The 110470-nt window shown below is 65.6% G+C and carries 91 protein-coding genes and 1 pseudogene; 23 read left to right on the forward strand and 69 right to left on the reverse strand.

The window, feature by feature from the left end; all coding sequences use genetic code 11:
• The 12 genes from ACV229_RS30795 to ACV229_RS30850 form a co-directional block, all read right to left on the reverse strand.
• Window positions 1–195 (reverse strand): NAD(P)H-dependent oxidoreductase subunit E (locus tag ACV229_RS30795; RefSeq protein WP_448086862.1); only part of this gene is annotated, 195 nt, incomplete at its 3' end.
• An 86-nt stretch (window positions 196–281) separates the two neighbouring features.
• Entirely contained in the window at window positions 282–1622 is a 1341-nt protein-coding gene (gene oxlT, locus ACV229_RS30800) for an oxalate/formate MFS antiporter (protein ID WP_448086948.1), read from the reverse strand.
• Window positions 1623–1887: 265 nt separating this feature from the next.
• Window positions 1888–3300 carry a pyruvate kinase gene (gene pyk, locus ACV229_RS30805; protein ID WP_448086863.1) on the reverse strand — a complete coding sequence of 471 codons (1413 nt, stop codon included), beginning with the start codon at window positions 3298–3300 and terminating at the stop codon, window positions 1888–1890.
• Window positions 3301–3420: 120 nt separating this feature from the next.
• On the reverse strand, window positions 3421–4812 hold the full coding sequence (locus tag ACV229_RS30810; RefSeq protein ID WP_448086864.1) for an NAD(P)(+) transhydrogenase (Re/Si-specific) subunit beta: 1392 nt from the start codon (window positions 4810–4812) through the stop codon (window positions 3421–3423).
• Window positions 4813–4821: 9 nt separating this feature from the next.
• A complete protein-coding gene (locus ACV229_RS30815) occupies window positions 4822–6408 on the reverse strand; it encodes a Re/Si-specific NAD(P)(+) transhydrogenase subunit alpha (protein WP_448086865.1) in 1587 nt (528 codons plus the stop codon).
• Window position 6409: 1 nt separating this feature from the next.
• Window positions 6410–7189 (reverse strand): fumarylacetoacetate hydrolase family protein, encoded by a 780-nt coding sequence (locus ACV229_RS30820; protein WP_448086866.1) that lies wholly within the window; start codon window positions 7187–7189, stop codon window positions 6410–6412.
• Between the two features lie 59 nt (window positions 7190–7248).
• Window positions 7249–8496: a formyl-CoA transferase gene (gene frc, locus ACV229_RS30825; protein ID WP_448086867.1), complete on the reverse strand. Its 1248-nt coding sequence runs from the start codon at window positions 8494–8496 to the stop codon at window positions 7249–7251.
• Window positions 8497–8603: 107 nt separating this feature from the next.
• A complete protein-coding gene (locus ACV229_RS30830) occupies window positions 8604–8795 on the reverse strand; it encodes a hypothetical protein (RefSeq protein ID WP_448086868.1) in 192 nt (63 codons plus the stop codon).
• Between the two features lie 156 nt (window positions 8796–8951).
• Window positions 8952–9386 carry a PAS domain-containing protein gene (locus ACV229_RS30835; protein ID WP_448086869.1) on the reverse strand — a complete coding sequence of 145 codons (435 nt, stop codon included), beginning with the start codon at window positions 9384–9386 and terminating at the stop codon, window positions 8952–8954.
• A gap of 122 nt (window positions 9387–9508) precedes the next feature.
• On the reverse strand, window positions 9509–10759 hold the full coding sequence (frc, locus tag ACV229_RS30840) for a formyl-CoA transferase (protein WP_448086870.1): 1251 nt from the start codon (window positions 10757–10759) through the stop codon (window positions 9509–9511).
• A gap of 25 nt (window positions 10760–10784) precedes the next feature.
• Entirely contained in the window at window positions 10785–12527 is a 1743-nt protein-coding gene (gene oxc, locus ACV229_RS30845) for an oxalyl-CoA decarboxylase (protein WP_448086871.1), read from the reverse strand.
• 278 nt (window positions 12528–12805) lie between these two features.
• Window positions 12806–13525 carry a GntR family transcriptional regulator gene (locus ACV229_RS30850; RefSeq protein WP_448086872.1) on the reverse strand — a complete coding sequence of 240 codons (720 nt, stop codon included), beginning with the start codon at window positions 13523–13525 and terminating at the stop codon, window positions 12806–12808.
• A 292-nt stretch (window positions 13526–13817) separates the two neighbouring features.
• On the opposite strand from ACV229_RS30850, the gene ACV229_RS30855 reads away from it, so the two are divergent.
• Window positions 13818–14159: a hypothetical protein gene (locus ACV229_RS30855; protein ID WP_448086873.1), complete on the forward strand. Its 342-nt coding sequence runs from the start codon at window positions 13818–13820 to the stop codon at window positions 14157–14159.
• A 136-nt stretch (window positions 14160–14295) separates the two neighbouring features.
• Here the strand turns inward: ACV229_RS30855 and ACV229_RS30860 are convergent, their stop codons facing one another.
• Complete coding sequence (locus tag ACV229_RS30860; protein ID WP_448086874.1) at window positions 14296–15999, reverse strand: porin; 1704 nt, start codon at window positions 15997–15999, stop codon at window positions 14296–14298.
• A gap of 493 nt (window positions 16000–16492) precedes the next feature.
• On the opposite strand from ACV229_RS30860, the gene ACV229_RS30865 reads away from it, so the two are divergent.
• Complete coding sequence (locus tag ACV229_RS30865) at window positions 16493–16741, forward strand: hypothetical protein (protein WP_448086875.1); 249 nt, start codon at window positions 16493–16495, stop codon at window positions 16739–16741.
• 145 nt (window positions 16742–16886) lie between these two features.
• Here the strand turns inward: ACV229_RS30865 and ACV229_RS30870 are convergent, their stop codons facing one another.
• The gene (locus ACV229_RS30870; protein ID WP_448086876.1) at window positions 16887–20369 is read right to left on the reverse strand and encodes an adenylate/guanylate cyclase domain-containing protein; all 3483 of its coding nucleotides are present in this window, start codon (window positions 20367–20369) and stop codon (window positions 16887–16889) included.
• A gap of 304 nt (window positions 20370–20673) precedes the next feature.
• Window positions 20674–21060 (reverse strand): BON domain-containing protein, encoded by a 387-nt coding sequence (locus tag ACV229_RS30875; RefSeq protein WP_448086877.1) that lies wholly within the window; start codon window positions 21058–21060, stop codon window positions 20674–20676.
• 370 nt (window positions 21061–21430) lie between these two features.
• On the opposite strand from ACV229_RS30875, the gene ACV229_RS30880 reads away from it, so the two are divergent.
• Window positions 21431–22156 (forward strand): glutathione S-transferase, encoded by a 726-nt coding sequence (locus ACV229_RS30880; protein ID WP_448086878.1) that lies wholly within the window; start codon window positions 21431–21433, stop codon window positions 22154–22156.
• Between the two features lie 27 nt (window positions 22157–22183).
• Here ACV229_RS30880 and ACV229_RS30885 read toward each other — a convergent pair whose 3' ends face one another.
• The 5 genes from ACV229_RS30885 to ACV229_RS30905 all read right to left on the reverse strand — a co-directional run bounded on the left by ACV229_RS30885 (window position 22184) and on the right by ACV229_RS30905 (window position 27729).
• Window positions 22184–23881 (reverse strand): flavin monoamine oxidase family protein, encoded by a 1698-nt coding sequence (locus ACV229_RS30885; RefSeq protein ID WP_448086879.1) that lies wholly within the window; start codon window positions 23879–23881, stop codon window positions 22184–22186.
• An 87-nt stretch (window positions 23882–23968) separates the two neighbouring features.
• A complete protein-coding gene (locus ACV229_RS30890) occupies window positions 23969–24451 on the reverse strand; it encodes an aromatic-ring-hydroxylating dioxygenase subunit beta (protein WP_448086880.1) in 483 nt (160 codons plus the stop codon).
• Window positions 24429–25775, reverse strand: a complete 1347-nt coding sequence (locus ACV229_RS30895; RefSeq protein ID WP_448086881.1) for an aromatic ring-hydroxylating dioxygenase subunit alpha — start codon at window positions 25773–25775, stop codon at window positions 24429–24431. The genes ACV229_RS30890 and ACV229_RS30895 overlap by 23 nt, the downstream gene beginning before the upstream one ends.
• Window positions 25776–25939: 164 nt before the next feature.
• The gene (locus ACV229_RS30900; protein WP_448086882.1) at window positions 25940–26338 is read right to left on the reverse strand and encodes a DUF4440 domain-containing protein; all 399 of its coding nucleotides are present in this window, start codon (window positions 26336–26338) and stop codon (window positions 25940–25942) included.
• 8 nt (window positions 26339–26346) lie between these two features.
• Window positions 26347–27729: an MFS transporter gene (locus ACV229_RS30905; protein ID WP_448086883.1), complete on the reverse strand. Its 1383-nt coding sequence runs from the start codon at window positions 27727–27729 to the stop codon at window positions 26347–26349.
• Window positions 27730–27867: 138 nt separating this feature from the next.
• Here ACV229_RS30905 and ACV229_RS30910 point away from each other — a divergent pair, with 138 nt between their 5' ends.
• Window positions 27868–28773, forward strand: a complete 906-nt coding sequence (locus ACV229_RS30910) for a LysR substrate-binding domain-containing protein (RefSeq protein WP_448086884.1) — start codon at window positions 27868–27870, stop codon at window positions 28771–28773.
• A 10-nt stretch (window positions 28774–28783) separates the two neighbouring features.
• Here ACV229_RS30910 and iaaH read toward each other — a convergent pair whose 3' ends face one another.
• The 7 genes from iaaH to ACV229_RS30945 all read right to left on the reverse strand — a co-directional run bounded on the left by iaaH (window position 28784) and on the right by ACV229_RS30945 (window position 39113).
• Window positions 28784–30205 (reverse strand): indoleacetamide hydrolase, encoded by a 1422-nt coding sequence (gene iaaH, locus ACV229_RS30915; RefSeq protein ID WP_448086885.1) that lies wholly within the window; start codon window positions 30203–30205, stop codon window positions 28784–28786.
• 145 nt (window positions 30206–30350) lie between these two features.
• The gene (locus tag ACV229_RS30920) at window positions 30351–33419 is read right to left on the reverse strand and encodes an efflux RND transporter permease subunit (protein ID WP_448086886.1); all 3069 of its coding nucleotides are present in this window, start codon (window positions 33417–33419) and stop codon (window positions 30351–30353) included.
• Window positions 33416–34522 carry an efflux RND transporter periplasmic adaptor subunit gene (locus ACV229_RS30925; protein ID WP_448086887.1) on the reverse strand — a complete coding sequence of 369 codons (1107 nt, stop codon included), beginning with the start codon at window positions 34520–34522 and terminating at the stop codon, window positions 33416–33418. The genes ACV229_RS30920 and ACV229_RS30925 overlap by 4 nt, the downstream gene beginning before the upstream one ends.
• Before the next feature lie 4 nt (window positions 34523–34526).
• Entirely contained in the window at window positions 34527–35960 is a 1434-nt protein-coding gene (locus ACV229_RS30930) for a TolC family protein (RefSeq protein ID WP_448086888.1), read from the reverse strand.
• A 157-nt stretch (window positions 35961–36117) separates the two neighbouring features.
• Window positions 36118–37650, reverse strand: a complete 1533-nt coding sequence (locus ACV229_RS30935) for an amino acid permease (protein WP_448086889.1) — start codon at window positions 37648–37650, stop codon at window positions 36118–36120.
• A gap of 140 nt (window positions 37651–37790) precedes the next feature.
• Window positions 37791–38255, reverse strand: a complete 465-nt coding sequence (locus ACV229_RS30940) for an Lrp/AsnC family transcriptional regulator (protein ID WP_448086890.1) — start codon at window positions 38253–38255, stop codon at window positions 37791–37793.
• 99 nt (window positions 38256–38354) lie between these two features.
• On the reverse strand, window positions 38355–39113 hold the full coding sequence (locus tag ACV229_RS30945) for a dimethylarginine dimethylaminohydrolase family protein (RefSeq protein WP_448086891.1): 759 nt from the start codon (window positions 39111–39113) through the stop codon (window positions 38355–38357).
• A 402-nt stretch (window positions 39114–39515) separates the two neighbouring features.
• On the opposite strand from ACV229_RS30945, the gene trpS reads away from it, so the two are divergent.
• On the forward strand, window positions 39516–40532 hold the full coding sequence (gene trpS, locus ACV229_RS30950; protein ID WP_448086892.1) for a tryptophan--tRNA ligase: 1017 nt from the start codon (window positions 39516–39518) through the stop codon (window positions 40530–40532).
• A 114-nt stretch (window positions 40533–40646) separates the two neighbouring features.
• Here trpS and gltA read toward each other — a convergent pair whose 3' ends face one another.
• The 7 genes from gltA to ACV229_RS30985 all read right to left on the reverse strand — a co-directional run bounded on the left by gltA (window position 40647) and on the right by ACV229_RS30985 (window position 46538).
• Window positions 40647–41948, reverse strand: a complete 1302-nt coding sequence (gene gltA / locus ACV229_RS30955) for a citrate synthase (RefSeq protein ID WP_448086893.1) — start codon at window positions 41946–41948, stop codon at window positions 40647–40649.
• A gap of 54 nt (window positions 41949–42002) precedes the next feature.
• Entirely contained in the window at window positions 42003–42275 is a 273-nt protein-coding gene (locus tag ACV229_RS30960; RefSeq protein ID WP_448086894.1) for an FAD assembly factor SdhE, read from the reverse strand.
• A gap of 1 nt (window position 42276) precedes the next feature.
• Complete coding sequence (locus tag ACV229_RS30965) at window positions 42277–42978, reverse strand: succinate dehydrogenase iron-sulfur subunit (RefSeq protein WP_448086895.1); 702 nt, start codon at window positions 42976–42978, stop codon at window positions 42277–42279.
• A 21-nt stretch (window positions 42979–42999) separates the two neighbouring features.
• Entirely contained in the window at window positions 43000–44775 is a 1776-nt protein-coding gene (sdhA, locus tag ACV229_RS30970) for a succinate dehydrogenase flavoprotein subunit (protein ID WP_448086896.1), read from the reverse strand.
• A gap of 3 nt (window positions 44776–44778) precedes the next feature.
• Window positions 44779–45147 carry a succinate dehydrogenase, hydrophobic membrane anchor protein gene (sdhD, locus tag ACV229_RS30975; protein ID WP_448086897.1) on the reverse strand — a complete coding sequence of 123 codons (369 nt, stop codon included), beginning with the start codon at window positions 45145–45147 and terminating at the stop codon, window positions 44779–44781.
• Window positions 45148–45151: 4 nt separating this feature from the next.
• Entirely contained in the window at window positions 45152–45568 is a 417-nt protein-coding gene (sdhC, locus tag ACV229_RS30980) for a succinate dehydrogenase, cytochrome b556 subunit (RefSeq protein ID WP_448086898.1), read from the reverse strand.
• Between the two features lie 178 nt (window positions 45569–45746).
• The gene (locus ACV229_RS30985; protein ID WP_448086899.1) at window positions 45747–46538 is read right to left on the reverse strand and encodes a GntR family transcriptional regulator; all 792 of its coding nucleotides are present in this window, start codon (window positions 46536–46538) and stop codon (window positions 45747–45749) included.
• A gap of 297 nt (window positions 46539–46835) precedes the next feature.
• On the opposite strand from ACV229_RS30985, the gene ACV229_RS30990 reads away from it, so the two are divergent.
• The 6 genes from ACV229_RS30990 to ACV229_RS31015 all read left to right on the forward strand — a co-directional run bounded on the left by ACV229_RS30990 (window position 46836) and on the right by ACV229_RS31015 (window position 56372).
• Entirely contained in the window at window positions 46836–47819 is a 984-nt protein-coding gene (locus ACV229_RS30990) for a malate dehydrogenase (protein ID WP_059566007.1), read from the forward strand.
• A gap of 212 nt (window positions 47820–48031) precedes the next feature.
• On the forward strand, window positions 48032–49039 hold the full coding sequence (locus tag ACV229_RS30995; protein WP_448086900.1) for an HpcH/HpaI aldolase/citrate lyase family protein: 1008 nt from the start codon (window positions 48032–48034) through the stop codon (window positions 49037–49039).
• Window positions 49040–49272: 233 nt separating this feature from the next.
• A complete protein-coding gene (locus ACV229_RS31000; protein WP_448086901.1) occupies window positions 49273–49779 on the forward strand; it encodes a hypothetical protein in 507 nt (168 codons plus the stop codon).
• Between the two features lie 22 nt (window positions 49780–49801).
• Window positions 49802–51253, forward strand: coding sequence for a bifunctional 2-methylcitrate dehydratase/aconitate hydratase (locus tag ACV229_RS31005; RefSeq protein ID WP_448086902.1), 1452 nt, complete (start codon window positions 49802–49804; stop codon window positions 51251–51253).
• A 52-nt stretch (window positions 51254–51305) separates the two neighbouring features.
• Window positions 51306–54023: an aconitate hydratase AcnA gene (gene acnA / locus ACV229_RS31010; RefSeq protein WP_448086903.1), complete on the forward strand. Its 2718-nt coding sequence runs from the start codon at window positions 51306–51308 to the stop codon at window positions 54021–54023.
• A gap of 615 nt (window positions 54024–54638) precedes the next feature.
• Window positions 54639–56372 carry a S53 family peptidase gene (locus ACV229_RS31015; RefSeq protein WP_448086904.1) on the forward strand — a complete coding sequence of 578 codons (1734 nt, stop codon included), beginning with the start codon at window positions 54639–54641 and terminating at the stop codon, window positions 56370–56372.
• A gap of 199 nt (window positions 56373–56571) precedes the next feature.
• Here ACV229_RS31015 and ACV229_RS31020 read toward each other — a convergent pair whose 3' ends face one another.
• From ACV229_RS31020 to ACV229_RS31040, 5 genes are all read right to left on the reverse strand, one after another.
• Window positions 56572–57978, reverse strand: coding sequence for an MFS transporter (locus ACV229_RS31020; RefSeq protein ID WP_448086905.1), 1407 nt, complete (start codon window positions 57976–57978; stop codon window positions 56572–56574).
• Window positions 57979–58122: 144 nt separating this feature from the next.
• Window positions 58123–58962, reverse strand: coding sequence for an ABC transporter permease (locus tag ACV229_RS31025; protein ID WP_448086906.1), 840 nt, complete (start codon window positions 58960–58962; stop codon window positions 58123–58125).
• Between the two features lie 34 nt (window positions 58963–58996).
• Window positions 58997–60259: an ABC transporter permease gene (locus tag ACV229_RS31030; RefSeq protein WP_448086949.1), complete on the reverse strand. Its 1263-nt coding sequence runs from the start codon at window positions 60257–60259 to the stop codon at window positions 58997–58999.
• Window positions 60260–60367: 108 nt separating this feature from the next.
• Complete coding sequence (locus ACV229_RS31035) at window positions 60368–61414, reverse strand: ABC transporter substrate-binding protein (RefSeq protein WP_448086907.1); 1047 nt, start codon at window positions 61412–61414, stop codon at window positions 60368–60370.
• A 71-nt stretch (window positions 61415–61485) separates the two neighbouring features.
• A complete protein-coding gene (locus tag ACV229_RS31040; protein WP_448086908.1) occupies window positions 61486–62598 on the reverse strand; it encodes an ABC transporter ATP-binding protein in 1113 nt (370 codons plus the stop codon).
• Window positions 62599–62706: 108 nt separating this feature from the next.
• On the opposite strand from ACV229_RS31040, the gene pdxR reads away from it, so the two are divergent.
• Window positions 62707–64236: a MocR-like pyridoxine biosynthesis transcription factor PdxR gene (gene pdxR / locus ACV229_RS31045; RefSeq protein WP_448086909.1), complete on the forward strand. Its 1530-nt coding sequence runs from the start codon at window positions 62707–62709 to the stop codon at window positions 64234–64236.
• Window positions 64237–64327: 91 nt separating this feature from the next.
• Here pdxR and ACV229_RS31050 read toward each other — a convergent pair whose 3' ends face one another.
• The 5 genes from ACV229_RS31050 to ACV229_RS31070 form a co-directional block, all read right to left on the reverse strand.
• On the reverse strand, window positions 64328–65371 hold the full coding sequence (locus tag ACV229_RS31050) for a lipase secretion chaperone (RefSeq protein ID WP_448086910.1): 1044 nt from the start codon (window positions 65369–65371) through the stop codon (window positions 64328–64330).
• A 3-nt stretch (window positions 65372–65374) separates the two neighbouring features.
• The gene (locus ACV229_RS31055; protein ID WP_448086911.1) at window positions 65375–66469 is read right to left on the reverse strand and encodes an alpha/beta fold hydrolase; all 1095 of its coding nucleotides are present in this window, start codon (window positions 66467–66469) and stop codon (window positions 65375–65377) included.
• Window positions 66470–66703: 234 nt separating this feature from the next.
• Complete coding sequence (locus ACV229_RS31060; RefSeq protein ID WP_448086912.1) at window positions 66704–68842, reverse strand: TonB-dependent copper receptor; 2139 nt, start codon at window positions 68840–68842, stop codon at window positions 66704–66706.
• Window positions 68843–68923: 81 nt separating this feature from the next.
• A complete protein-coding gene (locus ACV229_RS31065) occupies window positions 68924–69292 on the reverse strand; it encodes a DUF2946 domain-containing protein (protein WP_448086913.1) in 369 nt (122 codons plus the stop codon).
• Between the two features lie 183 nt (window positions 69293–69475).
• Window positions 69476–70012, reverse strand: a complete 537-nt coding sequence (locus tag ACV229_RS31070) for a cytochrome b (protein ID WP_448086914.1) — start codon at window positions 70010–70012, stop codon at window positions 69476–69478.
• A 226-nt stretch (window positions 70013–70238) separates the two neighbouring features.
• On the opposite strand from ACV229_RS31070, the gene ACV229_RS31075 reads away from it, so the two are divergent.
• The gene (locus ACV229_RS31075) at window positions 70239–70877 is read left to right on the forward strand and encodes a Pr6Pr family membrane protein (RefSeq protein WP_448086915.1); all 639 of its coding nucleotides are present in this window, start codon (window positions 70239–70241) and stop codon (window positions 70875–70877) included.
• A gap of 45 nt (window positions 70878–70922) precedes the next feature.
• Here ACV229_RS31075 and ACV229_RS31080 read toward each other — a convergent pair whose 3' ends face one another.
• Window positions 70923–71657, reverse strand: coding sequence for a peptidoglycan DD-metalloendopeptidase family protein (locus ACV229_RS31080; protein ID WP_448086916.1), 735 nt, complete (start codon window positions 71655–71657; stop codon window positions 70923–70925).
• 392 nt (window positions 71658–72049) lie between these two features.
• On the opposite strand from ACV229_RS31080, the gene ACV229_RS31085 reads away from it, so the two are divergent.
• Entirely contained in the window at window positions 72050–72370 is a 321-nt protein-coding gene (locus ACV229_RS31085) for a hypothetical protein (protein WP_448086917.1), read from the forward strand.
• Window positions 72371–72506: 136 nt separating this feature from the next.
• Here the strand turns inward: ACV229_RS31085 and ACV229_RS31090 are convergent, their stop codons facing one another.
• On the reverse strand, window positions 72507–72878 hold the full coding sequence (locus ACV229_RS31090) for a DUF4148 domain-containing protein (RefSeq protein ID WP_448086918.1): 372 nt from the start codon (window positions 72876–72878) through the stop codon (window positions 72507–72509).
• A gap of 201 nt (window positions 72879–73079) precedes the next feature.
• Window positions 73080–74492, reverse strand: a complete 1413-nt coding sequence (gene gndA / locus ACV229_RS31095) for an NADP-dependent phosphogluconate dehydrogenase (protein WP_448086919.1) — start codon at window positions 74490–74492, stop codon at window positions 73080–73082.
• Between the two features lie 6 nt (window positions 74493–74498).
• Here gndA and ACV229_RS31100 point away from each other — a divergent pair.
• Window positions 74499–74573, forward strand: a pseudogene (locus ACV229_RS31100) (6-phosphogluconate dehydrogenase); the annotation flags it as partial.
• 14 nt (window positions 74574–74587) lie between these two features.
• Here ACV229_RS31100 and ACV229_RS31105 read toward each other — a convergent pair.
• The 4 genes from ACV229_RS31105 to ACV229_RS31120 all read right to left on the reverse strand — a co-directional run bounded on the left by ACV229_RS31105 (window position 74588) and on the right by ACV229_RS31120 (window position 79849).
• Window positions 74588–75226: a DUF938 domain-containing protein gene (locus tag ACV229_RS31105; protein WP_448086920.1), complete on the reverse strand. Its 639-nt coding sequence runs from the start codon at window positions 75224–75226 to the stop codon at window positions 74588–74590.
• Window positions 75223–76125, reverse strand: coding sequence for an NAD-dependent protein deacetylase (locus tag ACV229_RS31110; protein WP_448086921.1), 903 nt, complete (start codon window positions 76123–76125; stop codon window positions 75223–75225). The genes ACV229_RS31105 and ACV229_RS31110 overlap by 4 nt, the downstream gene beginning before the upstream one ends.
• A gap of 1218 nt (window positions 76126–77343) precedes the next feature.
• Complete coding sequence (locus tag ACV229_RS31115; RefSeq protein ID WP_448086950.1) at window positions 77344–77784, reverse strand: nuclear transport factor 2 family protein; 441 nt, start codon at window positions 77782–77784, stop codon at window positions 77344–77346.
• A 43-nt stretch (window positions 77785–77827) separates the two neighbouring features.
• Window positions 77828–79849 (reverse strand): oxidoreductase, encoded by a 2022-nt coding sequence (locus ACV229_RS31120; RefSeq protein WP_448086922.1) that lies wholly within the window; start codon window positions 79847–79849, stop codon window positions 77828–77830.
• Window positions 79850–80001: 152 nt separating this feature from the next.
• Between ACV229_RS31120 and ACV229_RS31125 the strand changes: the two genes are divergently transcribed.
• The 3 genes from ACV229_RS31125 (at window position 80002) to ACV229_RS31135 (ending at window position 82401) form a co-directional block, all read left to right on the forward strand.
• On the forward strand, window positions 80002–80538 hold the full coding sequence (locus tag ACV229_RS31125; RefSeq protein WP_448086923.1) for a PadR family transcriptional regulator: 537 nt from the start codon (window positions 80002–80004) through the stop codon (window positions 80536–80538).
• Between the two features lie 29 nt (window positions 80539–80567).
• The gene (locus tag ACV229_RS31130; RefSeq protein ID WP_448086924.1) at window positions 80568–81497 is read left to right on the forward strand and encodes a LysR substrate-binding domain-containing protein; all 930 of its coding nucleotides are present in this window, start codon (window positions 80568–80570) and stop codon (window positions 81495–81497) included.
• 301 nt (window positions 81498–81798) lie between these two features.
• A complete protein-coding gene (locus tag ACV229_RS31135; RefSeq protein WP_448086925.1) occupies window positions 81799–82401 on the forward strand; it encodes an NADPH-dependent F420 reductase in 603 nt (200 codons plus the stop codon).
• 105 nt (window positions 82402–82506) lie between these two features.
• On the opposite strand, the gene ACV229_RS31140 is transcribed toward ACV229_RS31135, so the two are convergent.
• Window positions 82507–83430, reverse strand: coding sequence for a LysR family transcriptional regulator (locus ACV229_RS31140; RefSeq protein WP_448086926.1), 924 nt, complete (start codon window positions 83428–83430; stop codon window positions 82507–82509).
• Between the two features lie 145 nt (window positions 83431–83575).
• Between ACV229_RS31140 and ACV229_RS31145 the strand changes: the two genes are divergently transcribed.
• From ACV229_RS31145 to ACV229_RS31155, 3 genes are all read left to right on the forward strand, one after another.
• On the forward strand, window positions 83576–84460 hold the full coding sequence (locus ACV229_RS31145; protein WP_448086927.1) for an intradiol ring-cleavage dioxygenase: 885 nt from the start codon (window positions 83576–83578) through the stop codon (window positions 84458–84460).
• 136 nt (window positions 84461–84596) lie between these two features.
• Window positions 84597–85664 carry a maleylacetate reductase gene (locus tag ACV229_RS31150; protein WP_448086928.1) on the forward strand — a complete coding sequence of 356 codons (1068 nt, stop codon included), beginning with the start codon at window positions 84597–84599 and terminating at the stop codon, window positions 85662–85664.
• A gap of 229 nt (window positions 85665–85893) precedes the next feature.
• Window positions 85894–86550 (forward strand): TetR/AcrR family transcriptional regulator, encoded by a 657-nt coding sequence (locus tag ACV229_RS31155; protein ID WP_448086929.1) that lies wholly within the window; start codon window positions 85894–85896, stop codon window positions 86548–86550.
• Between the two features lie 91 nt (window positions 86551–86641).
• Here the strand turns inward: ACV229_RS31155 and ACV229_RS31160 are convergent, their stop codons facing one another.
• The 9 genes from ACV229_RS31160 to ACV229_RS31200 form a co-directional block, all read right to left on the reverse strand.
• The gene (locus ACV229_RS31160) at window positions 86642–87601 is read right to left on the reverse strand and encodes a hydroxymethylglutaryl-CoA lyase (protein ID WP_448086930.1); all 960 of its coding nucleotides are present in this window, start codon (window positions 87599–87601) and stop codon (window positions 86642–86644) included.
• A gap of 41 nt (window positions 87602–87642) precedes the next feature.
• A complete protein-coding gene (locus ACV229_RS31165; protein ID WP_448086931.1) occupies window positions 87643–89397 on the reverse strand; it encodes an FAD-dependent oxidoreductase in 1755 nt (584 codons plus the stop codon).
• Between the two features lie 112 nt (window positions 89398–89509).
• Window positions 89510–91246: an AMP-binding protein gene (locus ACV229_RS31170; RefSeq protein WP_448086932.1), complete on the reverse strand. Its 1737-nt coding sequence runs from the start codon at window positions 91244–91246 to the stop codon at window positions 89510–89512.
• A 93-nt stretch (window positions 91247–91339) separates the two neighbouring features.
• Complete coding sequence (locus ACV229_RS31175; RefSeq protein WP_448086933.1) at window positions 91340–92128, reverse strand: enoyl-CoA hydratase/isomerase family protein; 789 nt, start codon at window positions 92126–92128, stop codon at window positions 91340–91342.
• A gap of 62 nt (window positions 92129–92190) precedes the next feature.
• A complete protein-coding gene (locus ACV229_RS31180; protein WP_448086934.1) occupies window positions 92191–93930 on the reverse strand; it encodes a CocE/NonD family hydrolase in 1740 nt (579 codons plus the stop codon).
• A gap of 170 nt (window positions 93931–94100) precedes the next feature.
• Entirely contained in the window at window positions 94101–95033 is a 933-nt protein-coding gene (locus tag ACV229_RS31185) for an amidohydrolase family protein (RefSeq protein WP_448086935.1), read from the reverse strand.
• Window positions 95034–95128: 95 nt separating this feature from the next.
• Complete coding sequence (locus ACV229_RS31190) at window positions 95129–96532, reverse strand: MFS transporter (protein ID WP_448086936.1); 1404 nt, start codon at window positions 96530–96532, stop codon at window positions 95129–95131.
• A 33-nt stretch (window positions 96533–96565) separates the two neighbouring features.
• Window positions 96566–97666, reverse strand: coding sequence for a porin (locus ACV229_RS31195; RefSeq protein ID WP_448086937.1), 1101 nt, complete (start codon window positions 97664–97666; stop codon window positions 96566–96568).
• A 319-nt stretch (window positions 97667–97985) separates the two neighbouring features.
• Window positions 97986–98777 (reverse strand): enoyl-CoA hydratase/isomerase family protein, encoded by a 792-nt coding sequence (locus ACV229_RS31200; protein ID WP_448086938.1) that lies wholly within the window; start codon window positions 98775–98777, stop codon window positions 97986–97988.
• A gap of 301 nt (window positions 98778–99078) precedes the next feature.
• Between ACV229_RS31200 and ACV229_RS31205 the strand changes: the two genes are divergently transcribed.
• Entirely contained in the window at window positions 99079–99840 is a 762-nt protein-coding gene (locus tag ACV229_RS31205; RefSeq protein ID WP_448086939.1) for a TetR/AcrR family transcriptional regulator, read from the forward strand.
• 10 nt (window positions 99841–99850) lie between these two features.
• Here ACV229_RS31205 and ACV229_RS31210 read toward each other — a convergent pair whose 3' ends face one another.
• The 5 genes from ACV229_RS31210 to ACV229_RS31230 form a co-directional block, all read right to left on the reverse strand.
• Window positions 99851–102103: a molybdopterin cofactor-binding domain-containing protein gene (locus tag ACV229_RS31210; RefSeq protein WP_448086940.1), complete on the reverse strand. Its 2253-nt coding sequence runs from the start codon at window positions 102101–102103 to the stop codon at window positions 99851–99853.
• On the reverse strand, window positions 102100–102564 hold the full coding sequence (locus ACV229_RS31215; RefSeq protein WP_448086941.1) for a (2Fe-2S)-binding protein: 465 nt from the start codon (window positions 102562–102564) through the stop codon (window positions 102100–102102). Before ACV229_RS31215 ends, ACV229_RS31210 begins: the two co-directional genes overlap by 4 nt.
• An 86-nt stretch (window positions 102565–102650) precedes the next feature.
• Window positions 102651–104036 (reverse strand): MFS transporter, encoded by a 1386-nt coding sequence (locus tag ACV229_RS31220; protein ID WP_448086942.1) that lies wholly within the window; start codon window positions 104034–104036, stop codon window positions 102651–102653.
• A 22-nt stretch (window positions 104037–104058) separates the two neighbouring features.
• The gene (locus ACV229_RS31225; RefSeq protein ID WP_448086943.1) at window positions 104059–105528 is read right to left on the reverse strand and encodes an aldehyde dehydrogenase family protein; all 1470 of its coding nucleotides are present in this window, start codon (window positions 105526–105528) and stop codon (window positions 104059–104061) included.
• Window positions 105529–105550: 22 nt separating this feature from the next.
• Window positions 105551–106522, reverse strand: coding sequence for an amidohydrolase family protein (locus ACV229_RS31230; protein ID WP_448086944.1), 972 nt, complete (start codon window positions 106520–106522; stop codon window positions 105551–105553).
• A 171-nt stretch (window positions 106523–106693) separates the two neighbouring features.
• On the opposite strand from ACV229_RS31230, the gene ACV229_RS31235 reads away from it, so the two are divergent.
• Window positions 106694–107152: a MarR family winged helix-turn-helix transcriptional regulator gene (locus tag ACV229_RS31235; RefSeq protein WP_448086945.1), complete on the forward strand. Its 459-nt coding sequence runs from the start codon at window positions 106694–106696 to the stop codon at window positions 107150–107152.
• 57 nt (window positions 107153–107209) lie between these two features.
• Here ACV229_RS31235 and ACV229_RS31240 read toward each other — a convergent pair whose 3' ends face one another.
• The 3 genes from ACV229_RS31240 to ACV229_RS31250 all read right to left on the reverse strand — a co-directional run.
• A complete protein-coding gene (locus ACV229_RS31240) occupies window positions 107210–108361 on the reverse strand; it encodes a porin (RefSeq protein ID WP_448086951.1) in 1152 nt (383 codons plus the stop codon).
• Between the two features lie 87 nt (window positions 108362–108448).
• On the reverse strand, window positions 108449–110098 hold the full coding sequence (locus ACV229_RS31245; RefSeq protein WP_448086946.1) for an FAD-dependent monooxygenase: 1650 nt from the start codon (window positions 110096–110098) through the stop codon (window positions 108449–108451).
• 181 nt (window positions 110099–110279) lie between these two features.
• Window positions 110280–110470 (reverse strand): hypothetical protein (locus tag ACV229_RS31250; RefSeq protein WP_448086947.1); only part of this gene is annotated, 191 nt, incomplete at its 5' end.

Here is a 110470-nt window from a genome sequence, read left to right on the forward strand (position 1 = left end):
CGGTGCGGTGCGGAAGTGGTGGTAGTACGTGAGGACGCCATGCACCTCGGCGCGCGACAGGTTCAGCGCCTTCGCGAGCGGTGCGACGCAGCCCGGCGGCACGTAGCCTGCATCGTCCTGGATCGCGTGCAGGATCGCGACGAGCGACCTTCCGCAGCTGACATGACGTTCAATCAACTCTTCGAGATGGACCATGATCCTTTCCTGCCAAGCGGCGTTGGGAAGACTTCACTTACCTGCCGGACATTGCGATCCGTCAGCGAGCGCACCTTCAGCAGCACTCATTCACGCGAACTGCCGAGCGATGCCTGAAAGCGCTTTGCCAACGCATTGCCGGGCTCGGCCGAGTCAAGAATCCAGCGGCGCCGCATCGGATACAGGACGAGCTTCGCCGCCAGGCCCGCCAGCAACGAGATGCACGCGAAGAAAACGAACACCGAGTTCCACCCGCCGTACGCAGACAACAGCGAAGCGACGGGGACCAGGATGGCGGCCGTCCCCTTCGCCGTGTAAAGCGTGCCGGCGTTGCCCGCTGCGTATTTGGCGCCGAACGTATCGGCGCAGGTCGCCGGAAAGTTCGAGAAGATATCGCCGTAGCAGAGGAATACGATTGCGGAACACATCATGAACAGGTAGGGGTTGTGCCCGAAGTACATCAGTCCCAACAATGCCGCGCCTTCGCCGGTGAAAGTGATGAACATGGTGTTCTCACGGCCGATCCGGTCGGAGATGAAGCCGCACAGCGGGCGCGTGAAGCCATTGCACAGATTGTTGATCGACAGCGTCATTGTCAGCAGCGGCAACGTCACGCTGAATACGCTGACCGGCATTGCCGAAAATCCGTATTCCTTGGCGATCGGACCGATCTGCGCGGTGGCGACGATGCCGCCCGCAGCCACGCATACGAACATCGCGTACATGACCCAAAAGAGCGGCGCGCGCACCATTTGCTTCGTCGTGTAGTCGGTCTTGGTTGCGACGATGCGCTTCAGCCCCGCTGCATGAGCCGGCGGCTTCGGACGCACGAGCAAGATCGCGAGCAGCAGAATGCAGCCGCCCTGGAGCAGCCCGAAAAAGACAAACGCATGCTCGTAGCCGGAACGCTGGATCATGTTGGAGATCGGGATAACCGTCAGCGCAGCGCCAGCGCCGAATCCAGCCGCAGTCAGGCCGGCGGCCAGCCCGCGCCGGTCCGGAAACCACTTGAGGGCGTTGCCCACGCACGTTCCATAAACGCATCCCGCTCCGATGCCGGAAATGACGGCGGCGGCGTAAAGCACCGGCAAGCTCGGGGCGTAGGCATCGAGAACCCAGCCCAGTGCTGCGCAGATCGAGCCCCCGATCACGACCGGGCGGGGACCGAACCTGTCGACCAGCCAACCTTCGACGGGGACCAGCCAGGTCTCCGTGACGACAAAAATGGAAAACGCAAGCTGGATGGCCGCCTGCCCCCAGTGATGTCTTGCATCCATCGGGACGACAAAGAGGGTCCACGCGTACTGCAGGTTGGCGACCAGCCCCATGCAGACGATGCCGGCTGCCAGCTGGACCCACCGGTTATGTCGCCTGGCCGTATAGCTGCCGGCGGCCGTGTAGGTTTGAGTCACGATCTCTGTCTCCATCCATTGTTTATTGATTCGCTCGCCCGACTGGCACACTGTCGGGCTGCTCGGTTCGGTCATGCAGCACATGGCGCAATGTGCGACCGGGCATCGACGATTTGCTTGCCAAACATGATCGCCGCCCTGACCCATTAACGATAATCAATATTACTTATCGTCTTGGTTATAAACTCCTTATGCATCTGGACTCCATAAAGAATGAAAGCGCGGCTCGCGGCCGCCGAACAACCCCGGGGGAACCCGACGAGTAATCCGCAGCATCGCGTCACACCTTGGCAATGCGCAACATGTTCGTTGTGCCCGGCTCGCCGAACGGGAAACCAGCGGCGATCGCCACATGGTCCCCGGAACGCGCAAAACCCTCTTGCATCGCGATCCCGCACGCGGCGCTCACCATCTCGTCGACCGATTCGACATCAGGGCTGACCGTGGAATGCACACCCCAGGTCAGTGCGAGGCGCCTCGCGGTAGACAGCTTCGGCGTGATGCTGAGAATCGGCGCGATCGGGCGCTGCCGGGCTGCCCGCAGGCTCGTGTGCCCGGAAGTCGTATACGTGACGGCGGCAACGGCGGAAATCGTCTGCGCGACATCCCGCAGCGCGGCACAGATCGCGTCCCCGGGCGTGTGCAGCGGGAGTTCGTGCTGTGCGTCGAGCAGGCCCCTATAGAGTGGATCCTGCTCTACCTCGCGGACAATCCGGTCCATCATCGCAACAGCCTGCACGGGATAAGCGCCGCTTGCCGATTCTGCGGACAGCATGACGGCGTCCGCGCCATCGTAGATGGCCGTCGCGACATCCGATGCCTCTGCGCGCGTGGGCACCGGAGCGGATATCATCGATTCGAGCATCTGCGTGGCGATGATGACGGGTTTGCCACGGTTGCGGCACGAGCGAAGAATGCGCTTCTGCACGCCGGGCACACGCTCCGGGGGAAGCTCGACGCCCAGGTCGCCGCGCGCAACCATCACGGCGTCCGCGGCGCTCACGATCTCGTCGAGCCGATCGAGCGCCGCGGGCTTTTCCAGCTTGACCATGAGCCCCGCGCGCTCGCCGATGAGCGCGCGCGCGTCGATCAGGTCTTCGGGGCGCTGCACGAAGGACAGCGCGATCCAGTCTGCGCCAAGCGACAACGCAAACTCCAGGTCGATCCGGTCTTTCCGGGTCAGGACGGGAATCGGCAGAATGGTGTCGGGAACGTTGACACCCTTGCGATCCGACAAGACGCCACCGTGCATCACGCGCGTCCGGATTCTCTCGCCGTCGTTGTCGAGCACTTCCAGGCGCAGCTTTCCGTCATCGAGAAGCAGCGACTGCCCTCCCGCGACCACCTCGAACAGTTCCGGATGAGGCAGGTGCACCCGGTCGACGTCGCCATGCACCGGGTTCCGGTCGAGCACGAAACATTCACCGGCCGCGAGCGTCACCTTGCCTGCGGCGAACTGGCCGACACGCAGTTTCGGACCCTGCATGTCTGCCAGCACCGAAACGGGTCTGCCCGAGCTATGTTCGACCTCGCGCACCAGCTCATATCGTCGCCGATGATCGTCGTGCGAACCGTGACTGAAATTCAGACGGAACACGTCCACACCGGCGCTAAACAATTGCGTGACCGTTTGAAGATCGGCGGTCGCGGGGCCGAGGGTTGCAACAATCTTTGCTTTGCGTTGACGGAGCATGATCGATCACCGGTATGAAATGAATGGCGCGCGACACGTCTGATGGCATGCCAGACCGGCCGCGCCGCACGATCGCGAGACGCCGTGACTGTCGAGTGCCGGGGTCATGGCACCGGTCCGTCAGGCGCCGAGCTGCTTGAGCAATGCGTCGACGCTCCCTTTCGCGTCGCCGAACAGCATTCGTGTGTTTTCCTTGTAGAACAGCGGGTTGTCGACGCCGGCATAGCCGGTTGCCATGCTGCGCTTGGACACGACCACCGTGCGTGCCTTCCACACCTCGAGCACCGGCATGCCGGCGATCGGGCTGGCCGGATCCTCGAGGGCACCCGGATTGACGATGTCGTTCGCGCCGATCACGAGTACGACGTCCGTGTTGGCGAAGTCGTCGTTGATTTCATCCATTTCGAGCACGATGTCGTAGGGCACCTTTGCTTCGGCCAGCAGCACGTTCATATGCCCCGGCAGCCGTCCCGCGACAGGATGGATGCCGAACCGCACCCGGACCCCCAGTCCGTTGAGCTTGCGCGTAATTTCGCTGATCGTCGTCTGCGCCTGTGCGACGGCCATGCCGTAGCCCGGTACGATGATCACCTCGGCCGCATCGCGCAGGATCGCGCCGACTTCATCGACCGTGGTAGGCACGACCTCGCCCGCGACGTCGGCCGAACTCGCCGCGCTCGCTGCACCGAAGCCGCCGAGAATGACTGAGATGAAACTGCGGTTCATCGCACGGCACATGATGTAGCTGAGGATCGCGCCGCTCGCGCCGACGAGCGCGCCAGTCGTGATCAACAGGTCGTTGCTCAGCATGAAGCCGGTGGCCGCGGCCGCCCAGCCCGAGTAGCTGTTCAGCATCGACACGACGACCGGCATGTCGGCGCCGCCAATCGCCATCACCAGGTGCACGCCGAGCGCCGCAGCAAGCAAGGTCATTTCGAGCAGTGCGCGGATGCCGTCTTCGTTCGAGGCCGCGGTGAGGAACCGGTAGCCGACGGCGACGCAGATTGCGAGCACGATCAGGTTCAACGCATGCCTGCCTGGCAGGACGAGCGGCTTGCCGCTGATCGTGCCCTGCAGCTTCAGGAACGCGACGACGGACCCTGCGAACGTGATGGTGCCGATAAAGACGCCCAGGTAGATCTCCGTCCCATGAATGATCCACTCCGCTCCTCCAGACCGGGAAGCCGGCATCACGTAGTTCGTGAAGCCGATCAGCACCGCCGCCAGCCCGACAAAGCTGTGCAGCACGGCAACCAGTTGGGGCATTTGCGTCATCTCGACGCGCCGAGCGAGCAATGCCCCCACCCCCGCGCCTGCCGCCGACGCCGCGAGCACGATCTCCAGCCCGGCGCCTTGCACGATCAACAACGTCGCCAGCACCGCGATCATCATGCCGGTCATGCCGTAGACGTTGCCGCGGCGAGCGGTCGTCGGATGACTCAGTCCGCGCAGGCTCAGGATGAACAGCGCACTGGCCCCCAGATACGCAATATTTCCAATTCCATTCAACATGGCCGCTCCTCAGCTTCGCTGGAACATTCTCAACATGCGCCGGGTCACGAGAAACCCGCCCGCGATGTTGATCATCGCAACAAGCAACGCAGTACCGCTCAGCACGCTGACGAGCACGCTTGATGCGCCGAATTGCATCAGTGCGCCGATCACGATGATTCCGCTGATCGCGTTGGTCACGCTCATCAACGGCGTATGCAACGCAGGCGTCACGTTCCAGACAACGTGATAGCCGACGAACACCGCCAGCACGAACACCGTCAGATGAGCGACGAACGTCGACGGTGCGACTGCGCCCAGCGCAAGCAGCGCAATGGCAGCGATTGCGAACAGCAATGGCGCGATGGACCTGGAGCGACGTGTGGCCTCGGCAGGCGCCGCTGAATCGGCAGGGCTCGCCGCATGCTTCGCGACCGGCTGCGGCCGGTGCGGCGCGATTGCGGGCTGCCTCGGCGGCGGCGCGGGCCAGCTGATGTTGCCTTGATACACGACCGTCGCACCGCGCATCACATCGTCATTCATGTCGATGCGCGGTTCGCCGTCTTTCTGCGGTGTCATGTCGGTCAGCAGGTGGCGAATATTGGTCGCGTATAGCTGGCTCGACTGGGTCGCCATCCGGCTCGGCAGATCGGTGTGACCGATGATTGTCACGCCATGCATGGACACCGCTTGTCCGGGCTGCGTGAGCTCGCAGTTGCCGCCCTGTTCGGCGGCCATGTCGACGATCACGCTGCCCGGCCGCATGCTGTTCACCATCGCAGCAGTAATCAGCTTCGGCGCCGGCTTGCCCGGAATCAGCGCGGTCGTGACGATGATGTCGACCTCCTTCGCCTGAGCGGCAAAGAGCGCCATCTCTGCTTCGATGAACTTCGCACTCATTTCCTTCGCGTAGCCGCCGCCGCCGCTACCTTCCTCGTCCAGGTTCAGCCCGAGAAATTCGGCGCCCATGCTTTGAACCTGCTGCTCGACCTCGGGCCGCGTGTCGAATGCGCGCACGATCGCGCCCAGCCCCCGCGCCGCGCCTATCGCCGCGAGTCCTGCGACACCCGCGCCGATCACCAGCACCTTCGCGGGCGGCATTTTGCCGGCTGCGGTGATCTGTCCGGTGAACAGGCGCCCGAAATGATGTGCGGCTTCGATCACCGCGCGGTAGCCCGCCATGTTCGCCATCGAGCTGAGCGCATCGAGTTTCTGCGCGCGTGAAATGCGCGGCACGCAGTCCATCGCCAGCACGCTCGCGCCGCGCTCGGCGAGACGATCGAGCAGCGCCGGGTTCTGAGCCGGCCAGACGAAACTGATCAGCGTGGCGCCCTGCTTCAGCAGCATCGCTTCGTCGACGCCGAGCACCGGATGAAGCTCCGTCGCACGAACCTTGATGACGAGATCGGCGCGGGCCCACAGCGTCTGCGTATCGCTGATCACCTGCGCACCCGCAGCACGGTACGCGTCGTCATCGAACGCGGCCCGCTCGCCCGCGCCTGCCTCGACGCTCACCGCAAAGCCCAGCTTCAGCAGTTGACCCACTGTCTCGGGCGTCGCCGCGACACGGCGCTCCCCCGCATGGATCTCGCGTGGTACCGCAATTGTCCTGGCCATGTCAGTTCCCTGCTCGCAGCGCGTTCGACAGCGCACCGATCCCGTCGATCGACACTTCGACCGTCGAGCCGTCCTTGATCGATCCGACACCGAGCGACGTGCCGCACGCAATCACGTCGCCGGGCATCAACGTCATGTCTTGCGAGATCAGGCTCACCTGCTCTTCGGGAGTGAAGATCATGTCGGCCAGCAGATAGTTCTGTCGCTCGACACCATCGAGCCGTGTCACCACGCGCGCGCCGCGCCAGTCGAAATCGGTCCGGATGACAGGGCCGATGCAGCTGAACGTATCGAAGCCCTTCGAGCGGCACCATTGAGCAAAATTCGGGTCCTCGTTCAGCAATTCGGCAGCCGTTACGTCATTGACGCAGGTAAAGCCAAAGATGTGTTGCGCGGCCGCTTCGACCGACACGTTGCTGCAACGCTTGCCGATCACGATGCCGAGCTCGCCTTCGTAGGCAATCTTGCCTGCATAGCTCTTCGGACGCCGGATGAATTCGCCCGGACCGGCCGCCGACAACGGCGGCTTGATCAGGAACAGCGGATGAGACGGCGCCGCCTTGCCGAGTTTCTCGGACAGCGCATGAAAGTTGTTCCACAGCGCGACAACCTTGGTCGGCACGCAAGGACTGCGCAGCGTTACCTCGCCCGGCCTCAAGTGCGTGTCGGTCCGGACCGGATCATCGAACATGTTTCCGTCGTACTCGGTGATGCGATCGTTCTGCAGCATGCCGAAGCCAGGTTGGCCGTCGGCTCGCTCAAAGCGTACCCACGAAGTCATCGGGTGTCTCCTATACGTGATTTTTCAGGCATCGCCATGACGATGCGTCGCCGATGCGGTCAGATCGCACCGACGGCACGCAAATGTGCGATCTTCTCCCCGTCAAAGCCGAATTCGGCCAGCACCTCGTCGGTGTGTTCGCCGAGGAGCGGCGAGCGCGTGACTTCAGTGGGGCTGTCGGACAGCTTGATCGGGTTGCCGACCGTCACATACTTGCCGCGCACGGGGTGATCGACTTCGACGATCGTGCCTGTTTCGCGCAACGACTGATCTTCGGCAATCTCTTTCATCGACAGGATCGGTCCGCACGGAATGTGGTACTTGTTGAGGATCGCCATGACCTCGAATTTCGTCTTCGTGATCGTCCAGCGCTCGATCTCCGCGAAGATTTCCTTCAGGTGCGGCAAGCGGGCAGCAGGCGTTGCGTAGTCGGGATCGGTGATCCAGTCCTCCTTGCCGATCAGGCTGCAGATGTTCGGCCAGACCGGCGCTTGCGCGATGAAATAGATATAGGCGTTCTGATCCGACTCCCATCCGTTGCACTTCAGGATCCAGCCCGGCTGACCGCCGCCCGACGCATTGCCCGCGCGTGGTACTGCGTCGCCGAACTTGCCGTTCGGATATTGCGGATACTCCTTCATCACGCCCGTGCGCTCGAGCCGCTGCTGGTCGCGCAGCTTCACGCGGCACAGGTTGAGCACACCGTCCTGCATCGCGGCGAGCACCTTCTGCCCGCGTCCGGTCGTCTGGCGCTGATATAGCGCCGTGACAATGCCGAGCGCGAGATGGAGGCCGGTGCCGCTGTCTCCTATCTGTGCACCGGTCACGACAGGCGGCCCGTCGTCGAAGCCCGTGGTCGACGCCGCGCCGCCCACGCATTGCGCAACGTTCTCGTAGACCTTGCAGTCTTCGAATGGCCCCGGGCCAAAGCCCTTCACCGACGCTACGATCATCCGCGGATTGAGCGCCTGGATGTGCTGCCACGTAAAGCCCATCCGGTCGAGCACGCCCGGCGCGAAGTTCTCCACCAGCACGTCGCATTTCCGGATCAATGCTTCCAGCACCCGCTTGCCTTCCGGATGCTTCGCGTCGATCGTGACCGAGCGCTTGTTGTGATTGAGCATCGTGAAGTAGAGGCTGTCGGCGTCAGGGATATCGCGCAGTTGCTCGCGCGTGATGTCGCCCGAGCCCGACCGCTCCACCTTGATCACGTCAGCGCCGAACCACGCCAGCAGTTGCGTGCACGTCGGGCCCGATTGCACGTGCGTGAAATCGAGGACGCGCACGCCGTCCAGAGCCTTGCCCATTTCCTGTCTCCGAATTGACTTTTATAGGTCCCCGCCCGACCAGCATTCGCGCGAGGCCGACCGATCGTGAACGCATCAAGGATTGCGTCGCGACAGCGTTGTTAGTGTTACTGATGATTCGATCGCAGCAGCGCCATCGCGGCGTCTCGGGCGCCGGCTATGGCCGCCGCTTCGCTTTCAAAGACTTTCTCGTCGACAACCCGCTGGTACGGAAGGAGATCCGGCTTTTTCCGCGAATCGTGCGCAAGCAGGCGAACCGCCGCGTAGGCAGCCCATCCACCGTTGTGGATCATTTGCATGGCGGACAATTCGATCCTGTATTGTCCAAGAACCTCTATGTGCATGGGATACCTCACGGGTGCTCGTCACTCGAGCGTTCAATGCGGGGCGTTTCGCAGTTTCCTCGCGCCGCAAGCGCGGCAGCGGCGAGCCTGGCAAGACGGCAGCGCACAGCGTCAGGCTCCAGCCTGGACTTGCAATTCCGCCAGGCGCTTGCGCAAATTGCGCTCTTCCTGGAAACGGCTCGTTTCGTCGCGAATCAGCGCCACGATCCCGGTCAGCTCCCCCTGTGGCGAATGCAGCAAGGCGACCGTAAATGCAATCGACATCGCGCGCCCATCCTTATGCACGGCGGGCACCCGCAGCACGTCGTTGCCGTAACGTGTCTGCCCGGTAGCCATCGTCTTGTGATAGCCGTCCCAATGACGGCCCCGCAGGCGCTCCGGAATGATGAGGTCGAGCGACCGCCCGAGCGCCTCGCTTTGCGCGAATCCAAACATGCGCTCGGCCGCGGGGGTCCACAGGGTGATGGCCCCGCGAGGATCCGAGACGATGATCGCGTCGCCGATGGCCTTGACTATTTGCTCGAAATCGATGACTGCTTTTTGCATGGCGGTACCCGAGTTGGAGATGACTGTCGTGTTCGGCACAGGACGGCGCCCGGTTCGGACGCCGATCGTGCGGTTTTCGGGATGATTCCCCCGTACAGGCCTGGCTGTGCTGGCCTGCACGGCTAGACGGCCTTGACCTCCCGCAAGTTGTAAATCTGCTCCTTGCTATATCCGAGGCCTGCCAGTACCTCCTCGGTGTGCTCGCCCAGCAGCGGCGAAGCGGTGATTTCGGGCTTGAGTTCGGAGAACTTGATCGGGCTGCCCACCGTAAGATAGGTGCCGCGCTCCTTGTGCGGGACTTCCGCGATCGTGCCGCTCGCGCGCAGCGACGGATCGTTGGCAAGTTCCTTCATCGTCAGCACCGGCGCGCACGGAATATCGAACTTGCGCAGGATGTCCACCGCTTCGAACTTGGTCTTGTCGGCCAGCCATGCCTCGATCGTCGCGAAGATTTCGAAAATGTGCGGCTGACGCGCCTCGGCGGTCTTGTAAGCGGGGTCATCAATCCATTCGGGCTTGCCGAGCGCCCGGCAGATCGGCTCCCACGCGTGGCCCTGGATGGTGAAGTAGATATACGCGTTGGGGTCCGTTTCCCAGCCCTTGCACTTCAGCACCCAGCCCGGCTGGCCGCCGCCGCCGGCGTTGCCGCCGCGCGGCACGACATCGCTGAACGTGCCGTGCGGATACTGCGGATACTCCTCGAGGTAGCCGACCCGCTCGAGACGCTGCTGGTCGCGCAGCTTGACGCGGCACAGGTTCAGCACGCTGTCCTGCATCGACACGGCCACCTTTTGACCTTTTCCGGTTTTGGCTCGCCCGATCAGCGCAGTCAGAATGCCGATCGCAAGGTGCATGCCCGTGTTGCTGTCACCGAGCGCTGCGGCGCTGATCGTCGGCGGGCCGTCCCAGAAGCCGGTGGTCGATGCGGCGCCGCCTGCGCATTGGGCGACGTTTTCATAGACCTTCAGGTCGTCGTAGTGATGGCCGTCGCTGAAGCCTTTGACCGACGCGACGATCATTTTCGGATTGAGCTCCTTGAGCCGCTCCCACGAGAACCCCATCCGGTCGAGTGCGCCCGGACCGAAGTTCTCCACCAGCACATCTGATTCGCGAACCAGCCGCTCCAGCACTTCCTTGCCTTCGGGCTTCTTCGTATCCAGCGTAAGCGAGCGCTTGTTGCTGTTCAACATCGTGAAGTACAGCGCATCGACATTCGGGATGTCGCGCAACTGGTTGCGCGTCACGTCGCCGGCGCCGGGACGTTCGACCTTGATCACATCGGCGCCGAACCAGGCCAGCATCTGGGTACAGGCAGGACCGGCCTGAACATGGGTGAAGTCGATGATCTTGATACCGTCGAGGGGCTTAGTCACTTGAAATCTCCTGGGATGGCAAACGTCATTTCTTCATTGCCGCGCTTTGCGGGTTGAGATTCGTCAACCGGCCGCTCTCGGTGCCCGCGGCTTCGTCGATGACTGCGTTGATGAGCGTCGGTTTGCCGCATTCGATGGCTTTGAGCAGGGCGTCGGTCAGCTCTTCCGGCGTCGTCGCGTGGAAGCCGATGCCGCCGAATGCCTCGATCATCCTGTCGTAGCGTGCGCCCTTGACGAATACGGTAGGCGCGACATCCTTGCCCCCGGTCGGGTTCACGTCGGTGCCGCGATAGACACCGTTGTTGTTGAATACGATGGTGCAAACGGGCAGGTCGTAGCGGCAGATGGTCTCCAGTTCCATGCCGCTGAAGCCGAACGCGCTGTCGCCCTCGATCGCGACGACCTGCTTGCCGCTAGTGACCGCCGCGCCGATCGCAAAGCCCATCCCGATGCCCATGATTCCCCATGTGCCGGAATCGAGGCGCTTGCGCGGCTCATGCATGTCGATGATGCTGCGCGCGTAGTCGAGGGTATTGGCCCCTTCATTGACGACGTTGATGTCCGGGCGCGTTTTCAGCACGTCGCGAATCGCGCGAAGCGCGCTGTGGAAGTTCATCGGCGACGGGTTCTGCGCGAGCGTTGCCGCCATCTTCTCGAGGTTCTTGCGCTTGCGCGCTTCGATCGCCCCCGTCCATGCGGCGTCAGGCTTGCCAAAGCCGGCATCGATGCCGGCAAGCATGGCCGAGACGCAGGAGCCGATGTCGCCGATGACCGGCGCCGCAATGGCGACGTTGCTGTCGATTTCGGTCGGCGAAATGTCGACCTGGACGAATTGCTTCGGCTCACCCCAGGTCTTGCCCTTGCCGTGCGACAGGAGCCAGTTCAGGCGCGCGCCGATCAGCACCACGACGTCGCTTTCCGCCAGCACGAACGAGCGCGCCGCCGATGCCGATTGCGGATGCGTGTCGGGCAGCAGGCCCTTGGCCATGGACATCGGCAGGTAAGGGATGCCGCTCCTCTCGACGAACGCGCGGATTTGCGCGTCCGCCTGGGCGTAGGCCGCGCCCTTTCCCAGAAGAATCAGAGGCCGCTTCGCATTCCTCAACAGATCGAGTGCACGCTTGACTGAATCCGGCGCGGGAATCTGACGCGGGGCAGCGTCGACGACGCGTACCAGGGATTCTTTCGCTTTCGCTGCATCGATCGTCTGGGCCAGCAGTTTCGCCGGCAGGTCGAGATAGACACCGCCGGGACGACCGGAGACGGCCGCACGGATCGCGCGTGCAACACCAATGCCGATGTCCTCGGCGTGCAGGACACGATAGGCCGCCTTCGCATACGGCTTGGCGGCATTGAGCTGATCCATCTCTTCGTAATCACCCTGCTGCAGATCGACGATCTCACGCTCGCTGGAGCCGCTGATCAGAATCATCGGGAAGCAGTTGGTGGTCGCGTTGGCAAGTGCGGTCAGACCGTTCAGGAAGCCTGGCGCGGACACGGTCAGGCAGATTCCCGGCTTTTGGGTCAGGTAGCCGGAGATCGCAGCCGCGTTGCCTGCATTCTGTTCGTGACGAAAGCCGATGAAGCGCATGCCTTCGGCTTGCGCAAGGCGGGCCAGATCGGTGATCGGAATACCGACCAGTCCAAAGATCGTGTCGATATCGTTCAGCTTCAGTGCATCGATGACGAGGTGGAAGCCATCCGTCATCTCCTGGGGCTGTTTTGCAGTGGCGGCCTGCGGCTGGATGATTCCAACGACTTCTGCCATGGCGTCTCCTCCTAAGGGGGCGTGATTTGTGATATACCATATACCACGCACAGTATTTGTCAATCCTCGCTCACGCAATTTTCGATGCGGCATAGCAGCAAAAACCGGCGGGCGATGCCGCTGACGCGGCATTGCCCGCCGGTCGTAAAGCATCGGATGCGGATGAAAAGGGAAGATGCAGGGAAGACGAGGCAGCGGTTGCTGCCGCGCGAGGTCAAGTCGGTACGCAGCGGACACGGGTGCCCGCGCAGCGGCCTCGATCAGGCCGCGCGCATCGCTCAGTCGAGGAAATCGCAGTTGGCTTCGACGAACGCCGCAAGCTCGAGCGAGTGCCGGCGAACGAGCTCGTCGACCAGCTCGGTGTCGCGCCGCTCGAGCGCTTCGATGATGCGCATGTGATCGCCGATCGAGCGTGACGAGCGGTCGCTTTGCGCGATCGTCATCCGGCGAATCGCCCTCACGTGCATGAAGATGTTCTGAATCGTGTCGATGATGATCTGCGACTTGGACAGTTGGACGATCGCCTGGTGAAACGCGATGTTCGCGTCAGAGTATTCATCGATGTGGTCTGCCGGCGTCGTCTCGCTGAAATGGTCGAACATATGGCGCAGCGCCGCGATGTCCGCATCGGACGCGCGCAGCGTCGCAAGCCGGGCGGCTACGCTCTCGAGCGCCGCCCACATGTAGATCATCTCGATGATCTCCTTCTTCGTCTTGCGCAGAATGTAGACGCCGCGCCGCGGTATCGTGCGCAGGAATCCCTCCTGCTCGAGCAGCGTCATCGCTTCACGCACTGGCGTTCGGCTTACACCGAGCGCTTCGGTCAGTTCCTTCTCGTCGAGCCGGACCTCCTCGTTCGAGCGATAGATGTCGGCTTCGGCGATTGCCTGTTTCAGTCTCGCGTACGCCTGGCTGCGCAGCGAAGCAGCAGCATTGATCGGCGTCAGCGCCAACGCGACTGGCGTCGGACAAGCGTCCTCATGCGTATCAGCACTCATCGGTAATGTGTCCCCTATTCTTGAAAGATTCCTGCATAAGCTGTCTGGCGACATGTTGCAGCGCAGCGGCCGAAGTAGAAATATTTTTTATACGGTATATCACATGGCCGCCGTAATTCAAGAAAACCTCGCGAGCACACGATACATAGACGATCGCTTATGATTTCCAATAAAAACTTTAACTATTATTTATCTACCGCTGTTCCTACTCTTCGGTTGAACCTCTCAACTGAAGGAGACGAACATGGGTCAGGTACATAGCGCGGGGCATGAACTCGAGCATGACCGCGACGTGCACGCACAGCTCTGCGCCTACAACACGGCGTTCGCCGAGCTTGGCCTGCGCTTTCGCTGGGACGCGCAAACCCTCCTCTCGCTCGCGACGATCGACTGCGAACGAGCGCGGATCGCCGCGTACATCGAGGACCATCACAAGCATCTGCTCCACGCATACAGTGCGGAATTCCTGAGCCAGGCGATTCTCGAAAAGAAAAACGCCCGTCTGCCGCAGTGCCTCCCTACGCTGGCCGGGTCTGCGAAGGGCGTGAATCGCGCCGCGAGCGTGCCGCAATCGACGTCGGCGGGCATGCGAGTCTCGGTTGACTTGAGCTTGCCGGCGCTTCTTGGCGCCTGACCGGGGATTTGCGTCGCCGATCGGCACGAATCGATCGGCGCGCTGGCGGTTGCGCGTCCGCAAGCGTGCAAGCCGAAAGCGCGCGACGACCCAAACCGGGTCGTCGCGCGCTTGACTCAAGAAGTGCTGATCGGGCTCAGAACTTGTAGTTCATACCAATGGAGAAGCCCATCTCCCTGCCGCCCGCGAAGCAGAACGGCGCGCCGCTCGAGATCGAACTGCCGTCGTGACAATCCGTGGTGACGCTTCGCCCACCCGCACCCAGCGCATAGTGCGCCAGCTTCTGATTGAAGACCACGCCATAGTCTGCATACACGGTCATATGTTTGTCGATCGCATGCCTGTACATCGCGGTCAGCAAGTTGGCTCCGTTGGATGGATTCGGAATGCCAACGGCGTTCGGGTCGGCGGGCGCCGTATTGCGTTGCCCAGGATCTCCCGGCGTGCGGTTCGCATGCCCCCAACCCACGCTGACGCTGTCTTTGGGCGTGACTTCCTGTGTCACGGCAATCCAGAAGCCGTTACGGCTGCGTTCGTTCTGCGTTTGCAGATAGGCGGGAATGTTTCTGCGCAGCACTTCGAAGATGCCACTGACTGTCGTAGCGGTGGGAAACGTGTATTGCGCACCGATTTTCCACGCCCATTCGTTTCCGAAGTCGTTCGGGTCGGTCCCGTCCGGAGACGCCAGCGCAGCAGGCGTATTCGTGACATCGCTCGAGCGGTTCACCCCGACGTGCAATTCATAGGCCGTGGTCAGGTAGAGCGGACCGTGGGTATAGCCAAGGCTGACGCTATACGCCGACCCATAGCTGCCGTCGTTACAAGCCACCGGATTGCCGCCACTCCCCGGAATATTCCCCCCCGTACAGTTCGATTCGCCGGCCGCCTGCACCGAATTTTCGAAGCCCCGGTTCTGGCCAGGCGAAACCAGTGCATTGAGCGTCCATCCGTGGAAATTCGGTGACTCGTACCAGATTGCGTGATCCAGTCGCGTACCGAACTCAACGCGATTGTCTCCCCCGGTGTTACCCATGATGACGGAGTAGTCGCCCCACGTGCCGGAGAACGGATTCATGCGGGCCGTCGACGTTTTGTAGGGCGCGTCGGTCTTGCCGATCTTGAGCGAGCCCCACGAAGGCGACGATACGCCGATGAAGCTGTTTCGTGACGTCAGTGCGCCCTTGACGGTCGAGTCCTGGGCAGAGTTCGAATTGGACGTGCCGGACGTCGCTGAAATGTCCAATTGCGTTTCCAACTGATACACGAAAGCGAGCCCGGTGCCGGAGCCGAACGGTTGCTTGCCGCGAACCCCGATGTATGAAAGATTCGACGAGACGTCCGGTTGCCACCCCATCCGACCTCTCGGCGCGACGGTTTGCCCGCCTGGCGTCAGATAAGCCTTGTCGAGCCCCTTGGTTGCATAGTCGACGGAAAGGTCCAGGTTGCCGTAGAACTCCATGTTCCCAAGCGCTGCCAGCAGCGATTTCAGGCGAGGTGGCAAGCCTGCGCCCCAGTCGGAGTGATCGTCACTGGACGCCTGTTGGGCGCCTGGTGCCGCTCCAGCGCTCGCGCCAGCGCCGCTGGAACTTGCTGCCTGCTGACTGCTCGCTGTCTGACTACTTGTTGCCTGAGTGCCCGTTGGCCGAGCCTGCCTCACCATGAGCTCGTCGAGCCTCTTGTTGAGCGCTTCCATCTGCTGCTTCAACAACCGGATTTCCTGCGTCTGATCACTCGCGGCATTTGCCTGCGCAAACGCCCCTCCCGAAAAGACCACGCCGCCTGCCGCAATCAAGAGCGGCCGCGCCGACGCATAAAGCGATTTCGTCTTCCTTACTCTCAACGTCTCCTCCTACGAGTATCTTATGCACTCCGAAATTATTTCCACACATAAGGTCGAATTTTCCAGGTCGACTTTTCATCACCTCCTGATCCGGGTTGCGGAACCACGACAGGCCCGTTCGCTCGATTCGCCACGGACCGAACTATACGTTTGCATGCCTTATTAATTAATTTGAATCATTAATGCCGCCCACGAAATTGACCGACCCTCACCCTTGCCGATCCAACACATGGCGAAAACGATAATTTCCGGTAATCGATAAGAATAATTAATTATTTTTATGATAACGATAACGTCGCACCTGGATTCCTGAACAGTCGGTCGCCGCCAGGCAATCCATTATTCATTTGTTATCGTGACAATAAAAAACATTGACTGTCGCGAATACATCGGGTGCCCTACTCTTGTGATCATCCCGATGCACCGTGCAACGCCCCCCTCGTTCGAGGGCGCCGGCAAGAAGAGCCAAGGGGGAAGGTCGCAGGAGCTGACCATGAACGTCACCGAGAAGTCGCTGCACTGCCTGGTCGAAAAGTGGCTTGCACCCGGTCCGCGCGGGCACATCCGCGTCCTCCGGTTCGGGCATTTGCACGGAGATGCGAGGCGCTACGCGCACGTCGAGGCGTCTACCTCGGCGGGCCCGCGAGCTATCTTTTTCTTTCGACACGACGATGGCGGCTGGTGCGTGTTTCCGCCCTGCATCGAGCGCCCCTCGATGACCGTGCATAGGCTTTGGGCTTGACTCGCAACAAAGGTCTGACGGTCCAGGAAATGCAAAGGTAACGTCACGGTTCGAGGTTCATCGTCAACGACACGCGAGCCGACTCGAGCCAGCCGGCTGTGTAACCGGCGGGCCGGCATCGCGTCGAGCGTACTTAGTGCGGCCGTCAGGGATTCGTCCGAACGGACCCGAGCGCATCGAGCAGCGCCTTCGCGTCGCGCAAGTCGGCCGTGTCGAAGCCTTCGGTGAAGCGGCCATACACGTCCGACAACGCTTGCCGGGCCTCGTCGATCCTGCCTGCACGCTGCCACAGGCGCGCGAGGCTCGATATCGCGCGCAGTTCCAGCGAGCGGGCGCCCTGGTCGTGCGCGACGGCGATCGCCTTGAGAAAACACGCTTCGGCTTCGCCGCTGCAAGCATATGAAGATGCGCCCTCGTCCGGCGCACCGGGCATCGCGCTTGCGTCGAGCATCGCGTTCCCCTTGAGCCGGTGCAGCTCCGCCTCGAAACAACGCTCGCCGGTCCTCGCGACGATCGCCATCGCCTCGTCGAGCAGCGCCGCGCCGGCGTCCGCGTCGCCTGCGCACTGGCAGCGGTCGGCCGCGAGCGAAAGAAAGTACGAACGCTGGTCCACGCCGCCCGCTGCCCGTCCCGCCGCGAGACCTTCGCGCATCTGTGCGATGCCTTCCGACAGGCCGCCTCGTTCAGCCAGCACCCAGCCGCGGAAAATCGTTCCCCATGCGAGCCAGTACGGCAGCCCCAGTTCGGTCGCGACGGTGAAGAGCGCCTCTGCATGCTCGCGCGTCGGCTCGACCTCGCGCCGCAGCTGATGCACCTCGGCCGCGTAAGCCAGCGTGAACGCCAGCGTCGGGCCATAGGCGAGCTTCTGCGCAAGGGCCAGCGCTTCCAGGATCCGCGCGTGCGCCTGATCGGGGTATCCCTGCAGCCACGAGATCAGCGCGAGAAAGTTCAGGGCCCGGATGCCCGGATCCACGCCGTGCGCGAACACGTGGGCCTGATGTTGCTCGGGGTCGTAGATCGCCAGCGCCTGTTCGAGGTGGACGCGGGCGCGATCGAGATCCCCCTGCAGAAACAGACATGCGCCGAGTGCGCCGTGCGCCTCCAGCAGCAGGCCCGGATCCTTCGCGCTGCGCGCCGTGCGCAGCATCTGCTTGCCGAGTTCGCGCGCCGTCGCATACTCCGCGCGCGTCATGAAGTGGATCCGCAATCCCAGTTGCGCCGCGAAGCGCTGCGACATGTCGCCGGTCTGCTCGCACAGCGCCATCGCGCGCGAGTAAGTCGCGGCCACCTCGGGCGTGCCATAGCCCCGCACGTCCATCAGCACGGGGCCCAGCGCGAGCAGCAGCGTCAGCTCCTGTTGCGCGCGCGCGGGCGTGTCCGGCAGGCGCTTCAGCAACTCCAGCGCAGCGCCGAGATGGTGCATCGCATCCGGATGCGCAGCGTGGCGGAGCGCCTGCTGCGCAGCGCGATGCAGGTACTCGACGGCCTTCGGAAGATTGCCGCTCAGGCTGTAGTGATGTGCGAGCTCGCTGCAATAGTCGGCGATCCGCGTCGGAAACAGCGCCTCGATCGCCTGCGCGGTGCGCTCGTGCAGCGCGTTGCGCCGCTCCGTGAGCAGCGAATGGCCGGCCACTTCCTGCGTCAGCGCGTGCTTGAACGAGTAATCCACTTCCGGGAACGCGGGCCGCTCGTAAATGAACTCCGCCGCTTCCAGGTGGGCCAGCAACTGGCGCAGGTCGTTGTCGGTGTGCGCGACGCGCTCGCCGCAGATGCGCCGGATCAGGCTGAACGGAAACTCCTTGCCGATCACCGCGAGCGTCTGCAGCAACTCCTTCTCCGAGACGGGCAGCCGGTCGATACGAGCGGCCAGCACGCCTTCGACGGTGGTCGGGATGTGCAGCGCGGCCGGTGTCCGCACGACGCGGTAGCGGCCCGGTTCGCCGACGAGCGTCTGCTCCTCGACGAGCGCCTGGACCACTTCCTCCATGAAGAACGGATTGCCCTCCGTCTTCTCGAGGATCAGCTGCCTGATGGGGCCGAGCCCCGGATCGTCGCCGAGCAGCGCGGTGAGCAGCCCCTGCGCCTCGGCCGGGCCCAGCGGTTCGAGTCGCAACTGGGTGCAATGATCCGCGGATGGCCAGCCCGGCCGGTACTCGGGCCGGTAGTTCACGAGCAGCAGGATCCGCGTGTCCGGCACCTGTTCGATCAGGCAGGCAAGAAACGCTTCGGTCTCGCGATCGAGCCATTGCAGGTCCTCGAACAGCAGCTCGATCGGCTGGTCGCGGCTCTCGCGCGTCAGCAGCCGGATGATTGCGTCGAAGGTCCGGTCGCGGCGGAGCCGCGGATCCATCTCCGCGAGCGCCGAGCCGGGTTCGCCGCTGCCCAGCAGATACAGCAGGTAAGGCACGAGCGCCTCGAAGCCGCGCTCGAGCGTCAGTGCCTTGCCCATGACCTTCTCGCGGCAGCGCCGTTCGTCGTCGTCCGCGGCGATCTGGAAATAGTTCTTCAGCAGTTCGATCAGCGGCAGGTTCGCAAAGGCCTTGCCGTGCGACACCGAGAAGGTTTCGAGCACCAGACAGCCGCGCCGCGAGCGCGCCTTGAATTCATGGAACAGCCGCGACTTGCCGACCCCGGCCTCGCCGACCACCGCGACGACCCGACCGCGGCCCGCCTTGGCCTCTTCCAGCGCGCCGTGCAGGTGTGCCAGCTCGGCATCGCGACCGACGAACCGTGCGAGGCCGCGATGTGCAGACAATTGCAACCGCGTGCGCAGCACGCCGGGACCCAGCACCTCGTACACCGACAGCGGCTCCGGAATGCCCTTGACCTGGGTGGCCCCGAGCGCCTTGAACTCGAAGTAGCCTTCGGCCAGCTTGTGGGTCGAGTCGCTGACGAGGATCGACGTGGGCGTCGCAATCCCCTCCATCCGTGACGCGATGTGGATCGTATGCCCGACCGGGTCGTAATCGGTATGCAGGTCGTCCGTGCGGATCGAGCGCACGACGACTTCACCGGTATGCACGCCGACGCGGATCTGCAGCGGGATGCCTTTCTCCAGACGAACCCGGTCGCCGTGCCGGCGCATCGCTTCCTGCATCCGCAGCGCCGCGAACAGCGCGCGCTGCGGATGGTCCTCGTGGGCGATCGGCGCGCCGAACAGCGCGAGGATGCCGTCGCCGAGCGACTTCGCCACATAGCCTTCGTAGTAGTGGACCGCTTCCATCATCAGCGCGACGACGGGGTCGATCAGGCGGTGCGCCTCTTCCGGGTCGAGGTCGTGGATCAGCGCGGTCGAACCGGCCATGTCCGCGAACAGCGCGGTGACGGTCTTGCGCTCGCCGGCGGTCTCGCCCCGCGCTTCCATCGCCGCGTGCTCGGCGAGGATGCGCTCGGCAAGGTGGTGCGGCGTGTAATGGATCGGTGCAAGAGCGGGTTCGGAAACCGGCTGCGCGCGCGGCGCGGGTTCCACACGCGCATCGGTCAGCTGTGCGCCGCAGGCATTGCAGAATCTGGCGGAAGGGCTCGCCTCGTGACCGCAACGCGGACAGGTGCGCGACAGCATGGCCCCGCACGCTTCGCAGAAGCGGGCCTCGGCGAGGTTCTCGAATCCGCAGTTTGCGCAGTACATGCCACCTCTTCTCCTGCCGGGCGCCAGCGCTTAAACATTATGCGCGGCATCCGCCTGCGGCAAGGTTCGGGTGGGACGACCGCGCGGACAGGTTGCGCACACAGCGGTGCGACGGCCTGCCTCGCGCTGTCTTTCATCGGACGGATCCTCGCGGGACTGCCGGACCGGCCGAACCGCGAAGTATCCTTCGCGATGCGGCGCGGTGATCTCGCGCAAGCGCTGCCTGCGCGGCTGCGCATGCGGCGCTTTCAGGCGCACGCGCCGGGTCGGATTTCATGCAAGGATTCGCGCCGGGGCCGCCGCGTCACTGACCGCCCTCGAGACGAAGCTGAATCTTGTTCGTCACCGACGTCACGCCCGCCACCTGGCGCGCCGCGTCCTCCGCAGCCTTGCCCTGCCCCGCTTCGGTCATGAATCCCGCGAGCGTCACCTCTCCGGTCTTGGCTTTCGCGAACACGGTGACCTGCGCATTGCCGACGCCGGGCGACTTCACGATCGCCAGCCGCACCTTTTTCGCGAATGCGCGGTTCGCCGCGCGTTCTGCCTTTTTCGCCGTGTGAGGCGACGTGGATGTGGCCGGCGCGGCCTGCATCCCGGGCGCCGCGGCATCGGACGCGCCCGATTGCGCGTAACACGCCAGCGACGACAACAACGTGATGCCTGCAACAACGATCATGCTACGTGCATTCATCATCCTCTCCTCGACAGGGACCAACGGTTGATAACGAAGCGGCGGCCGAAGCCCGCCGCGGGAGGCGCCGGGCACCGCGCGCCATGGAAGCGCTCGTCAGTGTTGCACGATTCCCAAAGACGCGGCGCCAACGTGCAAATCGGCGCGTATCGAATCCGGTTCGATCAAATCGTCAGGCGCTTTAGAATCCGTTTCAGACCGCCGGTGCAACGCAGCATGTCCCGGCGCGAATCCCGGAGAAAACGACGATGAAACCCGGCGGCGCGTTGCCCACCGTTTCCCGGACTGTCATTCGCCGCCGGGCGTCGATAGCATTGTCGGGCAGCCATCGGTTCCATCGAAGCCTCGATCCAGCGGACGGGAGAACAGCATGCGTTACGCGCTTTATTACTGGCCCGACATCCAGGGCCGCGGTGAATTCGTGCGGCTCGCGCTCGAGGCCGCCGAAGCGGAATACGTGGACGTCGCACGCCGCTCCGGACGCGGCATGGGCGTGCCGGCGATGATGCGCGTGATGGAAGGCGCATCGGTCGAATGCGTGCCGTTCGCGCCGCCGTTCCTGAAGGCCGGCGACCAGATCGTCGGGCAGACCGCGAACATCCTGCTGTTCCTCGGCGCGCGGCTCGGCCTCGCGCCGACGGACGAAGCCGGGCGGCTATGGGTGCATCAGCTGCAGCTGACGGTGAGCGACTTCGTCACCGAGATTCACGACACGCATCACCCGATCGCGAGCGGCCTGTATTACGAAGACCAGATGCCGGAGGCCGCCGCGCGTGCGAAGGATTTCCTCGCGCATCGCCTGCCGAAGTTCCTCGGCTATTTCGACGGCGTGCTCGAACGGAATCCGCACAAGCGCGGCTACATCGCGGGCGACGCGCTGAGCTACGCCGACCTGTCGATGTTCCAGCTGATCGAGGGCCTGCGCTACGCGTTCCCGAAGGCGATGGCGCGCGCGGAGCGGAAAGTCGCCGGGCTGGTCGGGCTGCACGACCGCGTCGCGCAGCATCCGCCCGTCGCACGCTATCTCGCGTCCGAACGCCGCATTCCGTTCAACGACATGGGGATCTTCCGGCACTACCCCGAGCTCGACACATAGCCGCCGCGCGCGTTCGCGCGGGCGGCGTCAGTCATCGTACCGGTAGCGGCGGCGCATCGCGTCGAGCGGATTGCCGTCGGCCAGCGTGCCGCCGAGGCTGCGGATCACCGCGCTCGCCGCGTTGATCGCGGTCTGCACCGCGCCCTCGATCCAGCCGCCCGTGAACGAGCAGCAGCAGCCGGCCAGATAGATCCCGCGGTCCGTCGACGGGTCGGCCGCCGTCTGGAACTGGTAGAACAGCGCCTGCGAGTGGACGTCCTCGCCCGGATAGTTCAGCTTGAACGCGCCGAGCGCGTAGCGGTCCGACAGCCAGTCGTGGCTCGTGACGTTGCGTGCGTAGTCGTCGTCGAGCGGACGCAGATGCGCGGCGAACGCCGGCGACACCACGCCGATCTCGGCGACGAGCCGCTTGAACCGCTCGATCTTGTCGGTGAGCGACAGGATCTTGTGCGAGTCGTCTTCCCACGTGTAGCTGATCAGCACGACGCCGTGCGCATCGGGATCGTCGGGCGCGTAGTCGAGGCAGTAGATGCCGCGCGCGAGCGTGTCGGTCTGGATGTTGTGCGGCAGCCCGTGCTTGAGCCAGAACTTGTCGCGGGTCAGCACGAAGATCTTCGACGAGCTGACCATGTGAGTCTCGTTGATCGCACGAACGACGTCCGGCGCGAACAGGTTCGCGATGCCCGTGATGCCCATGCCGACCTGCATCGCGCGCGTGGTCGTCGCGACGATCACGCGATCGAACACCTGCGTCGACCCGTCGTCGAGCGACAGCGCGAACGTGCCGTCCGGCTGCTTCGCGACGCCGCGCACGGCGGCGTACACGATGCGCTCGCGCACGCGCGCGCCGTCGGCGCCGTCGTCCAGCAGCCCCTGCGCGAGCGCGAAGATGCCGGCCGGAACCAGCCGCTGGTCGACCTCGAGCTCGTTGACGACGATCCGCAGGATCTCCAGGAACGACGCGCGATAGACGGGCTGGAAGCCGCCCGACCCGATGCCGAGCGTGCCGAACAGGCGCAGGTCCTCGCTTTTCCGCCAGCGCACGCCGCCGGGGGGCGTCGCGCCGGTGAAGATCTTCACGATCGCCGAATAGAACGACTCGTCGCCGAACCGGTCGATGTACAGCTGCCAGCCGCGCTGCGCGTCGTCGTAGCGATGCGCACGCAGCAACGCCGTCAATTCGGCCGGCGCGGGCAGCGACGTGCCGTCGTCGAGCCGGACGCCGTCGCGGATGAACGCGCGCCAGCCGCGGTCGACGCGGTCGAACAGCGCGGGCGGCGCATCGCCGGCCTGCCAGCGGTACGCATGCCCCTGATAGTGGATCTCGGTATCGACGACGCCCGGGTCGGGAAACGCGGACGCGCTGTCGACGCCGAACCGGTCCAGGTAGTGATAGAGCGCGGCCTGCGACGGCGGAAAGCGCATCGCGCCCATTTCGGCGAGCAGATGTGGAGGATCGGGATTGATCGACTGGGTCAGCAGGCGGCCGCCGACGCGCGCGCGGTTTGCCTCGAACACGACGACGTGCCGTGCGCCCGCGCGCAGCAGCTCGCACGCCGCGACGAGGCCGCCGACACCCGCGCCGACGATCGCGATCCGCGCGTCGCGCGCGCATTCGGGCGGCAGCGCGCCGAGGCGTCCGCCGGTATGGGCAAGGAAGGCGCCGTAGTCGTACAGCGTGTCGATGTACGGCAGCGTGCGCGGCGGGAAGTCAGGGGCGTTCATGGAATCGGGAGCGTGGGTGGAGGCTGGCACGGGCCCGCGCGGTCGGCGCGGTCGGCGCGGTCAGTGCGGTCAGTGCGGTCAGTGCGGTCATACGGGCAAGTGGATGCTGCCAAGCGGCGCGTCGGCGTTGACGAGATCGACGCGCTTCACGCGGATGCGCAACGCGTCGTCGCGCACCGCGAGCTCGTGCGTGTACCAGCCGGCGAACAGCGTCTGCTCGTCGCGCCGCGATTCGACGTAATGGAACGGCGTGCGCAATACGTAAGCGCCGCGCGCGTGATCGGCGCGCTCGACGTGCGGCTGCTGGAGCAGATGGTGGCCGCGGCTCGCCGGCTGCTGCGAAAACGTGCGGCGGCCGGCCAGCCGCTCGATGCGGATGCGCAGCAGCAACTGGTCCTCGTCCATCAGCGCGCCATGCAGCCCGGTCTCGGGCTGGTCCGGCGACAGCGGCATCCAGTAGCGCGCATCGTCCGCGTAGAGCGCGAGCCAGTCGTCGTAGCGCCGCTCGTCGAGCAGGCGCGCTTCCAGGTAGACGAATCCGGCGAGCTCATCGGGTGCAAACGTGCGCATCGGTCGCCTCCTTCGTTGCTGCGGGCGCGATGTAGCGCAGCCACGCGCGGAACTGATTGCGGATCTGCTGCTCGCTGGTGCCGTTCGTTTCCGACGTCGGCTGCATGAACTCCTGCGGATCGAACAGCCGCCCCACGTGCACCCAGTCGCGCGATTGCGTCGCGAGGCCGCGCTGCGCGCGCTCGTACATCTCGAGATCGTCGTGCGCGACGATCGATGTCGGCGCATTGATCAGCCGGTTGTACGCGAGCGTGCGCTCGAACAGCGAATCGGGCGCGCCGACGAGGCGGAACGACCACGACTCCACCAGCGTGCGGTCGACCGCGAGCGGCTTGAACACGCGCAGGATCTGGATCGGCCCCTTCACCATCGCGTTCGGGAACAGCACCGTGTTGTGGCGGACCTCGCCGAGAATGCGCGCCGCGCGCGCTTCGCCGTAGGCCGCCGTCATCTTCTCGTGATAACCGGGAATCGGCGTGTAGCGCGCATGGATCGAATCGGCGGTGCCCGTGTGACCGTGCCCGTTGGGCCACACGCGCAACCCCATCTGCTCGAAGAACGCATGCGGCCGGATGAACGGCTCCAGCAGCTCGACCGCCATCGGCTTCGTGCCGTCCGCACCGTCGCGCTCCCACACGCGCACGGCCGTGCCGGCCGACGATTCGTGCGCGACCATCGGATGGCAAGTGTCGGTCTGGTTCTCGACCAGCATCTTCCAGTTGCACGCGTGCACGTAGCGGAACACCCCGCCCGCGACTTCGACGCGCCCTTCCGGCGAGCGGTCGACCAGATTGTCGAGCGACGACAGCGCGTCGCCGAAGTAGTCGTGGAAATCGACGCCGGACGGGCTCAGGCGGCAGAACACGAAGCCGCGATGGTCGTGCGTCGCGCCGACCGGCTGCATGCCCTTGCCCGCCTCGCACGATTCGAAGCCCGTGTGCTCGTAGCCGCGCCGCAGCGGGATCGCATAGAGGCTGCCGTCGGTCCGGTACGACCACGCGTGATACGGGCAGCGGAAGAACGTGCCCGTGTTGCCGCACGCATCGGTCACGAGCTGCGTACCCTTGTGCGAACAGCGGTTGTGCAGCACGCGCACCGATCCGTCGACGTGGCGCACCATGACGACCGGCTCGGCGCCGATCGTCGTGGTCACGTAATCGCCGGTGTCCGGAATCTGGCTCGTGTGGCCGACGTACACCCACGTATTCGCGAACAGGTGGCGCATCTCCAGCTCGAAGATCCGCGGCGACAGATAGAGGTCCTTGTGCACTTCGGTATCGCGCACGAGCGCCGCCACTGCGTCGGCAGACGCGTACGCGGTCATGCGCGCCCCCGGCCGCGGACGCGGACGCCGTGCCGCCGCGCGCCCTCGCGGCGCGCGGATTCGATTGCTTGTGTTGTCATTTCTCTCAGGTTTCCAGTCGTATGTGCCGCTCGGGCAGCGCGTGCCTGCCGCCGGGCATCCGGCGGCAGGCGGTGCGGGCGACGTCAGCCCGTCACCGGCGTTTCATGCAGACGCAGCCAGCCGATGCGGCCGCTCGCGTCGCGCTCGAACACGACGGTCGAGCGGCGGACGGTGCGCCGCCCTTCTCCGTCGACCTGCGTCTCGCGATAGGCGATCGCCGCGCCGCCCGGCCATGTACTCACCTCGTGCAGCTCGTCGATCGAGATTCGCAGGCCCGGGCGTGCGCCGAAGCCGCGCGAGAACAGGACGTCGACATCCGCGTAATCGAGCGCGTGGCCCGGCAGCGAAATCATCGAAAAGCGCCGCGAAAAGCGCGCGAGCAGCGGCGCGAGCCCGTCGCGCGCGGCGCGGCCGGACAGCCATTGCTCGATGTCGACGTGCGCATCGACGACTTCCTGGAAAAACGGATTGGGCGGATTCATTGTTCACCTCACGATCGTTGGGAAACCGGCCGCACCGCCGGCATGCGATGCGCAGCGAGGCGCGCGACGAACGGCAGCGGCAGCAGCGTCAGCAGCGCGGCGAGGCCGAAACACTGCTGGTAAGGCAGCCGCATGTCGTCGCCGTGCATCGACAGCAGGAAGTTCAGTGCGCTGCCGAGCACGGCGACACCGAGACAGAAGCTCAGCTGCCGGTTGATGTTCCACAGCGCGCTCGCATCGCCCATCCGCGCGGCGGGCACATCGAGGAACGCCGCGCTTTGCGACGTGCTCGTGCACATGCTGGCCCCGAGCCCCATCGCGACGAACGCGAGCACGCGCCCCGCCTCGAAGCCGGCGAGCGGCGTCGCGAGCAACGCGATGCCGAGCGCATCGATCGCGATCCCGGCCAGGAACAGCGGCTTCGCGCCCCACTTCGGGAAACAGCGGCGCGTCGTCGCGATCGCGACGAACGATGCGATCGCCCACGGCACCATCAGCGCGCCCGCATGCGTCGCGCTGAGTCCGAGCGTGTTCTGCAGATACAGCGCCGCAACCAGATTCACGCCGGTGAACACGCCCGGCACGCACAGATAGACCACGAGGCCGATCCGCAGCAGAGGCTCGCCGACGAGGCGCAGGTCGAGCAGCGGCGCGGCCGCGCGTCGCGCATGCGCGACGTACGCGCCGCCGGCGACGAGCGCGACCGCGAGCGGCGCGATCGCCACGCGGCCCGCGCCCGGCTGGCCCGCGAACGTCAGGCCCAGCAGCAGCGCGACGAGCGCCACGGCGCTCAGCCCGAGGCCCCGCACGTCGAGCGCCGGCGGCCGTTCGCGCGCGTCGTCGGACGGCAGCCATGCGAACGCGAGCACGCAGGTTGCGGCGGCCAGCGGCAGCATGCCGAAGAAGATCGCGCGCCACGACGCGCGATCGACGATCACGCCGCCGAGCGCCGGCGACAGCGCGGGCACGAGCAGCGCGACCATCATCACGATCGACGTCAGGTGCGCGCGCGCGTCGGGCGGATACGCGCGATAGGCCATCGTCTGCCCGACCGGAATCAGCAGCCCGCCGCCGAGCCCCTGGATCAGCCGCCACGCCAGCAGCGCGCCGATCGACGCCGACAGGCCGACGCCGAGACTGCCGAGCGCGAACAGCAGCAGCGACGCGATCAGCAGCCGGCGCTCGCCGAAGCGGCGCGCGAGCCACGTGCCGAGCGGAATCACGACGGTCAGCCCAAGCACGTACATGTTGCCGATCCACGCCAGTTGCGCGACCGACGCGTGCAGCTCGCGCTGGATCGTCGGATACGCTGCGTTGATGACGAACATGTTCGCGAGGTCGATCGCGAACCCGAGCAGGTACACGGCGGCGATTTTCGAGCGATCGGTCATGTCGGTGGAGGGCGAACGAAACGCCGCAGTGTAAGGTTCGCCGCACGCGTCGATAAGACCGCCCGACCGGCAAGACTGGTCGAAAAATTTTGACAATCAGGGCAACATGTCGGTTTTTCGCCAAGCAGCCGACACGTCATGGTGAGTCTCGATCGTTTCGCCGTCTTCCGCGCCGTCGTGGAAACGGGGTCGTTTACGGCCGCCGCCGCCCAGTTGAATCAGGCGCGGGCGGCGGTCAGCTTCAACATCAAGCAGCTGGAGGCCGAGCTCGGCGTCACGCTGCTCACGCGCACGACGCGGCGCGTCGAACTGACCGATGCGGGCGATCGCTTTTATGCGCGCTGCCTGCGCGTGCTGGAAGAAGCCGAAAGCGCGATCGACGATGCCCGCAGCGAGCACGGCGGGATGCACGGCGTGCTGCGCGTGACGTCGACCGTCGAATACGGAACGATGGTCGTCGCGCCGGCGCTGCACGCGTTCATGCAGCGGCACCCCGCGCTGCGCGTGCGGCTCGAGACGCATGCGTCGCAGGTCGATCTCGTGCGCGATCGCGTCGACGTCGCGATCCGGCTCGGCCGGCTCGAGCAATTCCAGGACCTGCCGTATCGCGGCGCGTGCCTCGCGACCTACGAAGTGCGGCCCGTGATCGCGCCGTCGCTGCTCGCCGAGGCCGGCCTGTCGCGCATCGATTCGCCGGACGTGCTCGCGCGACTGCCGCAGCTCGGCCACACGCGGCTCGAACGGATCGCCACGTGGACGCTCGCCGATCGCGACGGCAACCCGCACGCGTTCCGGCCCGGCGCAAAGCCGCGCGTCGTCGTCGACAACGCATCGGTGCTGCGCGTGCTCGCGCGGCAAGGCAGCGGCGTCGCGCTGCTGCCCGAATGGCTCGTGCGCGACGACCTCGCAAGCGGCGCGCTGGTCGACGCGCTGCCCGGCTACCGGTTTCCGCCGCAGGCCGTGTACGCGCTGTATCCGTCGACCGCGCACGTGCCGCAGAAGGTGCGCGCGTGGGTCGATTTCATGAAGGCCTACCTGGCCTGAGCACGGCCGTTCAGGCAGCCGCCACGTCGTCACGCAGCCGTGCGTCGATGCGGCGCGCGATCGCGAGCAGGCGACGGTCGCTGCCGCACGGCCCTTCCAGCATCAGCCCTACCGGCAGCGCCGTGTGCGCGGAGCGCCCCGCCGGGATCGACACGGACGGCACGCCCGCGAGCGTCGCCGGCGACGTCTGGCGCACGACGCGCGCGAACAGCGCCCCAGCCTGCGCGGCCGTCATCGCCGCCGTGTCGTCGAGCGACGGCGGCTCGCCCGGCACCGTCGGCATCGCGATGCAATCGACCGGCGTGCCGAATGCGTCGTCATACCAGTGCACGAGCTGCTGCCGGCAGGCGATCGCTTCCGCGTACGCCGCGGCGTCGACCGGCCTGGACAGGAACGACCGGAAGATCTCGCGCACGTCGTCGCTCGCGATCCGCTCGACGAATGTGTCGAACGCAATGCCGAGGCGTTCCGTCGCGAAGCGGCGCCAGTACCGGTTCGCCTCGAATGCCGCGATCGGAAAGCCGCATGCTTCGCTCGCGTCGTGCAACGGCGCCGCCGGCAGCGGCACGAGCGTCGCGCCGGCCGCTGCGAACGACGCGAGCGCGCGCTCGATACATGCCGCGACGCCCGGATCGAGCGCGTCGAAGTAAGGCGAAGCCGGCACGCCGATGCGCAGCTGCGCCCATTCGGGCGCAACGGTGGTGCTGTCGTCGCGCGTCAGCACGGCGTCGAGCAGCAGCAGGTCGTCGATTCCATGGCCGATCGGCCCGACCGTATCGCGGGTGGGCGACAGCGACAGTACGCCGTGCGGCGAATAGCGCTGCGCCGACGGCCGCAGTCCGTACACGCCGCAGAACGCGGCCGGAATACGCACCGAGCCGCCCGTATCGGTGCCGAGGCCGAACGGGATGCCAGCCGCGACGGCCGCCGCCGTTCCGCCGCTCGACCCGCCGGCGATGCGCCGCGGATCCTGCGGATTGCCGACCGCGCCGAAATGCCGGTTGCCGCTCGTGATGCCGAACGCAAGCTCGTGCATGTTGGCCTTGCCGAGCGGCACCGCACCGGCGTCGAGCAGGCGCCGCACCGTCAGCGCATCGGCGGCCGCGCGATAGCCGTCCACCGCGGGGCTCGCGCCGAGCGTCGGCATCGCGACGGTATCGAGGTTGTCCTTGATCACGAACGGCACGCCGGCAAGCGGCAGCGCGTCACCCTGCGCGACGCGCGCATCGACGCGCTCGGCCGTGCGGCGCGCAAGGTCCGCATCGATGTGCACCATTGCATTGAGCGGCGCGATCGCCGCGAGGCGCGCGAGCGCGTCGTCGGCGAATTCGGTGGCGCGTCGTTCGGCCGTGCGCACGGCGGAGGCGATATCGCGGACGCTGGCGTTCGCGGCAAGCGAGGAAGAGGAAACGCGGTTCGGCAGAGTTGTCATGTTGTGTGCTGGACGCGGAGTCGATCGGGAACATGCGCGGCGTGCCGCAGGCCCTGTGCGACACGCCGCGCGTTGCGATGGTATCCCGGCCGACGGCCGCCCGTCACGCGGCCGGCCACCGGGCCGTCGGCCACTCATGCGGCGACTACGCGCTCGCCTCGCGACTCCGCAACCGTCCCGTCAGCAGCACGCGCAGCAGCGCCGGCAGCACCAGCAGCACGAGCGGCAACTGCACGACCAGCCCCGAAATGATCGCGACCGCGAGTGGCTGCTGCATCGCCGAGCCCTGCCCGAGCGCGAACGCGAGCGGCAGCAGCGCGAGGATCGCCGCGATCGTCGTCATCGCGATCGGCCGCAGGCGGTTGCGGCCGGCCGCGAGCAGTGCCGCGTCGGGCGCCATCCCTTCGTCGCGCACGAGCCCTTGGAATTCCGACACGTAAAAGATCGCAACCTCGGTCACGATCCCGACGATCATCGTCATGCCCATCATCGCGGAGATGTTGAGCTCGATGCCCGTCGCCCACAGCCCGATGAACACGGCGCCGGTCGCGCACAGCGGCATCGCCATCACCGCGATCGCGACGCGGAATCGCTCGTAGAGGAACAGCAGCAGCCCGAACACCAGCGCAACCGCCGCGCCGAACACCGCGATCAGTCCGCGGAATGCGATCTGTTGCTGCTGGTACAGGCCACCCAGCTCGTAATAGACGCGCTGCGGCAACAGGCTTGTATCGCCGAGCGCACGCTGCACGTCGGCGATCGTCGAACCGAGATCGCGGCCGTCGATCCGCGCGGTGACGGCCACCATCCGCTTCAGGTTGTCGCGGCTGATCTCCGGCTGGCCGCTGACCGTGACGCGGTCGGTCACGCGGTCGAGCGGGAACATGTGCCCGTCGGGCGCGCGGATCTGCAGTTCGCCGAGCCCCGTGCCGTTCATCCGCATCGCGTCGGACACCCGCACGCGCACGCCGACCGTCTTCGGCCCCTGCTGGAACTGCGTCGCAACGTTGCCTTCGAGCAGGTCCGACACCTGCTGCGCGATCGACTGCGGGTCCATCCCTTCGGCAGCGGCCGCATCGGGCCGGATGTGCAGGTCGAGTGCGTCGCCGGCCGGGTTGATGCCGTCGTCAACGTCGACGATGCCCGGGATCTTGCCGATGCGTGCGGCCACGCGCCGCGCGGTCGCGTCGAGCACGTTCGGATCGTCCGAGTAGATCTTGATCTGCACCGGCTGCGGCACCGCGGTCAGGTCGCCGATCAGGTCCTCCATCAGCTGCGCGAGCTCGACGTTCACGCCGGGTACATTCGTCTCGATCTTCGAGCGGATCTCTTCCATCACGGTATCGATCGGCTCGCGCGAACCCGATTTCAGGCGCACGAAGAAGTCGCCCTTGTTCGGCTCGTTGAGATCGCCGCCGAGGCCCGCGCCGGTGCGGCGCGAATACGTCGCGACGTTCGGGTTGTCGCGGATGATCGTCTCGACCTCGCGCATCAACCGATCCGTCTCGGTGATCGACGTCCCGGGCGCGGTGTGGTAATCGAGCACGAAACCGCCCTCGTCCATCGACGGCATGAAGCCGCTGCCGACGCGCGTGAACGCGAACGCCGCGACGACGACGAGCGGCAGCACGCCCGCAAGCACGAGCGCCGGCTTGCGGCTCACGCGCTCGACCAGCGCCGCATAGCGCGTGTTCAGCCAGTGCGCGAAACGCGATTCGCGATGCTCTTCCGCGTCGGCAGGCGTGAGCCAGTGATCGCACAGGATCGGTATCGCGAGCCAGCTCACGACAAACGAAATGAACAGCGCGCTCGCCATCGTGATCGACAGCGCCTTGAAGAAGGCGCCCGTCACGCCGGACAAGAACGCGAGCGGCACGAAGATGATCAGCGTCGCGGCCGACGAGCCCGCGAGCGGCCGCGTGAATTCAAGCGCCGCACTCATCACGCGGCCGTGGAACGCATGCGCACCCGCCTCGCGCATGCGCCGTGCAATGTGTTCGATCATCACGATCGCGTCGTCGATCACGAGGCCGACCGCCGCCGCCATCCCGCCGAGCGTCATGATGTTGAAGCCCATTCCGAACACGTCGAGCAGCAGGATCGTCGCGCTCATCACGACCGGCACCAGCGCGACCGCGATCGCGGTGATCTTCCAGTTGCGCAGGAATACGAACAGCGTGAGCGCGGCCAGCACGACGCCGATCAGGATCGCATCGCGCACGCTCGACGCGGACGCGATCACGAGCTGGCTCTGGTCGTACCAGTTCGCGAGATGCACGCCAGGCGGCATCTGCTTCTGAAAATCCGCGAGCTTCGCGCGGATCGCCGCGGCCATCGCGACGCTGTTCGCGCCCGGCTGCTGGAACACGTTGACGAGCACCGCATCCTGGCCGTCGGCCGTCACGCGGATCCATTGCGGAACCGTGCCGCGCGACACCGTCGCGACGTCGCCGACGCGCACCTGGTTGCCGCCCGACGACGACACGACCGCGTTGCGCAGCATGTCGAGCGACGTGATGGTCGTGTCGGCGACGACGAGATTCAGCTTGTAGTGATCCTCGATCCGACCTGTCGCCATCAGCACGTTGCCCGCGCCGATCGCCTTCGACACGTCCTCGACCGACAGCTTGTACGCGGCGAGCCGCTCGGGATCGATCTCGACCTGCAGCTCGTCCTGCGCGCCGCCCGTCACCTCGACACGCGCGACGCCGTCGACCGACGACAGCAGCGGCCGCAGCTGGAATTGCGCGAGATCGCGCAACTGCGACAGCGATTGCCGCGACGACGTCAGGCTGTACGCGAACACCGGGAACACGGTCGGGTCCATCCGCTTCACCTGCATCGTCGTAGCGGCCGGCAGCGACGGCAGGATTTCCGCGATCGCCGACTGCGCCTGCAGCGTCGCCTGCGCCATGTCGGTGCCCCAGTCGAAGTTCAGCGAGATCTCCGCCGAGCCGCGGCTCGTCTTCGATTCGACGTCGCGCACATTCGGCACGCGCCGCAGCGCCTCCTCGACCGGCATCGTCACGAGCGTGGCCATCTGCTCGGCCGGCCGGTCGCCCGCATCGAGCGACACGACCGCGCGCGGAAACGACACGTTCGGAAACAGCGAAATCGGCAGCCGGAACGCCGTCAGCGCGCCGGCGACCGCGAGCAGCGCGACGACGAACAGCAGCGATCGCCGGTGCATCTGCATCCATTGCCCGAAATTCATTGGTGCGCGCCTCCGGCAGAATGCACGGCCATCCCGTCCTGCAATTCGTAGTTGCCGGTCACGACGAGCGGCTCCGCCGCATTCACCGGGCCATCGACGCCGTAGCGGTCGCCGCTTTCGACGCGCACCGCGACATCGACGCGATGTGCGGTGTGCTTCGGCGTGACCTGGAACACGTACGCCCCCTTCGCATCGCGCAGGACGGCGGAGCGCGGCACGACCCACCATGTGCCGGTCTGCGTCGCGATGTCGGCGCTCACGCGCGTGCCCGGGATGAATGCGGTGCCGCCGAGTTGCACGTTCGCGCCGACATCCACGAGCTGGCTCTGCGGATCGATCGATGCGCCCGCGACGACGACCTGCCCCGACGGATTCGCGTGCGCGAGCGCGGTGGACAGCCCGTGCAGCACGACCGAATCGCCCGCGCGAATCGACGCGGCCGCCGACGGCTCGACGCCGAGCGTCACGTTCACCTGGCGGCTCGATGCGCCGCCCGTCGCCGCGAGCTGCGCGATCGTCACGCCGGCTTGCACCTGGTCGCCCGGCAACGCCGAAAGCTGTGACACGACACCCGCAACCGGCGCCGTGACCGTCACGTCGCCGCCGCGCACGCCCATCTGCCGCTGCGCGGCCTGCCCCTGCTGCGCATCGTCGAGCGCCTTCTGCGCGGCGGCGAGCTGCGACTGCGTCGCGAGGCCGTCGTCGACCAGCGAGCGCGTGCGTGCGAGCTCGCCGCGCGCGAGCGTCAGCGCGCTCGCGGCCTGCGCTGCGGTCAGCACCACGGCGGGATCGGCCTGCACGACGACGAGCGGCGCGCCTCGTGCGACCGCCTGGCCGGGCAGCACGAGCACCTTGCGGATGCGCGCCGTGTACGGCAGGTTCACCGACGTGACGCTGGCCGACGACGCGGCGACGACGCCATACGCGCGCACCCGCTGCGAGATCGGCGCGCGCTGCACGCGCACGGTGTCGACCGCGGCGGACACGGGTTCATCGGCGTGCGCGGGTCCGGCGAACGGCGCGAGTATGGCAAATGCGGCGGCAAGCGGCACGGCAAGCGTGGCCGCGCGACGGCGGGTAAAGCGATTCAGAACGACTGGCATGAGGTCAACGCTGGGTGGATTCGGTGGAAAATGCATCCGGGACCGCGCTGCCGAGCAGCGCCTGCAGGCCGATGCGTTGCTCGGCCAGCGCGTCGCGCTGCGTCGCCGCATCGATCCGTTTCGTCAGCGCGGCGAGTTGTGCGTCGGTGTACTGCCCGAGCGTGATGTCGTGCACGGCGTACGCGTGCTGCGCATGCGCGGCAGCCTGCTCGAGCGCAGGCAGCGCGGCCTCGTCCTGCTCGAGCTGCTGCGATGCAAGCCGAGAATCGGCACGCAGATGCGCGATGTCCGCATAGGCGGCGTTCAGGCGGGTCTGGTATTCGTCGCCGAGCCGCTCGCGGGTCGCCTGCTCGATCGCGACATTGCCGCGGTTGCGGTTGAAGATCGGCAGGCTCAGCGCGATCTGGAAACCCGTCGTGTAGATGCCCGACGTGTCGCGCGCGCGGTTGAAGCCGACGTTCAGGCTCGGAAACTGGTTCAGGATCGCCGCGCGGTATTTCTGTTCCTGTGCGTCATAGCCGGCCTGCAGCGCGATCAGGTCGGGACGCCGTTTCGGCAGTTCGGCCATCGCGTCGTCGAGCGTCGCAGCGGGCAAGGCCGCCGCCGCGTCGGAACCGACGAGCCGCAGCTCGACTTCCGGCGCGAGTCCGAGCAGCGCATTCAAGTCATGGCGAGTCTGCTCCCGCGCACGAAGCATGTCGTCGTACTGCTTGCGTGCGTCGCTGTATGTGGTCGACGCGACGCTGACGGCGTCATCGGTCACATTGCCGGCCTGCCGCGCATGCGTGGTCCGCTCGTAGCGCGTCGCATCGAGATCGCGCGCCTGCGCGAGCAGCGGCAGCACCGCGTCTTCGTAGCGCGCCTTCGTGTAGAGCTGCTTTGCCTGCGCGACGACCTGCCACTCCTGCCACAGCAGGCCGAGGTCGGTCTTGCGCACGGTCGCGTCGGCGGAGCGCTTGTTCGCGTTGCGCGTGACGATCGCCATCACGTCCATGCTGAGGCCGTAATTGAAAGCGCGCTCGAAGCCTGCCGCGCCCGGAAAATCGCTGGATACCGACAGTTGCGGATCGGGCAGCAATCCGGCGGAAAACGCCTGCGCCTGCGCGATCCCGAGATCGTCGCGCGCAAGCTTCAGGTCGGGATTGTTCGAGACCGCGAGCATTGCGACGTCCTCGATGTCGAAGCCGCCGGACGGATCGAAGCGATGCGCGGCCAGTTCCGGCAGCGGCATTTTCGCGGGATCGATGCGCAGGCGTTCGAGCGCGTCGGCGCTCGTCAGCGTCGGATGCGAACTCAACGGCTGCGGGTGATAGACAGTGCAGCCGCCGAGCGCAGCAACACACGACACAGCGCAGGCCAATGCCATGCGTGCGACGCGCGGACGCGAGCGTAGCCTGGAAACGTGGAACGGCACCGATGCAAGCGGAGAGCGGGACAAAAGTCGCTCCTTGTCGGGTTGACGTGATAACGGACGCCGCGCCGACGGGTCGGAGCGAACGTGGCGCCATTATCCTGGCCGCTTGCTTAAGGAGTGATTAAGCAGCCGCAGAACATGCGGCGGGAAGGTTGCCGCCCGGCAACGCGATTGCCACCGGTCAGTGGCCGTGACCGTGCGCGCCCGTCGCCGCGTCGACCGCTTCGACGGACCGGTTCAGCCACGGGCCGATATCCATCTCCTCGTAGCGCACGAGCCGGCTCTTGCGCACGCGGCGATACGCCCACCAGAGCGCGACGAACAGCGGAATCCACACGTATATGGACAGCACCTCCATCCAGTCGATGCGGGCCGCGAAGAACGCCTGATAATCCTGCCCGAGCGAGATCACGATGCAGATCGCGATCGCGAACAGCGGCCCGAACGGGAACCACTTCGCGCGGTACGGCAACTGGTCGAGCCGGTAGCCCTGCTTCAGGAAGCCCTTGCGGAACCGGTAGTGGCAGACCGCGATGCCGAGCCACGCGATGAAGCCGGTGATGCCGACCGTGTTCAGCAGCCACAGATAGATGCTCTGGTTGTTCGCCAGCGACGTGAGAAAACACAGCCCGCCCACCGCCATCGTCGCGTACAGCGCGTTGCGCGGCACGCCGCCCGGCGACAGCGTCGCGAACATCGCGGGCGCCCGGCCTTCGTTCGCGAGGTTGTACAGCATCCGTGTCGCCGCGTAGGTGCCGGAGTTGCCGGCAGACAGCACGGCGGTCAGGATCACGATGTTCATCACGTCCGCGGCAAGCGGAAACCCGGCGTGGCTGAACACCAGCGTGAACGGGCTCACGCCGATGTCGGTCACGTCGCTCTTCAGCAGGTTCGGGTCCGTGTACGGAATCAGCAGCCCGATCACGAAGATCGCGAGCACGTAGAACAGCATGATCCGCCAGAAGATCTGCTTCACCGCGCGCGGGATCGTCTTGCGCGGGTTTTCCGATTCGCCGGCCGTGATCCCGACCAGCTCGGTGCCGAGAAACGAGAATCCCGCGATCAGCGCGACGCTCATCATCGCGTGCACGCCGCCGACGAACGGCGCGTCGCCCGTCGTGAAATTGCGCCAGCCGACCGCGTGTCCGTGACCGATCGCGCCGGCCGCGATCAGCAGCCCCGCGGCGATGAACGCGATCACCGTGACGACCTTGATCAGCGAGAACCAGTACTCGGATTCACCGAAGCCGCGCACGGACAACGTGTTCAGCAGGAAGATCAGCACGAGGAATGCCGCGCCCCACCAGACGCCGGGCACGCCGGGAAACCAGTAGCGCATCACGATCTGTGCGGCCACGAGCTCGATCGCGATCGTCACGGCCCAGCTGTACCAGTAGGTCCAGCCGAGCGCGACGCCAAAGCCTTCGTCGACATACTTCTCGCCGTAGATCGCGAACGAGCCCGACACGGGCATCAGCGCGGCCATTTCACCGAGGCCCGTGACGACGAAATAGACCATCAGCCCGATCGCGATATACGCGGCGATCGCGCCGCCGGGCCCTGCCTGCGCAACCGACGCGCCGGACGCGACGAACAGTCCGGTGCCGATCGAGCCGCCGATCGCGATCATCGCGATATGGCGGCTCTGCAGACGGCGCTTCAGTGTCGTCGCCGACGGGGAAGCCGACCGCTCCGTCGCTTGCAAAGCGTCCATAGTGTTCACCTTGGAAAAATTCGATCAAATCGATTTGATTCGGGATGCAAAACAAATTGCCTGGTCTTTCGCATCGCGCCCGATGTCAGTCAAGCCCTTGCCGCCGTACCGATGGATCTTTACCCGCGCGGCAGGCCGCGTCAGGCGACGCTGCGCTTGATCACCTGCAGTTCGGCGGTCGTCACGATCTTCTCGATCCTGTACCGCGAACTCTCGAGCCACACGTTCGCGATCCGGCGGTATTCGTCGAGATCCTCGCATGCGAGCCGCACGAGGAAATCGAACGTGCCGCTGACGAGCCAGCAATCGAGCACCGCCGGATTCGCGCGCATTTCCTCTTCGAACGGCGTCTGCGAGCGCCCGTGGTCGGCCAGCACGATCTGCGCAAGCACGACGATCGGCTTGGTCTCGTGCGGCGCGTTGATCACCGCACGGTACCCTTCGATGATCCCGAGCGCCTCGAGCCGCTCGACGCGCGCCTGGCACGGCCGCGGCGTCAGGTTGACGAGCTCGGACAGCTTCCGGTACGAGATTCGCCCGTCGTTGCGCAGAATGTCGAGGATCCGGAGATCAATCTTGTCGAGCTGCATCTTCTTGTCGGGCATCCGCGTTCGCTCCAGTCGGGTCGTGGTCTGCGCGCGGAGCGCCAACCGCCCCGCACGCGCGCCACATTATCCGACCGAACCGGACCACGCGCCAATCGGCTAGAACCGCAGCGACAGGCAGGTCAGCCCGCCGTCCATCTTGCGGAACTCGCTCGTGTCGATCACGTGCAGCGGCAGGCCGAGCGTCTCGAGGCTCGCATGCACGCGCGGATAGCCGGCCGGCGTGATCAGCGCGTCGTTCACGCGCAGCGTGTTGCCCGCGTATTCGTCGGCCGGCGCGACGACGATCCGGCGGAACCCGGCGAATGCCGGATGGCCGGCCAGCGCTTCGTTGACGAGCAGCGTGTCGTCGCCGACGCTGTTGACGACCGACTTCAGATGCAGCCCGTCGCCCACCGGCACCGCGACGACCGTGTAGCCGTACGGCGACACGAGCGCTTCGAAGGCCTCGATGCCTTCGGCGTCGGTGCGGCCGGTCAGGCCGATGTAGAAACGCTTGCCGACGAGCATCACGTCGCCGCCGTCGAGCCGGCCCGTGCGCATCGGCAGCAATTCGCGATGCGCGGCAAGGGCCGCTTCGATGTGCGCGATTTCACCGCGCCGCGCCGGCGCGCCGGGACGCGTGATCACCGCGAATTCCGGCGTGACGACGGCGACGTCCTCGACGAAGTGCGAATCCGGGAACACGTCGAGCGGCGGCAGCTCGGTCAGCTCGACGCCGAGCTTGCGCAGCGTGTCGCAGTATCCGTGGAACTGCGTCAGCGTCTTGTCGTGATCGGGTGCGCCGAGCTGTGCGGTGGTGAGGCCGGCGCCGCACGACGGCGCGGGACGGCGGACGATCGCTTGCATGAAATACATCGACTCCTCCATGGTCTGGGGGCGGCCGGTGCGACATGCGGTGTCGCCGCCCCGTGTTCCAGACCATTATCGGAAGTCAAAATAGGCCAACTGCGTCGATTTCGGCTGCGCTCACAGCCGATTGCGTCGAATTGCGCGTCGCCCGCAGCCGAATCGGCAACGGCTCGCGCGACGTCGATCCGGGCCACCGCCAGCGAACGGATCCGCGATTGCGCTATACTCGCCCAATGCATACGAAACGTCCCTCGCTGAACCAGCATCGTTGGTGGCGCGCCTGACCCGGGCGGCCCGTTTCTCCACGCACATCGAAAACGTGATGCCGCCAGTCCAGGCGGCATTTTGGTTTCGACGCGCTCATGGCTGGTGGTGTCTCGAACTGTCGACAACACAGGACACCAGACCATGACCCACACGAATCGCCCCATCATCCTGACCGGCGACCGGACGACCGGACCGCTGCACCTCGGCCACTACATCGGCTCATTGAGCGCCCGGGTGCGGATGCAGCACGAAGCGCAGCAGTTCCTGCTGCTCGCGGACACGCAGGCCCTGACCGACAACATGGGCCGCCACCAGAAAGTCACCGAAAACGTGATCGAAGTCGCGCTCGACTATCTCGCCGTCGGTATCGATCCGGCGCTGTCGACCATCGTCATCCAGTCGCAGGTGCCTGAACTCGCAGAGCTGTCGCAGTACCTGCTCAATCTCGTGACGGTCGCGCGCCTCGAGCGCAATCCGACCATCAAGGAAGAAATCCGTCTGCGCGGATTCGAGCGCGACATCCCGGCCGGCTTCCTGACCTACCCGGTCAGCCAGGCCGCCGACATCACCGCGTTCAAGGCGACGCACGTGCCCGTCGGCGACGATCAGCTTCCGATGATCGAGCAGACCAACGAACTGGTACGCCGCTTCAACAACACGGTCGAACGGCAGGTGCTGGTCGAATGCGAAGCCGTGCTGTCGCCGGTGACACGGCTGCCCGGCATCGACGGCAAGGCCAAGATGAGCAAATCGCTGGGCAACGCGATCACGCTCGGCGCGACGCCGGACGAAATCACGAAGGCGGTCAACGACATGTACACCGATCCAAACCACCTGCGGGTCAGCGACCCGGGTCAGGTCGAGGGCAATGTCGTGTTCACGTTCCTGGACGCGTTCGAGCCCGACGTGCAGAAGGTTGCCGAACTGAAGGCCCACTATCGTCGCGGCGGGCTGGGCGACAGCGTGGTCAAGCGCGTACTGAACGAGCGGCTGCAGGCGCTGATCGAACCGATTCGCACGCGCCGTCGCGAATTCGACGGGGACCGTGCCGAGGTGATGGCCATCCTGCGCCGCGGCACGATGCGCGCGCGGAAAGTCGCCGGCGACACGTTGTCCGACGTGAAAAGCGCACTGGGCCTGACCTACTTCGAAGGTTGAGAAAGGCCACGGATACGCAAAAAAACACCCCGGCGGGTTGGCCCGGCCGGGGTGTCGTGGCGCTGCGCTTCGCCGGACGCGAACGGCCCGAAGGCCATTCGCGCCACGCACGGCTTAACGTGCGCTGATCGGCTTCGCTTCGCGCGGCGTGTCGCCGATGAACAGCTGACGCGGACGGCCGATCTTCTGCTCCGGATCCGCAATCATTTCGTTCCACTGTGCGATCCAGCCGACCGTACGTGCCATCGCGAAGATGCAGGTGAACATCGACGTCGGGATGCCCAGCGCGCGCTGGACGATGCCCGAGTAGAAGTCGACGTTCGGGTACAGCTTGCGCGACACGAAGTACTCGTCTTCCAGCGCGATCTTCTCGAGCTGCATCGCGAGCTTGAACAGCGGGTCGTCGTGCAGGCCCAGTTCGTTCAGCACTTCGTAGCACGTCTCGCGCATCAGCTTCGCACGCGGGTCGTAGTTCTTGTACACGCGGTGGCCGAAGCCCATCAGCTTCACGCCCGAATTCTTGTCCTTCACCTGCTTGATGAATTCGGGAATGTTGTCCGGCGAGCCGATCTGCTCGAGCATGTTCAGCGCGGCTTCGTTCGCGCCGCCGTGCGCCGGGCCCCACAGACATGCGATACCGGCCGCGATACACGCGAACGGGTTCGCGCCCGACGAGCCGGCCAGGCGGACCGTCGACGTCGATGCGTTCTGCTCGTGATCGGCGTGCAGGATCAGGATGCGGTCGAGCGCGCGGACGAGCACGTCGTTGACCTTGTACTCTTCGCACGGGTTCGAGAACATCATGTGCATGAAGTTCGCGCTGTACGACAGCGAGTTCTTCGGATACACGAACGGCTGGCCGATGCTGTACTTGTACGCCATCGCGACAAGCGTCGGCAGCTTCGCGATCATGCGGATCGCCGACACTTCACGGTGACGCGGGTCGTTGATGTCGAGCGAGTCGTGGTAGAACGCCGACAGCGCGCCGACTGCGGCGACCAGGATCGCCATCGGGTGCGCGTCGCGGCGGAAACCGCGGAAGAAGAAGTGCATCTGCTCGTGCACCATCGTGTGCTTCGTGACGGTGTCGACGAATTCCTTCTTCTGCGCTTCGTTCGGCAGTTCGCCCTTCAGCAGCAGGTAGCAGCTCTCGAGGAAGTCCGCATTCTGTGCGAGGTTGTCGATCGGGTAGCCGCGATACAGCAGCTCGCCCTTGTCGCCGTCGATGTACGTGATCGCCGAGTTGCAGGATGCCGTCGACATGAAGCCCGGGTCGTACGTGAACTTGCCGGTCTGGCCGTACAGCTTGCGGATGTCGATCACGTCCGGGCCCATCGTGCCCTTGTAGATCGGCAGTTCGACGCTCGGCGAATTGTCGCTGAACGATAGCGTGGCTTTTACATCAGACGGAGTCATGGCACATCCTCAATCGAAATATAGAAACGGGATTCGATAACGGGCGTAACGTGGTTACACGTTGCGCAGCATCTCCAGCAGCCGGTGTACTTCCGGGCTGTCAAGGTCGCCTTCTGGTTCCTTGCGCGCGAGGAGCAAGTCCATCAGGTCGTTGTCGCTCAGATCGAGCAGGCGCGTCATCGCACCTACGTCTGCATCGGTGAGGTCATGCTCGTATCGGCTGAAGAAACGATCGAAGATCAGATCGTTCTCCAGCAGACCCCGCCGCGCGCGCCAGCGGAGGCGCGCGCGGCGGTGCGGGTCGGATTGATGCGAGGTCTCGCTCATCTCAAACTGCACGGCGGACCATCAGTTCCTTGATCTTGCCGATCGCCTTCGTCGGGTTGAGGCCCTTCGGGCACACGTCGACGCAGTTCATGATCGTATGGCAACGGAACAGACGGTACGGATCTTCAAGGTTGTCGAGACGCTCGCCGGTCGCGGTGTCGCGGCTGTCCGCGATGAAGCGGTAAGCCTGCAGCAGGCCGGCCGGGCCGACGAACTTGTCCGGGTTCCACCAGAAGCTCGGGCACGACGTCGAGCAGCTCGCGCACAGAATGCACTCGTACACGCCGTCCAGCTCGTCGCGCTCCTGCGGCGACTGCAGACGCTCCTTCTCGGGCGGCGGCGCGTCGTTGATCAGGTACGGCTTGATCGAGTGGTACTGGTTGAAGAAGTGCGTCATGTCGACGATCAGGTCGCGCACGACGGGCAGGCCCGGCAGCGGGCGCAGCACGATCTTCTGCGGCAGCTCGTTCAGGTTCGTCAGGCAAGCGAGACCGTTCTTGCCGTTGATGTTCATCGCGTCCGAACCGCACACGCCTTCGCGGCACGAACGGCGGAACGACAGCGTCTCGTCCAGCGCCTTCAGCTTGACCAGTGCGTCCAGCAGCATGCGCTCGTGCTTGATCTCGAGCTCGTACGTCTGCATGCGCGGCGCTGCGTCCTTGTCCGGATCGTAGCGGTAAATTTCAAAAATGCGTTTTGCCATTTCAGATTCCTTTGACTCGGCTTAGAACGTACGCGCCTTCGGCGGCACGGACTCGACCGTCAGCGGTTTCATTTGGACGGGCTTGTAGTCGAGGCGGTCGCCTTCGCTGTACCACAGCGTGTGGCGCATCCAGTTCTCGTCGTCGCGGTGCTCGTAGTCGCTGTGCGCGTGCGCGCCACGGCTTTCCTTGCGGGCTTCCGCCGACACCATCGTCGCGCGTGCGACCTCGATCAGGTTCTCCAGCTCGAGCGCTTCGACGCGCGCGGTGTTGAACACCTTCGACTTGTCCTTCAGGTGGACGTTGGCAACCCGTTCCTTCAGGCCGGCCATCTGTTCGACGCCTTCCTTCAGCAGTGCCGACGTGCGGAACACGCCTGCGTGCTTCTGCATCGTCGCGCGGATGTCGTTCGCGATGTCCTGCGTGTATTCGCCCGACGACGACTTCTCGAGCTTGTTCAGGCGCTCGAGCGCGCGGTCGGCCGCATCGGCCGGCAGCGGCTTGTGGTCGCGCTGGTTCTTCACGTGCTCGACGATATGGTTGCCGGCTGCGCGGCCGAACACCACGAGGTCGAGCAGCGAGTTCGTGCCGAGGCGGTTCGCGCCGTGCACGGACACGCACGAGCATTCGCCCACTGCGTAGAAGCCGTTGATCGGCTCCTTGTGGTCGCGCGACGTGCCGACGACCTGACCGTGGATGTTGGTCGGGATGCCGCCCATCTGGTAGTGGATCGTCGGGACGACCGGGATCGGCTCCTTGATGCAGTCGACGTTCGCGAACTTCAGCGCGATTTCGCGGATCGACGGCAGACGCTTCATGATCGTCTCGGCGCCGATGTGCGACAGGTCGAGCAGCACGTGGTCCTTGTTCGGGCCAACGCCACGGCCTTCCTTGATTTCCTGGTCCATCGAGCGCGACACGAAGTCACGCGGCGCCAGATCCTTCAGCGTCGGCGCATAGCGCTCCATGAAGCGCTCGCCGTCCGAGTTGCGCAGGATGCCGCCTTCGCCGCGCACGCCTTCCGTGATCAGCACGCCCGCGCCGGCCACGCCGGTCGGGTGGAACTGCCAGAACTCCATGTCCTGCAGCGCGATGCCCGAGCGGGCCGCCATGCCGAGGCCGTCGCCGGTGTTGATGAACGCGTTGGTCGACGCTGCGAAGATCCGGCCTGCGCCGCCCGTCGCGAACAGCGTGGTCTTGCCTTCGAGGATGTAGACGTCGCCCGTTTCCATTTCGAGGGCCGTCACGCCGAGCACGTCGCCGTCCGCGTCGCGGATCAGGTCGAGCGCCATCCATTCGACGAAGAACTGCGTCTTCGCCGCGACGTTCTGCTGGTACAGCGTGTGCAGCAGCGCGTGACCGGTACGGTCGGCCGCCGCGCATGCCCGCTGGACCGGCTTCTCGCCGTAGTTCGCGGTGTGGCCGCCGAACGGACGCTGGTAGATCGTGCCGTCCGCGTTGCGGTCGAACGGCATGCCGAAGTGCTCGAGTTCGTACACGACGTTCGGCGCTTCACGGCACATGAACTCGATCGCGTCCTGGTCGCCGAGCCAGTCGGAGCCCTTGATCGTGTCGTAGAAGTGGAAGTGCCAGTTGTCTTCGCTCATGTTGCCGAGCGATGCGCCGATCCCGCCCTGTGCGGCGACCGTGTGCGAACGCGTCGGGAACACCTTCGACAGCACGCAGACCGACAGGCCGGCGCGCGACAGTTGCAGTGCCGCGCGCAAACCGGAGCCGCCCGCGCCGACGATCACCACGTCGAACCTGCGACGCGGGAGGGAAGTTTTGATTGCAGCCATTCTTTACACTCTCCAGAGAATCTGCGCGGCGTAGCCCGCACATGCGAGCAGCCAGACGATGGTCAGCGATTGCAGCAGCAGGCGCACACCGACGGGCTTCACGTAGTCCATCCAGATGTCGCGCACGCCGACCCATGCGTGGTAGAAGAGGGAGAGCAGCATCACGAAAGTCGCCAGCTTCATCCATTGCGCGGCGAAGATCGACGCCCAGCCTTCGTACGAGAAGTCGTGCGCGCCGAAGAACAGCGCGAGCAGGATGATCGTGTAGACGGCCATGATCGTGGCCGTGACGCGCTGCGCGAGCCAGTCGCGCAGGCCGTAGTGTGCGCCGACGACGAGGCGCTTCGAGCCGATTCGGTTGTTGGCTGCCATTATCTTAGAATGCTCCGAACAGTTTGAGGGCCATCGCGATCGTGAGGGCGATCGACACGACGAACACGATGACGGCCGTGTTCTTGCCGCTTTCCTTCGTGACCGCGTCGTGGTTGACGTCCATCACGAGGTGGCGGATGCCGGCGCAGAAGTGGTGGAAGAACGCCCAGGACAGCGCGAGGACGATCAGCTTGACGACGATGTTGGAGAGGAAGGCCTTGAAGACTTCGAAGCTGAGTTCGGACGTGAGACTCTGGTCGAAGAGGAACAGCAGGAACGGCAGGAACAGGAACAGCAGCGCGCCGCTGACTCGATGGAGGATCGACAAAATCGCCGCCAGCGGCATGCGATATTTCATCGTGATATCGCCGAATCCGATGTTCCGGTATTCCGGCCTCGGCTTCTTTACTGCGTCAGTCATGCTAGACCCCTACTTATGTTGTCACACTAATCCGCAATTTTAGCGCCTTTTTATATCGCGCTGCAGCGAAAACCTGCTTTGGATCGTTACGCAAACGCGAACAAAGGCGGCCCGAAACGTGCTTCGCGGACAGTGGGGAGCGCGAATGCACGAGACACGAACCGATGACCATTCATCGTCAGCTCAAGTCGTTCTGATAGTAATACCCGGTTGTGACATACCAGCCGCGGCGCACCTCGACAGGCCGGTCACCATATGTATAGGACACGCGCTCGACCGACAGCAATGGGAAACCCGCCGGCACATGCAGCTGGTCGGCCACCGCCGGCTCCGCCGCCACCGCGCGGATCTTCTCGGTCGCCCGGATCATGCGCGTGCCGAACTCCGCCTCGAACATCGCGTAGAGCGGCCCCTTGTACTCGCTGAGCCGCTCGAACGTCAGGCCGCGGAACATCGCGCCCGGCAGCCAGATCTCGTCCAGCACCGTCACCTCGCCCTCGAACTCGAGCAGCCGGCGCACCTGCACGACCGGATCCGACGGCTTCAGGTCGAGCTGGCGGGCGATCTCGGCCGGCGCCCGCAACCGCCGGCACTCGAGCAGGCGGCTCACGTGCGCATGCTCGGCGCCGTCGTCGGCAAGCAGGCGCAGGAAACGGAATTGCGCGCGATCTTCATTGTGCGTCGCAACAAACGTACCCTTCCCCTGCCGTCGCACCACGAGGTTCTCGGCGGCCAGCTCGTCGATCGCCTTGCGCACGGTGCCCTGGCTGACCTTGTAGCGGGCCGCGAGCTCCACCTCGCTCGGGATGATCTCGCCGGGCTTCCATTCACCCGATTCGAGACTCTGCGTGATCAATGCCTTGATCTGCTGGTATAAAGGGCTGAACGTCGGCGCAGCCTCGCTCGCGCCCGGCTGCCCTGGGCTGCCTGCGCCGGTCGGATTCGCGTTGTTCGCCTGGTTCGATGTCATGGCGCGCATTTCATCACAAACGCAGGTTTTCCGTCCACTCAAATTCCGCAAAACATCTGTCTTATATAAGACATATGATACTGTTTGACTTTGCGCAGCGCGGCTCCTACACTCCGGGGCGAGCAAGGGTTCGCGGATTGCCAAGCGCGTCCCCGGCTACGTGCCTCTGCCCGTCTCCAGGTCACCGCGCATGCAACCGCGACTCCTCCGCCCTGCTTCAAAGCAACGCTTCGCGTAACGCGCATAGAATGGCGTTTTCCCGAGCGTCCCACGCTTCACCCGTCCTGGAGAATTTCAATGGCTAAGCCCGCAAAGCGCGTTGCCGTCACCGGCGCCGCAGGTCAAATCGCTTACTCGCTGCTGTTCCGCATCGCGAACGGCGACCTGCTCGGCAAGGACCAGCCGGTCATCCTGCAACTGCTCGACCTCCCGCAAGCCCAAGCCGCCGTCAAAGGCGTCGTGATGGAACTCGACGATTGCGCGTTCCCGCTGCTCGCGGGCGTCGTGATCACCGACGACCCGAAGGTTGCGTTCAAGGACGCCGACGTCGCGCTGCTGGTCGGCGCCCGTCCGCGCTCGAAGGGCATGGAGCGCAAGGACCTGCTGTCGGCGAACGCCGAGATCTTCACGGTCCAGGGCGCTGCGCTGAACGAAGTCGCGAGCCGCGACGTGAAGGTGCTGGTCGTCGGCAACCCGGCCAACACGAACGCGTACATCGCGATGAAGTCGGCGCCGGACCTGCCGAAGAAGAACTTCACGGCCATGCTGCGCCTCGACCACAACCGCGCGCTGTCGCAACTCGCGGCGAAGTCGGGCAAGCCGGTCGCATCGATCGAGAAGCTCGCGGTGTGGGGCAACCACTCGCCGACGATGTACCCCGACTTCCGCTTCGCGACCGCCGAAGGCGAATCGCTGCTGAAGCTGATCAACGACGACGTCTGGAACCGCGACACGTTCATCCCGACCGTCGGCAAGCGCGGCGCGGCGATCATCGAAGCGCGCGGCCTGTCGTCGGCAGCATCGGCAGCGAACGCGGCGATCGACCACGTGCGTGACTGGGTGCTCGGCACGAACGGCAAGTGGGTCACGATGGGCATTCCGTCGGACGGTTCGTACGGCATCCCCGAAGACATCATCTACGGCGTGCCGGTCGTGTGCGAAAACGGCGAATACAAGCGTATCGAAGGCCTCGAGATCGACGCGTTCTCGCGCGAGAAGATGGACGGTACGCTGGCCGAGCTGCTCGAAGAGCGCGACGGCGTTGCGCACCTGCTGAAGTAACGCACCCGGCCGGGCTGCCCGCGGGCAGCCGGGCTGCAACCCGGCGCAATACGGGCCGGCGGCCATCCGCCGCCGCTCCGTGTTGCCCGGCGTTGCCCCCGATCCGATCCGGATTCGTTTTTCCGCCCGCGCGCGCCGTGCACCGCGCCGGCCCAGAACGCACCCGAATCCGATCTACTCCACGTTGGCCCGCTTCCTGGACGCATAAGAAGATGTCCGCGCTCACCCCTGCAGAAGTGTTGTACGACGGTGCGTCTCCGCCCGCGATCCTGCCATGCTGCGACCACTACGCGGGCAGCGAGAAGCTGATGCGCAAGTCGCTTGCGCTGCAGGCCGAACTGGGCCCCGTGTTCGATATCACGCTCGACTGCGAGGACGGCGCCGCCGTCGGCCAGGAAGCCGCGCACGCGGAACTGGTCGCCGCGGCGCTCGGCAGCGCCGAGAACCGCTTCGGGCGGGTCGGCGCGCGAATCCACGACTTCTCCCACCCGCACTGGCGCGACGACGTGCGCATCATCCTGCGCGCAGCGCGCCCGCCTGCGTACCTCACGCTGCCGAAGATCGCGAACGCCGCCGACGCGGCCGAGATGTGCGCGTTCATCGAAGGCACCCGCCGCGAGCTCGGCATTGCGCGGCCGATTCCGGTCGACGTGCTGGTCGAGACGCACGGCGCGCTCGCGCAGGCAGCCGCCCTCGCCGCGCTGCCGCTCGTCGGCACGCTGAGCTTCGGCCTGATGGATTTCGTTTCCGCGCACCACGGCGCGATCCCCGATTCGGCGATGCGCTCGCCGGGCCAGTTCGAGCACCCGCTGGTGCGGCGCGCGAAGCTCGAGATCGCCGCGGCCTGCCACGCGCACGGCAAGACGCCGTCGCACAACGTGACGACCGAGGTGCGCGACATGAGCGTCGTCGCGAACGACGCGCGCCGCGCGCGCGACGAGTTCGCATTCACGCGGATGTGGAGCATCCATCCGGCGCAGATCCGGCCGATCGTCGACGCATTCGCGCCGCGCACCGACGAGGTCGCGCTCGCGGCCGAGATCCTGCTGGCCGCGCAAGCCGCCGACTGGGGGCCGACGCGCCACGGCGACACGCTGCACGACCGCGCGAGCTACCGCTATTACTGGTCGGTGCTGCGCCGCGCACGGGCGACCGGCCAGCCGCTGCCCGCCGAAGCGGCGCCGCTGTTCGGCCCCGCCGCCGCGGGAGACACGCCGTGAACGAGCGCCGCCGGCCGGCCGAAACAGTCTTTTACACCTCGACCGGCACGCGGACCGCTCGTTCGCGTACGAAACGACAAAAAACGTAACGGAGCCTGAAAACCTGAAATATGCGCGGCCAAATAGGCGAAAATAGCGGCCGCTGCGCGCTTCCGGGGCGCGTGCAGTTTCAACCCGGCCGGCAGCCTTGGCTGCCGGCCTTTGCTAACTGATTTTCGAAAGGTTCTGACTCCATGAAGAAACTCCTGATCGCTACCGCCATCGGCGCCTTGTCCGCCACGATGCTGGTGTCGGCTCCGAGCGCGTTCGCCCAGGAAGCGGGCACGACCGCGAAGAATGCAACGGCCAAGCGCCCGGCACCGCGCAAGCACCTGATCCCGCGCAGCAAGAAGGCGCAAGCGCGCGCAGCAGCGAAGGTCGATCCGGTACCGGAAGGCTCGGTCAAGTGGGCGTGCAAGGACGGCCTGTCGTTCAACCTCGCCGGTGACATGAAGCGTGACCAGGTCGTCACGGTCCACTGGGCGCAGAAGAACTACAAGCTGCCGCGCCAGCAGACGACCACCGGCGCGGACACGTTCTACGACCCGGCAGCGGGCTTCAAGCTGATCGTGATCCCGTCCAAGGCGATGCTGTTCAGCGACGCGAACGGCGGCGAGCGCCTCGCGGACGAGTGCGTGACGCCGGAAATGGCGCAAGGCACGCCGGCGCCGACGCAATCGAACGAGCTGAAGAACAACTAAGCCCGTTCACCCAGGCGCCTCGATGTCCGCCCCGATCTCCAACGTCCGCCCTGCTCCGGATACGGTACTGGTCGATATCGTCGACTACGTGCTGAACGCCGGAATCGACAGCGCGCTCGCGCTGGAGACTGCGCGTCATTGTCTGATCGACACGCTCGGATGCGGACTCGAGGCGCTGTCCTACCCGGCCTGCACCAAGCTCCTGGGGCCTGTCGTGCCCGGCACGATCGTGCCGAACGGCGCGAAGGTGCCCGGCACGTCGTTCCAGCTCGATCCGGTCCAGGCCGCGTTCGACATCGGCGCGATGATCCGCTGGCTGGATTTCAACGACACCTGGCTCGCCGCCGAATGGGGGCATCCGTCCGACAATCTCGGCGGGATCCTGGCGACGGCCGACTGGCTGTCGCGTACCGCCGTTGCCGCCGGGCGCGCGCCGCTCGCGATGCGCGACGTGCTGACCGCGATGATCAAGGCCCACGAGATCCAGGGCTGCATCGCGCTCGAGAATTCATTCAACCAGGTCGGGCTCGACCACGTGCTGCTCGTCAAGGTCGCGTCGACCGCCGTCGTCGGCCAGCTGCTCGGGCTCACGCGCGACGAGCTGGTCAACGCGGTGTCGAACGCGTTCGTCGACGGCCACGCGCTGCGCACGTACCGCCACGCGCCGAACACGGGTTCGCGCAAGTCGTGGGCGGCCGGCGATGCGACGTCGCGCGCGGTACGCCTCGCGCTGATCGCGAAGACGGGCGAAATGGGCTATCCGTCCGCGCTCACCGCGAAGACCTGGGGCTTCTACGACGTGCTGTTCGACGGGCAGCCGTTCCGCTTCCAGCGTCCGTACGGCACATACGTGATGGAGAACGTGCTGTTCAAGATCGCGTTCCCCGCGGAATTCCACGCGCAGACCGCGGCCGAGGCCGCGATGCAGCTGCACGCGCAGCTCGCCGCCGCGGGGAAATCGTCCGACGACATCAGCCGGATCACGATCCGCACGCAAGCGGCGGCGATCCGCATCATCGACAAGCAGGGGCCGCTCGCCAACCCGGCCGACCGCGACCACTGCATCCAGTACATGGTCGCCGTGCCGCTGCTGTTCGGCCGGCTGACGGCGGCCGACTACGAGGACACGGTCGCGGCAGACCCGCGCATCGACGCGTTGCGCGCGAAGACGGTCTGCGTCGAGGACCCGCAGTTCACGAAGGATTACCACGATCCCGACAAGCGATCGATCGCAAATGCGCTGACGATTGAGTTTGCAGACGGATCGAAGCTTGCCGAAGTGGCGGTCGAGTATCCGATCGGCCACCAGCGACGCCGCGCCGACGGCATCCCGCTCCTGATCGAGAAGTTCAGGACCAACCTCGCCCGCCGCTTCCCGGCAAAGCAGCAACAAGCGATTCTCGACGTGTCGCTGGACCAGGCAAAGCTCGAAGCGATGCCGGTCAATGAGTACGTCGACTTGTATGTGATATAGCCGTCAGATACAGGACTCTTTGTTTCCTAGACTTGAACCCAGGAAAATCACCATGGCCCACAATCTCCACAAGACCCTCAAGGAATTCGACAGCGGTTCCGGCAAAGGCAAGTTCTACTCGCTGCCGCACCTCGGCAAGGAACTGAAGACGAAGATCGAGCGCCTGCCGGTGTCGATCCGTATCGTGCTCGAGTCCGTACTGCGCAACTACGACGGCAAGAAGATCACCGAGGAACACATCGAGCAGCTCGCGAACTGGACGCCGACGGGCAAGCGCGTCGACGAAATCCCGTTCGTCGTGTCGCGCGTGGTGCTGCAGGACTTCACGGGCGTGCCGCTGCTCGCCGACATCGCGGCCATGCGCGGCGTCGCGAAGCGCGCGGGCAAGAACCCGAAGAAGATCGAGCCGCTGGTGCCGGTCGATCTCGTCGTCGACCACTCGGTCCAGATCGACTACTTCCGCCAGAAGGATGCGCTCGACCTGAACATGAAGCTGGAATTCCAGCGCAACAACGAGCGCTACCAGTTCATGAAGTGGGGCATGCAGGCGTTCGACACGTTCAAGGTCGTGCCGCCGGGCGTCGGCATCGTCCACCAGGTGAACCTCGAGTACCTCGCACGCGGCGTCCACAAGAAGAAGGATGCGGACGGCACGGTCTACTACCCGGACACCCTCGTCGGCACGGACAGCCACACGACGATGATCAACGGCATCGGCGTGGTCGGCTGGGGCGTGGGCGGCATCGAGGCGGAAGCCGGCATGCTCGGCCAGCCCGTGTACTTCCTGACGCCTGACGTCGTCGGCGTCGAGCTGAAGGGCCAGCTGCGCGAAGGCGTGACGGCCACCGACCTGGTGCTGACCATCACCGAAATGCTGCGCAAGGAAAAGGTCGTCGGCAAGTTCGTCGAGTTCTTCGGTGAAGGCACGAAGACGCTCGCGCTGCCGGACCGCGCGACGATCGCGAACATGGCGCCGGAATACGGCGCGACGATGGGCTTCTTCCCGGTCGACGAAAAGACGATCGACTACTTCAAGGGCACGGGCCGCACGAAGGCGGAAATCGCCGCGTTCGAGAACTACTTCAAGGCGCAGGACCTGTTCGGCATCCCGAAGGCCGGCGACATCGACTACACGAAGACGCTGACGCTGGACCTGGCAACGGTTGCGCCGTCGCTGGCAGGCCCGAAGCGCCCGCAGGACCGCATCGAGATCGGCAACGTCAAGTCGACGTTCACCGACCTGTTCTCGAAGCCGGTCGCGGAAAACGGCTTCGCGAAGAAGGCGGACGACCTGAACGCCCAGTACCAGACGAGCAACGGCGTCGACGTGAAGAACGGCGACGTGCTGATCGCCGCGATCACGTCGTGCACGAACACGTCGAACCCGAGCGTGCTGCTGGCCGCCGGCCTGCTCGCGAAGAAGGCCGTCGAAGCCGGCCTGACCGTCGCGCCGCACATCAAGACGTCGCTCGCCCCGGGATCGCGCATCGTCACCGAATACCTGACGAAGACGGACCTGCTGAAGTACCTCGCGAAGCTCGGCTTCGAAGTCGCTGCCTACGGCTGCACGACCTGCATCGGCAACGCGGGCGACCTGACGCCGGAACTGAACGAAGCGATCGTCAAGAACGACATCGTCGCGGCGGCCGTGCTGTCGGGCAACCGTAACTTCGAAGCGCGCATCCACCCGAACATCCGCGCGAACTTCCTGGCCTCGCCGCCGCTGGTCGTCGCGTACGCGATCGCCGGCAACATCACGCGCGACCTGATGACCGAGCCGGTCGGCAAGGGCAAGGGCGGCAAGGACATCTACCTCGGCGACATCTGGCCGACGAGCGAAGAAATCCACGCGCTGCTCAAGTACGCGCTCGATCCGAAGAAGTTCGAGGACAACTACGCGAAGCTGACGAAGAAGGGCGACCTCTGGAGCAAGATCGAGGGCGAATCGGGCCAGGTCTACGACTGGCCGAAGTCGACGTACATCGCGGAGCCGCCGTTCTTCGGCACGGACTTCTCGATGGAACCGGCCGACCAGATCGTCACGGTCAAGGGCGCGCGCGCGCTCGGCATCTTCGGCGATTCCGTCACGACCGACCACATCAGCCCGGCAGGCTCGATCAAGGAAGACTCGCCGGCAGGCAAGTGGCTGAAGGAGAACGGCGTGCAGAAGGCCGACTTCAACAGCTACGGCTCGCGCCGCGGCAACCATGACGTGATGATGCGCGGCACGTTCGCGAACGTCCGGATCAAGAACCTGATGATCCCGGCGAAGGAAGACGGCACGCGCGTCGAAGGCGGCCTGACGATCCACCAGCCGAGCGGCGAACAGCTGTCGATCTACGACGCAGCGATGAAGTACATCGACGCCGACACGCCGACCGTCGTGTTCGCAGGCGAAGAGTACGGCACCGGCTCGTCGCGCGACTGGGCCGCGAAGGGCACGCAGCTGCTTGGCGTGAAGGCCGTGATCGCACGCAGCTTCGAGCGGATCCACCGTTCGAACCTGGTCGGCATGGGCGTCCTGCCGCTGCAGTTCAAGGGCTCGGACAGCATCCAGTCGCTCGGCATCACCGGCGACGAGACGTTCGACATCGAAGGCCTCGGCGACGACTTCAAGCCGCAGCAGGATGTCACGCTCGTGATCAACCGCAAGGACGGCGAAACGAAGCGCGTGCAGGTGCTGCTGCGCATCGATACGCCGATCGAAGTCGACTACTACAAGCACGGTGGTATCCTGCCGTTCGTGCTGCGCTCGCTGCTCGCAGCGTAAGCGTCCTGCTTTTGCAGGTGCCGCATGCCGCTTCGGCGGTTGCGGCCGATTTGGAAGCCCGGCCTCGTGTCGGGCTTTTTTTTCGGCCGTGCGGCCGCTAGAGCAATCACTCTAATCCGCATGCCGCACGCGACGACGGAAAGCCGGCCGAAAGACTGTGTTCCACAGTTCGGAACATCCGGGTATCAACTGCCCCTTTTTTTCATCCGCCGGCCCGGATGCAGGGCCTGATCGGAACAGCACCCGCCCTTCGTTGACCACATAGTGCGATTCGGCGCGCGCCCGAGACCGCCGAACACGTTCATCGGCGTCATCCCACGCATGCCGTCTCCGCGACGATTTCCACGCAACGGTGAACAATGCGCACGCCCGGGCCGCGGGCGTGCACAGCAGCGATACGTTCGACGCCGCGCGAACCGGTTCCTCTCGTCGCGTCGCACGGGAGAAGCGTCGCCTGCATCCAGGCGCGCCTGCGCATGCGCCGTTGTCAGAACTGACAGCTATGGAAACTGGCAGCTACCTGAAACGCACCGCCGTCCCTACGCTCGTCTGCGCTCGCGGCCCCACAAGGGCCGGGGGTTCCAACAACGTCGTCTCTCCTCAAAAGGACTCCCGATGAAACGGAACGCCTGGTTTGCGCTTCCCCTTCCGTCACCCCGCCGCCTCGCCTGCGCGTGGCCGCTCGTGCTCGCCGCCGGCACGGCGCACGCGGCGACGGATTGGGTCGATACCCATACGAAGGCCTTTCTGACCGGCCCGCAGCTGATGGCGCGCAGTGCGGCGCCGTCGCTCGAACTGGCAGCAGGCGAGACGACCGACGTCGTCGTCAGCCTGAAACTGCGCAACGCCGCGCAGCTCAAGCAGCTCGCACGCGACGTGAACCGCCGCGGCAGCGCGCAGTACCGCAAGTTCCTGACGCACGCGCAATTCCTCGCCAACTACGCGCCGACCGAAGCGCAGGTCAAGTCCGTCGTCGACTATCTGCGCAAGAGCGGCTTCGTCGACATCGAGGTCGCGCCGAACCGGCTGCTCGTGTCCGCACGCGGCACGGCCGGCACGGTCAAGACCGCGTTCAACACGTCGCTCGTGCACTTCGATTACGCGGGCCGCTCGGGCTTCGCGAACGCGTCCACCGCGCAGGTGCCGCGTGCGCTCGGCGACGTCGTCGGCTCGGTGCTGGGGCTGCAGAACGTCGCGCGCGCGCATCCGCTCCTGCGCGTCGGCGAGGTCGCGAAGCCGAGGACGCTCGCCACGGGCACCGCGACCGGCCACTATCCGAAGGAATTCCCGGGCCTCTACAACGCGACCGGCGTGCCGACCGCGGCCGGCGTGACGGTCGGCATCATGACGATCGGCGGCGTCGCGCAGACGCTGCAGGACCTGAAGACGTTCACGTCGAGCAACGGCTACGGCGCGGTGTCGACGCAAACCGTCCAGACCAACGGTTCCGGCGGCAACTACACCGACGACCAGAACGGCCAGGGCGAATGGGATCTCGACAGCCAGTCGATCGTCGGCGCGGCGGGCGGCCAGGTCGGCAAGCTCGTGTTCTACATGGCGGACCTGAACGCGTCGGGCAACACGGGGCTCACGCAGGCGTTCAACCGCGCGGTGTCGGACAACGTCGCGAAGGTGATCAACGTGTCGCTCGGCTGGTGCGAGACCGACGCGAGCGCCGACGGCACGCTCGACGCCGAGGAGCAGATCTTCACGACGGCGGCCGCGCAGGGCCAGACGTTCTCGGTATCGTCGGGCGACGAAGGCGTGTACGAGTGCAACAACCGCGGCTATCCGGACGGCGCGAACTACACGGTGTCGTGGCCGGCATCGTCGCCGCACGTGCTCGCGATCGGCGGCACGACGCTCTACACGACGTCCGCGGGCGCGTTCTCGAACGAAACCGTGTGGAACGAAGGGCTCGACAGCAGCGGCAAGCTGTGGGCGACGGGCGGCGGCGTCAGCACGATCACGCCGGCGCCGTCGTGGCAGTCGGGCAGCAACCGCCAGCTGCCGGACGTCGCGTTCGATGCTGCCCAGAGCACCGGCGCGTACATCTACAACTACGGCCAGCTGCAGCAGATCGGCGGCACGAGCCTCGCGGCGCCGCTCTTCACGGGCTTCTGGGCGCGGATCCTGGCCTCGAACGGCACGGCCCTCGGCTTCCCGGCGGGCAACTTCTACGCGGACATTCCGGCGAATCCGTCGCTCGTGCGCTATGACGTCGTGTCGGGCAACAACGGCTACCAGGGCTATGGCTACAACGCCGGCGCGGGCTGGGACTACACGACGGGCTTCGGCAGCCTGAACATCGCGAACCTCAACCAGCTGATCAAGTCCGGCGGGTTCTGAGCGACGTGTGCGGGCCGGCGCGCGGCGGTCGTCTGCCGCGCGCCGGCTTTTGCATTTTTGGCGTCGTCGATTCCGCGCCTTCGCAGCTTCACGCCTTCACGCTTTCACGCTTTCACGCCTTCACGCCTTCACGCCTTCACGCTTTCGAGCATCCAACGATTCGCCGGCACACCCGGCCGAAAACCCGGACACGCATCCCCTACTTCACCGCCCGCTCCGACGCGACCGCCACGCCGGCCCGATGCGACGGCGCGAACAGCCGCAGCCCGCTCGCGATGCTCGCGGCGCCCGCGAACCCCGCGCCGAGCATCAGCGCCAGCGTCGGCCCGTGGTGGCCCGCGATCCCGAACGACAGCGCGACGAGCGCCGCGCCGGTTGCCTGCCCGATCAGCCGCGCGGTCGCGATGATCCCGCTCGCGCCGCCGCTGCGCTCGGGCGGCGCGCTCGACATCAGCGCCTTCAGGTTCGGCGACTGGAAGAAGCCGAAGCCCGCGCCGCACAGCATCATCCGCCAACCGATATCGAGCACGTGCGGCGCCGACGGCAGCGCGGCGAGCGACACCATGCCCGCGCTCAGCAGCGCGAGCCCGATCCCGCCGAGCAGCCCGGGCGGATAGCGGTCCGACAGCCGGCCCGCGAGCGGCGCCGCGAGCGCGACGACAGCCGACCACGGCGTCATCAGGAAGCCCGTCTCGACCGCGCTGCGGTGCAGGACGGTCTCGAAATAGAACGGCAGCGACACGAACGCGAGCCCCTGCGCGGCGAACGCACAGACGGCCGTCAGCGCGGACAGCGTGAACACGGGCCGGCGAAACAGGTCGACCGGCAGCATCGGCGCCGGATGCCCGGCCTGGCGGCGCACCAGCAGCCAGCCGAAGCCGAGTGCGACCGCCGCGGCGGCCAGCACGACATGCAGCGGTCCGCGCTGCGCGAACTCGCCGAGCGCGAAGATCAGCGCCGCGAACGTGACGACATTGAACAGCGCGGCGACCGGATCGAATGCGTGGCGACCGCGCGCCGTCTGCGGCAGCGACGGAATCGCGACCGCGAGCGCGCACACCCCGAGCGGCACGTTCACCGCGAACAGCCACGGCCACGCGGCGACCGACAGGATCAGCGACGCGATCGTCGGCCCCACCGCGAACGACACGCCGACGACGAGCGCGTTGAACCCGACGCCGCGCCCGAGCCGATGCGCCGGATACAGGCTGCGGATCAGCGCGACGTTCACGCTCATGATCGCGCTCGCGCCGAAGCCCTGCACGATCCGCGCGGCCGTGAGCAGCGGCAGCGTCGACGCGAGCGAGCAACCGAGCGACGCGAGCGTGAAGACCGCGAGACCCGCGATGTACACGCGCTTGTGGCCGACGATGTCGCCGAGCGCTGCGAATGGCAGCAGCGTCGCGACCATCGCGAGCTGGTACGCATTGATGATCCACACGGATGCGGCCGGCGCCGCATGCAGGTCGGCGGCGATCGCGGGCAGCGCGGTGTTTGCGATCGCGGTGTCGAGCGTTGCAAGCGCAACGGCCAGCAGCACGGCGGCCATCGCGCGCCAGTTGAGGGCCGGCTCGGCGGCGCCGGCTGCAGGGGCGATTTCGGACAAGATGGGACTCGACTGACAGGCGGCGCGCCAGCGCCGCGGATTGAGCGGCGCGGCGGCGTGCGTTCCATGGAGCGCAACCGAGACGCGCGCCGCCGCGTCCCGTATTGTTGCAGAGCCGCATCGAACGTGCAGGCAGCTGCCTCGTCAGGTCACCGCGCGCCGCGCATTGCGGCCGCGCAGCCATTCGAGCGCGAGCAGCAGGCTCGTCGAGAAGATGATCAGGATCGTCGCGAGCGCTGCGATCGTCGGGCTGATGTTCTCGCGGATCCCGGTGAACATCTGGCGCGGCAGCGTCGTCTGGTTGGCGCCCGCGAGGAACAGCGTGACCACCACTTCGTCGAACGACGTCGCGAACGCGAACAGCGCCCCCGACATCACGCCCGGCGCGATCACCGGCAGCGTCACGCGGAAGAACGTCGTGACCGGGTTCGCGCCGAGCGACAGGCTCGCGCGCACGAGGTTGTGGTTGAAGCCCTGCAGCGTCGCCGCGACCGTCGTGACGACGAATGGCACGCCGAGCGCGGCGTGGGCGGCGATCAGCCCCGTATAGGTGTTCGCGAGACCGAGCGGCGCGAAGAACAGGTACATGCCGACACCGACCACGACCACCGGCACGATCATCGGCGACAGCAGCACGGCCATCAGCAGCCCCTTGAAGCGGAAGTCGGCTTTGGTCAGACCGATCGCGGCGAGCGTGCCGAGCACGGTCGCGACGACGGTCGCCGACGGCGCGACGATGAAGCTGTTCTTCGCGGCCATCCGCCACTCGTCGGACGCGATCAGGTTCTCGTACCAGCGCATCGAGAAGCCCGGGATCGGATAGACGAGGAACGTGCTCGACGAGAACGACAGCGGCACGATCGCGAGCACCGGCAGGATCAGGTACAGCAGCGTCAGCACGACGAGCACGCGCAGCGCGACGTACCACGCGCGTTCGGCGAACGACATGTGCGGCGCGAACAGCGGCCTGGCGAGCAGTTTCATGGTCGAATTCCCTTCCGTTTCCGTTGTTGCGCGCTCAGCCGAGGCTCACGTTCGAGCGGGTGAAGCGGCCGTACACCGCATACAGCACGAGCGTCGCCGCGAGCAGCAGCCCGCCGAGCGCACACGCCATGCCCCAGTTGATCGTCACGTTCGTGAAGTACGCGACGTAGTAGCTGACCATCTGGTCGTTCGGCCCGCCGAGCAGCGCCGGCGTGATGTAGTAGCCGATCGCGAGGATGAACACGAGCAGCGCGCCCGCGCCGACGCCCGGATAGGTCTGCGGCACGTACACGCGCCAGAACGCAGCGAACGGATGGCTGCCGAGCGACACGGCCGCGCGCTGGTAGGTCGGCGGAATCGCCTTCATCACGCTGTAGAGCGGCAGGATCATGAACGGCAGCAGGATGTGCGTCATCGAGATGTACACGCCGACGCGGTTGAACAGCAGCGCGAGCGGCTGCGAGATCAATCCGCTGCCGATCAGCGCCTTGTTGACGAGCCCCTCGCTCTGCAGCAGCACGATCCACGCAGCCACGCGCACCAGCACCGACGTCCAGAACGGAATCAGCACGAGGATCATCACGAGGTTCGCGCGCCGTTCCGACAGCGTCGAGATCCAGTACGCGAGCGGATAGCCGAGCAGCAGCGCGAACAGCGTCACCGCGAAGCCGATCACGAGCGTACGGCCGAAGATCGCGATATAGATCGACTGGTCCGGATCGGCCTGCACGATATGGCCGAAGCCGTCCTGCTTGTGGTCGAGCGCGGCGAGCAGGTAGAACGGCGAATAACGACTGCCGTTCTTCGCGATCGCCTGCCAGTACGCGGCGTCGCCCCAGCGCGAATCGAGATCGACGAGCTTCTCGCGCGTCTGCGCGGGCGTGAGCGCCGCGTCGTTGTCGCCCTTCAGCGGCATCGCGCGCGCAGTCTTCGCGACGAGCGAGCGGTAGCCGGGGATCTCCGTGTTCAGGCGCCGCGCAAGCGCGCCCATCGCCTCGCTGTCGGCGACCTGCGTCATGTCGGCGGCGAGCGCCACGTACGCCGCGTCGGCGGGCGCCGCCTTGCGATCCCAGCCGGACAGCGCGGCGACCGTCTTCGGCAATGCGGTCGCGATTTCCGGGTTCTGCACCGCGCGCGTCAGCAGCGTGCCGATCGGCACGACGAAGATCAGCAGCAGGAACACCGCAAGCGGCGCGACCAGCAGCAGCGCCATTGCGCGCTTTTTGGCTTCGGCGGCCTTCAGTTCGCGTTTCAGCGCGGCAGTCGACGGTGTCGACGAAGAGGAAGCGATCGTCATCGTATTCAACGGTTCTCTCCGGCCGGACCGGGAATCCGGCGGCGTGCCGCGCGAAGCGCCGCGATGCGTGCGCATCGCGCGGCCGGTTGCGTCAGGACTTCGACGCGCTTACTTCGATGCCCACGCCGAGAAGCGCTGCTCGAGCTCGTCGCTGTGGTCGGTCCAGAAGCCGATGTCCTGCAGCACCGCGTTCTTGCCGTTGCTCGGCGAGTTCGGCAGGTTCGCGAGCGTCTTCGCGTCGAGCGCCTTGATCGCCGCGACGTTCGCCGGGCCGTACGCGATGTTGTGCGCGTATTCCTGCTGCGGCTTCGACGTCAGCGTGTACGCGATGTACTGCTCGGCCAGCGCCTTGTTCGGCGTACCCTTCGGAATCGCCCAGTAGTCCAGGTCGTAGATGCTGCCGTTCCAGACCACCTTCAGGTTCTTGCCTTCCTTCTGCGCGGCGCTGATGCGGCCGTTGTACGCGGTCGACATCACGACGTCGCCGGCGACGAGGAACTGCGGCGGCTGCGCGCCCGCTTCCCACCACTGGATGTTCGGCTTCAGTTCGTCGAGCTTCTTGAACGCACGGTCCTGGCCGGCCTTCGTCGCGAGCACCTTGTAGACGTCCTTCGGCGCGACGCCGTCGGCCATCAGCGCGAATTCGAGGTTGTAGCGCGCGCCCTTGCGCATCCCGCGCTTGCCGGGGAATTTCTTCACGTCCCAGAAGTCGGCCCAGCTCGCCGGCGCGCTCTTCAGCTTGTCCGCGTTGTACGCGAGCGCGGTCGACCACACGAAGAAGCCGACGCCGCAGGTCTGCGGCGATTCCGGAATCAGGTCCGACTTCTTCGCGATCTTCGCCCAGTCGAGCTTCTCGTACAGCCCTTCGTCGCAGCCGCGGTTCAGGTCGCCCGATTCGACTTCGACCACGTCCCAGTTGACGTGCTTCGCCTCGACCATCGCCTTCACCTTCGCCTGCTCGCCGTTGTATTCGACGGCAGTGACCTTGTTGCCGGTCGATTTCTCGAACGGCTGGTTGAACGCGACCTTCTGTGCGTCGCCGTTCGCGCCGCCGAAGTTGACGACAGTGATCTCGGCCGCCGACGCGGATGCGCCGAACACCGCCAGCGCCAGTGCGAACGCCGTGCGGCGCGCCGTGAAGCTTGCTCGATTCATGATGGTTCCTCTCGTGGTGGAAGTGAGCCGTTCTTGTGGACGACGTGCTGCGGAAAAGCGTGAAGCGATGGTCATGCGAATACGCGCAGATGCTCGGGCGCGAACGCGAGGCCGACCGGTGCGCCGGGCGAGAACGCGTCGAGCGCGCCGGTGCCGAGCGGCACCTTGACGAAGCACTCGTCCTGCCCCGGCACCGCGCAGCGCATGCGCACGTGATCGCCGAAATAGATGAGACTGCGGGCCTCGCCGGCCAGCAGGTTCGCGGCCGCGCCGTTCGCGTGGCCGTTGCCGCTGCCGTTGTGCTGCGTGAGACTCATGCGCTCGGGACGGATGCACGCGACCGCGGGTGCGCCCGCTTCCGCGTTGCCGATGTTGCGGCCGACGAGTTTCGTGCCGTCGCCGAGATGGAATTCGCAGAACTCGCCGTCGACGCGCGCGACAGTGCCGCGCAGCCGGTTGCTGTCGCCGATGAAGTTCGCGACGAATTCGTTGCACGGCGATTCGTACAGCCGGTCGACGGTATCGAGCTGCTGCACGATGCCCTTGTCGAACACGGCGACGCGGTCCGACATCGTCAGCGCCTCGCCCTGGTCGTGCGTCACGTAGACGAAGGTCACGCCGAGCTTCTCGTGCAGCGCCTTCAGTTCGTACTGCATGTGCTCGCGCAACTGCTTGTCGAGCGCGCCGAGCGGCTCGTCCATCAGCACGAGCTTCGGCTCGAACACGAGCGCGCGGGCGAGCGCGATCCGCTGCTGCTGGCCGCCCGACAGCTGCGCCGGGTAGCGCTTCGCGAAGCGCTCCATTTGCACCATCTTCAGTGCATGGGCGACGCGCTCCGCGCGCTCGCCGGCCGGCAGCTTGCGCACCGTCAGCGGATACGCGACGTTCTGCTCGACGGTCAGGTGCGGGAACAGCGCATAGTTCTGGAACACCATGCCGATGTTCCGCTTGTGCGGCGGCACGTTGTTCAGCAGCTCGCCGTCGAGGCGGATCTCGCCGCCCGTCGGGAACTCGAAGCCCGCCAGCATCATCAGGCAGGTCGTCTTGCCGGAGCCCGACGGCCCGAGCAACGTCAGGAATTCCCCGCGGTGGATGTCGAGGTCGAGCGATTTGACGACGAGCGTTTCGCCGTCGTAGGTCTTCCGCACACCGCGGAAGCTGACGATCACTTCATCGGTCTTCATCGAGGCTGTCCCCTTGCCACGCGACAAGCATTGTTGAGATGCGAAGCACTATACGGCGAGCACGGTTCTATACTAGGGAACCATTTCAATATTCCAAGTAGAACCACTTTGGATACCGTGATCCTCGCCGACTGGCTCTCCGCCCGTCTCGACCGCGGCTCGCCGGAGCCGATGTACCGCCAGCTGCTGCAGCAGATGCAGCAGGCAATCCTGACCGGGGAATTGGGGCCAGGCACCAAGCTGCCCAGCTCGCGCACGCTTGCCGCCGACCTGTCGATTGCCCGCAATACCGTGCTGCACGTCTACGACCAGCTCACCGCCGAAGGGTACGTGCTGACGACGACGGGCAGCGGCACCTATGTCGCCGATACGCGCCCGGATGCCGCGGCGATGCTGGCGCCAGGCGGCGCGCCGCCGGCCCCGGCCGCCGGCGATGCGGCGGCGCAGCAGGACGACGCGCAGGGCGGCCTGTCGATGCGCGGCCGGCAACTGATCGAGCACGCGGGCGTATCGCGGCGCCAGTGGGGGGCGTTCATGCCGGGTGTGCCGGACGTGTCGGAATTTCCGAGCCGCCAGTGGAGCCGCCTGCAGGCGCGGCTGTGGAAGGAAGCGAACCCCGAGCTGCTGACGTATGCGCCGGGCGGCGGCTACCGGCCGCTGCGGCGCGCGCTCGCCGACTACCTGCGCGTCGCGCGCTCGGTGAAGTGTTCGCCGGACCAGGTGATCATCACGACGGGCATCCACCAGTCGATCGATCTCGCGGTGCGCCTGCTGTCCGACATCGGCGACCGCGCTTGGGTCGAAGAGCCGTGCTACTGGGGCGTGCGCAGCGTGCTGCAGGCAGCCGGGCTGACGCTCGCGCCGGTGCCCGTCGACCAGGAAGGGCTCGACCCGCGCGCGTGCGACCTGCAGCATCCGCCGCGTCTCGTGCTCGTCACGCCGTCGCACCAGTATCCGCTCGGGATGGTGATGAGCCTCGCGCGGCGGCGCATGCTGCTCGAATACGCACGCCAGCACCGCTGCTGGATCATCGAGGACGACTACGACAGCGAGTTCCGCTACGGCAGCCGGCCGCTCGCGTCGCTGCAGGGGCTCGACGACGGCGGGCGCGTGATCTACGTCGGCAGCCTCGGCAAGATGCTGTTCCCGGGCTTGCGGATGGGCTACATGGTCGTGCCCGAGCATCTCGTCGACACGTTCCGCACCGGATTGTCCGAGCTGTATCGCGAAGGCCAGCTGATGCAGCAGGCCGTGCTGGCCGAATTCATCATGGACGGCCACCTGACCTCGCACGTGCGGCGGATGCGCACGCTGTACGGCGAGCGGCGGCAACTGCTGATCGATGCGATTCACGCACGCTTCGGCGACGCGCTGCCGGTGATGGGCGACGAAGCGGGCCTGCATCTCGTGCTCGGCCTGCCCGAATCGTGCGACGACCGCGCGGTCACGCAGAGCGCGTTCGACGCCGGCGTGATCGTGCGGCCGCTGACGAGCTACTACAGCAGCGCGGCGACTGCACGCTCGGGGCTGCTGCTCGGCTATGCGTGCGTCCCGCACGAAGGCATCGGCCCCGCGTTCGACACGCTCGCGACGACGATCGAACAGCACCTGCCGGCACGCGTGTCGCGCGCGGCGTGAGCCCGCCCGCCGTGCACGCCGTGCACGCCGTGCACGCCGTGCACGCAGCGCACGCAGCGCACGCAGCGCACGCAGCGCACGCCGGCGCAGTTTATTGCGGCTGCACGGCCGCGGCGCCGCGATCGAGCGACGCCGCGCGCAACGCGTCGCCCGGCTTCGTGAAGAAGCGCTGCCGCAGCGCCGCCACCTGCGCGTCGCGATCCTGCGGCGACAACCCCGCCGCATCAATCTGCGCGCGCTGCGCCGCATAGTCCGCGTAGCGGCTCTGCCACGCCGCGTCGTCCTGCTGCATGCGCGCGACGCGCTCGGCGACCTGCGGGCCGAGCGACTGCGTCAGTTGCGCACGCATCGCGTCCGGCGACGTGCCCGCCTGCTGCAGTTGCGCGATCTGCGCGATCGCGGCCTGCTGCTGCGCGATGCGCTGCCGCTCGGCGCGCTCGCCCGCCGGCAGCTGCTGGTCGAGCGCCGCGAGCCGCTCGGCCTTCTGCGCGTCCGTCAAACTGCGGTCCTGCGTGATCTTCAGCCGCGCGAGATCGTAGCGCTGTCGCCATTGTTCGTCGCCGAAGAACGGTTCGCTCCAGTCGCCGAGCGTCCGGTACGCGATCGACGCACGCTGGTCGAGCGCAAGCTGCAGCGCGCCGAGGTCGAGCTTGTTCGGCACGCCGCCAGCATCCGGCAATGCCGCGAGCGCCGCGAGATACGCGCGGTAGCGGTGCCACACGTCGAGCGCTTCCGCCTGCGCGACCGTGCCGTCGAGTTGCGCGGCGATCTCGCGCGCGACCAGCGCGTCGAGCGCGGCCGCGCCGAGGTCGCTCTGCGCGCTCAGGCAGTAGTCGAAGAAATCGCGCACCGCGCGCACTTTCGCGAGATGGCCGGCCGGATCGAGCGGCAGTCGCGGCGCGCTCGACCCGGCGAGCGACGCCGGCAGGCTCGCGCCGTCCGGCGCGGCCGCCGCCTGTAGCGCGGCGCTCGGGCCGCCGGCAGACGCCGCGCCGCCGGAGCCGTGCTCGGCACGCGAGCCGTGATGCATGGCAGCGCCCTGCCACCACGCAACGCCGGCCGCCGCGACGACACCCATGACCGCATACACTGCGACGCGCCGCGCGAGCGGCGCGCGTCCTTCACGTGCAGTCATCGATTACACGCCCGCGAGTTTCAGCCGGTTCGCATGCGTGCGGATCACCGCGACCGGGTCCTCCGCATACGCGCCGCGCACGCCGAGCAGCTGGTTGATCTCGTCGAGGTGGTTCCACTTGTAGCTCGTGCTCAGCACCTGCCCGAACAGCGCGCTGCATTTCGACACGAGCCCGTCGTTCTGGCCCGAGCCGCGATTGATCATCACCGTGCCGGTGCCGTATAGCGCGAGAGTCGACGGATCGAGCGCGTTCGCGGGATCGACGAGCGGGATCGTGCTCGTATCCTGCGCGCCCGTGACGCCGAACACGGATAGCGTCGGCTGGATCGCGGTGCCGGCCCACGAGTACAGCAGATGCGTGCTGCCGCCGACCGTCTCCGTCGCCGCGCCGGTCTGGCACGAGCCCGGCGCGCCGAGCCCCGCGCTCGGATAGTTCTGGTTGAAGGTCGCGGTCTGCGACGTGGTCAGCGTCTTCAGCGCGGCGAGCGCGTCCTGGTTGGTGTTGTTCGTGCTGCTCGTCAGGATGCCGAACACATTGGCGAACGCCGCGATCACCGACGACGACAGCCCGGTCGGATCATAGGCGAGCACGCCCTGCACGAAATCGGCGAACTCCGAGCCGCGATGCGGCGTGCCGATCGTCGTCACCGAGGCGACGAGCTCCGGCGCGACGGCGGCCACATAGCGCGACGTCAGTCCGCCCTGGCTGTGGCCGATCAGGTTGACCTTGCTCGCGCCCGTCGCGGCCAGCACCTGCTTCACGTACGCGAGCAGCTGTTCGCCGCGGCCGTTCGGGCCGTCATCGCTCTGGAATCCCGACAGGTTCGCGACATAGACGTTCGCGCCGCGCTGCTGCAGGTCCTCCTGGATGCCGTACCAGTACTCGAGCACGCCCGCGTACTTGTCGGTGCCCGTCAGCCCGTGCACGAGAATGATCGGATAGCGCGTCGTCGCATAATCGTCGGTCGGCGCGGTCGCTGCCGCCGCCGCGCGCGTCGTCGCGGCCGTCATCACCGCGGTCAGCCCGGCAAACGGTGCTGCGCTCATCGCGCAGGCCACTGCCCCTGCCACCACCCTGGATCGCATCGATCTGGCCATGCATGTTCTCCTGTTTTTTGTGCTGCTGGTGCGAGAGAGATCGTGTCGGCGCAGCGGGCGCCGTCATCTGCGCCCGTGCGTCGAATGCGGGAGTGAAGCACGACGGGCGAATGTTTGCGCCCCCTTTAGATACGGTTCTCTAATCGATTGACGCGGGCGGCGCGAATCGGCGGGGTACCGTTAGCGGCCGCGCATGCTGCACTGCACACGCAGCATGCGCGGCCTGCGCGGCACTTACATCTTCGCGCTGACCCGCACCCACGCGGTGCGCCCCGGCTCGGTCACCGGCGTGTTGGCCGAGTAGCCGAAGCCCGCGTTGCCTGCGAGGTTCAGGTGCTCCGCATAGGCCTTGTCGAGCACGTTGTCGATGCCGACCGACAGTTGCACGGTCTTGCTGAGGTTGTATTGCGCATGCAGCGACAGCACGCCGAAGCCGGCGCTCGGACCGAAGTCCTTGCCGACCACGTTGCCCTCGTTCAGCGCATAGCGATGCTGCGGCGCAACGACCCGCCACAGCCCGCCGGCCGACCATGCGCCGCGCGTGTACTCGAGCCCGAAGCGCGCCTCGAGCGGCGGCATCTGCGGCAGCGGATCGCCGGTCGCCACGTTGCGCCCCCACGCATACGCGAGCGACGTCTCGACGCGCAGCGGCGCGACCGGCCGCCATGCGACGCCCGCCTCGCCGCCCATGATCTGCGCATTGACGTTGGTCGCCTGCGTCGTCTGGCCCATCATGCCGGTCGAGTAGTTGAACAGGATGAAGTCCTGCACGTAGCCCGCGTACGCGGAGACCCACGCGTCGAGCTTCTCGCTCCGGTATTGCGCGCCGACATCGAGCTGCGTGGTCTTCTCGGGCTGAATGGCCGAGAACGCGTTGATCGCCCCCGCCGGCCCGCGCTTCGCGGAAAACAGTTCCCAGTAGTCGGGGAAGCGCTCCGCATGGCCGATCCCCGCATACCACGTGACCGGCAGCGCCGCGAGATCGCGTTCGTAACGGACGAAGCCGCTCGGCAGCACCCGCGCACGATCGTCGTCGAACGTCGGGTTCGGCTTGCTCATCATGCCGCCCGTCATCGCCCGCTTGTCGCGCGCGCTCGCATAGTCGACGCGCGCGCCGCCGATCACGCGCGCCGCGTCGCTCGCATACCACGTCAGCTCGCCGAATGCGCCCGTATTCCACATCGTCGCCTGCGCGTTCCACGGCTGGTCCGCATAATTCTGCCGGCCCATCGCCGAGCGCGAATCGAGCCGGTTCGACTGCGCATCGACGCCCGCGACGAGCTTGAACGCGTCGCCGAAACGGAACGTCGCCGCGGCCCGCGCGCCGAGCGTCCGCCGGCGTACTTCCGACGCCATGCGCATCGGCATGCTGCTCGTCGGGTCGGGCTGCCGCAGCGTGTAGTTGTCCATCACGTGATCGGCTTCGTTGTAGTACACGCGCGCCTCGACGCGGTCGAGCACGTCACCGATATGCCGCTTGTCGAACGACAGGCCGAACGTGTCGCGGCGAAAATGCACGCCGTCCATCCCGCGGCCCGCGTAGCGCGCATAGCCGTCGCCGGTGCCGGCCGTCAGCTCGACGCGCATGTGATCGTCGGGCGTCCAGCCGAGCGCCGCGTCGGCGTTCCACTTGTCCCACTGCGACGGCACCGTGCGGCCATTGCCGTCCTCGTAGTCCTGCGCGTGCGCATGATTCGCGGTCACGCGGCCGTAGACGTCCGGCGTGCCGGCCGTCACGTCGACGTTCTGGTCGTTGCGGCCGAACGACCCGCCGACCAGGCTGCCTTCGAAGCGCATGCCGGGCTTGCCGAAGCGCGGCGTGATGCGCTCGAACAGCACCGTGCCCGCCGACGCGCCGGGGCCGTACAGCACCGTCTGCGGCCCCTTCACGACGGTGACCTTGTCATAGCTTTCCGGCGCGATGTACGACGTCGGCGCATCCATCCGGCCCGGACATGCGCCCTGTGTCGACATGCCGTTCGCGAGGATGTTCAGCCGCGAGCCGAACATCCCGCGCAGCACCGGATCGCCGTTCGTGCCGCCGCTGCGGATCGACGCGAAACCGGGAATGGTCTTCAGGTAATCGGCGCCGTCACTGGCGGGCAGCGGCTGGCGCGGTGTCTTCGGGTCGGTGACGACGACGAGCGGCGTCGTCAGCGGCGACGCGACGACCTCGACCGGCGGCAGCATCGGGGCCGCGTCGCCCTGCGCGGCCGCGTCAGTGTCGGTCGCGCGCGCGGCCGCGGTCGCGGCACACGCCGCGGTCATTGCGCCGGCAGCCAGCGCCGGCACCGTGAGTTTCAACATCCGCGGCACACGCCGCGAACCGGCATTGCGCGACGCCGGGTGCGCGCGCAATTGAAAGATGATCATGATCGAAAGCCCGAGTGACGCCCTCCACGCGATCGGCAGATCGCACGGATATCGGCGGAATGAAAAACGGAAGAAAACGCGTCAGGCGTTCCCGGGCGGTGCGCGCGGATAGGCGCGCGGATAGCGGTCGACGCTTGCCGCGACCGTGACGGGCACGGCGGCGGACGCAGCGGCAAGGAAAACCGGGAGATCCGGCGCGACGGACGAGCCGCCGATCGCCGGACTGTGCGAGAAGAAGCCGCAATAGCCGCACGCATCGAGATGCAGCGCGTGACCATGCGCGCCGCCCGCGTCAGACGTGCGCTGTGCGCCATGCTCTGCACTGCAGACGATCGCGTCGGGCGTCGACGCGTGCGCGACCCGCCACTGCGATGCCAGCGGCGCCACGATCGCAAACCAGATCGCGAGCATGCCCAGCCAGGCAGTCAGGGTGCGATGTCGGTTCGGCATGCGGGGCGTCGAGTAAGCGGAATGTAAACCAGCCCGAATGTTACCGAATGTTCAGCTCAATGGCCAGCGCAATGCGGGTTGCCCCCGGGGTTTCTCTCAAACGCACCGGGGGCGCATGGTTGTCCGTGCAACCATGCGCCCCCGGCATCGTGCGGCGATCCTGCCGCGAGAGTCAGTGCAACATCAGAGCGACATGCGGCGCATCATGCCGTCGCGCCGGACGTAATGGTGATAGAGCGCGCCCAGCGCATGCAGTCCGATCACGAAATAGAACGCGTTGCCAATCAGCTCGTGCGCGTCCTTGACGGTCGAGCGCAGCGCCTTGTCGGGCCCGACCAGCGTGAACGACACGCCGAGCCAGTCGAGCGACACCGGCTTGCCGCCCAGGTTGATCATCAGGATGCCGAGCAACGGCTGCGCGATGATGAACACGTAGAGCGCGACGTGCGTGAGCTTCGCGAGCCACTGCAGCAGCGCCGCTTGCGGCACCGGCTCCGGCACCCGGCTGACCGCCCGCCACACGATCCGCAAGACCGACAGCACCAATACGAACGTGCCCGCGGTCAGGTGCACGTTCATCCAGAACACGCGGCTGTCGCTACCCTTCGGCCCGCGAATCTCGATGGCGAAGTACGCAAGCGCGACGAGCAGGAAGATGGCCCAGTGAAAAAAGATCGCGGGTGTGCTGTAGCGCGCCTGTCTGGCGAGGATGTTTTTCATGCTCGGACTCATCTTGTATCGGGAGAATCGGCTGCGGCGGAAGCTGGCCAGTGCCCGGCGCGCCTGCAGCGATTGTAGCGGCATGGGCCGCGGGATTGGACCGTCGGGGTCAAATATCCGATGAATCCGTCGCACCCGCGCCGTATGCAACGGCAGCACGGAAACGTATCGCGCTCAGGCACGGCTGTGGCACGATGGAGCTTTAGCGTCGATGTCGTGCGGCACCATGGGCAAAGCGTACTTCGTTGCGGCCTACCGGCTGATTGCCGCATTGCTCGCCCTGTCCACGACGCTGCACGGCATCGCCGGCCGCTGGGGCATGCCGGCGTTTCATCTCGGCAACTACCTGAGCTACTTCACCCAGCTGAGCAGCCTTTACACCGTGGCCGTGCTGTGCGCCGGGCTCTGGCGCATCACCCGCCGCCCGGTCTCGCCGCGCTACGAATCGATGCGCGGTGCGGCCGTGCTGTACATGCTGATCACCGCGATCGTCTACGAGCTGCTGCTGGCGCGCCTCGACGCACTGCGGCACATCACGCCGCCCTTCCACAACTGGGTGCTGCACCGGATCGTGCCGCTCGTCGTGCTCGGAGACTGGTTGTACGTCGAACCGCGCTCGCCGATTTCATGGCAGAGCACGGCCGCATGGCTCGGCTTTCCGCTGGCCTATCTCGCGTACACGCTCGTGCGCGGCGCGTGGGAAAACTGGTACCCGTATCCGTTCGTCGACCCGCGGCTGCACGGCTATCTGCCCGTCGCGCTGCAATGCTCGCTGATCGCGGTCGGCTCGTCGCTGCTCGCGATGGCGATCCGCTGGCTCGGCAATCGGCAGCGCCAGGTCGACGCGACGACGAAGGAAAAATGAACGGCCGGCGTGCGCGGCCGTTGCGGTGCGCACGCCCGGGTGGCGTCAGCCGCCGTTCCTCGGCAGGAAGCCCATCGGATCGACCACCTTGCCGTTCTGCCGGACTTCGAACTCGAACGTCGCACGGCCGCTCGCGTCGGTGCCCATCTCGGCGACCGGCTGGCCGGTGCGCACCGCGTCGCCTTCGTTGACGAGCAGCTTGCCGTTGTGGCCATAGGCCGTGATCAGGCCGTTTTCGTGCTTCAGGATCACGAGCGGGCCATACGCCTGGACGCCCGACCCCGCATAGACGACCCGGCCGCTCGCCGCGGCGCGCACCGTGTGGTCGGGCCCGGACGCGGCGATCACGATCCCGCGCGTCCTGCCGGCCGCGAACGGTGTCGTGACGAAGCCGGTGGCGGGCCACGCCAGCTCGCCCGGGTTCGCCGCCGGCTGCGGGGCCAGCGACGTCGTGGCGGGCGGCGGCGCGACGCGCAGCACCTGGCCCGGTGTGACTGCGCTCGTCGACGCCATATGGTTCCAGTTCGCGACGTCCTGCACCCGCTGCCCGAATGCGCCCGCAATGCTCGCAAGCGTGTCGCCCGGATTCACGCGGTAGTAGCCTGCCAGCACGCCGCCGGACGTAGACGTCGGCGCAGCGGGCGCCGGCGGCCGGTACGGCTGCCAGTTGTCGGTCCACGGCGTCATCGTGCAGCCGGTCAGCGCGACGGCCGCCGCAGCGAGCGCCGCCTGCGGCAGCCAGCGCTTCAGCGAAAAGCGGATGGGATTAATTTCTCTCAAGGTACCTCCCGGATTTGCTTCGATGCGCCGCCCACCGCCCCCCGGCATGCGACGCACGATGTCCGGCGCAACGGCCGGACCCATCGTTATCCGACCGCGTGCGCGGCCGGCAGTTTCCAGATCATCGGGGCTGCCGCACACGGACTCGCCGGCCCGTTACGCGTCATCCCGACCGGCAAAGATACCATTTGCGGCGGTCCGGACGACGACAGACAGCCGTTTGTCATCAGTCTGCCGCCACAATCCTGCAAACGTGCGGCGCGCGCCGGCCGGCCGGCGACGGCTCCGGGCCCGTATCGGCGCGGGATTGCCGTCGCCCGGCCGTCCCGACGAGGTCCGTCACCTATACTCCGTGAAGCGCTGCCCGATCCGATCCTGCGAGGTAACCGACAATGAACAATGCGACGTTTCTATCCGTACAGCTCGACGCCGAGGATTTCGCCGGTTCCAGCGGGCTCGTCGAGTTGCTGAACCGGCATCTGCTATTCGCGACGGACGTTGCCGAAGCCGCGGATGCGCTCGTCCAGCTCGCCAGCGTCACGCACCTGTCGGGCGGTGCGCGGCGCAGCGTCGAGCTGCCGGTCGCGGCGATCGAACGACTGCGCGACGCGCTCGACACGCTGAGCGGCTACGACGAGACGTGGCTGATGGCGCTGGAGCCGGCCGACAAGCTGTTCAAGGATATCGGCCGCGGCAAGCGGCCGCTGCACTGACGCATCGCACTTCGTCATGCCCCAAAAAGAGAACAGCCCATCGTTCCAGATCGTGGAATGATGGGCTGCAGGGACAACCTCGAGCGGGTGAACCGAATCCGGCGGAAAGCCGGTCGCGGCCTGGCGGCCGCTTCGATCAACGACCCTTGTAGACCGGCGCGTCGTCCGCGATGCGCTTGACGCCGTTCGGCCAGCGCGAGCCCGACACGGCCGCAGCCGGTACGCCCGCAGCCGGTACGCCCGATTCCTGCTGGGCGGCCGGTTGCGCACCGATACCGCTCGTGTCGGCGGCAGCGGCGTTCTGTTGCGGATTCACACGTGCTTCCGCGGCAAGGATGCCTTCCGGATAGGTGGTGCGGTCGCTGCCCAGCTTGTAGCCGGCCTGTTGCAGCTGGGCCAGCTCGGCCTTCACCTGGGCACGGGTGACCGGTGCGTTTTGTTGGGCGAAAGAAGCGGCCGGAACAGCGAGAACGGCAGCAGCGGCGAACGTTGCGATCAGCGATTTCATGACTTACCTCCGTGATTTTTTGCTCCGCCGCACACACCATGTCTGCAGCGATGGAACGAAGTCTAGTCCCGAGATCACTTAGGGAAAACCATGAAATGACAAAAACACTGTTTTCCCGGAGCTAACAATTCCGGGATCCGGTATCGAAAAACCCTATCGATAGAATAGATTTTCGCAACAATTGCCGCCGCTGCGTGCCGCTTACGACCAGTTCGCGTGGAAGCTGCCCGGCTTGTCGGTGCGCTCGAACGTATGCGCGCCGAAGAAATCGCGCTGCGCCTGCACAAGGTTCGCCGGCAGGCGCGCCGAACGGTAGCTGTCGAAGTACGCGACCGCCGACGCGAACGCCGGCACCGGCACCCCGGCCTTGATTGCCGCGATCACCACCTCGCGCAGCGATGCCTGGTAGTTCGCGGCGATGTCCTGGAAGTACGGATCGAGCAGCAGGTTCGCGAGCGCCGGATCTTTCGCGTATGCATCCGTGATCTTCTGCAGGAAGCGCGCACGGATGATGCAGCCCGCGCGGAAGATCTTCGCGATCGTCCCCAGATCGAGATTCCAGCCGTATTCGCCGGAAGCCGTGCGCAGCTGGGCGAAGCCCTGCGCGTACGAGATCACCTTGCTCAGGTACAGCGCACGGCGCACGGCCTCGATGAAGGCCGCGCGATCGCCTGCCAGCGGCGTCGCGGACGGGCCCGACAGCACCTTGCTGGCCGCCACGCGCTCGGTCTTCAGCGACGACAGCACGCGCGCGAACACCGATTCGGTGATCAGGGGCAGCGGCACGCCGAGATCCAGCGCGTTCTGGCTCGTCCACTTGCCGGTGCCCTTCTGCGCCGCGCGGTCGAGGATCACGTCGACCAGATGCTTGCCGGTTTCGTCGTCCTTCTTGCCGAAGATCTTCGACGTGATCTCCATCAGGTAGCTGTCCAGCTCGCCCTGGTTCCACTCGGTGTAGACGGCGCCCAGCTCGTCGTTCGACAGGCCGGCGACGCCCTTCAGCACCGCATAGCTCTCGGCGATCAGCTGCATGTCGCCGTATTCGATCCCGTTGTGGACCATCTTCACGTAGTGGCCCGCGCCGTCCGGCCCCATGTAGGCGACACACGGCTCGCCGTCCGACGGCGCCTTCGCGGCGATCTGCTTGAGGATCGGCTCGACGAGGTCGTACGCGTCGCGCTGGCCGCCAGGCATGATCGACGGGCCGCGCAGCGCGCCCTCTTCGCCGCCCGACACGCCGGTGCCGATGAAATGCAGGCCCGATTGCGCGAGTTCCTGGTTGCGGCGGATCGTGTCGGTGAAGTGCGTGTTGCCGCCGTCGATCAGCACGTCACCCTTCTCGAGCAGCGGCTTGAGCGCGGCGATCGTCGCGTCCGTCGCCTCGCCGGCCTTCACCATCATCAGGATCCGGCGCGGCGTTTCGAGCGACGCGACGAATTCTTCGAGCGTATGGGTCGGCACCAGGTTGCGGCCGGGGAATTCGGCGATCAGTTCGTCGGTCTTCTCGCTGCTGCGGTTGTATACCGACACCGCATAGCCGCGGCTCTCGATATTAAGTGCGAGGTTGCGGCCCATCACCGCGAGGCCGATCACACCGATTGCTTGTTTGCCCATTAGTCAATTCTCCGGAAAAAACAGGGCGCGACCCGAACGGGTCGCGCGCACAGGCGAAAGGATAAGGGAAACGCGGCCTCGATGCGCGCGCGGCGTCATTGTTCGGCGTGCGGCAGGCGCCGGAACACGACGCTCAGATTGTTCGCGGGCATCTCGACGACCTCGATGCAGTCGAGCCCGCGATCGAGCCCGAGCGCGACGACCGTCTCGAGATCGCGCACGCCCCACGACGGATCGCGGCTGCGCAGTTGCGCGTCGAACGCTTCGTTCGACGGTGCGGTGTGCCGGCCCTCGCGGCGATACGGGCCGTACAGCACCAGCACGCCGCCTGGCCGCAGCACGCGCGACGCGCCGGCAAACAGCGCTTCGGCGCATGTCCACGGCGAGATGTGGATCATGTTGATGCAGACGATCGCGTCGAGCACGGCGAACGGCCATACCGCATCGCGCACGTCGAATGCGAGCGGCGCGCGGACGTTCGGCACGCCCGCATGCGCGATCCACGCGGCGATCGACAGGCGCGCCCGCGCGTCGGGATCGCTCGGCTGCCAGCGCAAGCCCGGCAGCCCCGCCGCGAAATGCACGACGTGCTGGCCCGTGCCGCTCGCGATCTCGAGCACGTCGCCGCTCGCCGGCAGCACGCGGCGCAGCACGTCGAGGATCGGCCCTCGGTTCCGTTCGGCCGCGGGGGCCGAAAGCCGCAGCGACGGATCGGCGGGAATCGTACCGGTCATGATGCCGATGGCTCCTTGTCGGGATGGGCGAACCCCAGGCGCGCACGCAGCGCATCGAGCGCGGGCGCGCATTGCGCTTCGACCTTCAGCGTCAGCATCGGGTCGGCGCGCGTGTGGCCGAGATTGAGCGCGGCGACCGGCTTGTTCTGCGCCTGCGCCCACACGCAGAAGCGGTAGCCCGAATACACCATCAGCGACGAGCCGACGACCAGCACTGCGTCCGCCGCGTCGAGCGCGCGCGCCGCCTCGGCGACCCGCTCACGCGGCACGTTTTCGCCGAAGAACACGACGGCCGGCTTCAGCAGGCCGCCGCACGCCGGACAGGCCGGAATACGGAACGTATCGAGCGCGTCCCATTCGAGATGCGCATCGCCATCGGCGGCCGGTTCCGCGTCGGCGCCGAGCAGATCGGGATTCTCCGCTTCGAGCACGGCCTGGATCGTGGCCCGCGCATGCTGCGCGCCGCAATCGAGGCACGTGACGCCATTGATCCCGCCATGCAGTTCGATCACGTCGCTGCTGCCGGCGCGCTGATGCAGGCCATCGACGTTCTGCGTGACGAGGCGCTCGATGCGCCCGGCCGCGCCGAGCTGCGCGAGCGCAACGTGCGAACGGTTCGGCAGCGCGCGGCCGACGACCGGCCAGCCGATCATGCTGCGCGCCCAGTAACGCCGCCGCGCGGCATCGGAGCCGAGGAACTCGTGAAGCTGGATCGGCGGCGAACGCATCCACTGGCCGTTGCGGTCGCGATAGCCGGGAATGCCGGAATCCGTGCTGATGCCGGCGCCGGTCAGCACGAACAGCCGCGGATGGCGCTCGACGAATGCATGCAGCGCATCGAGCGCGGCGGGATCGACGAAGGCGGATGAAGACGAATCGGAGGAAGCGAAGTCGGTCATGACGGCGACGGCGGCCAGGCGGGCAAGCCCGGGTCCGCGATGAACGGGAGAGCGCCGGCGGCCGGAACGCGGCACGGCCAGCCGGCATGCCAGCACATGATACCGAAACCCGGATACGAGCAGGCCCGCGATTCGTCACGCACAAAAAAAGGCGCCCATCCGCCAAAGGGTGATGGGCGCTTGAACAATTGATCCATCGGGGTTGTGGATCAACTGGAAACCTGGCGTTGTTGCATCCGCGAAGCCGTGCCCGACGGATGATCCCCGGTCAACGCCAATCCTTTTATGTCATTTGCTTCGCAGCACGCTGCTTGCCCCCCCTGCTCGATCCGGCTGTCCGGATCGGTTTCCGGCGATGCGACGGCCGAACGAATCCCGGCGACTCCGCGGTACGGAGCCGGAAACCGTTCGCCCTGCGTGCACGTCGAGATGACCGTTCATGTCGTGTCGATCGCCGCTTCGTGTCCCGATGTCGCTCAAGATGCCTCCGTTCGCACTGCGCGTCCGGTTTCGGTTTTGAATCACACCGTCCGCGCGTCGATGCCGGTTCGGGGTCCGTCGCGCCGTTCGCAGATGCCGCTCGCGATGCGCAGGACCCACAACAATTAATCAGGATGACAAATCAAATTGCGTGCATGGCCGCCTGTTGGCCGACGCCCGTCTCTGTCGTACTCAGCCGTCGTCAGGCAGCAGTCGACAATCAGCCACGCTCGCCATGCATGCACGACGGGCGGATGATGAAACGGACGCGGATTTCCGGCGGGATCAGGTGCCGAGCGTGATCAAGTCACCTCGAGCAGATGTGAATTGGACAACCGAGATATTCGGCGATTCAGGTTTGCAACACGGCGCGTTGCGATGTGATCTCTTTTCATTCTCGTGTCCCCGATTGAAATGCTCCCTGTCCGCCGGGGCGCTATCGTCGATCTGACTCCGTCGACGTTCCTGCTGGCGGCACGGATATATACGCAAGGAACGCACCACCGGGCGCAACGCCAAGCCTGGCGGGGCTCTGCTATGAAGGGCCCGGCGGCGCGCGCCGGCAGCGGAGGCGAATGTTTCAGGATTGAAACACGGTCCCGGCGAAACGGTATCGAACTTGCGTGACAGCCGATGCAGCGTCACATGACGATGCCGGGCCTCGCGTCCCCGGTCGGACGCGGGCCGTGCCGCCTGCGGCCGGGCAGCAGATCAATCTGCAATTTCCCGATCGACGCGTCAGTGCTTGATCTTGAACGCGGGCAGGTGCTCGCCCAGCCGCGCGCCCATTTCAGCGCCAAGCGCCTGCAACGCATTCAGCGGACGAATCATGACCTCGAATTCGACGATCCGCCCGTCGGCGTCGAAGCGGATCATGTCGATCCCCTTTAGCTGTTTGTCGCCAACGGTAGCGCTGAACTCCAGCACCACGCTCATGCCGTCGGCGCTGGCGAACTCGCGGTGATAGGTGAAGTCCTTCAGGATCGTGATCACCGTGCGCAGCGCCATCAGCAATGCCGGCGCCGGTCCGTAAGGCCCGAAGGCCATCGGCGAGCGGAACTCGGCGTCAGGATGGACGATCGATTCCAGCGTGCTCAGGTCGTTGCGCTCGATCATCGAATGCCATGCGTCGAGGGACTTCGCAACAGCGGGATGGAGGTGCAGCGGGGCTTTTGTCATCGCGGTTTCCTGTGTCGTCGGACGAGAATGAATCGATGGTGCGTCAAAGAGCGGCAGCGAGTGTCGTGCCCTGGTGGATCGCACGCTTCGCGTCGAGTTCGGCGGCTTCGTCCGCGCCGCCGATCAGATGAACCGTGCGGCCCGCGGCCTGCAGCTGTTCCGCCAGCTCGCGCAACGGCTCCTGTCCCGCGCAGATCACCACGTTGTCCACCGGCAGCGTGTGGGCGACACCCGCAACCGTCACGTGGAGACCGTCATCGTCGATGCGCTGGTAGTCCGCCGAGGAGGTCATCTGCACGCCGCGCGCGGTCAGCGCCGTTCGGTGTATCCATCCGGTGGTCTTGCCGAGACGGTCGCCGACCTTGGACGGCTTGCGCTGCAGCAGGTGCACCTGGCGCGGCGTCGGGTCGAGCCGCGGCGCTCGCAGGCCGCCGGCAATCGCATACGTGGAATCGACGCCCCATTCGGCGAAAAACCTGTCGGCATCCAGGCTCGCGCTATCGCCGCTATGGATGAGGTACTCGGCCACGTCGAAGCCGATCCCGCCCGCGCCGACAATCGCGACGCTGCGCCCCACGTCCTTGCCGTCGCGCAGCACGTCGAGGTAGCCGAGCGTCTTCGCGTGGTCGATGCCGTCGATCGGCGGCACGCGCGGAACGATGCCGGTCGCGAGCACCACTTCGTCGAATTCGCCCTGCAGCAGCAGCTCGGCGGTCGCGCGGGTATTGAGCCGAAGATCCACGCCACGCAGCTCGATTTGCCGCCGGAAATAGCGTAGCGTCTCGTTGAACTCTTCCTTGCCGGGCACCTTCTTCGCGATGTTGAATTGCCCGCCGATCTCGGGGCCGGCCTCGTATAGCGTCACCGCATGGCCGCGTTCGGCCGCCGTCACCGCGAAACCGAGCCCCGCCGGGCCGGCCCCGACCACCGCGATCCGTTTTCGCTGCTGCGCGGGACGGATCACGAGCTCGGTTTCATGGCACGCGCGCGGGTTCACGAGGCAGGACGTGATCCTGCCGCTGAACGTGTGGTCCAGGCACGCCTGATTGCACGCAATGCAGGTGTTGATCTCGTCCGCCCGTCCGTCGCGAGCCTTGCGAACGAAATCGGCATCGGCCAGCAGCGGCCGTGCCATCGACACCATGTCGCAATAGCCGTCCGCGAGCAATCGCTCGGCAACTTCCGGCGTGTTGATCCGGTTGGTCGCCACGAGCGGGATGCCGACCTTGCCCATCAGCTGCCGCGTGACCCATGCATAGGCGGCGCGCGGCACCTTGGTCGCGATGGTCGGAATGCGCGCCTCGTGCCAGCCGATGCCGGTATTGAGAATCGTCGCACCGGCCGCCTCGATCGCGCGGGCGAGCGCGATCACTTCGCCGAGCGTCGAGCCGCCTTCGACGAGATCGAGCATCGACAGCCGGTAGATGACGATGAAGTTCGCGCCGACCCGCTCGCGCACGCGCCGCACGATCTCGACCGGAAAGCGGATGCGGTTCTCGTACGCGCCGCCCCATGCATCGTCGCGATGGTTCGTCCGTGCGGCAATGAACTCGTTGATCAGATAGCCCTCGGAGCCCATGATCTCGACACCGTCGTAGCCCGCGTATTGCGCAAGCTCGGCGCAGCGCACGAAATCGGCGATCGTCTCCTCGACCTCGCTGCCGCTCAATGCGTGCGGCGTGAACGGATTGATCGGCGCCTTCAGCGCGCTGGGCGCGACGAGCGCCGGGTGATACGCGTAACGGCCGAAATGCAGGATCTGCAACGCGATCTTGCCGCCTTCCGCATGCACTGCGCGCGTCACGACACGATGGCGCTCGGCCTCCTCCTCCGTCGTCAGCATCGCGCCGCCGGGCGCCGGACGGCCACGCTCGTTCGGCGCGAAGCCGCCCGTGACGATCAGGCCGACCTCGCCCCGCGCGCGCTCCGCGTAGAACGCCGCCATCCGTTCGAAGCCGTTCGGCGCCTCCTCGAGACCCACGTGCATCGAACCCATCAGCACGCGGTTTCTCAGTGACGTGAAGCCCAGTTCGAGCGGGGTCGTCAAATGGGGATAGCCGGTCATCGATCGCCTCCGTGTTTATGCAACAAGTTGCATTGATATTAGTCCGCAATTCCCGTTTGCGCAACTTGTTGCATAAACGGGGCCGCCCACGGTTACGCTGTGTCCCCGATATGGCAAGATGCGACGAATCCCGTGGATTCTTTCGATTCGACATGTCCCTGCCTCACGCGCTTCTCACCGCCCTCGCCGAACGCCCCGGTTCCGGCTCGGAACTCGCCGGCCGCTTCGATCGCTCGATCGGCTATTTCTGGCAAGCGACCCACCAGCAGATCTATCGCGAGCTGGGCCACCTCGAAGCGTCGGGATGGATCGAATCGCTGCCGGCGGAATCCGGCCGCGGCCGCAAACGCGCATACCGGATCCTGCCGGCAGGCAAGAAGGAACTGCGGCGCTGGATCGCCGAACAGGAAAACCCGACGCCGCTGCGCGAGGCCATGCTGGTCCGGCTGCGCGCGGAGGCGGCGCTCGGCCCCGCCGGGCTGGAGGAAGAAATGAGCCGGCACATCGCGCTGCACCAGCAGAAACTCGACCTTTATCGGGAAATCGAGGCGCGCGATTTCGCGACGGAATCCGAATCCCGCGCGACGCGCCTGCAGCATCTGGTGCTGAAGGCCGGCATTGCACAAGAGGAGTTCTGGGTCGATTTCTCGAAGCAGGCGCTCGACATTCTGCGTCTGCCGAAGGGGTGACCCGCGATCGAACGAGCCAAGGGGTGACGATGGAGACGCTTGCCAACCTGGAGAGCTTCGTGAAGAGTGCCGAGCACGGCAGCTTTTCCGAAGCAGCCCGGCGCCTCGGGCTCACGGCTGCCGCGGTCAGCCGCAACGTCGCGATGCTGGAACGCAATCTCGGTGTCCGGCTGTTCCAGCGGTCCACGCGCAGGCTCGCGCTGACCGAGGCCGGCGCGCGCTTTCTGCAGTCGATCGGCAACAGCCTGGACATACTGCAAGGGGCGGTCGAAGAGACGTCGTCGCACGCAGCGGAGCCGACAGGCGTGCTGAAGGTGAGTCTGAGCACGACTTTCGGTATCGCGCATGTGCTGTCGCTGCTGCCGGAATTCCTTCAGCGCTATCCGCGCATCCGGCCTGAATGGCATTTCGAGATCCGTCGGGTCGATCTGGTTCAGGAGGGTTATGACCTCGCGATCGGCGGCGGTTTCGATTTCGCACCGGGCATCGTCGCGCGCACGCTTGCGCCCGCCCATATCATCGCCGTCGCGTCACGCGAGTATCTGCGAGGCCACAAGTTGCCCGCTGATCCGTCAGGTCTCGCCGGGTTTCAGGGCATCTCGATGCGGACGACCGCGACCGGGCGCATCCGGCGCTGGACGATGCGCGACGCGGCGGGCGCTGAAGCCGCGGCGCCGTTGACGGAAAGCATCGTGATGAACGATCCGGCCGCGATGCGCGAAGCGGCCCGCCTCGGTCTCGGGGTGGCGATGCTCGCGGTGCCCGACGTGCTGGCCGATCTCGAGGCCGGCACGCTCGTCCGCGTGTTGCCCGGCTGGTACGCGGACGCAGGGACGATTTCGCTCTACTACGCGTCGCGCACGCTGCTTCCGGCGAAGACGCGCGTGTTCGTCGACTTCGTTACCGATACGTTCAGGCGGCGCAAGCTCGCGAAAAAATTTTCTGCCATGCCCCGTTGAGCATCGTGCCCGGGCACGATCGCCCGGTGCGTTCTTCGCTCATGCCGGATCGCACTCGTAGCGTCGGGCTTCAATCATTCGTTGAAAATCCTGCAAGCGACGGGGGTCTAATCGCCGGCCGGCAAAAGCGGCAAGATTCATTCACCCAACTCATGGAGTGATCCGCACATGCCGACCCATCCCCTTCTCTTCAGCAGCACAACCGCACGCGTCGCGGCCGGCTCATGCCCGACCGGTGCCGATATCGTTTCCGACGTTGCGTTCGCAGCGTAACAGGCCACCTTACGCACGGAGCATCGTCATGAAAACGATCGGCATCATCGGAGCGGGCGCCATCGGTGCCGCATTCGCAACGGCTCTGGCCCGGAAGGGCCTCGAAGCAGTCATCTCCAACAGCAGGGGGCCGGCGTCGCTCGCGGACCTCGCCCGCGCGCTCGGCCCGACGATCCGGCCTGGAACCCGGGAAGAGGCCGCGGCACAGGACATCGTTCTGGTTGCCGTGAACTGGTCGCGGCTGCCGGCTGCATTGTCCGGTTTGCCGGACTTCGGCGGGCGTATCGTGATCGATGCGAGCAACCCGATCGAGCCGCCTCACTTCGAGCCGTACGACCTGCACGGCCGGACGTCGAGCGAGGTATTCGCCGAACGCGTTCCGGGCGCCCGCGTCGTCAAGGCATTCAATCACCTTCCGGCCGCGCTCGTGTCCAGCGACCCGGGGGCCGACGGCGGGCGGCGCGTCTTGTTCGTCGCGGGCGACGACGCGCCGGCGAACGCCGAAGTGGCGAGCCTGATCGACCGGCTCGGATTCTTCGGTATCGACATGGGCACGCTCAACGCGGGCGGGCAGTTCTTCCAGATCCCCGGCGGCCGGTTGCCGATTCATCATCTGGTGAAGCTCGGGTGATCGAACGAACGCGCTGCATCGTCGGCCACGGCGATGCAGCGCGAGCTTGTCTGCCCGGCGGTTGCTGCCCGCACCGCTGCGCACGGCCTGCAGGTTCAGTCTCCGTCAAGCCGGCACTTCGTTCCATCGGTTCCCGGTCTCCAGCCTGGCGACATGTTCGCTCAGCGCCTCCGCAAATACGCGGATCTTTACGGGCTGGTTCCGACGGCTCTGGTAGGCCAGGTTGATGGTAAGCGGCGGCAATTCCCAGTCGAGCAACACGGGAATCAACCGGCCGGCCTCGATATCGTCGAACACGATATAAAGCGGCTGAACGAGGATCCCCACGCCCGCCCGTCCCGCGGCGCAGATCACCTGCCCCTCGTTCGACTCGAGCACCGCATCGACCGCAATCGAGCGCCGCTCGCGACCGCGCTTCAGATGCAGCACGTGCGGGTCCGCGGCATGGCTGTATATGAGCATCTTGTGACGTTCGAGATCGTCCGGGGTCGCCGGCTTGCCGTGCTCGGCCAGGTAGGCCGGCGATGCGGCCAGCACACGGCGCGTGCGCGCAAGGCGCCGTACCGTGATGCTCGAATCGCGTTCATGCTCCCGCGTGCGGATCGCGCAATCGAATCCTTCCTCGATGAAGTTCTGATACCGGTTCTCGGCCGTCAGTTGAACGGACAGGTCGGGGTAGCGCCGATTGAATTCCGGTAGCCATGGCGCGATATGCAACACGGCAAACGATACGGAGCTGGTCACGCGCAGCACGCCCGTCGGGCGCACCGCCATGCCGCTGACCGCGATATCCGCCTCCTTGATTTCCTCCATGATCGACGCGCACCGCGTCTGATATTCGCGCCCCGCATCGGTCAGCCATAACCTGCGAGTCGTCCGCTCGATCAGGCGGGCTCCGAGCCGGTCTTCAAGCATGCTCAACATGCGGCTTGCCGCAGCGTTCGACATCCCGAGCCGTTCCGCCGCCTTGGACAGGCTGCCGAGCTCTGCCGTGAGCAGGAAAAACTCGATTTGGGTGTAGCGATCCATGTGACGAACTCTTCCGATCAGTGGAATTGTGTTTTCACTATAGTGCATATATTTCCGCGAGGAACGCCGGTACAGTCCTAACGAGTTCCTAACGAGTGCCGCCGCCGAAAGGCCGGACCGGCATCGAGGCATCAGGAGAGAGACAATGCGGAACATCGGCGAAGACACCATCACGCAAGCTGTGCTTGCGGCGATGTCCGGTTGCGGCAACGAACGGCTGCATACGGTCATGACGAGCCTCGTCCAGCATCTTCATTCGTTTGCACGGGAAGTGAAACTGACCGAGGACGAATGGCTGTACGCGATCAACTTCCTCACGCGCGCCGGCCATATCACTGACGAAAATCGCCAGGAATTCGTGCTGCTGTCGGACACGCTCGGCCTGTCGATGCTGGTCACGACGCAGAACAACCGCAAACCCGCCGAATGTACCGAAGCGACGGTGCTCGGGCCGTTCTTCGTGAAGGGCGCGCCGGATTACGAAAACGGACAGGACATTTCCAACGGCGCGGCAGGCCTGCCCTGTTTTGTCGCGGGGCATGTGCGCACGCTTTCCGGCGAGCCGATCGCCGGCGCGGAAATCGACGTGTGGCAATCGGACGAAGAAGGGTTCTACGATGTCCAGAACGTCGACCCGGACAGCGACGATGTCGAGTTCCGCGCACGAGGCCGCTTGCACACCCAGGGCGACGGCAGCTTCCATTTTCGTTCGATCCTCCCCGAGGCGTACCCGATCCCGCACGACGGGCCGGTCGGCCAGATGCTCGATGCGCTCGGACGCCATCCATGGCGTCCGGCGCACCTGCATTTCTGGATCAAGGCGCCCGGGTACGAGCCCTTGATCACGCACCTGTTCCGCAACGGAGACCAGTACCTCGATTCCGATGCCGTGTTCGCCGTGCGCTCGTCGCTGATCGTCGACTGGATCGAGCATCCGCCGGGCGTGGCGCCCGACGGGACGCGAATGAATACGCCGTACTACACGCTGGACTATGATTTCGTCCTGAACAGTTCCGGCCACACGCGGTAACGCGCGGCCGGCCGCCCGCGCGCCGGCCCGGACGCCGCCCCACGCGTTGCTTGCGCGCATGTCGAGCATGCCCGCGCCGCCCGCAGTGCAGGCGGTTCCGGCGGCCCGGCTCGTCAACCTTGCAATGGGGCTCACAGTGTCCACCTCTGATTTTGTCTATAACGGCCGCGCGACACGCGTCGTATTCGGCGCCGGCTCGCGTGAGCTCATCGAACGGGAACTGCTCGCGCTGGGCGCGCGGCGGGCCCTGGTCATCTTCGGTCACGAGCAGAGCACCCTCGGCACGTCGATTGCCGACCGACTCGGCGCACACGCAGCGGGCACGTTCGATCGCGCCACGATGCACGTTCCGGTGGAACTCGTCGAGCAGGCACGCTCGGCTGCCGCATCCGTGGACGCCGACTGCCTGGTCGCTGTCGGCGGCGGCTCCGCGATCGGCCTCGCGAAGGCCATTGCGCTGGCGTCCGGCCTGCCGATACTCGCATTGCCGACCACCTACGCGGGCAGCGAGATGACGCCGATCTTCGGCGTCACCGAGGCGGGACTGAAACGCACCGGCACCGATCTGCGCGTGCTGCCGAAGACCGTGATCTACGATCCCGACCTGACCGTGACATTGCCGGTCGCCCTTTCGCTGACGAGCGGAATCAACGCGATCGCCCATGCCGCCGAGGGCTTGTATTCGCGCGATGCCAACCCGCTGACGAGCCTGATGGCGGAAGAAGGCATCGCGGCGCTCGCCCGCAGCCTGCCGACGATCGTATCGCGTCCGGAGGATGCCGCCGCGCGGGCCGACGCGCTGTACGGTGCCTGGCTCTGCGGCACGGTGCTGGGAAGCGTGGGCATGGCGCTGCATCACAAGCTGTGCCATACGCTCGGCGGAAGCTTCAATCTGCCGCACGCGCCGACTCACACGATCGTGCTCCCGCACGCGCTGGCATACAATGCCGACGCCGCACCCGAAGCGATGACGCGCATTGCGCGCGCGATCGGCCACGACAACGCTGCACAGGGCATGTACGAACTCGCGCGGGCCAACGGCGCTCCGGTCGCGCTGAAGGATATCGGCATGCCCGAAAGCGAACTCGATCGTGCCGCGGACCTGGCATGCAGCAATGCCTACTGGAATCCCCGCCCGCTGGAACGTGCCGCGATTCGAACGCTGCTGCAACGCGCATTCGACGGCAGCCCGCCGAATTCCTGACGGCACGCTCCGTCACGTCAATCGGGACACGGCCGCGTGAGCGGCCGGTCTCGCCTCCCACCCTACCAGACGCAATCAGACTTCCGCGCCGAATTACTTAGGATACCTTTTCATTCTCCGACGTTGTGCTACATTAAAGCCATGAAGTTCCTTGAGCTTTGTGGCGAGGCAATTGAACATGGACCCGCGAGCATCAGTCGACGAAACGGTCGCACGAACGCATCGGCCGATGGAATTGAAGCGATCCGAGCAGCAGCGGGCGCTGGAAACCCGTTGCGCGATCCTGAATGCGGCGCTCGTTGAATTCTCGTCAAAGGGCTTCGACGCCGCCAGCATTCGCGGCATTGCAGACCGGGTCGGGATACGGCATCCGCTCGTCACCTATCACTTCCGCTCCAAGGAGATCCTGTGGCAGGCCGTCGCGGAGCACGTGTTCGAGCGCATCCGCCAGGAACGTGATGCAATCCTGTCCGGATCCGCCCCGGCCAGCGCGCTCGAGCAGTTGAAGATCGCCTATGGCGGGCTATTCCGGTTCACCGTCAACTTTCCCGAGTTTCATCGCTTCATCCTCCAGGAGACACTCATCGACAGCCCGAGGCTGCATTGGCTCGCGGATTCGATCCTGAAACCCGTCATCGATTGGCTGCTGCCGCAAATTCGCGCCGCGCAGGAAGAGCGGGCCATCCCGAACGTCGAGCCGATCATGTTTCACTACATGCTGATCAGCCTTGCGTCCACACTGTCGGGCTTCGGTCCGGAAATCTCGTCCACCAGCGACCTGTCGGCATCCGATCCGGCGATTGCCGACCAATACTGGAATACCGTGGAGCAGCTCGTGTTCGGTGCGCTGGTCCCACACGATACGGCGTCGCTGCCGAGCCGCTGATGCGCGGCCGACGCCGCACGCCGATCCTCGGCCATCCGCCCGCCAGCCGGGCGCTCTCGCGCCCGTCAGCCCGCCTGTTGAGATTGCGACATCAGTCGGCCGACCTGCGCGCCATCAACGCCTTGCCCGCGCGCGAGCCATAGGCCTTGCCCATTTCCCGGCTCACCCATTCGCCAACCGAAACGGCCGCGTCCAGGTCGATTCCGGTTTCGATTCCGAGGCCGTCCAGCAGATACAGCAGATCCTCCGTGGCGACATTCCCCGTCGCGCCCTTTGCGTACGGACAGCCGCCGAGGCCTGCGATGGACGAGTGGAATACGGTCATCCCGGTCTCGAGCGCACCGACGATGTTCGCGAGCGCCTGCCCGTAGGTATCGTGAAAATGCCCCGCGAGGCGTTCCAGCGGAAACGCCATCGACGCCTTTTCGATGACGCGTCGAACGTGTCGTACCGTACCGACGCCAATCGTGTCGGCAAGGTCGATTTCGTCGCACCCGAGATCCCGGAATCGCTTGACCATGTCGACTACGGCATCGACGCTCACGTCACCCTGGTACGGACATCCGAACGAGCAGGATATGCTCGCGCGCAGATGCAAGCCGGCATCTTTCGCGGTGCGCGCCACCGGGGCAAAGCGCTGCAGCGAGTCCGCGACGGAGCAATTGATATTGCGAACGGAGAACGCCTCGCTCGCTGCACCGAAGATGACGACCTCGTCGGCCTTGCTCTCCATCGCGGCCTCGAGCCCTCTCAGGTTCGGCGTCAGCGCCGCATAGGACACCCCTGCCGAGCGCTCGATGCCCGCCATGACGGCTGCGCCGTCGGCCATCTGCGGCACCCATTTCGGCGAAACGAACGATGCCGCCTCGATGCGTCGCACGCCGGCGTCGGCGAGCCGATCGACCAGTTCGATCTTGATCGCGGTGGGGACGAAGTCGTGTTCCGCCTGAAGCCCGTCTCTGGGCCCGACCTCGACAATGGTCACGCGCTCCGGAAATGCTCCGTCCCGCCCCGTCTCTCGCCGTTCCTGCCGATTCATCTGCGTCTCCATGTCGTACCCGAGGATGGGCGCCCGCGGCGCCCGTTCGGCGTCTATCGCGCGAGAACTTCCCGCAATACCCGGCGCAGTTCGGCTGCCGGATCGTCCGACAACGCAACGCTGCGCCATGCCACGTGGTGATCCGGGCGCACCAGCACGCAGCCGCTGTCCGTGATTTCGCGTACGCGGGCCCAGTCGCCGGCGTGGTCCGCATAATGCTGCCGCGGGCCGATGACGCGCACATCGATTGCCAGTCCGAGCTCGTCGGCGATCGCCGACGCGGCGTCGATCCACGCTTCTCCGCCCAGCCCGGTGAACAACGCGAACCGCCCATGCCCCGCGAGGTCGAGCGTCGAGTGCTTCCGCCCGTGCGCATCGAACACCCATGCATGCGGCAACCGCGCGCCGGGCCATGTCGTCGACTGGTAGTACAGCTCCGGGTCGCGCGGGAATGCCGGTTCGGCCTCCCCGTCGGTGACGGCTGCGCTCGAGCGGTAGCGCTGGTTCATTTCCACCCCATGGGCGTCGAGCTCGTAGCGCTTCAATGCCAGCGCGTCCCGAATCGCCTCCCGCTGCGCCTCTGCCGCCTTCGTCGAGCGACTGCGGGCGTGCATGTTCGATGCCATGACCTCCACGTCATTCGATGCATCGATGCCGAGCGCGCGATAGAGCGGCGCAAATTCGGCGATCGACTGGTTGGCTCGCGTGACGACCTGCTTCGCGATCGGCGCGCGCTCGGTCGAGTAAGTATCGAGAAGTGCGTCGCCCGCGCGCCCTTTAATCACCGCCGCCAGCTTCCACGCAAGGTTGAACGCATCCTGAATCGACGTGTTGGAGCCGAGCCCGCCGGACGGAGGGTGCCGGTGCGTCGCATCGCCCATGCAGAACACGCGCCCGTCCTGCATGCGCGTCGCATACATGTTGTTCACCGTCCAGGTGCTCGTGCCGAGCAGCTCGATCTCGAGATCGGGCTTGCCGACCAGCTGCCGCGCGATTGCCGTCGCGCGCGCCTGGTCCACGACCGGGGTGGGCTCGTTGATGTCGTAGCCCCAGACGATCAACCATTCGTTCCAGGGCCGCACCATGCGGATCAGCCCCATCCCGATACCGCCGATTTCAGCCCCCGGCTGCATGATCGGATACAACACCGCGGGACGATGCGCGACGAATTCCGACAGGTCCGCACGGAACCAGATGTTCATCGACCCGCGCACGCCCATCTGGCCTTCGAACGGCAAGCCTGCGATCTTCGCGACCTTCGAGTTGCCGCCGTCCGCGCCGATCAGGTAGCGCGACCGCACGGTAAACTCTTCGCCCGACAGCCGATCGCGACAGAGCGTGATCACGCCGTCGTCGGTCTGCGTGTGGCTCAGGTATTCGGTGCTCATCCGCGCCTCGGTGCCCCGCGAGCAGGCCGTCTTGAACAGCAACGGCTCCATGAACGTCTGCGGCAGATCGTTCATCTTCGTCGGGCTGGACAATTGCCGCTCCGCCCGCGACAGCGGATGCGCGCCCCAGCTCGGCACCCGGCCGATCTCCTCGCCCGTCAGGCTTTCGCAGAATACCGTTCCGCCCATCAGGTCCTGGTCCGTCGCATGCAGATAGGCTTCCTGCTCCACTTCGTGGCCGAGATCGCGAAGGACCTCCATCGTGCGCAGATTCGTGATGTGCGCGCGAGGCGTGTTGGCGAGCCAGCGATAGTAGTTGACGACCATGTTGTCGATGCCGTACGTCGAAAGCAGCGCGGCGCAAGCGGACCCGGCTGGCCCCGTCCCCACGATGAGGACGTCCGTCTTGAATTCAGTCATTCCACACCTCCTGTCTCCATTCGTCCCGCACTCGCGACAACGCACTCAGTACGGATTCCTAATCCATTGGAACACGGCGTCGATACGTCGTCGTTCCGCAACTATCACGCTTTCACGCAGTCTTCTGCTCGTTCAGCCCCAGCAAGCGAACCATCTCCTGGCGCATCGCAAACTTCTGGATCTTTCCGGTTACCGTCATCGGCAGTTCGTCGACGAACCGGATGTACTTCGGCACCTTGTAATGCGCAATCTGCCCTCGGCAAAATTCCCGGATCTCGTCCTCGCCAGCGTACTCGCCTTGCTTCAGCACGATCCACGCGCACAGCTCCTCGCCGTTCTTCTGGTCGGGCACGCCGAACACCTGCACGTTCTGTATCTTCGGATACCTGAACAGATACTCCTCGATTTCTCGCGGGTAGATGTTTTCTCCGCCGCGGATCACCATGTCCTTGAGGCGACCGACGATATTGCAGTAGCCGTCCGCGTCGATCGTCGCGAGATCGCCGGTATGCATCCAGCCGTCGACGATGCTTTCCCGGGTCTTCTCCGCGTCGCCCCAGTACCCCAGCATCACCGAATAGCCTTTCGTGCAGAGCTCCCCGGTCTCGCCGACGGCGACCGTATTCCCGGATGTGTCGACGATCCTGACTTCGAGGTGCGGCTGGATCGTTCCGACCGTCGTCGTCCGCTTGTCCAGCGGGTCCGTCGTGGCGCTCTGGAACGATACCGGGCTGGTTTCCGTCATTCCGTATGCAATGGTGACTTCACGCATGTGCATGCTGGACACGACCTGGTTCATCGTCTCGATCGGACACGGCGACCCGGCCATGATGCCGGTTCTGAGACTGCTCAGGTCGAACGACGCGAAGTCCGGATGTTGCAGCTCCGCAATGAACATCGTCGGCACGCCGTGAAGCGCCGTGCAACGCTCCTCCGAGACCGCCGCAAGCGTCGCGCCGGCGTCGAAGCCCTCGCCCGGAAACACCATCTGCGCACCGACCGACACGCACGCCAGTACCCCGAGCACCATGCCGAAGCAGTGGTAGAGCGGGACCGGGATACAGAGCGAATCCGCTTCGGACAGCTTCATCGCCATCGCGACGAATCGCGCGTTGTTGACGACGTTGTGGTGTGTCAGCGTCGCCCCTTTCGGACTGCCCGTCGTGCCGCTCGTGAACTGGATGTTGATTGCGTCCTGTGCGGACAGCGATGCGTCGATCGCGTCGATCGACGTCGCGCCGTGTTCCCGCAGGATTTCCGCACCGCGCTGCATCACCGACGGGAACGGCGTCACACCCGATATGCCCGGATCGCTGACGGAAATCACGACCCGAAGGTCCGGCAGGCGCGCGCAATCCAGGTTCCCGCCGCTCCCGGAATGAAGCTCCGGCGCGATTTCGAGCAGCATCGAAATGTAGTCCGACGTCTTGAATTGCTCGGCCGTCACGAGCGCCTTGCATCCGACCTTCCGCAATGCATATTCGAGTTCCGCGATGCGATAGGCCGGATTGATGTTGACCAATATTGCGCCGATTCTCGCCGTCGCGAACTGGACCAGCAGCCACTCGACGCGATTGGGAGACCAGATCCCGACCCGGTCTCCCTTCTCGATCCCGAGCGACAGCAGGCCCGCCGCGAGCCGATCGACATGCTCGTCGAATTCCGTCCATGTCCACCGTACGCTCTGCTCCCGGAAGACGACCGCCGGCCGATCGGGAAAGCGTCGGGCAGTATCCCTCAGGAACTGGCCGATCGTCGATTCGCTCAACGGAATTTCCGTTGCGCCCTGCACGTGCGCGACGCCGTTGACGGTGAAAGCGGACCCTGTGCGGGTTGTTGCGTGATGCATTTGGTCATTCTCCAACACGTGTGCTCTTCCGGTCACGAGTCCGTGCAACCGTGATCGTGACGCGGCAATGGACGGCTCCCGGCTGCCTCGCCGTCATTTCCCGTGGAAGACCAGGTCTGCGGGCTCCTGATCGGCATCGAATGCCTCCGCGGTATTGGCGAAGCCCCTCGTTGCGTCCTCGGTGTCGTACAAATCCATGGTCACATCCAGCATGACGGCATCCGCACCGACAATGCCGCCGCTCGACCATGCCTTCAGCAGCGTGCGCGTCGCCGCATACGACAGCGTCGGGCCGTCAGCGAGTCGCGCGATGAGTTCGCCGGCGACGCGCTCGAGCGAATCCGGATCGGCTACGTGCGTCGCAATGCCGAGTTCACCGGCGAGGCTGCCGGGGATCGATTCGCCCAGCATGGCAAACCGGGAAGCGCGACTTCGCCCCACACGCTCCGCCAACCGCTGCAGCGCGCCCGCAATCGGCAGCATCGCCGTCGTCACTTCGACGCAACGAAACACCGAATCGGTTGCCGCCACCACGAAATCGCAGGCCAATGCGAGTTCGAAGCCGCCGCCGAAGGCCAGGCCCTGCACCACCGCCACGGTGGGGACGCGAAGCGCCTCGATCGCCCGATAGGCGCTGTTGACCTGAGCGACAAACGTGCGGAACCAGTTCACGTCCTTGCCCGGCCATTCGCGAACCTCGCCGCCGAGACTGAAGTTCGGACCCTCGGCCCGCACGACCAGCACGCGGATATCGCTTTCGCTGGCTTCACGAACGGCATCCTGCAGGCACTGGGCAAAGCGCGCGTCGAGCCGGTTGTAGGGCGGATTCGCGAGCACGATGCTCCCGACTTTGTCGTTGCGCTCAAAACGGATGCTTTTCATCAGATCACCTCGATTCATTCAATTTCACCGCGTGTCCCAACGCATTCCCTATCCGAATCAGATCAGGAATGCTTATCATTTATGGGAATCAAAGGAAGCAGCAGGTGCGACGGCCTGTCGGCATCCCGGTAAACCTTGTGGGTGACCGTCTCGCTGCTGCATACGTGATACGGGATGTATTCGACGTCGGTCATCGCGCCCGTTCCCGTCGGCGCGTCGAGACTGCTGATTTCGATGCAGATTCGATGCCCGGCCTTGAATTGATTGGCGGTGGCGAGAATCTGGATCTCGTACTTGACGATCTCGCCGGGCGTCACCGGCTCGATCGAGTCCCGGGTCAGTTTATGGAACGGTTCGCCGGGCGCCGACCGGTCGGGATCCGTCGCACGATACGACGCCTTCAGCCAGCCACGGGTCAGCTCGCGTTCCGGCAATGTCGCGGGGACTTCCCGTTCGCCGACTCTCGCCGTCACGACGGAGACGTCCGGGCCGACGTCCTTGAGCACGACGATCCAGTTCGTGTCCGCGCGGTCGATCTCGGCATAGAGCGTCAGCGAAATCGGACCTGCGACCAGCACGTCATGGGGAAGCGGGTCGGTCATGTACCGCAGCCGCTCCACCCGGGATGTCTTCTTGAGCGGCATTTGCGTGAACACGTCCGGCTCGCGCAGCGCGTTGCCGACCTCGGCCGCCGGCCGCGGCGCATCGGTCGACAGCCGCTCCCATCCCCCGAGGTAGTACTTGGCCCATTGCGTCTCCGGCAACGGCCAGTCGCTGCCCGTCCGCCATTCGTTGGCGCCCATGACCCAGTATCTGACCGGCGGCTCGTCCATGATGCCGGTATCGATCCCCTTCAACCAATGGTCGTACCAGCGGATCACCTCGTCATGGTATTGATGGAACGGCCGCTCCAGATGCGCCGGCCCCGTGAAGATCAGCTTGCGCGGCTGCTTGACGTTCCGGAAGTAGTGTTGCGCGCCAAGCCAGTGCAGCTTGTACGTATAGGCGTACGCACCCGAACCCGTATAGAACGGAATCCTGATCGACCGGAAGGTTTCTTCCGCCCGCTCGACGGTACCGTCCGCTTCCCACGGGTTTGTCATCATGTGGTACATCACCCAGGTTCGCTGCCCCTTCTGCGTCAGGATGTTGTACAGGTTGATGTACATCTTGTAGTCGGGATTGCGCATCGCGGCCTGCCAGAGCGCTTCCTGATCGTCCGGCAGCGGACCGGGCACGCCGCGCGGCTCGTGTACGGTGCTGAACACGTCGAGCAGGTACGGAAACGTGTGGAGCACGCCGCCCGGATTGAAATCGCGGAACCCGAACATGCCGCCGTAGGCGCTGCACGCGTCGTACGGAAAGATCGCCTTCAGCGCGGGGTGCCCTTGCGCGGCTGCGCGCCACTGCTCGCCCGCAAAGCCTGAAATGCCGACCATGCCGACGTTGCCGTCCGACCACGGCTGCCGGGTGATCCACTCGATCATGTCGTAGTGGTCCGTGTTCTCCGAGCCGTAATGCCCTTCCGATTTGGCCGACCCTCTCGGCTGCGCGATGACGTGCACGTAGCCGTTCGCGACAAACCGCCGGCTGTCGCCTGCCTCGACCGGACCGAACCAGAGCGGAGCATGCGCCGGCTGCGGAGGCAGCACATCGGCGATATCCGGACCCTGGAGATCCTTGTTATGAAGTGCCGATGCATACAGCACCGGATACTTTCCGTCGCCATCCGGCCGATAGACGTCGACGGCAAGACGTGTGCCGTCGCGCATCGTGACGATCAGGTCGCGTTCCTCAATCATGTCCCCTCCACATTCACTGGTACGTTGGGTTTCAACAGGCCGTCATGCTTGAACCGGAAACCGGCACGTGCCTGCTGAAACACGCTTTCCGTTCGTGCGCCGCCAGGGTCGCACGATCAAGCCGCTGTCGAATTCACTATACTGCACACTCGTACAGTCTGCAAGCCTGATCATTTCGCCGATCGGCCAAGCAAGCGCGCGGCGTTTTCCCCGTACACCTTGTCCATCTCGATCCCCGGAATCCGGATGTCGTCGAGCACGGCGCCGAAATGACGGATCGCGCTCGTCGGTGCGAACGGGAAGTCGGTGCCGAAGAGAATGCGATCGGGCGCCGCGACTTGCGCGAGCGCACTGAGGGACGAGTACCCCGCGGAAAGCGCCGTGTCGAAGTAGAACGACCTGATCGCCTCGAACGTGTCGCCGACACGCTCGGACACGCCGGGCATCATGGAAATGGAAAGCGCGAGCCGGGGCGCGAGGAACGGAAGCGTGCCTCCTGCATGCGACAGGATGAACCGGATGTTCCGGAAACGGCGCATCGCGCCCGATATCACGAGGCTCGCAGCCGTGCGCGTCGTCTCGAACGGATACTCGAGCACGGACGCCGGCGCGACCGGGGGCACGTCGTGAGGCGGCTGGTTGGGGTGCACGAATACCACTGCGCCGCGCCTGTCCAGCTCCTCCCACAATGGCGAAAAAAGCGGGTCGCCCAGATACCGTCCGTCGTAGTTCGTGAAGACGATGAAGCCGTCGACCTTCAGGTGGTCGAGGCAATAGCCGACTTCGTTCAGCGCCGCATCGACGTCCGGCAGCGGCAAGCTCGCAAACGAGCCGAACCGCCCCGGGTACCGGGCCCTGAGTTCCGCCGCATGATCGTTGCACTTTCTCAGCAGCGTGGCTGCGTCCGGAAGCGGCGGACCGGAGGAAATGGAAATGATGCCTTCGTCGATGCCGTTCTCGTCCATCATCGCAATGGCCGCCTCCGCAGACCACTCGGGGGCAACGCCGCTGGGCATGGCCGCTTTCAACAAGTCCAGTCCGACCGCGTCGACGTAGAGTTTCGGCAGGAAATGCTGGTGTGTATCGATCTTTCGCTTCGACATGACGCTCGTCTCCTAAATTGCGCCCTCGCCGCTGCGGCAAGGGCATTGATACCGAATCGGATTCGCGTGAATCGGGCCTTCACGCCGCACGGCGTTCACTGTGTCGTGCCGCCGTTCGACAACGGCCGGGCACCCGCCGATACCGGACCGAGCTCGGCCGGTTCGTCGCGCCGCGATTGCCTTGCGGAGAGAATCCGCGCCATCGCGGCCATGCACAGGCACGCAATCAGCAGCGGAATCGCCAGCAACGCACAGGCATAGGCATAAGGGAATCCCGATACGACGATCAGGCCGATCAGCGACGAGCCGACGATCGAACCCAACCTCCCGATCGCGACGTTCCATCCGCCTCCCGACGCACGAAGCGCGGTCGGATAGAAGATTCCCGGAATCGTGTTGATGCAGATCAGCGGGCCGCCGACCGCCAGGCCGGACACGAAGACCACGCCCGTGCGCCAAGGGGTCGCTTCGGCGATGCCGAGCACGACGACCAGCACGGTGCCCGCGCCGAATGCCCATGAAATGACCGCTGCCACGTTGCAGCGACGCACGAGAAAGGCGAACAGCACCGCGCCGCCGAGTGCACCGAACTGGAACATCGACGACACCTGCGACGCATCGTGCATCGACAGGCCGACCTGCTTCAGATGCGTCGGCAACCAGCTTCCAACGAGAAAGAACACCAGGTAACCCGAGAATTCCGTGACCCAGGTCAGTACGGTCCCGGACCGGTACTCGCTTTCCAGCAGCGCCAGGGTTCCGCGTCGCGATGCCTTCGGCGTGTCGATGACGAAGGTCAGCGCGGAACTGTCGGCCGCCGGGAACATCCTGGCGAGCAAGCGCCGCACCGCGGCATCAGGCCGCCGCCTCGCCACCATGTAGAGCGGCGACTCCGGCACCAGCCAGACCAGCAAGGCCAGCACGCAGAGCGGCAACGTGCCGCTCAACATCAGCATGCCGCGCCAGCCCAGCGTGCCGATCGCAACGGAAGTCACGAAGCCGGCGATCGATGCGCCAAACAGGAAGCCGCAAAACATCGATGCGAGCATCGCGGAGCGCGACCGGCCGGGGCTGTACTCGGCGACGAGGGACGACGTCGCAGGCATTGCCGCGCCGATCCCCAGGCCGGTCACGAAGCGCCAGACGATGAGCTGCAGGATCGACTGGGATCCGCTGGATGCGAGACCCGCTACGCCGAACCACGCGATCGCCGCGATGCTGACCGCTCTGCGGCCGACGCGATCGGCCATCGTGCCGCCGACGATCGAGCCGACCAGCAACCCCGAAAGCCCGAACGCGACCAGCGGTGCGAGGGCTGCACCCGGCAACCGCCACTCGTGACTGATGGCCGGCGCGATGAACCCGATCACGATCGTGTCGAATCCCTCGATCGCGGTGGCGGCAAAGCATACGAAAAACACGGTCCACTGCTTTCTTCCCATCGGCATCCGGTCGAGAAACTCGCGTATGTCGATACGACGGCCTTCAGTCTGTTCCATATCGTTTCCTTGAATTGCGATTGCCCGGTATCGTCAGAATCGGTGACGCAGCCCGACACGCAAGATGCTCTGGTTTCTGCCGCTCGACGGCGTGGTGACGTAGGTGATTTGCGCCTGGGTTGCCGAGCCGCCCGCCCTCATCCATTCGGCGGCAAAATAGACATCGGTGCGCTTCGAAAACAGGTAGTCCACGAAGAGATCGACCGCCCGGTAGATGGGTGTCGCATCGCCGGCATCGACCTTGCCGTGGGTGTACACGTACGCCATGCCGGCGAGCAAGGCCGGATTGATCAGGTAGCTGACGTTCGCCTCATAGTTGTCGAAGCGGACGTCCCTTCCCAGGAACGCCTTCGTGAATCGCGTCGTCGTATATTCGAGGCCGACGGTCGCATTGCCGATCTTGTACTGCCCGCCGACGCCGGCGATCTTCTGGCTTTCCGCCTTCGGCACGTAGGCGGCGAACGTGACGGTTCTCGGCGCGATGCTGTCGAATACCGCCGTAAACGGGTTCTTGATGATCGTGAAGGCAGCGGCGACATACAGCGGTATTGCGTCGCCCGTGTAGCTGATGCCGACCGACGTCACGCTGTTCGACGAGAACTGACCGGGCTGGCCGCCGAAGCTGTATAACGCGCCGACCGAAAATCCCGCCACCGTCGGGCTGACGTACTTCACTGCGTTGTTGATGCGGTTCGTGCCGGCCGTGTTGTCGATGTCGCCCGCATGCGCGAAGTAGACCGACCAGTTCAATCCGGCATTGATCTTCGACAGAAGATCGGCCATCTCCTCGTACTGGCGCCCGAGCGTCAACGTCCCGAGTCTGCTCGAGATGCCGACATACGAGGACCGGCCGAACAGGCGGCCGTTGTTGCCGACGTTCCCGGTCGACGGATCGAAGCCGTTCTCCAGAACGAAAATCGCTTTCATGCCGCCGCCGAGATCCTCGGCGCCGCGAAGCCCCCATCGGGATATCGACGCCCCGCCGCTCTGAAGTTGCCAGTTCGAGTGGCCATTCTGGTTGGTGGTAAAGGTCACCCCCTCGTCGACGATGCCATACAGCGTCACGCTGCTTTGCGCGTACGCCGTCGAAAGCGAGCCGCATATCAGCATGGCTGCGCAGGGCAAATGCTTCATCTCCCGTCTCCTCCGTATTTGTGCTCGTTCGGCCTTGCAAACAACGTGGAATGCCAATGAAGATCTCTAAACTGCCCGATCGTACAGCTTTAGTGTAGGTCTAAATTTTCCGACCGTACAGGATTGCGTGGCTGGGACTATCCCTTAGCGACGCCCCACTTGTCTGTTGAATCGGCCGGCGAGCGGACGCGCGTCGATGTACGGCGATGTCGCGCCGCAGCAGGGCGCGCGTGAGGAAGGGAGAAGCGGAGGTGAGCTTGCGGACGGTTGCACGTCCTTCTTTTGACCCCGGGCAGGCGATTGCCGGGGCCTGGGGTTATCACGTGGACGGGTTGCCTGGCAAACTCGACCGTCCGACAAAATCGGCCACTCGCTGACGGAAATCACGGGTAGCGGCACATCGCAAAAATGCCTGCTTTTCGCGCTCGAGATGCCGCTCGAGGTCGGCCTCCGACGATGCACTGCCGACCATGGACTTGAGCTCCGCGACGGCCGACTCCGGAATCCCGGCTATCGCGCGCGCCATGGCCAGTGAATCGCCGTCCAGCGAGGATGCGTCGGTCACGTGCTGAACGAGCCCCAATGCGTTCGCTTCTTCTGCGCTCAACGAATCCTTCACCAGCAGGACGTGCAGCGCATTCGCCGTTCCGAGCCGGCGCGCAAGATGAAACGACAAGCCGCCGTCGCTCGACGTCCCGAGTTTCGCGTAGCCGACGACGAAGCGGGCAGCACGCGATGCAATGACCAGATCGCACGCCAATGCCAACGAGAAACCCGCTCCCGCCGCCGCCCCCTGCACGCTTGCAATCACCGGCATCGGCAATCGTCTGATCGACAGCACCACGTCGTGCAGCGCACCGATGAGCGACTCGAGAACGCTGTCCGATCGACACAGGCTGTCGTGGATCTGACCGAGGTCCCCCCCCGCCGAGAAGATCCGGCCCGTCGCCCGGAGGATCACGGCGCGATACTTCCCGGCGCGTTCGATGTCGCCGATGATGCGCAGCATCTCGTCGCAAAACGCCAGGTCGATCGCGTTTGCCCGCGCGTCACCATGCATCGTGATCAGGGCAATGTCGTCATTCGATGCAAGCGTGATTTTCCCGTTCATTTCGGTATGCCAATCATGAACCGGACCGCGTGGCGGATCCGGCTCGATTCACGATGTGCCCGCGCACATGGCGCGGCCCCTGCGTCGCGCGGAAGCGCTCTCGGCTCGTGCGAACGATCCGGAACCGCCTTCCGCACCGATCCGCAGTTCATTATATTTTACGTTCGTGCAATTTAAAAGGCGGCGGATGCCTGCGGTCGCAGACGCGCGGGGCCTTGTATTATACTTTTGTACAGTTTTTCACTGCTCGCGCCGTTAGCGCAGATCGTTCCGGCAAAGCAACTCCCATTCGAGAGGTCATATGACACAACGCAACGTGTCCGCGAAGAAGCCGGCAAGAAAGGGCCGACCGGATGAATTCATGCGCGCCGAACAGCAGCGCGCTCAGGACACCCGGACCGCCATTCTCGGCGGGGCGCTCGCTGAATTTGCCGCGAAGGGCTTCGAAGCCGCCAGCATTCGCAACATCGCGGAACGCATCGGGCTGCCGCACGCGCTCATCACCTACCATTTCCGATCCAAGGACATTCTCTGGCACGCGGTCGCGGAGTCCGTGTTCGAACGTATCCAGCACGAGTGGGAAAAATATCTGACGGATACGCCGCCCGCCCAGGCGTCGGAGAAGGTGAGACTGGTGTACCGGGCGCTGTTCCAGTTCACGGTCGACTATCCGGAATTCCATCGTTTCATGCTCCAGGAATTCCTTGGATACAGTCCGCGGCTCCAGTGGCTTGCCGATACGGTGCTGAAGCCCCTGATCAACTGGCTGCTGCCGCAAATCAGGGAGGCCCAGGACGAAGGCGCGTTGCCGAAAGTCGAGCCCATCATCTTCCACTATCTGCTGATCAGCCTGACATCCACCCTTTCCGGGTTCGGGCCGGAGATGGCGGCGACGGCCAACATTTCCTCGTCCGATCCGAAGGTGGTCGACGCCTATTGGCAGATGGTCGAGACGCTCGTGTTCAATCGGCAAGCACCTGAGCAGCAAGACCTCGCGAAGCCCCGCCGGAGCACGATCGCGAAGCCGCCGCGCGCGGCGGCCAGAACGGGCAGCGACGCCTGATCCGGGTCGCTTATCCGGTTTGCGACGACCCGCGTCGATCCAGATGCGCGAGGATCCTGTCCGGCACCAAAGGCAAATCGCGTACGCGGGCGCCACATGCATCGGCCACGGCGTTCGCCAGCGCGGCCGCGGTCGGGCCGAGGGAACACTCACCCGCACCAAGCGAAGGCTCGTCGGGCCGGTCCAGCAGCACGACGTCGATCGGCGGGACCTCGTCGAAGGTCAGGATCGGGTAGTCCTGCCATCCGCGCGTGGTGATGTCGGTGCGATCGAACATCACGCGCTCCTTGAGCGCCCAGCTCAGCGCCTGGACGATGCCGCCCTCGATCTGGTTTTTCACGCCGTCGGGATTGATGACGTGGCCGACGTCGATCGCGGCGGTCACGTGGGCAACCTGAATCACCCCGGTCGCACGGTCGACATGCACGTCCACGACGATCGCGGTGTAAGCGCCGATGTTCTTGTAGCGTGAGTACCCGAAGCCGCGTCCGTGCCGTCCGTCGCCTCCGGCCCCCGCGCGCCAGTTCGCACGGCTCGCCGCCTGCTGCACGACCGCTTTCGCGCGCGGATCGCTCAGATGGGCCAGCCGGAATGCCACCGGGTCGGCGTTCGCCGCATGCGCGAGCTCGTCCATGAACGACTCGATCGCAAACACGTTTCCGAAAGCGCCCAGCGTTCGCAGCGAACTCGCGCGGACAGGCGCATCCAGCAACAGGTGGTTGGTGATTTTCCGGCGCGGCAGGTCGTAGAGCGGCACCGCATTGCGGTCGCCATTGCCGTACGGCTGCGGAATCCGCATCGGAGGCGCCGGCTGGAAGGGCCTGGCGAGATGCCACGCGGCCAGCAGGTTGATGCCGCCGGGCACGCCCGGCCGCATCGCATGCGAGTTGCTCCACACGTCATGATTCCAGTCGGCAATCCGGCCGTCCCTGGACAGCGCCGCCTCCACGCGCATCACCATTGCCGGGCTGATCGGCGCCCACGCGAATTCGTCGTCGCGCATCCATTGAACCTTGACCGGCCGCCCCGGCACTGCGCGTGCAAGCAGCGCCGCATCGAGCGCGGCATCGTCGGCGCCGTTGTGGCCATAGCAGCCTGACCCGGGAACATGCACCACGTCGACCGCATTTTCCGGCATCTCCAGAACCGTCGCGAGATTGCCGCGCAGCGGAAATGCCCCCTGCGTGTGCGACCACACCGTCATGTGCCCTTCCTTGAGCAGCGCGACCGAGCAGGAGGGGCCGATCGATGCATGAGAGAGGTACGGGCGGGAGTAGGTCGCGCTCAGCCGCGTCGCGATCGCCGGTGTCTGCGCATCCTGTCCCGCGACACTCACCACGCTGTCTTCACTTCGCCAGCGCGGCAGCGCATCCACGAGATGATCGACATCCGGCAGCGCGACGTGATCCGCGCTCCACCGCGCGGCCGCGATCAGCGCCCGGCGCGCTTCGATCGCCTGCTCTTCGCGCTCGGCCACGACACCCAGGAAGCTGCCGTTGCGAACCACGGCAACGACGCCGGGAAGCTGACGCACGGCCGCTTCGTTCACCGACACCAGCGTCGCGCCGTTTCTCGGCGGCCGCACGATGCGGCCGAACAGCATGCCGGGCAAGCGCATGTCCTGGACGAACGACGCGCCGCCCGTGAATTTGGCCGGCAGGTCGATGCGCGGCATCGACTTGCCGACCAGCCGGTACTCCGACGGGCGCTTCGGTGTCGCGGCGCCGCTCACGTCACGTGCGAGCAGTCCTCGCTCATCCTTGACGATGTCCGCGTAGGCCGTGCGGCGGCCGTCGGCAAGCAGGATCACGCCATTCTCGACCCGAAGATCGGACTGCGCGACGCCGAACGTCCGGCTCGCCGCTGCGAGCAGTACCGCGCGCGCTTGTGCCGCAGCGGCGCGCATTGCCGCGCCGCCCTGCTCGATCGACTGGCTGCCGAACGTATAGCCTTCGTTCGGACTGTGGGCCGTATCCGCCGACATCATCCGGACGCGATCGAAATTCACGTCGAGTTCGTCGGCGGCAATTTGCGCGAGCGCGGTGAGAATGCCCTGCCCCAGTTCCGCCTTGCCCGTGAAAACCGTGACCGTGCCGTCGACGTCGACCCGAATCCAGCCGTCGAGCCTGGGGTTTGCGCGAAGATCGGCCGGCAGGTTCGCGCCGGCCTGCGCAAACGCCTGGAATGGCGCGAGCGAGAACGTCGCGACAACCGCCCCGGCCAGCTTGCCGAACGCGCGCCGCGAAATCTTGACGGTGCTCATTCGTGCAACGCCTCCGCTGCGCGCCGGATTGCGCGGATGATCCGGTTGTGCGCACCGCAACGGCATTTGTGGCCGGCCAGCTCGCGCCGTATGGTTGCCTCGTCCGGATCGGGATCCCGGTCCAGCAGCGCCTTCGCGGTCATCAGGATTCCGCTCGAACAGTAGCCGCACTGCGCGGCTTGCTCCGCGATGAACGCCTGTTGCAATGGGTGAAGCCGTTTGCCGTCGCCCAGGCCCTCGACGGTGGTCACCTTCGCCGCCCCCACCGCGCCGACCGGCAATACGCACGCGCGCGCCGCGTCGGCGCCGACCGTCACGGTGCATGCCCCGCACAGTGCCTCGCCGCAGCCGAACTTCGGGCCATTCAGTTGAAGATCGTTGCGCAGCACGTAGAGCAGCGGCGTTTCCGCCGGCACGTTCAGCACGTGACGCTTTCCGTTCACCGCGATTGAAATGCTCATGTCGCCTCCCATCCCATCGGACCCTCGTCCGGTCGGGCACGCTCCCGCCTGAGCCGCCCCGGCCTGTTGCTTCGATATCCTCTACATCATCGGCCCGGAATCGGCACCGACCCGTCCGCACGACGACCGCCCGCGACGCGCGAAAGGACGATCAGCATCAGGCACGCCGCCAGCGCGGGCACTGCGGCCGCAATGAACAGCGCCGTGTTCGACCAGTGCAACGCAATGAGCTGTCCCGCGAGCACCGGGCCGATGATCGAACCCGCCCGCCCGACGCCCAGGCTCCAGCCGACGCCCGTCGCCCGCAGCGAGGTCGGATACAGCGTGGCGGCCAGCGCGTTGATCGCCGGTTGTCCGCCGACAATGCAGACGCCACTGATCAGCACGACCGCATAGCGCAAGCCGAGCGCGAGGTCGGGGACGCCGACCGATGCGACCGCCACCGTCGCCACCAGGAAACCGGACGCCAGGACACGATAGAAGCCGAAGCGGTCCATCAGCGGCCCCATCAGCAACGCGCCGGCCGTGCCGCCGATCTGCAGCGAAGTACCGATGAGCACGGCGGTCGACGTGCCTGTCCCGAGCCGCAGCGACAGCATCGGCAGCCAGTTCGACAGAAAGAAGAGATCGAGCAGGTTCGCGAAATTGATGCCCCACAGCAACAGCGTCATCGCACCGCGCCCGTTGCGAAAGAGTTCCGCGACGGAAGCCTTTGCATTCATCTGTCCATGCACCACGTAACGCGTCTGCGGTCCGAGTTCCGCTTTCGGCCTGATCCGGCGCAGCCACCGCGCGATTTCCTCGGGATCGCGCCGTTTGAGCACGAGCAGCTGCAAGGATTCCGGCAGGTATCGCGTCATTGCAACGGCGACCACCAGCGGCAGGATGCCACCGATCAGGAATACCGACTTCCAGCCGGCCGACGGAACCAGGGCTGCGCTCAAAAGCCCACCCGCAATGGCACCGCCGGTGAACCCGCAGGAAACCCAGGTCATCAGCGACGCGCGATGTTTCTGCGGACTGTATTCGCTGACGAGCGCGATGGCGTTGCCCATCACGCCGCCGATACCGAAACCGGTCAGGAATCGAATCGCGAGAAACTGCGGAATGGTCTGGATCGCGGCAGTCGCGAGCATGCACAGGCCGTAGAAGACGGTCGCCCCGATCAGCACCGGCCGACGCCCGACCCTGTCGGCCGCCGCGCCCAGTACGATCGAGCCCGCGAGCATCCCGAGCAGCCCCGCACCGAAAACGGGGCCGAGATTCGACGGACTGACGTGCCAGGCCTGCACGATCGCGGGCGCGACGAACCCCATCGTCTGTACGTCGAAGCCGTCCATGACCACCGAACAGCCGATCAGCACCATGATCCATTTCTGGAACGGGCTCAGCGGCTGGTGATCGATCAGCGAGCCGATGTCGAGGACGGGAGAACGGGCCTCTTCCACCTGGTTTGCGGTATCGGGAATCAAAGTTGCACCTCGCTCCATCTGCCTAGAACGGATAGGACGGAATGTCGTCCCGGCTCGTCACCCATTGCCACTCCGTGAACTGGTCCGCATTGGTCAGCGTGCTGTAGTTGTGCCCATTGCCGGACTGACCGAGACCGCCCATGGGCCCGAAAACCTCATGCATGACCGTCTGGTCGTTGATATGGACGATGCCCGCATGCAGCCGGTCGGCAATCCGCCGGGCGCGGATCGGATCGGAACACGCCACTGCCGCGACCAGTCCGTACCGGTTCCGGTTGGCCAGCGAAACCGCTTCGTCGTCGCTACCGAACACGGTGACTGCCGCGACCGGGCCGAAGATTTCTTCGTCGAATGCCGGCATGCCCGGCGCGACATCGACGATGACGGTCGGTTCATAGAACAGTCCGTTCCGGGAACCGCCGGCCAGAACCCTTGCGCCGCTGGCGGCGGAGTCGGCGACGATGCGATCGACGTTTTGCGCCTGCCGTTCGTTGATGATCGGGCCGAGGTGAACCTCGCTCCTGTACGGATCGCCGACCGTCAACGCGCTGGCGCGCCGCACGAGGCTTTCGATGTAGGTGTCGGCAATGCTTTCATGGACGAGATGCCGGCCCGCCGACATGCACACTTGCCCTTGATGCAGGAACGATCCCCACGCCCCCGCGCTCGCGGCAGCTTCGACGTCGACGTCGTCGAGCACGATATAGGGATTCTTGCCGCCGAGTTCGAGGCACGCGCGCTTGAGCATGCCGCCGGCGACCGATCCGATCTCTTGCCCGACCCGCGTCGACCCCGTGAAGCTGATCATGTCGACAAGCGGATCCCTGACCAATGCATCCCCCACTGGCGCGCCGCCCGGAAGCACGTGGAGCAGCCCCTCCGGAAGCCCCGCGGCCTCGAACAGCCTCGCGTACATGACGCCTCCGCAGACCGGCGTCTGAGGATCGGGCTTGAGCAGGACCGCATTGCCGGTCGCCAGCGCCGGGGCGATCGCGCGCGCCGCCAGTATGAACGGGGAATTCCAGGGCGTGATGACGCCGACGACGCCCATCGGAATCCTGCGCGCGAGACTGTGCCGCCCCTTCACGTCGGTCGCCGTGACGATGCCGGCAGGCTGGCTGCCCAACCCTGCCGCTTCGAGAATCTCGCGTATCGCGAGCTGCACCTCCATGTGCGCCTTCTGCCGTATCGACCCGGTCTCCCGGACGATCTGAACGGCGATCTCGTCGCCGTGATCGCGCAGCAGACGCGCGACCTCGCGCAGGATGTCGCCTCGCTGCGGACCCGGTTTCGCGGCCCAGGCCGGTTGCGCCGCTCTCGCGATCGCTGCGGCGGCCGACACATCGGCGGCCGATGCGCAGCCGATCGATCCCATTTCCGTTCCGGTTGCCTTCTCGGTCACGGGGAGCGTACCGGCCCCTGCCGTCTTCCAGCCGCCGCTGTAGATCTTGTCGCGCCAAACGGATGCTGGCGCGAGTTCAGTTGCGAACATCAGATTTCTCCTGTTCCCTGCATCAGTCGAGGCCGAACAGCCGTCGCGCGTTGTCCCGGCCGATCTTCGTGCGGTCGGTTTCGCTGATCGCGCACGAGTCGAACCATTCGGCTGCCTCGTCATGCGTCTCGAACGGATAGTCGACCGAATACATGATCCTGTCGCTGCCGACTTCCAGCATTGCCGACAACAGGGTCTGCGTCCGGAAGTTTCCGCTGGTCGTCACGTACACGTTCTCCCGAAGGTACTCGCCCACGCTGCGCTGGCACGGCAGCCCGCGCGGCGCCTTCCGCAGAATGTGGTCGACGCGCCAGACATTGAACGGGATCCCTTCGCCGAGGTGGCCGAGAATCATCTGCAGGCGGGGATTGCGGTCGAACAGGCCCGATGTCATCAATCGCAGTGCGTGAATGCTCGTCTCGACCGCGAACGCCCAGGTCGCGGCGGTGAGCCACGGAAACCCGTCATAGATCGGTTCGCGCGACGGCAACGGATCACGGGGATGCATGTAGAACGGCTTGCCGAGCGCCGCCGCGCTCGCCCAGAAATCCGCGTACTGCGGCGCGTCGTAATAGACGACGTTGTCGGCATCGCCAACTTGCGAGAAGCCATTCACCATGAAGCCGTGGAAGCCCAGTTCCTTGACGCAACGCTCCAGTTCCCGAGCCGCGGCGTCGGGATCCTGCATCGGCAATGCGGCAAATCCGCCGAGACGGTTCGGGTGGCGGGCCACATGCTCGGCGAGCACATCGTTCGCGCGTCGCGCGACATCAATCGCTTCCTTGACGTCCGGAATGCCCTGGATGCCGGGAGAGTTGAGCGACAGGATCGAATACCCGGTCCCCCCCTGCTCCATCCGTTCGAGTCGTTGCTGCTCGATGTCCAGCAGGCTCGATTTCAGCATTTCCCAAACCGCGGACGGCGCGTAGATTTTCGACTGTTCGATCGTCAGGTCGATCGCGAAGTGCTCTTCAAGCGCAATCTTGTTTCTCATCGATCTTGCTCCAGATTGGCATGCGCAGGCTTGCACATGCGACGAGGATGCTCGGCCCGGCCCGAGGTCGGACCGGCAGAAATTTATTTGATTTTTCAACTAGTTCAGGGCGGAGTATAATTGATTTTTCAAATATCAATACTCGCGTAAACCCTCGACCTGTCGATCATCGTGAACACACCCAAGAAACCCGAAGAGCTGGAAAAGGCGATCCCGTTCCTGATGGCGCGCGCCGGCAGCCGGATGGGAAACGCCTTCGCGAAGGCACTGAAACCGTTTGGCCTGAACCTCAGCGAGTGGCGCGTCTGCGCGTCGCTGCTATACGTTCCGGGGCAGACGCTGTCGGAACTGTCCCTGCATGCTTCGTCCGATATTTCGGCGCTCTCCAGGATCATCGACCGGCTCGAGAGCCAGGATCTCGTCAGGCGAGAGAAGAGCGCGACGGACGGCCGGTCGATCAGGGTCGTCCTGACGGAAGCGGGAGAGCAGCTCGCGCTGCGCATCGTTCCTGTCGCGAAGCGTCATGAATCAGTGATCCTGTCCGGATTCACCGCAAGCGACGTGAAGGTGCTGCGCTCGATGCTGCTGAAGCTGTACGAGAACGCCGACGGGCTCGACGACCTGGTCTGACCGGTGTCGAGCGCGTCGCCGCTCGCCCAACGAATCGGCGCGATTCACGCGGATCGCTCAGAACATGTGACGGACGCCGACCATCGCGCCGGTCTGGTCCACGCCCGGCAACGGGTTCGAAGTGGGTGGCACGACGCCGCCGTCGATCGTGAACGCTGCATTGCGCTGATTGAACACATGCCCTGCGGTGACGTACACCGCGGTCCGCTTGGAGAAGAAATACATCGCGCGCGCGGCGATCACGGAGCCTCCTGAAGCACTGCTGCTCACGGAAATATGGCCGAACTGGGCGTCGAGCGCGATATTCGGACGAGGCAGATAGGCTCCGCCGATCCACCAGTAATTGCTGGTCGCGCCGACCACCGTCGGTGTCTGCACCCCGTGATTGATCCGATGCTGGAATCCCGCACCGACAGTCGCGCTGCCGAACTTCACGTAGCCGTCGATGACGGCGCGCGTATCGGTCTGCGAGCTGCTGGGCAAGGGCGAGCCGGCGCCACCACCACCGTAGTTGCGGTCAACGGCCGCCGCTACGCCCCATTTCCCCGCGTCGTACTTCACCATCGCAGACATCGACTTGCAGGCCCGCCAGTCGGTCGGCGACTGACCGGCACAGCCGCCGGCCGCCGCGCTATCCACGCCGTCGCGCCCGAACGAATACATCGCGCCCACGGTCAGCCCCGACGACGTGAAGGTATAGGCGATCGCGTTGTCGACTCGCGGCTGCGTCAGGTACGGATCCAGATCGGCAGCGGCATAGATGTTCGGCGCCAATGTGTCGCCCGTCAGCACCGCCCAGAAGATTTGCGAGTATTGCCGGCCAAGCGTCACGGTCCCCCATGGCCCCGACAGCCCGACATAGGCCTGCCGGCCGAACAGACGCCCCCCTTGATTCAGCGTGCCCTGTTCCGGGGCGAAACCCGATTCCAGTACAAACACCGCGCTGAGACCGCCACCGAGATCCTCCTTGCCGCGGATGCCCCACAGTGACGGCAGCGACGCCGTCAGTGTCGGCACGTGCACCACGCTGGACTTCCGCGGGCCGACATTGGTCACATACTCAACGCCGGTATCGATGATCCCGTACAGCGTGACCGCGCTCTGCGCATGCGACATGCCGCATTCGCCCATCGCGAGCAACGCGATCCCCCACCCACCCAGCCGACGCCATGAGAGGGCGCCTCCGGCCCGATTCGACCGTGAACTCATTCTGCTGTCTCCGTCGTTGTTGAAATCTCTTGATAATTCGGAATCCAAATCTTCACAGCTTCGATCAGACGCACATGCGATGGGCCTTCAGGGGCTTCGGATCGAATGCGATGCGCGGTTCATCTCGCGATGCCCGGTTGCCATTGCGGCGAGTACATCGACGGCCTCCGGGAGCCGGTTGCCACGCCACGCGACATGCATGTCGGGCCGCACGAGGATGAGATCGCGCTCGTAAACGCTGCGAAGCGCGGAATCCGGGATCTCGAGCAAATCGAGTGGCGCACCGAGCGCTTCGAACGCGGCGACGAGCGTGCTCGCATCATGCCCGCCCGTCACGTCGAGCAACGTGTAGCGGTCCGACCGGAGCCGGTCCTGTATGGCGCTTCCGTCGTCGAGCCACATATGGGGAAGCCGCGCGCCCGGCCAGGTAGTGGGCAGATAGGAACGGAAATCGTGCTGCGGCCCGCCCGGCACGTTGTCGATGATCGGCGAATCGACGTAGCGGTAGCCAAGCTCGGCGCCGATCATCTCGTTCGACTTGCGCTGCTCGACGTTTGCGACCTCCGCAAGATGGGAGCGCGCGGATACACCTTCGGGCGTGTCGTCGCCGATTTCCACGCGAACCTCGGCCAACCATGCCCGGTAGCCGAGCGACGCATAGCGCGATGCGTCGATTACCCGCTCGCCGATCTGGCGCCGCTCGTCGTCGTAGGAAGCCAGCAGCCCCGACCCGCCCCATCCGTCCAGCGTCGCGGCCAATTTCCAGGCTAGATCCGTGGCATCGCCGACACCGGTGTTCATGCCGAGACCGCCGGTCGGAATCACGAGATGCACTGCGTCGCCCGCGAGAAAGACGCGCCCCTTCCCGTAGTGTTCGGCCAGCAACAGGTTCTGCCGCCACTCCGCGCAATAGAGCATGTCGTAGGCAACCGGAGCCCCGACGATCCGCTCGAACATCCGGCGCATCGCCTCGTCGCTGTCGACTGCGGAGTGAACCGTCCAGTGCCTGGTCGAATCCTGCATGATCATGAAGGTGGGCGGTGCGCCCGCCACCAGATAGTGCCGGCCGCGGCCCGGCCCGTTTCCCATCGGGAGCCGCTCGTACAGTTCCTCGCAATAGAAGAGGCCCTGGCGCAACCGCGCGATGTCGCCCTCGCCCTGCAGGCGGATGCCGAGTTGCTTGCGCACGCGACTCGAACCGCCATCGCAGCCGACGAGATACTCGGCCCTCAAGGTTTTTCGCGCACCGCTTGCGTTGCTGACGGCCACCTGAACGCCGTCCGAATCCTCGGCGAACGCCAGAAACGTGGTGCCCCGCATCACCGTGACCGAAGGCAGACGCTCGACTTCCTCAAGAAGGAGCGGCTCCAGCGTGTATTGAGAAATGAGCTGATACGGTTCGAGCGGCAGTTCTCCATGGCAGCTCACGCGCGTCTGCGCACGCGCCTCGGCGACCGACGGATACGGCAGCCGCAGAATCGGCGGCTCCACCATGGAGCGAATGATCTGGATATCCATCGGGATGTCCTCGGGCATGCCCGAGGCCCTGATGCGTTCCGTGAGGCCGAGCCGGCGGAAGATCTCCATCGTCCGCGCGTTGCAGCGCTCCATCTTCGGCAGGAATTGCGGTTCGGCCTTTTGCTCGACGAGGACACACGCAATGCCGCGCCGCCCGAGGTCGATGGCAAGCGTCAGACCGACGGGGCCGGCTCCGACGATAATGACTTGCGCATCCATATCCCGTCTCCGGTTTTAAATTAGGAAAACTTACTATATGGCGTAGTATCTTCCCGCGGGTCCGTCGTGATCGACCGGTACGCTGCGCGATCGGCTCGACTCCTCCGAAGCGTGGCCGCGCAAGCCGGCCATCATTCCGGTCTCAGCGCATCACACTCTGCTCAGCACGGGAAGACGCGCACTACCGGGTTTCGCGCGGCCGGGATTTATTTGATTTTTCAAACATCTTCACGGTGAAGTGTAGTTGAATTTTCAAATATATGTACTCGCGTAAACCCTCCGCCAGCTGACGTGCGGCGACGCGATGCTCGCACAGAGCGTCGTTGACCTTGACGGAAGAAAGAGATGGTGGGCCCGGCGGGGTTCGAACCC

This window comes from Burkholderia sp. MR1-5-21, from assembly GCF_053427715.1.

What these genes read in the sequence shown, in the direction of transcription:
- ACV229_RS30965 (WP_448086895.1), bottom strand. Translation starts at nt 42,978, where the DNA reads ATGGCAAAACGCATTTTTGAAATTTACCGCTACGATCCGGACAAGGAC.
- sdhD (WP_448086897.1), bottom strand. Translation starts at nt 45,147, where the DNA reads ATGGCAGCCAACAACCGAATCGGCTCGAAGCGCCTCGTCGTCGGCGCA.
- ACV229_RS31120 (WP_448086922.1), bottom strand. Translation starts at nt 79,849, where the DNA reads ATGACCGGCTATCCCCATTTGACGACCCCGCTCGAACTGGGCTTCACG.
- ACV229_RS31075 (WP_448086915.1), top strand. Translation starts at nt 70,239, where the DNA reads ATGGGCAAAGCGTACTTCGTTGCGGCCTACCGGCTGATTGCCGCATTG.
- ACV229_RS31155 (WP_448086929.1), top strand. Translation starts at nt 85,894, where the DNA reads ATGGAATTGAAGCGATCCGAGCAGCAGCGGGCGCTGGAAACCCGTTGC.
- ACV229_RS31025 (WP_448086906.1), bottom strand. Translation starts at nt 58,962, where the DNA reads ATGAAACTGCTCGCCAGGCCGCTGTTCGCGCCGCACATGTCGTTCGCC.
- frc (WP_448086867.1), bottom strand. Translation starts at nt 8,496, where the DNA reads ATGGGCAAGGCTCTGGACGGCGTGCGCGTCCTCGATTTCACGCACGTG.
- ACV229_RS31175 (WP_448086933.1), bottom strand. Translation starts at nt 92,128, where the DNA reads ATGAAAAGCATCCGTTTTGAGCGCAACGACAAAGTCGGGAGCATCGTG.
- ACV229_RS30925 (WP_448086887.1), bottom strand. Translation starts at nt 34,522, where the DNA reads ATGCCAGTCGTTCTGAATCGCTTTACCCGCCGTCGCGCGGCCACGCTT.
- ACV229_RS31070 (WP_448086914.1), bottom strand. Translation starts at nt 70,012, where the DNA reads ATGAAAAACATCCTCGCCAGACAGGCGCGCTACAGCACACCCGCGATC.
- ACV229_RS30865 (WP_448086875.1), top strand. Translation starts at nt 16,493, where the DNA reads ATGAACGTCACCGAGAAGTCGCTGCACTGCCTGGTCGAAAAGTGGCTT.
- ACV229_RS30850 (WP_448086872.1), bottom strand. Translation starts at nt 13,525, where the DNA reads ATGAGTGCTGATACGCATGAGGACGCTTGTCCGACGCCAGTCGCGTTG.
- ACV229_RS30940 (WP_448086890.1), bottom strand. Translation starts at nt 38,255, where the DNA reads ATGCCCGACAAGAAGATGCAGCTCGACAAGATTGATCTCCGGATCCTC.
- ACV229_RS31110 (WP_448086921.1), bottom strand. Translation starts at nt 76,125, where the DNA reads ATGACCGACTTCGCTTCCTCCGATTCGTCTTCATCCGCCTTCGTCGAT.
- ACV229_RS30935 (WP_448086889.1), bottom strand. Translation starts at nt 37,650, where the DNA reads ATGGACGCTTTGCAAGCGACGGAGCGGTCGGCTTCCCCGTCGGCGACG.
- ACV229_RS31140 (WP_448086926.1), bottom strand. Translation starts at nt 83,430, where the DNA reads ATGGATCGCTACACCCAAATCGAGTTTTTCCTGCTCACGGCAGAGCTC.
- ACV229_RS30815 (WP_448086865.1), bottom strand. Translation starts at nt 6,408, where the DNA reads ATGGCCAGGACAATTGCGGTACCACGCGAGATCCATGCGGGGGAGCGC.
- ACV229_RS31000 (WP_448086901.1), top strand. Translation starts at nt 49,273, where the DNA reads ATGAAGAAACTCCTGATCGCTACCGCCATCGGCGCCTTGTCCGCCACG.
- ACV229_RS31125 (WP_448086923.1), top strand. Translation starts at nt 80,002, where the DNA reads ATGTCCCTGCCTCACGCGCTTCTCACCGCCCTCGCCGAACGCCCCGGT.
- ACV229_RS31170 (WP_448086932.1), bottom strand. Translation starts at nt 91,246, where the DNA reads ATGCATCACGCAACAACCCGCACAGGGTCCGCTTTCACCGTCAACGGC.
- ACV229_RS30995 (WP_448086900.1), top strand. Translation starts at nt 48,032, where the DNA reads ATGTCCGCGCTCACCCCTGCAGAAGTGTTGTACGACGGTGCGTCTCCG.
- ACV229_RS31060 (WP_448086912.1), bottom strand. Translation starts at nt 68,842, where the DNA reads ATGATCATCTTTCAATTGCGCGCGCACCCGGCGTCGCGCAATGCCGGT.
- sdhC (WP_448086898.1), bottom strand. Translation starts at nt 45,568, where the DNA reads ATGACTGACGCAGTAAAGAAGCCGAGGCCGGAATACCGGAACATCGGA.
- oxlT (WP_448086948.1), bottom strand. Translation starts at nt 1,622, where the DNA reads ATGGAGACAGAGATCGTGACTCAAACCTACACGGCCGCCGGCAGCTAT.
- ACV229_RS31225 (WP_448086943.1), bottom strand. Translation starts at nt 105,528, where the DNA reads ATGTTCGCAACTGAACTCGCGCCAGCATCCGTTTGGCGCGACAAGATC.
- ACV229_RS31245 (WP_448086946.1), bottom strand. Translation starts at nt 110,098, where the DNA reads ATGGATGCGCAAGTCATTATCGTCGGAGCCGGCCCCGTCGGTCTGACG.
- oxc (WP_448086871.1), bottom strand. Translation starts at nt 12,527, where the DNA reads ATGGCAGAAGTCGTTGGAATCATCCAGCCGCAGGCCGCCACTGCAAAA.
- ACV229_RS31180 (WP_448086934.1), bottom strand. Translation starts at nt 93,930, where the DNA reads ATGATTGAGGAACGCGACCTGATCGTCACGATGCGCGACGGCACACGT.
- ACV229_RS30920 (WP_448086886.1), bottom strand. Translation starts at nt 33,419, where the DNA reads ATGAATTTCGGGCAATGGATGCAGATGCACCGGCGATCGCTGCTGTTC.
- ACV229_RS30830 (WP_448086868.1), bottom strand. Translation starts at nt 8,795, where the DNA reads ATGCAAATGATCCACAACGGTGGATGGGCTGCCTACGCGGCGGTTCGC.
- ACV229_RS30985 (WP_448086899.1), bottom strand. Translation starts at nt 46,538, where the DNA reads ATGACATCGAACCAGGCGAACAACGCGAATCCGACCGGCGCAGGCAGC.
- ACV229_RS31040 (WP_448086908.1), bottom strand. Translation starts at nt 62,598, where the DNA reads ATGAAGACCGATGAAGTGATCGTCAGCTTCCGCGGTGTGCGGAAGACC.
- ACV229_RS31165 (WP_448086931.1), bottom strand. Translation starts at nt 89,397, where the DNA reads ATGACTGAATTCAAGACGGACGTCCTCATCGTGGGGACGGGGCCAGCC.
- gndA (WP_448086919.1), bottom strand. Translation starts at nt 74,492, where the DNA reads ATGGGCAAACAAGCAATCGGTGTGATCGGCCTCGCGGTGATGGGCCGC.
- ACV229_RS30870 (WP_448086876.1), bottom strand. Translation starts at nt 20,369, where the DNA reads ATGTACTGCGCAAACTGCGGATTCGAGAACCTCGCCGAGGCCCGCTTC.
- ACV229_RS31035 (WP_448086907.1), bottom strand. Translation starts at nt 61,414, where the DNA reads ATGAATCGAGCAAGCTTCACGGCGCGCCGCACGGCGTTCGCACTGGCG.
- ACV229_RS30910 (WP_448086884.1), top strand. Translation starts at nt 27,868, where the DNA reads ATGGTGAGTCTCGATCGTTTCGCCGTCTTCCGCGCCGTCGTGGAAACG.
- ACV229_RS31050 (WP_448086910.1), bottom strand. Translation starts at nt 65,371, where the DNA reads ATGACTGCACGTGAAGGACGCGCGCCGCTCGCGCGGCGCGTCGCAGTG.
- ACV229_RS31085 (WP_448086917.1), top strand. Translation starts at nt 72,050, where the DNA reads ATGAACAATGCGACGTTTCTATCCGTACAGCTCGACGCCGAGGATTTC.
- ACV229_RS31055 (WP_448086911.1), bottom strand. Translation starts at nt 66,469, where the DNA reads ATGGCCAGATCGATGCGATCCAGGGTGGTGGCAGGGGCAGTGGCCTGC.
- ACV229_RS30900 (WP_448086882.1), bottom strand. Translation starts at nt 26,338, where the DNA reads ATGAATCCGCCCAATCCGTTTTTCCAGGAAGTCGTCGATGCGCACGTC.
- ACV229_RS31185 (WP_448086935.1), bottom strand. Translation starts at nt 95,033, where the DNA reads ATGTCGAAGCGAAAGATCGATACACACCAGCATTTCCTGCCGAAACTC.
- ACV229_RS31190 (WP_448086936.1), bottom strand. Translation starts at nt 96,532, where the DNA reads ATGGAACAGACTGAAGGCCGTCGTATCGACATACGCGAGTTTCTCGAC.
- ACV229_RS30810 (WP_448086864.1), bottom strand. Translation starts at nt 4,812, where the DNA reads ATGTTGAATGGAATTGGAAATATTGCGTATCTGGGGGCCAGTGCGCTG.
- ACV229_RS30885 (WP_448086879.1), bottom strand. Translation starts at nt 23,881, where the DNA reads ATGAACGCCCCTGACTTCCCGCCGCGCACGCTGCCGTACATCGACACG.
- ACV229_RS30880 (WP_448086878.1), top strand. Translation starts at nt 21,431, where the DNA reads ATGCGTTACGCGCTTTATTACTGGCCCGACATCCAGGGCCGCGGTGAA.
- iaaH (WP_448086885.1), bottom strand. Translation starts at nt 30,205, where the DNA reads ATGACAACTCTGCCGAACCGCGTTTCCTCTTCCTCGCTTGCCGCGAAC.
- ACV229_RS30890 (WP_448086880.1), bottom strand. Translation starts at nt 24,451, where the DNA reads ATGCGCACGTTTGCACCCGATGAGCTCGCCGGATTCGTCTACCTGGAA.
- ACV229_RS31090 (WP_448086918.1), bottom strand. Translation starts at nt 72,878, where the DNA reads ATGAAATCGCTGATCGCAACGTTCGCCGCTGCTGCCGTTCTCGCTGTT.
- ACV229_RS31145 (WP_448086927.1), top strand. Translation starts at nt 83,576, where the DNA reads ATGCGGAACATCGGCGAAGACACCATCACGCAAGCTGTGCTTGCGGCG.
- ACV229_RS31130 (WP_448086924.1), top strand. Translation starts at nt 80,568, where the DNA reads ATGGAGACGCTTGCCAACCTGGAGAGCTTCGTGAAGAGTGCCGAGCAC.
- ACV229_RS30905 (WP_448086883.1), bottom strand. Translation starts at nt 27,729, where the DNA reads ATGACCGATCGCTCGAAAATCGCCGCCGTGTACCTGCTCGGGTTCGCG.
- ACV229_RS31115 (WP_448086950.1), bottom strand. Translation starts at nt 77,784, where the DNA reads ATGACAAAAGCCCCGCTGCACCTCCATCCCGCTGTTGCGAAGTCCCTC.
- ACV229_RS30875 (WP_448086877.1), bottom strand. Translation starts at nt 21,060, where the DNA reads ATGAATGCACGTAGCATGATCGTTGTTGCAGGCATCACGTTGTTGTCG.
- ACV229_RS31240 (WP_448086951.1), bottom strand. Translation starts at nt 108,361, where the DNA reads ATGAGTTCACGGTCGAATCGGGCCGGAGGCGCCCTCTCATGGCGTCGG.
- ACV229_RS31065 (WP_448086913.1), bottom strand. Translation starts at nt 69,292, where the DNA reads ATGCCGAACCGACATCGCACCCTGACTGCCTGGCTGGGCATGCTCGCG.
- ACV229_RS31005 (WP_448086902.1), top strand. Translation starts at nt 49,802, where the DNA reads ATGTCCGCCCCGATCTCCAACGTCCGCCCTGCTCCGGATACGGTACTG.
- ACV229_RS31105 (WP_448086920.1), bottom strand. Translation starts at nt 75,226, where the DNA reads ATGACCGGTACGATTCCCGCCGATCCGTCGCTGCGGCTTTCGGCCCCC.
- ACV229_RS30835 (WP_448086869.1), bottom strand. Translation starts at nt 9,386, where the DNA reads ATGCAAAAAGCAGTCATCGATTTCGAGCAAATAGTCAAGGCCATCGGC.
- ACV229_RS31205 (WP_448086939.1), top strand. Translation starts at nt 99,079, where the DNA reads ATGACACAACGCAACGTGTCCGCGAAGAAGCCGGCAAGAAAGGGCCGA.
- ACV229_RS31210 (WP_448086940.1), bottom strand. Translation starts at nt 102,103, where the DNA reads ATGAGCACCGTCAAGATTTCGCGGCGCGCGTTCGGCAAGCTGGCCGGG.
- ACV229_RS31200 (WP_448086938.1), bottom strand. Translation starts at nt 98,777, where the DNA reads ATGAACGGGAAAATCACGCTTGCATCGAATGACGACATTGCCCTGATC.
- ACV229_RS31195 (WP_448086937.1), bottom strand. Translation starts at nt 97,666, where the DNA reads ATGAAGCATTTGCCCTGCGCAGCCATGCTGATATGCGGCTCGCTTTCG.
- ACV229_RS30960 (WP_448086894.1), bottom strand. Translation starts at nt 42,275, where the DNA reads ATGAGCGAGACCTCGCATCAATCCGACCCGCACCGCCGCGCGCGCCTC.
- sdhA (WP_448086896.1), bottom strand. Translation starts at nt 44,775, where the DNA reads ATGGCTGCAATCAAAACTTCCCTCCCGCGTCGCAGGTTCGACGTGGTG.
- ACV229_RS30895 (WP_448086881.1), bottom strand. Translation starts at nt 25,775, where the DNA reads ATGACCGCGTACGCGTCTGCCGACGCAGTGGCGGCGCTCGTGCGCGAT.
- ACV229_RS31160 (WP_448086930.1), bottom strand. Translation starts at nt 87,601, where the DNA reads ATGGAGACGCAGATGAATCGGCAGGAACGGCGAGAGACGGGGCGGGAC.
- ACV229_RS30945 (WP_448086891.1), bottom strand. Translation starts at nt 39,113, where the DNA reads ATGTATTTCATGCAAGCGATCGTCCGCCGTCCCGCGCCGTCGTGCGGC.
- acnA (WP_448086903.1), top strand. Translation starts at nt 51,306, where the DNA reads ATGGCCCACAATCTCCACAAGACCCTCAAGGAATTCGACAGCGGTTCC.
- ACV229_RS30990 (WP_059566007.1), top strand. Translation starts at nt 46,836, where the DNA reads ATGGCTAAGCCCGCAAAGCGCGTTGCCGTCACCGGCGCCGCAGGTCAA.
- ACV229_RS31135 (WP_448086925.1), top strand. Translation starts at nt 81,799, where the DNA reads ATGAAAACGATCGGCATCATCGGAGCGGGCGCCATCGGTGCCGCATTC.
- gltA (WP_448086893.1), bottom strand. Translation starts at nt 41,948, where the DNA reads ATGACTCCGTCTGATGTAAAAGCCACGCTATCGTTCAGCGACAATTCG.
- ACV229_RS31015 (WP_448086904.1), top strand. Translation starts at nt 54,639, where the DNA reads ATGAAACGGAACGCCTGGTTTGCGCTTCCCCTTCCGTCACCCCGCCGC.
- ACV229_RS31030 (WP_448086949.1), bottom strand. Translation starts at nt 60,259, where the DNA reads ATGACGATCGCTTCCTCTTCGTCGACACCGTCGACTGCCGCGCTGAAA.
- pyk (WP_448086863.1), bottom strand. Translation starts at nt 3,300, where the DNA reads ATGCTCCGTCAACGCAAAGCAAAGATTGTTGCAACCCTCGGCCCCGCG.
- trpS (WP_448086892.1), top strand. Translation starts at nt 39,516, where the DNA reads ATGACCCACACGAATCGCCCCATCATCCTGACCGGCGACCGGACGACC.
- ACV229_RS30820 (WP_448086866.1), bottom strand. Translation starts at nt 7,189, where the DNA reads ATGACTTCGTGGGTACGCTTTGAGCGAGCCGACGGCCAACCTGGCTTC.
- ACV229_RS31230 (WP_448086944.1), bottom strand. Translation starts at nt 106,522, where the DNA reads ATGAGAAACAAGATTGCGCTTGAAGAGCACTTCGCGATCGACCTGACG.
- ACV229_RS31215 (WP_448086941.1), bottom strand. Translation starts at nt 102,564, where the DNA reads ATGAGCATTTCAATCGCGGTGAACGGAAAGCGTCACGTGCTGAACGTG.